114 protein-coding genes, 1 tRNA gene and 1 pseudogene (2 of these 116 running past the window's edge) are annotated in these 109,904 nt (G+C 68.1%); 54 read left to right on the top strand and 62 right to left on the bottom strand.

Going from position 1 to position 109,904, the window contains the following annotated elements:
• The 20 genes and pseudogenes from CJZ78_RS05105 to CJZ78_RS05010 all read right to left on the bottom strand — a co-directional run.
• Positions 1–89, bottom strand: partial view of an acyltransferase gene (locus CJZ78_RS05105; protein WP_094559802.1) — the 5' portion only. 511 nt of this gene lie to the left of the window's left edge; 89 of the gene's 600 nt are visible here — the first part of the coding sequence; the start codon lies at positions 87–89; the stop codon falls past the left edge of the window.
• 604 nt (positions 90–693) lie between these two features.
• On the bottom strand, positions 694–963 hold the full coding sequence (locus CJZ78_RS14650; RefSeq protein ID WP_255373948.1) for a DUF4351 domain-containing protein: 270 nt from the start codon (positions 961–963) through the stop codon (positions 694–696).
• 219 nt (positions 964–1,182) lie between these two features.
• A pseudogene (locus tag CJZ78_RS14020) lies at positions 1,183–1,492 on the bottom strand (DUF2887 domain-containing protein); the annotation flags it as partial.
• Between the two features lie 235 nt (positions 1,493–1,727).
• Positions 1,728–1,985: a hypothetical protein gene (locus CJZ78_RS05090; protein WP_158217033.1), complete on the bottom strand. Its 258-nt coding sequence runs from the start codon at positions 1,983–1,985 to the stop codon at positions 1,728–1,730.
• Positions 1,964–2,227, bottom strand: coding sequence for a DUF4258 domain-containing protein (locus tag CJZ78_RS05085; RefSeq protein ID WP_094559798.1), 264 nt, complete (start codon positions 2,225–2,227; stop codon positions 1,964–1,966). Before CJZ78_RS05085 ends, CJZ78_RS05090 begins: the two co-directional genes overlap by 22 nt.
• A gap of 6 nt (positions 2,228–2,233) precedes the next feature.
• Complete coding sequence (locus tag CJZ78_RS05080; protein WP_094559797.1) at positions 2,234–2,437, bottom strand: type II toxin-antitoxin system HicB family antitoxin; 204 nt, start codon at positions 2,435–2,437, stop codon at positions 2,234–2,236.
• A 228-nt stretch (positions 2,438–2,665) separates the two neighbouring features.
• The gene (locus CJZ78_RS05075; RefSeq protein ID WP_094559796.1) at positions 2,666–3,283 is read right to left on the bottom strand and encodes a Uma2 family endonuclease; all 618 of its coding nucleotides are present in this window, start codon (positions 3,281–3,283) and stop codon (positions 2,666–2,668) included.
• 215 nt (positions 3,284–3,498) lie between these two features.
• Positions 3,499–4,380, bottom strand: coding sequence for a DUF2887 domain-containing protein (locus CJZ78_RS05070; protein ID WP_255373947.1), 882 nt, complete (start codon positions 4,378–4,380; stop codon positions 3,499–3,501).
• Positions 4,381–4,438: 58 nt separating this feature from the next.
• On the bottom strand, positions 4,439–4,879 hold the full coding sequence (locus tag CJZ78_RS05065) for a type II toxin-antitoxin system VapC family toxin (RefSeq protein ID WP_094559794.1): 441 nt from the start codon (positions 4,877–4,879) through the stop codon (positions 4,439–4,441).
• The gene (locus tag CJZ78_RS05060) at positions 4,869–5,096 is read right to left on the bottom strand and encodes a type II toxin-antitoxin system Phd/YefM family antitoxin (RefSeq protein ID WP_094559793.1); all 228 of its coding nucleotides are present in this window, start codon (positions 5,094–5,096) and stop codon (positions 4,869–4,871) included. Before CJZ78_RS05060 ends, CJZ78_RS05065 begins: the two co-directional genes overlap by 11 nt.
• A 56-nt stretch (positions 5,097–5,152) precedes the next feature.
• Positions 5,153–6,124: a GDP-L-fucose synthase gene (locus CJZ78_RS05055; RefSeq protein ID WP_094559847.1), complete on the bottom strand. Its 972-nt coding sequence runs from the start codon at positions 6,122–6,124 to the stop codon at positions 5,153–5,155.
• A 332-nt stretch (positions 6,125–6,456) separates the two neighbouring features.
• The gene (locus CJZ78_RS05050) at positions 6,457–7,341 is read right to left on the bottom strand and encodes a DUF2887 domain-containing protein (RefSeq protein WP_094559792.1); all 885 of its coding nucleotides are present in this window, start codon (positions 7,339–7,341) and stop codon (positions 6,457–6,459) included.
• Positions 7,342–7,832: 491 nt separating this feature from the next.
• Complete coding sequence (locus CJZ78_RS14645; RefSeq protein WP_143592846.1) at positions 7,833–7,967, bottom strand: type II toxin-antitoxin system VapC family toxin; 135 nt, start codon at positions 7,965–7,967, stop codon at positions 7,833–7,835.
• Positions 7,968–8,127: 160 nt separating this feature from the next.
• Positions 8,128–8,502 carry a type II toxin-antitoxin system VapC family toxin gene (locus tag CJZ78_RS05040; RefSeq protein ID WP_094559790.1) on the bottom strand — a complete coding sequence of 125 codons (375 nt, stop codon included), beginning with the start codon at positions 8,500–8,502 and terminating at the stop codon, positions 8,128–8,130.
• Complete coding sequence (locus CJZ78_RS05035) at positions 8,502–8,759, bottom strand: type II toxin-antitoxin system Phd/YefM family antitoxin (RefSeq protein ID WP_233128503.1); 258 nt, start codon at positions 8,757–8,759, stop codon at positions 8,502–8,504. Before CJZ78_RS05035 ends, CJZ78_RS05040 begins: the two co-directional genes overlap by 1 nt.
• A gap of 52 nt (positions 8,760–8,811) precedes the next feature.
• A complete protein-coding gene (locus CJZ78_RS05030; RefSeq protein ID WP_233128502.1) occupies positions 8,812–9,069 on the bottom strand; it encodes a nucleotidyltransferase domain-containing protein in 258 nt (85 codons plus the stop codon).
• Positions 9,070–9,104: 35 nt separating this feature from the next.
• The gene (locus CJZ78_RS05025) at positions 9,105–9,518 is read right to left on the bottom strand and encodes a nucleotidyltransferase substrate binding protein (RefSeq protein ID WP_094559789.1); all 414 of its coding nucleotides are present in this window, start codon (positions 9,516–9,518) and stop codon (positions 9,105–9,107) included.
• On the bottom strand, positions 9,518–10,660 hold the full coding sequence (gmd, locus tag CJZ78_RS05020) for a GDP-mannose 4,6-dehydratase (RefSeq protein WP_094559788.1): 1,143 nt from the start codon (positions 10,658–10,660) through the stop codon (positions 9,518–9,520). The genes CJZ78_RS05025 and gmd overlap by 1 nt, the downstream gene beginning before the upstream one ends.
• Positions 10,661–10,898: 238 nt before the next feature.
• Positions 10,899–11,099: a hypothetical protein gene (locus CJZ78_RS05015; protein ID WP_094559787.1), complete on the bottom strand. Its 201-nt coding sequence runs from the start codon at positions 11,097–11,099 to the stop codon at positions 10,899–10,901.
• A gap of 27 nt (positions 11,100–11,126) precedes the next feature.
• Positions 11,127–11,393, bottom strand: coding sequence for a hypothetical protein (locus CJZ78_RS05010; protein WP_094559786.1), 267 nt, complete (start codon positions 11,391–11,393; stop codon positions 11,127–11,129).
• A 522-nt stretch (positions 11,394–11,915) separates the two neighbouring features.
• Here CJZ78_RS05010 and CJZ78_RS05005 point away from each other — a divergent pair.
• Genes CJZ78_RS05005 through CJZ78_RS04995 form a run of 3 tightly spaced genes read left to right on the top strand, consistent with a single transcriptional unit; the run spans position 11,916 to position 16,712 of the window.
• Positions 11,916–13,082 (top strand): polysaccharide biosynthesis/export family protein, encoded by a 1,167-nt coding sequence (locus CJZ78_RS05005; RefSeq protein WP_233128501.1) that lies wholly within the window; start codon positions 11,916–11,918, stop codon positions 13,080–13,082.
• Positions 13,082–14,785: a Wzz/FepE/Etk N-terminal domain-containing protein gene (locus CJZ78_RS05000; RefSeq protein ID WP_094559784.1), complete on the top strand. Its 1,704-nt coding sequence runs from the start codon at positions 13,082–13,084 to the stop codon at positions 14,783–14,785. The genes CJZ78_RS05005 and CJZ78_RS05000 overlap by 1 nt, the downstream gene beginning before the upstream one ends.
• Complete coding sequence (locus tag CJZ78_RS04995) at positions 14,775–16,712, top strand: hypothetical protein (protein ID WP_094559783.1); 1,938 nt, start codon at positions 14,775–14,777, stop codon at positions 16,710–16,712. Before CJZ78_RS05000 ends, CJZ78_RS04995 begins: the two co-directional genes overlap by 11 nt.
• A 7-nt stretch (positions 16,713–16,719) precedes the next feature.
• Here the strand turns inward: CJZ78_RS04995 and CJZ78_RS04990 are convergent, their stop codons facing one another.
• Positions 16,720–18,138, bottom strand: a complete 1,419-nt coding sequence (locus tag CJZ78_RS04990; protein ID WP_094559782.1) for a cytochrome P450 — start codon at positions 18,136–18,138, stop codon at positions 16,720–16,722.
• The gene (locus CJZ78_RS04985; protein ID WP_158217032.1) at positions 18,135–19,319 is read right to left on the bottom strand and encodes a hypothetical protein; all 1,185 of its coding nucleotides are present in this window, start codon (positions 19,317–19,319) and stop codon (positions 18,135–18,137) included. The genes CJZ78_RS04990 and CJZ78_RS04985 overlap by 4 nt, the downstream gene beginning before the upstream one ends.
• On the opposite strand from CJZ78_RS04985, the gene CJZ78_RS04980 reads away from it, so the two are divergent.
• Positions 19,296–19,907, top strand: a complete 612-nt coding sequence (locus tag CJZ78_RS04980; RefSeq protein ID WP_158217031.1) for an SRPBCC family protein — start codon at positions 19,296–19,298, stop codon at positions 19,905–19,907. The genes CJZ78_RS04985 and CJZ78_RS04980 overlap by 24 nt on opposite strands.
• Here CJZ78_RS04980 and CJZ78_RS04975 read toward each other — a convergent pair.
• The 4 genes from CJZ78_RS04975 to CJZ78_RS04960 form a co-directional block, all read right to left on the bottom strand.
• The gene (locus CJZ78_RS04975; RefSeq protein ID WP_094559779.1) at positions 19,897–21,126 is read right to left on the bottom strand and encodes a glycosyltransferase family 2 protein; all 1,230 of its coding nucleotides are present in this window, start codon (positions 21,124–21,126) and stop codon (positions 19,897–19,899) included. The two genes, CJZ78_RS04980 and CJZ78_RS04975, sit on opposite strands and share 11 nt — an antisense overlap.
• Positions 21,123–28,490, bottom strand: a complete 7,368-nt coding sequence (locus tag CJZ78_RS04970) for a type I polyketide synthase (RefSeq protein ID WP_094559778.1) — start codon at positions 28,488–28,490, stop codon at positions 21,123–21,125. Before CJZ78_RS04970 ends, CJZ78_RS04975 begins: the two co-directional genes overlap by 4 nt.
• Before the next feature lie 85 nt (positions 28,491–28,575).
• Complete coding sequence (locus tag CJZ78_RS04965) at positions 28,576–29,700, bottom strand: hypothetical protein (RefSeq protein WP_143592844.1); 1,125 nt, start codon at positions 29,698–29,700, stop codon at positions 28,576–28,578.
• Positions 29,701–29,702: 2 nt separating this feature from the next.
• Entirely contained in the window at positions 29,703–30,962 is a 1,260-nt protein-coding gene (locus CJZ78_RS04960; protein WP_255373944.1) for an MFS transporter, read from the bottom strand.
• Between the two features lie 157 nt (positions 30,963–31,119).
• On the opposite strand from CJZ78_RS04960, the gene CJZ78_RS14015 reads away from it, so the two are divergent.
• Positions 31,120–31,560 carry a hypothetical protein gene (locus tag CJZ78_RS14015; RefSeq protein WP_158217029.1) on the top strand — a complete coding sequence of 147 codons (441 nt, stop codon included), beginning with the start codon at positions 31,120–31,122 and terminating at the stop codon, positions 31,558–31,560.
• A gap of 8 nt (positions 31,561–31,568) precedes the next feature.
• On the opposite strand, the gene CJZ78_RS04955 is transcribed toward CJZ78_RS14015, so the two are convergent.
• Positions 31,569–32,417, bottom strand: a complete 849-nt coding sequence (locus CJZ78_RS04955) for a carbohydrate ABC transporter permease (protein WP_094559775.1) — start codon at positions 32,415–32,417, stop codon at positions 31,569–31,571.
• Positions 32,418–32,576: 159 nt separating this feature from the next.
• The gene (locus tag CJZ78_RS04950; RefSeq protein ID WP_094559774.1) at positions 32,577–34,220 is read right to left on the bottom strand and encodes a 2-isopropylmalate synthase; all 1,644 of its coding nucleotides are present in this window, start codon (positions 34,218–34,220) and stop codon (positions 32,577–32,579) included.
• A gap of 86 nt (positions 34,221–34,306) precedes the next feature.
• Between CJZ78_RS04950 and CJZ78_RS04945 the strand changes: the two genes are divergently transcribed.
• Positions 34,307–35,878: a glycoside hydrolase family 57 protein gene (locus tag CJZ78_RS04945; protein ID WP_094559773.1), complete on the top strand. Its 1,572-nt coding sequence runs from the start codon at positions 34,307–34,309 to the stop codon at positions 35,876–35,878.
• Positions 35,879–35,917: 39 nt separating this feature from the next.
• Here CJZ78_RS04945 and CJZ78_RS04940 read toward each other — a convergent pair whose 3' ends face one another.
• Complete coding sequence (locus CJZ78_RS04940; RefSeq protein ID WP_094559772.1) at positions 35,918–36,478, bottom strand: hypothetical protein; 561 nt, start codon at positions 36,476–36,478, stop codon at positions 35,918–35,920.
• Between CJZ78_RS04940 and CJZ78_RS04935 the strand changes: the two genes are divergently transcribed.
• Positions 36,428–37,348, top strand: a complete 921-nt coding sequence (locus CJZ78_RS04935; protein WP_094559771.1) for a 2-dehydropantoate 2-reductase — start codon at positions 36,428–36,430, stop codon at positions 37,346–37,348. The genes CJZ78_RS04940 and CJZ78_RS04935 overlap by 51 nt on opposite strands.
• A 52-nt stretch (positions 37,349–37,400) precedes the next feature.
• Here CJZ78_RS04935 and CJZ78_RS04930 read toward each other — a convergent pair whose 3' ends face one another.
• The 7 genes from CJZ78_RS04930 to gyrA form a co-directional block, all read right to left on the bottom strand.
• Positions 37,401–38,171, bottom strand: a complete 771-nt coding sequence (locus tag CJZ78_RS04930) for a GNAT family N-acetyltransferase (RefSeq protein WP_094559770.1) — start codon at positions 38,169–38,171, stop codon at positions 37,401–37,403.
• 9 nt (positions 38,172–38,180) lie between these two features.
• Positions 38,181–39,314 carry an ATP-binding protein gene (locus CJZ78_RS04925; RefSeq protein WP_094559769.1) on the bottom strand — a complete coding sequence of 378 codons (1,134 nt, stop codon included), beginning with the start codon at positions 39,312–39,314 and terminating at the stop codon, positions 38,181–38,183.
• A 259-nt stretch (positions 39,315–39,573) separates the two neighbouring features.
• On the bottom strand, positions 39,574–40,050 hold the full coding sequence (locus tag CJZ78_RS04920) for a hypothetical protein (RefSeq protein WP_094559768.1): 477 nt from the start codon (positions 40,048–40,050) through the stop codon (positions 39,574–39,576).
• Positions 39,981–41,735, bottom strand: coding sequence for a cation:dicarboxylate symporter family transporter (locus CJZ78_RS04915; protein ID WP_094559767.1), 1,755 nt, complete (start codon positions 41,733–41,735; stop codon positions 39,981–39,983). The genes CJZ78_RS04920 and CJZ78_RS04915 overlap by 70 nt, the downstream gene beginning before the upstream one ends.
• Positions 41,735–43,021, bottom strand: a complete 1,287-nt coding sequence (gene crtL / locus CJZ78_RS04910) for a lycopene beta cyclase (RefSeq protein ID WP_094559766.1) — start codon at positions 43,019–43,021, stop codon at positions 41,735–41,737. The genes CJZ78_RS04915 and crtL overlap by 1 nt, the downstream gene beginning before the upstream one ends.
• A complete protein-coding gene (locus CJZ78_RS04905) occupies positions 43,014–44,147 on the bottom strand; it encodes a CARDB domain-containing protein (protein WP_094559765.1) in 1,134 nt (377 codons plus the stop codon). The genes crtL and CJZ78_RS04905 overlap by 8 nt, the downstream gene beginning before the upstream one ends.
• 17 nt (positions 44,148–44,164) lie before the next feature.
• The gene (gene gyrA, locus CJZ78_RS04900; RefSeq protein WP_094559764.1) at positions 44,165–46,831 is read right to left on the bottom strand and encodes a DNA gyrase subunit A; all 2,667 of its coding nucleotides are present in this window, start codon (positions 46,829–46,831) and stop codon (positions 44,165–44,167) included.
• 73 nt (positions 46,832–46,904) lie between these two features.
• Between gyrA and CJZ78_RS04895 the strand changes: the two genes are divergently transcribed.
• From CJZ78_RS04895 to rsmD, 7 genes are all read left to right on the top strand, one after another.
• Positions 46,905–48,062, top strand: coding sequence for a homocysteine biosynthesis protein (locus CJZ78_RS04895; protein WP_094559763.1), 1,158 nt, complete (start codon positions 46,905–46,907; stop codon positions 48,060–48,062).
• 83 nt (positions 48,063–48,145) lie between these two features.
• Positions 48,146–48,745 (top strand): CAAD domain-containing protein, encoded by a 600-nt coding sequence (locus CJZ78_RS04890; protein ID WP_094559762.1) that lies wholly within the window; start codon positions 48,146–48,148, stop codon positions 48,743–48,745.
• Between the two features lie 67 nt (positions 48,746–48,812).
• Positions 48,813–49,976, top strand: a complete 1,164-nt coding sequence (locus tag CJZ78_RS04885) for a GuaB3 family IMP dehydrogenase-related protein (protein ID WP_094559761.1) — start codon at positions 48,813–48,815, stop codon at positions 49,974–49,976.
• Positions 49,977–50,173: 197 nt separating this feature from the next.
• The gene (trxA, locus tag CJZ78_RS04880) at positions 50,174–50,497 is read left to right on the top strand and encodes a thioredoxin (RefSeq protein WP_094559760.1); all 324 of its coding nucleotides are present in this window, start codon (positions 50,174–50,176) and stop codon (positions 50,495–50,497) included.
• Between the two features lie 123 nt (positions 50,498–50,620).
• Positions 50,621–51,589: a TIGR00730 family Rossman fold protein gene (locus CJZ78_RS04875; RefSeq protein ID WP_233128499.1), complete on the top strand. Its 969-nt coding sequence runs from the start codon at positions 50,621–50,623 to the stop codon at positions 51,587–51,589.
• Positions 51,586–52,209 carry an imidazole glycerol phosphate synthase subunit HisH gene (gene hisH / locus CJZ78_RS04870; protein ID WP_094559758.1) on the top strand — a complete coding sequence of 208 codons (624 nt, stop codon included), beginning with the start codon at positions 51,586–51,588 and terminating at the stop codon, positions 52,207–52,209. Before CJZ78_RS04875 ends, hisH begins: the two co-directional genes overlap by 4 nt.
• Positions 52,206–52,778, top strand: a complete 573-nt coding sequence (gene rsmD / locus CJZ78_RS04865) for a 16S rRNA (guanine(966)-N(2))-methyltransferase RsmD (protein WP_094559757.1) — start codon at positions 52,206–52,208, stop codon at positions 52,776–52,778. Before hisH ends, rsmD begins: the two co-directional genes overlap by 4 nt.
• A 24-nt stretch (positions 52,779–52,802) precedes the next feature.
• On the opposite strand, the gene petG is transcribed toward rsmD, so the two are convergent.
• Complete coding sequence (petG, locus tag CJZ78_RS04860; RefSeq protein ID WP_094559756.1) at positions 52,803–52,913, bottom strand: cytochrome b6-f complex subunit V; 111 nt, start codon at positions 52,911–52,913, stop codon at positions 52,803–52,805.
• A 192-nt stretch (positions 52,914–53,105) separates the two neighbouring features.
• Between petG and CJZ78_RS04855 the strand changes: the two genes are divergently transcribed.
• The 16 genes from CJZ78_RS04855 (at position 53,106) to CJZ78_RS04780 (ending at position 65,436) form a co-directional block, all read left to right on the top strand.
• Positions 53,106–53,423 (top strand): cytochrome c, encoded by a 318-nt coding sequence (locus CJZ78_RS04855; RefSeq protein WP_094559844.1) that lies wholly within the window; start codon positions 53,106–53,108, stop codon positions 53,421–53,423.
• Positions 53,420–54,190 (top strand): RNA methyltransferase, encoded by a 771-nt coding sequence (locus tag CJZ78_RS04850; RefSeq protein WP_233128498.1) that lies wholly within the window; start codon positions 53,420–53,422, stop codon positions 54,188–54,190. Before CJZ78_RS04855 ends, CJZ78_RS04850 begins: the two co-directional genes overlap by 4 nt.
• Positions 54,191–54,218: 28 nt before the next feature.
• Positions 54,219–55,277 carry a serine hydrolase gene (locus CJZ78_RS04845; protein ID WP_233128497.1) on the top strand — a complete coding sequence of 353 codons (1,059 nt, stop codon included), beginning with the start codon at positions 54,219–54,221 and terminating at the stop codon, positions 55,275–55,277.
• On the top strand, positions 55,274–56,728 hold the full coding sequence (locus CJZ78_RS04840) for a DUF3370 domain-containing protein (protein ID WP_094559755.1): 1,455 nt from the start codon (positions 55,274–55,276) through the stop codon (positions 56,726–56,728). The genes CJZ78_RS04845 and CJZ78_RS04840 overlap by 4 nt, the downstream gene beginning before the upstream one ends.
• Positions 56,725–57,816 (top strand): magnesium chelatase ATPase subunit I, encoded by a 1,092-nt coding sequence (gene bchI / locus CJZ78_RS04835; RefSeq protein WP_094559754.1) that lies wholly within the window; start codon positions 56,725–56,727, stop codon positions 57,814–57,816. The genes CJZ78_RS04840 and bchI overlap by 4 nt, the downstream gene beginning before the upstream one ends.
• 98 nt (positions 57,817–57,914) lie before the next feature.
• The gene (locus CJZ78_RS04830) at positions 57,915–58,133 is read left to right on the top strand and encodes a CopG family transcriptional regulator (protein ID WP_094559753.1); all 219 of its coding nucleotides are present in this window, start codon (positions 57,915–57,917) and stop codon (positions 58,131–58,133) included.
• A gap of 1 nt (position 58,134) precedes the next feature.
• Entirely contained in the window at positions 58,135–58,533 is a 399-nt protein-coding gene (locus CJZ78_RS04825; protein WP_233128496.1) for a type II toxin-antitoxin system VapC family toxin, read from the top strand.
• 3 nt (positions 58,534–58,536) lie between these two features.
• Positions 58,537–59,016 (top strand): crossover junction endodeoxyribonuclease RuvC, encoded by a 480-nt coding sequence (ruvC, locus tag CJZ78_RS04820; protein ID WP_094559752.1) that lies wholly within the window; start codon positions 58,537–58,539, stop codon positions 59,014–59,016.
• Positions 59,013–59,636 (top strand): 5-formyltetrahydrofolate cyclo-ligase, encoded by a 624-nt coding sequence (locus tag CJZ78_RS04815; RefSeq protein WP_094559751.1) that lies wholly within the window; start codon positions 59,013–59,015, stop codon positions 59,634–59,636. Before ruvC ends, CJZ78_RS04815 begins: the two co-directional genes overlap by 4 nt.
• Positions 59,637–59,752: 116 nt before the next feature.
• On the top strand, positions 59,753–59,929 hold the full coding sequence (locus CJZ78_RS14010; protein WP_158217027.1) for a hypothetical protein: 177 nt from the start codon (positions 59,753–59,755) through the stop codon (positions 59,927–59,929).
• A 7-nt stretch (positions 59,930–59,936) separates the two neighbouring features.
• Positions 59,937–60,434: a hypothetical protein gene (locus CJZ78_RS04805; protein ID WP_094559749.1), complete on the top strand. Its 498-nt coding sequence runs from the start codon at positions 59,937–59,939 to the stop codon at positions 60,432–60,434.
• The gene (locus CJZ78_RS04800) at positions 60,434–60,859 is read left to right on the top strand and encodes a SufE family protein (RefSeq protein ID WP_094559748.1); all 426 of its coding nucleotides are present in this window, start codon (positions 60,434–60,436) and stop codon (positions 60,857–60,859) included. Before CJZ78_RS04805 ends, CJZ78_RS04800 begins: the two co-directional genes overlap by 1 nt.
• Before the next feature lie 54 nt (positions 60,860–60,913).
• Positions 60,914–62,230, top strand: a complete 1,317-nt coding sequence (locus tag CJZ78_RS04795; RefSeq protein ID WP_094559747.1) for a homoserine dehydrogenase — start codon at positions 60,914–60,916, stop codon at positions 62,228–62,230.
• Positions 62,231–62,529: 299 nt separating this feature from the next.
• Complete coding sequence (locus CJZ78_RS04790) at positions 62,530–62,742, top strand: hypothetical protein (RefSeq protein WP_094559746.1); 213 nt, start codon at positions 62,530–62,532, stop codon at positions 62,740–62,742.
• Between the two features lie 73 nt (positions 62,743–62,815).
• Positions 62,816–64,408 (top strand): ABC transporter substrate-binding protein, encoded by a 1,593-nt coding sequence (locus CJZ78_RS04785; RefSeq protein ID WP_094559840.1) that lies wholly within the window; start codon positions 62,816–62,818, stop codon positions 64,406–64,408.
• The gene (locus tag CJZ78_RS04780) at positions 64,405–65,436 is read left to right on the top strand and encodes an ABC transporter permease (RefSeq protein ID WP_094559745.1); all 1,032 of its coding nucleotides are present in this window, start codon (positions 64,405–64,407) and stop codon (positions 65,434–65,436) included. The genes CJZ78_RS04785 and CJZ78_RS04780 overlap by 4 nt, the downstream gene beginning before the upstream one ends.
• 4 nt (positions 65,437–65,440) lie before the next feature.
• Here the strand turns inward: CJZ78_RS04780 and CJZ78_RS04775 are convergent, their stop codons facing one another.
• Positions 65,441–67,084 carry an alpha/beta hydrolase gene (locus tag CJZ78_RS04775; protein WP_233128495.1) on the bottom strand — a complete coding sequence of 548 codons (1,644 nt, stop codon included), beginning with the start codon at positions 67,082–67,084 and terminating at the stop codon, positions 65,441–65,443.
• 78 nt (positions 67,085–67,162) lie between these two features.
• Between CJZ78_RS04775 and CJZ78_RS04770 the strand changes: the two genes are divergently transcribed.
• On the top strand, positions 67,163–68,425 hold the full coding sequence (locus tag CJZ78_RS04770) for an MFS transporter (protein ID WP_369802018.1): 1,263 nt from the start codon (positions 67,163–67,165) through the stop codon (positions 68,423–68,425).
• Here the strand turns inward: CJZ78_RS04770 and CJZ78_RS04765 are convergent.
• Positions 68,379–68,588: a hypothetical protein gene (locus CJZ78_RS04765; protein WP_094559838.1), complete on the bottom strand. Its 210-nt coding sequence runs from the start codon at positions 68,586–68,588 to the stop codon at positions 68,379–68,381. The two genes, CJZ78_RS04770 and CJZ78_RS04765, sit on opposite strands and share 47 nt — an antisense overlap.
• Positions 68,589–68,719: 131 nt before the next feature.
• Complete coding sequence (gene ychF / locus CJZ78_RS04760) at positions 68,720–69,811, bottom strand: redox-regulated ATPase YchF (RefSeq protein ID WP_094559743.1); 1,092 nt, start codon at positions 69,809–69,811, stop codon at positions 68,720–68,722.
• A gap of 111 nt (positions 69,812–69,922) precedes the next feature.
• On the opposite strand from ychF, the gene CJZ78_RS04755 reads away from it, so the two are divergent.
• A complete protein-coding gene (locus CJZ78_RS04755) occupies positions 69,923–71,068 on the top strand; it encodes an efflux RND transporter periplasmic adaptor subunit (protein ID WP_233128494.1) in 1,146 nt (381 codons plus the stop codon).
• On the opposite strand, the gene wecB is transcribed toward CJZ78_RS04755, so the two are convergent.
• On the bottom strand, positions 71,065–72,177 hold the full coding sequence (gene wecB / locus CJZ78_RS04750; RefSeq protein WP_094559742.1) for a non-hydrolyzing UDP-N-acetylglucosamine 2-epimerase: 1,113 nt from the start codon (positions 72,175–72,177) through the stop codon (positions 71,065–71,067). The two genes, CJZ78_RS04755 and wecB, sit on opposite strands and share 4 nt — an antisense overlap.
• A 101-nt stretch (positions 72,178–72,278) precedes the next feature.
• Here wecB and CJZ78_RS04745 point away from each other — a divergent pair, with 101 nt between their 5' ends.
• The gene (locus tag CJZ78_RS04745; protein ID WP_094559741.1) at positions 72,279–73,427 is read left to right on the top strand and encodes a type IV pilus twitching motility protein PilT; all 1,149 of its coding nucleotides are present in this window, start codon (positions 72,279–72,281) and stop codon (positions 73,425–73,427) included.
• An 11-nt stretch (positions 73,428–73,438) separates the two neighbouring features.
• Here the strand turns inward: CJZ78_RS04745 and CJZ78_RS04740 are convergent, their stop codons facing one another.
• Together CJZ78_RS04740 and tsaD are read right to left on the bottom strand one after the other, a co-directional pair.
• A complete protein-coding gene (locus tag CJZ78_RS04740; protein WP_094559740.1) occupies positions 73,439–73,633 on the bottom strand; it encodes a high light inducible protein in 195 nt (64 codons plus the stop codon).
• A 40-nt stretch (positions 73,634–73,673) separates the two neighbouring features.
• Positions 73,674–74,753, bottom strand: a complete 1,080-nt coding sequence (tsaD, locus tag CJZ78_RS04735; protein WP_094559739.1) for a tRNA (adenosine(37)-N6)-threonylcarbamoyltransferase complex transferase subunit TsaD — start codon at positions 74,751–74,753, stop codon at positions 73,674–73,676.
• A 61-nt stretch (positions 74,754–74,814) separates the two neighbouring features.
• On the opposite strand from tsaD, the gene CJZ78_RS04730 reads away from it, so the two are divergent.
• Both CJZ78_RS04730 and psaJ read left to right on the top strand, forming a co-directional pair.
• A complete protein-coding gene (locus tag CJZ78_RS04730; protein WP_094559738.1) occupies positions 74,815–75,309 on the top strand; it encodes a Photosystem I reaction center subunit III in 495 nt (164 codons plus the stop codon).
• Positions 75,310–75,379: 70 nt separating this feature from the next.
• Positions 75,380–75,496, top strand: coding sequence for a photosystem I reaction center subunit IX (gene psaJ / locus CJZ78_RS04725; RefSeq protein ID WP_094559737.1), 117 nt, complete (start codon positions 75,380–75,382; stop codon positions 75,494–75,496).
• Positions 75,497–75,628: 132 nt separating this feature from the next.
• Here the strand turns inward: psaJ and gmk are convergent, their stop codons facing one another.
• Positions 75,629–76,192: a guanylate kinase gene (gene gmk, locus CJZ78_RS04720; RefSeq protein ID WP_094559736.1), complete on the bottom strand. Its 564-nt coding sequence runs from the start codon at positions 76,190–76,192 to the stop codon at positions 75,629–75,631.
• A gap of 48 nt (positions 76,193–76,240) precedes the next feature.
• On the opposite strand from gmk, the gene CJZ78_RS04715 reads away from it, so the two are divergent.
• Together CJZ78_RS04715 and tatC are read left to right on the top strand one after the other, a co-directional pair.
• On the top strand, positions 76,241–77,938 hold the full coding sequence (locus CJZ78_RS04715) for an NFACT family protein (RefSeq protein ID WP_094559735.1): 1,698 nt from the start codon (positions 76,241–76,243) through the stop codon (positions 77,936–77,938).
• On the top strand, positions 77,935–78,771 hold the full coding sequence (gene tatC / locus CJZ78_RS04710) for a twin-arginine translocase subunit TatC (RefSeq protein WP_094559734.1): 837 nt from the start codon (positions 77,935–77,937) through the stop codon (positions 78,769–78,771). Before CJZ78_RS04715 ends, tatC begins: the two co-directional genes overlap by 4 nt.
• A 10-nt stretch (positions 78,772–78,781) precedes the next feature.
• Here the strand turns inward: tatC and CJZ78_RS04705 are convergent, their stop codons facing one another.
• Entirely contained in the window at positions 78,782–79,138 is a 357-nt protein-coding gene (locus CJZ78_RS04705) for a DUF3067 family protein (protein WP_233128511.1), read from the bottom strand.
• Between the two features lie 130 nt (positions 79,139–79,268).
• On the opposite strand from CJZ78_RS04705, the gene petC reads away from it, so the two are divergent.
• The 4 genes from petC to cobM are packed head-to-tail and all read left to right on the top strand — an operon-like array spanning position 79,269 to position 82,459.
• Positions 79,269–79,817 carry a cytochrome b6-f complex iron-sulfur subunit gene (gene petC, locus CJZ78_RS04700; protein ID WP_094559732.1) on the top strand — a complete coding sequence of 183 codons (549 nt, stop codon included), beginning with the start codon at positions 79,269–79,271 and terminating at the stop codon, positions 79,815–79,817.
• 52 nt (positions 79,818–79,869) lie between these two features.
• Entirely contained in the window at positions 79,870–80,817 is a 948-nt protein-coding gene (petA, locus tag CJZ78_RS04695) for a cytochrome f (RefSeq protein ID WP_094559731.1), read from the top strand.
• A complete protein-coding gene (gene lgt, locus CJZ78_RS04690) occupies positions 80,814–81,674 on the top strand; it encodes a prolipoprotein diacylglyceryl transferase (protein ID WP_094559730.1) in 861 nt (286 codons plus the stop codon). The genes petA and lgt overlap by 4 nt, the downstream gene beginning before the upstream one ends.
• The gene (cobM, locus tag CJZ78_RS04685) at positions 81,671–82,459 is read left to right on the top strand and encodes a precorrin-4 C(11)-methyltransferase (protein ID WP_198953844.1); all 789 of its coding nucleotides are present in this window, start codon (positions 81,671–81,673) and stop codon (positions 82,457–82,459) included. The genes lgt and cobM overlap by 4 nt, the downstream gene beginning before the upstream one ends.
• On the opposite strand, the gene CJZ78_RS04680 is transcribed toward cobM, so the two are convergent.
• Positions 82,421–83,905, bottom strand: coding sequence for an FAD-dependent oxidoreductase (locus CJZ78_RS04680; RefSeq protein ID WP_233128493.1), 1,485 nt, complete (start codon positions 83,903–83,905; stop codon positions 82,421–82,423). The genes cobM and CJZ78_RS04680 overlap by 39 nt on opposite strands.
• A gap of 69 nt (positions 83,906–83,974) precedes the next feature.
• Here CJZ78_RS04680 and CJZ78_RS04675 point away from each other — a divergent pair.
• A tRNA-Val gene (locus tag CJZ78_RS04675) sits at positions 83,975–84,046 on the top strand.
• Positions 84,047–84,179: 133 nt separating this feature from the next.
• Entirely contained in the window at positions 84,180–84,971 is a 792-nt protein-coding gene (locus CJZ78_RS04670; protein WP_158217026.1) for a helix-turn-helix domain-containing protein, read from the top strand.
• Here CJZ78_RS04670 and CJZ78_RS04665 read toward each other — a convergent pair.
• Positions 84,952–86,562 carry a Ppx/GppA phosphatase family protein gene (locus CJZ78_RS04665; protein ID WP_094559834.1) on the bottom strand — a complete coding sequence of 537 codons (1,611 nt, stop codon included), beginning with the start codon at positions 86,560–86,562 and terminating at the stop codon, positions 84,952–84,954. The genes CJZ78_RS04670 and CJZ78_RS04665 overlap by 20 nt on opposite strands.
• A 90-nt stretch (positions 86,563–86,652) precedes the next feature.
• Here CJZ78_RS04665 and CJZ78_RS04660 point away from each other — a divergent pair, with 90 nt between their 5' ends.
• Positions 86,653–87,588, top strand: coding sequence for a 4-hydroxybenzoate polyprenyltransferase (locus CJZ78_RS04660; RefSeq protein ID WP_094559728.1), 936 nt, complete (start codon positions 86,653–86,655; stop codon positions 87,586–87,588).
• A complete protein-coding gene (locus tag CJZ78_RS04655; RefSeq protein WP_094559727.1) occupies positions 87,585–88,562 on the top strand; it encodes an LD-carboxypeptidase in 978 nt (325 codons plus the stop codon). The genes CJZ78_RS04660 and CJZ78_RS04655 overlap by 4 nt, the downstream gene beginning before the upstream one ends.
• A gap of 4 nt (positions 88,563–88,566) precedes the next feature.
• On the opposite strand, the gene ispD is transcribed toward CJZ78_RS04655, so the two are convergent.
• A complete protein-coding gene (ispD, locus tag CJZ78_RS04650; RefSeq protein ID WP_094559833.1) occupies positions 88,567–89,247 on the bottom strand; it encodes a 2-C-methyl-D-erythritol 4-phosphate cytidylyltransferase in 681 nt (226 codons plus the stop codon).
• A 71-nt stretch (positions 89,248–89,318) separates the two neighbouring features.
• On the opposite strand from ispD, the gene CJZ78_RS04645 reads away from it, so the two are divergent.
• Both CJZ78_RS04645 and fabG read left to right on the top strand, forming a co-directional pair.
• Positions 89,319–90,164, top strand: a complete 846-nt coding sequence (locus CJZ78_RS04645) for a glycosyltransferase family 9 protein (protein WP_094559726.1) — start codon at positions 89,319–89,321, stop codon at positions 90,162–90,164.
• A 56-nt stretch (positions 90,165–90,220) separates the two neighbouring features.
• A complete protein-coding gene (gene fabG, locus CJZ78_RS04640) occupies positions 90,221–90,973 on the top strand; it encodes a 3-oxoacyl-[acyl-carrier-protein] reductase (protein WP_094559725.1) in 753 nt (250 codons plus the stop codon).
• A gap of 18 nt (positions 90,974–90,991) precedes the next feature.
• Here the strand turns inward: fabG and CJZ78_RS04635 are convergent, their stop codons facing one another.
• Entirely contained in the window at positions 90,992–91,231 is a 240-nt protein-coding gene (locus CJZ78_RS04635) for a hypothetical protein (RefSeq protein WP_094559724.1), read from the bottom strand.
• 134 nt (positions 91,232–91,365) lie between these two features.
• On the opposite strand from CJZ78_RS04635, the gene groL reads away from it, so the two are divergent.
• On the top strand, positions 91,366–93,036 hold the full coding sequence (gene groL / locus CJZ78_RS04630; protein ID WP_094559723.1) for a chaperonin GroEL: 1,671 nt from the start codon (positions 91,366–91,368) through the stop codon (positions 93,034–93,036).
• Between the two features lie 22 nt (positions 93,037–93,058).
• Here groL and CJZ78_RS04625 read toward each other — a convergent pair whose 3' ends face one another.
• From CJZ78_RS04625 to CJZ78_RS04600, 6 genes are read right to left on the bottom strand one after another with little or no spacing between them, the layout of a single operon-like run.
• Positions 93,059–93,724 carry an N-acetylmannosamine-6-phosphate 2-epimerase gene (locus CJZ78_RS04625; protein WP_094559722.1) on the bottom strand — a complete coding sequence of 222 codons (666 nt, stop codon included), beginning with the start codon at positions 93,722–93,724 and terminating at the stop codon, positions 93,059–93,061.
• Positions 93,725–94,177, bottom strand: a complete 453-nt coding sequence (locus CJZ78_RS04620; protein ID WP_094559721.1) for a hypothetical protein — start codon at positions 94,175–94,177, stop codon at positions 93,725–93,727. It lies immediately after the preceding gene.
• Positions 94,178–94,188: 11 nt separating this feature from the next.
• Entirely contained in the window at positions 94,189–95,064 is an 876-nt protein-coding gene (locus CJZ78_RS04615) for an ABC transporter permease (protein ID WP_233128492.1), read from the bottom strand.
• Complete coding sequence (locus CJZ78_RS04610; RefSeq protein ID WP_198953843.1) at positions 95,064–96,101, bottom strand: ABC transporter ATP-binding protein; 1,038 nt, start codon at positions 96,099–96,101, stop codon at positions 95,064–95,066. Before CJZ78_RS04610 ends, CJZ78_RS04615 begins: the two co-directional genes overlap by 1 nt.
• 17 nt (positions 96,102–96,118) lie before the next feature.
• Positions 96,119–97,126 carry a heme o synthase gene (locus CJZ78_RS04605; protein ID WP_094559720.1) on the bottom strand — a complete coding sequence of 336 codons (1,008 nt, stop codon included), beginning with the start codon at positions 97,124–97,126 and terminating at the stop codon, positions 96,119–96,121.
• On the bottom strand, positions 97,119–98,072 hold the full coding sequence (locus tag CJZ78_RS04600; RefSeq protein WP_094559719.1) for a heme A synthase: 954 nt from the start codon (positions 98,070–98,072) through the stop codon (positions 97,119–97,121). Before CJZ78_RS04600 ends, CJZ78_RS04605 begins: the two co-directional genes overlap by 8 nt.
• Before the next feature lie 195 nt (positions 98,073–98,267).
• Here CJZ78_RS04600 and CJZ78_RS04595 point away from each other — a divergent pair, with 195 nt between their 5' ends.
• The 4 genes from CJZ78_RS04595 (at position 98,268) to CJZ78_RS04580 (ending at position 101,857) form a co-directional block, all read left to right on the top strand.
• Positions 98,268–99,086: a cytochrome c oxidase subunit II gene (locus CJZ78_RS04595; protein ID WP_094559718.1), complete on the top strand. Its 819-nt coding sequence runs from the start codon at positions 98,268–98,270 to the stop codon at positions 99,084–99,086.
• 6 nt (positions 99,087–99,092) lie between these two features.
• Positions 99,093–100,727 (top strand): cytochrome c oxidase subunit I, encoded by a 1,635-nt coding sequence (gene ctaD / locus CJZ78_RS04590; RefSeq protein WP_094559717.1) that lies wholly within the window; start codon positions 99,093–99,095, stop codon positions 100,725–100,727.
• Entirely contained in the window at positions 100,724–101,350 is a 627-nt protein-coding gene (locus tag CJZ78_RS04585; protein WP_094559716.1) for a cytochrome c oxidase subunit 3, read from the top strand. Before ctaD ends, CJZ78_RS04585 begins: the two co-directional genes overlap by 4 nt.
• 138 nt (positions 101,351–101,488) lie before the next feature.
• Positions 101,489–101,857 carry an AbrB family transcriptional regulator gene (locus tag CJZ78_RS04580; protein WP_094559715.1) on the top strand — a complete coding sequence of 123 codons (369 nt, stop codon included), beginning with the start codon at positions 101,489–101,491 and terminating at the stop codon, positions 101,855–101,857.
• A gap of 50 nt (positions 101,858–101,907) precedes the next feature.
• Here the strand turns inward: CJZ78_RS04580 and CJZ78_RS04575 are convergent, their stop codons facing one another.
• Both CJZ78_RS04575 and CJZ78_RS04570 read right to left on the bottom strand, forming a co-directional pair.
• Positions 101,908–102,483: an HdeD family acid-resistance protein gene (locus tag CJZ78_RS04575; RefSeq protein ID WP_094559714.1), complete on the bottom strand. Its 576-nt coding sequence runs from the start codon at positions 102,481–102,483 to the stop codon at positions 101,908–101,910.
• A gap of 61 nt (positions 102,484–102,544) precedes the next feature.
• Positions 102,545–103,291 carry a riboflavin synthase gene (locus CJZ78_RS04570; RefSeq protein WP_094559713.1) on the bottom strand — a complete coding sequence of 249 codons (747 nt, stop codon included), beginning with the start codon at positions 103,289–103,291 and terminating at the stop codon, positions 102,545–102,547.
• Positions 103,292–103,355: 64 nt separating this feature from the next.
• Here CJZ78_RS04570 and CJZ78_RS04565 point away from each other — a divergent pair, with 64 nt between their 5' ends.
• Together CJZ78_RS04565 and CJZ78_RS04560 are read left to right on the top strand one after the other, a co-directional pair.
• On the top strand, positions 103,356–103,967 hold the full coding sequence (locus tag CJZ78_RS04565) for a bifunctional nuclease family protein (RefSeq protein WP_094559712.1): 612 nt from the start codon (positions 103,356–103,358) through the stop codon (positions 103,965–103,967).
• A complete protein-coding gene (locus CJZ78_RS04560; protein ID WP_233128490.1) occupies positions 103,964–105,103 on the top strand; it encodes an aldo/keto reductase in 1,140 nt (379 codons plus the stop codon). Before CJZ78_RS04565 ends, CJZ78_RS04560 begins: the two co-directional genes overlap by 4 nt.
• Before the next feature lie 3 nt (positions 105,104–105,106).
• Here the strand turns inward: CJZ78_RS04560 and CJZ78_RS04555 are convergent, their stop codons facing one another.
• The 5 genes in view from CJZ78_RS04555 to topA are tightly spaced (at most 44 nt apart) and all read right to left on the bottom strand, a layout consistent with a single transcriptional unit that may run on beyond the window.
• A complete protein-coding gene (locus CJZ78_RS04555) occupies positions 105,107–106,159 on the bottom strand; it encodes a twin-arginine translocation pathway signal (protein WP_094559711.1) in 1,053 nt (350 codons plus the stop codon).
• Positions 106,160–106,169: 10 nt separating this feature from the next.
• Complete coding sequence (locus CJZ78_RS04550; protein ID WP_094559710.1) at positions 106,170–107,294, bottom strand: nicotinate-nucleotide--dimethylbenzimidazole phosphoribosyltransferase; 1,125 nt, start codon at positions 107,292–107,294, stop codon at positions 106,170–106,172.
• A gap of 8 nt (positions 107,295–107,302) precedes the next feature.
• Entirely contained in the window at positions 107,303–107,920 is a 618-nt protein-coding gene (locus tag CJZ78_RS04545; RefSeq protein WP_094559829.1) for a DUF2232 domain-containing protein, read from the bottom strand.
• Between the two features lie 44 nt (positions 107,921–107,964).
• Entirely contained in the window at positions 107,965–108,414 is a 450-nt protein-coding gene (locus CJZ78_RS04540) for a hypothetical protein (RefSeq protein WP_369802017.1), read from the bottom strand.
• An 8-nt stretch (positions 108,415–108,422) separates the two neighbouring features.
• Positions 108,423–109,904: the 3' portion of a type I DNA topoisomerase gene (gene topA / locus CJZ78_RS04535; RefSeq protein WP_094559828.1), read on the bottom strand. The gene runs 1,257 nt beyond the window's last position; only the last 1,482 of its 2,739 coding nucleotides appear in the window; its start codon lies off the right edge, out of view — the gene reads right to left on this strand; the stop codon is at positions 108,423–108,425.

The raw sequence follows: 109,904 nt of genomic DNA, 5'->3' as shown, positions 1-109,904 counted from the left end.
CAGTGCCAAATACGGCTTTCAGCTCCGATCGTGGCCCCTTCATCAACGAGCGCCGTGGGGTGAATGCTGACTGAAGGATGAATCGACATGGGGAAAATAACAATAGTGAAAGGAACTGCCGAGGGGCAGAGCTCACTCCACAGTGACGCTCTTGGCCAGGTTGCGCGGCTGATCCACATCCAGGCCCCGGTGGGCCGCGATGTGATAACTCAACAGCTGCATGGGAATCACCGTGAGCAGCAGGAGGAGCTTGCTGCCTTGGAGCAGCCTCTCCTCTGACCTTGCCCGTGATGACGCCGCTGTTGCTCGACACCCATGCTCTCCTGTGGTAGCTGGCTGAGCCGGATCGTCTCTCGCCTGCCGCCCACGCCGCCATCAGCGATCCCGCCAATGCGGTCGATGTGAGCGCCGTCTCCGGTTGGGAGATCGCCACCAAGGTGCGCCTGGGCAAGCTGCCAGCGGCCAGAGAATTGCTCGATGATCTGCCCGGGTTGCTTGCAGCCCAGTGGTTTCAGCTGTTGCCCTTCACGTGCACCCTTTGATCGTTTGCTGGCCGCCCAGCGCTTCAGGCGTTCCCCTTCAGGCTTCTCTGGTAGGGCCATCAGCCCTTGTCTCCAGCGGCGGCCACGGCCGATGGATGGTGGTGGCATTGGCGTCGCTAGAGCGCTCAAAAACAGCCTTGGAGGTTCTGCTTCAGCCGTTGGCGGCCAGCCAGGCGGATAGGTCGGTCGGGCCCTGGAAGTCGAGCAGGGCGTCAGCCAGGGCCTCGAGTTGCTCCAGGGGCAGGGCCTGGATCTGGGCGGTGGTGGTTTCTGAGAGGGGGCCGCAGCGGCGCTTGAGGAGGCGGAGGGTCATTTTGGCGGCTTCACTGGCCTTTCCCTCCTGCAGGCCCTCCTGCAGGCCCTCCTGGCGGCCCTCGGCCAGCCAGTCCTGCGCCGCCCTGGTGTGGCGCAGCTCTTCCATGGGAATGCCCGCGATCACCATGATCTCCTCGTTACTGAGTTGGGGAAGCCGTTGCATCAGCATAGCCAGCACAACCTTGTCAAGATCAGGCCGGCTGGCAAGGATCTCCCTGCTGCTGCTCGGAAGCTCGCTTTCTGGGCGGATTGGCAGCGTGAGCAGGTTCAGGAAAACCTGAAGGGCCTGGGTGGGGCCGAGCTTGAGACGGTTGTGCGGCGTGATCACCAGCACGGCCCAGTGCTCCACCCGGGGGGGGTGCTGCAGAAAGCGGTAGGTCTGCGCCGCCAGGCGGTGGTTAAAGCCTGGATCGGGGTGCATTTGCACCTCCAGCAGCACTACTGGGCCAAAGCACGCCGTCGAGGCGGTGGCTCAGCTCCTTGAGCTCAAGGGCCTTAAATCGGTAGAGGCTGTCGCCGGGAGCTGAGGGATCGAGGCTCAGCGTGTTGGCGGCGCCGGCCGAGCCCGGCAGCAGCGCGCGGATCAGGTCGGGGGCGCTCTGGAAGACGCGGTAATACCAGCGGTCGGTATTCAAGGTTGCGAGCGCTGGCTGGCGAAAAGTTAGCCGCGGCTTGGGGGTGGGGCTGCAGCCCGTGAGGGGGCTTGTTGCGTGTGGAGCCTCGTTGGCGGGTGGCGACTGAGCAGTTCGTTCGGGCGAGGGATCCTGGCGGCTCAAGGGGAAGCCCCTCCAAGAGGCTTACGGATTGAGGAGCTGGGGCCTCAGGCGTTGGCGGCTAGCCAGGTGGCCAGGTCGGCTGGGCCCGGGATGGTCAGTGGCCAAGGCCCACAGGAAGTTGCTGCTTGATCGGTTCTGCCAGCAGGCGGCCCAGGGCTCCTGGATCGATGATGTCGAGGCAGAGCAAGGTAGGACCGATGAATTCCATGGTGTAACCGTCTCCCTCCACCACCAGATCGGGGATGCCCTGGAGGGTTGGATGGCGAAACAGGATCGCGCCGGTGTCTGCATCCACCGACTGGCGCATGCTCCGCAGCTGATCCGGCAGGGTCAACGGTTCAGAAACAGCCATCGGCCTCCGGCCCGGCGGGCCTCCACGGTGCGTTGATCGGTTGGATACACCGTAATCACCCTGGCGTCATCCGGAGTGAGCACGGCCACCCAGGGACGATCCAGAAATTCGAACACCCGTGCCCGGCTGCCGCCCCGGTTGAGATCGAGAAAGGTCTCACCGCTTGCAAGGGCGTCTTGCACAAGCTCGGGGTTGACGCCATAGAGCGCGCATTTATCGAGGGCGTGTTGGCTGAACTGCATGGGAGATCAGCCAGTCGGCATCCTTCCAAGAATTTGGTTGCAGGCTGTCTTCCCTGTTGCCTCCAGGGTTAACTCGATCACCTCACGCACACGCTCCATCAGCTCGTCGAGGGATCGTGCCTGGGTGTGGCAGCCCGGCAGGCTCGGCAGCGTGGCCACGAAAAAACCTTCGGCGTCGCGCTCCACCACCACATTGAATTGACGCGTCATGACCCGTGCTGGCGATGGTTTCAGGTTAGGGCTGCAGGCCGTGCAGGGGCTGGCGCGGGTGGAGCCTCGTTGGCGGCAGCAGGCCGAGCGTTTCGTTCGGGCTGGGGCTCCTGGCGGCTCGGGGGGAAGCACCTCCAAGAAGCCCTATGACGGCATCAGAGCAACGAGTTCAGCATCCTGGATGTCGCGGATCAGCCGATAATCGTCTATCAGATCTGATCGATCCCTTCAGGCCGCCCAGATCTCAGCCAGTTGCAGCGTCAAGCCGGGGAATTCGGGGGAAGCGGTGAGAACCGCTGGATGTTCAAGGCGCTGCGGATCACGAGCCGGATGCCACACCTCAACCGAGCGCTCCTCAGGCAGAAACAGCCAGCCGAGGCGGGCACCGTTGCGCTGATAGGCCGCCATCTTCTGGCGCAACGCGTGCACACCTCGTGGCCCCTGATCGCTGGGGCTGGCCAGTTCCACCACCAGGTCTGGGCAGAGGGGGGCGAAGCGTCGACGCTCATCGGCGCTGAGGGCCCGCCAGCGATCCAGGCGAACCAACGAGGCATCGGGGCTCACCACCGAACCGTCGGGCAGCCGAAATCCGCCTGAGCTCTCAAACACTTTCCAGTCGCCGCTTGCTTTGGCGTACTGCTGGAGCTGAAACAGCAACTCACTGTTGCGTCCGCTGGTTTCACTGCCCGTGGGCGTCATCGCAATGACACGACCATCCGCGGCCAACTCAAGCACCGCCTCACGGTTCTCAGCGCAGACAAGCTCGAATTGCTCAGGCGTGAGACGCAGCCCTGAAGGAAACTTCAGCGGCAGCACATCCGGAGTCGCGCTGGGGGTGAGCGTCATCGTTGATGGCCTACACCTCCCCTACGCTAGCTGGAAAGCGCGCCGCGCAACGTCGGCAGCGGTGCAACCAGCGCTGTCGCGGGTTCTGAACAGGGTTGCGGGTTCTGTACAGGCTGTACGGAATCCTGGAGGGTGGTGATCGGCGATTGGGGCTGCAGATTGGAGCTGAAGCTTCGGGCCCTTGCGATCAGCGTCAGGCCCCGCGATCGGCCGATTCAGCTGTTGGCGGCCAGCCAGGTGGCCAGGTTTGCCGGGCCCTGGAAGTCGAGCAGGGCATCAGCAAGGGCTTCTAGCTGCTCCAGCGGCAGGGCCTGGATCTGACCGGTGGTGGCTTCGCTCAGGGAGCCGCAGCGGCGGTTGAGGAGGCGGAGGGTCATCGCTGCGGCCTCATCTTGGCGGCCCTCCTGGCGGCCCTCTGCCAGCCACTCCTGAGCAGCGCGGGTGTGGCGCAATTCTTCGTGGGGGATACCAGCAATCACCATGATTTCCTCCCTGCTGAGCTCTGGATACCGCTGCATCAGCATAGGCAGCACGACCTGCTCGAGATCAGGGCGGCTGGCCAGAATCTGCTGACTGCTGGCCGCCAGTTCACTTTCGGGCCGGATCGGCAGGGTGAGCAAGTTGAGCAGGGGATCCAGCGGAATCCTGCGGCTCAGCTCTTCGAGGTTGATCCACGCCACCTGGCGCAGGAACAGCTGCAGCGCCTGGGTGGGGCCCAGGCTGAGCCGGCTGTGGGGCGTGATCACCACCACCGCCCAGTGCTCCACCTGGGGGTGTTGCTGCAGAAAGCGGTAGGTCTGTGCCGCCAGGCGGTGGTGGAAGCCAGGATCTGGGTGCATCTGCACCTCCAGGAGCACCACCGGAAACGCGGGGCTGCCGGTTTCCCCGCAGCCGGTGCTCTCCCTGGGCCAAAGCACGCCATCGAGGCGATGGCTCAGCTCTTTGATTTCAGGGGCTTCATAGCGATAAAGGCGGTCACCGGGTGCTGATGGGTCGAGGCTCAGAGCTTCTGAGGTGGGCTCCGCACCGGGCAGGAGTGCACGGATCAGGTCCGGGGCGCTCTGAAAGACGCGGTAGTACCAGCGATCAGTGTTCAGAGGATGCGAGCGCTGGCTGGCGGCAAGGTGAGTTTCTTCGGGGTTCGTTTATGGGGGATTAAAAGCGCGCCACTTGAAAGCCCATGCTCGCGGCAGCGTCAGCCATCACCTTATCGGCCGTGGCCAGAACAGACACACCCTGATCGGCAGCCACTGTGAGATGAAGCGCATCAAGAGTGCGCAGCGGATGATCTGGATAACGCGCGATCAAGTTCGTTGCTTCGGCAAAACGCGCATCACTCACCGAGGCCTGCAGCAGCCAGCCACGATCGATGTCGCTGAGGAGTGCTGCAAACAGCAACGACTCCAGCTCAACCGAAAGATCGCCCATGCGGCGCCGGCGGCTCAGCAACGAGCGCATCTCCGTCACCGTGAGGGTGCTGATCACGGCCGACCCGAGTCCCTGCAGAAACTCAACAAACGACTCAGACCCAACTTCGTTGAGGTACCACTTCGCCAGCGCGCTGGTGTCGAGATAGGCGCGTTGCTCAACGCTCATCGCGCTCAGCGCGGATCAGATCAGCGGCGCTGGATCGAAGCAGCGGCATCCGCTCGCGCAGCTCGGCATGGTCGGGACGCCGGCGTTGCGGAACCATCGGCAGCACCCGTGCGATTGGCTCTCCTCGCCGGCTGATCAGCAACTCACCCTCTGCAGCAACCAGCTCAGCCAGCTGACCGAGGCTGGCTCGCATCTCTCGGATGTTGAGCTCCTTCACGACTGGGACTCCATGTGCTGCAACTTTAGCGACTGCAGCACATGCATCGCCTGTTGTCAGAGCCGCACCAGCTGCTGCGCCAGCTCCTCGCGAAACAGCGCCACCGTGCTCGCCAGGCCTTCCGCCAGTGGGATCCGGGCCCGCCAGCCCAATGCCGCCAGCCGGCTCACATCCAGCTGCTTCTTCGGGGTGCCATCGGGCTTGCTGCTGTTCCATTCGATTGCGCCTTGGTAGCCCGTGGCGGTGGCCACCGTCTCCGCCAGCTCGCGGATGCTCAGGTCCACGCCGGTGCCCACGTTCAGGAACTGCTGGTCCTCAGGCCCCGGCTGCCACTGCTCCAGAGCAAACACGCAGGCCTCGCCGAGGTCATCCACATGCAGAAACTCGCGCAGCGGTGAACCGGTGCCCCAGCAGGTCACGCTCGGGGCGTTGGTCTCCGCGGCCTCATGGAAGCGGCGGATCAAGGCCGGCAGCACGTGGCTGTTGGTGGGGTGGTAATTGTCGCCAGGGCCGTACAGATTGGTGGGCATCAGGCTGATCGCATCAAAGCCGTGCTGGCAGCGCAGCGCAGCGCACAGCTTGATGCCGGTGATCTTGGCGATGGCATACCACTCATTCGTGGGCTCCAGCGCACCGGTGAGCAGCGCCTCCTCGCGGATCGGCTGCTCGGCGAACTTCGGGTAGATGCAGCTGCTGCCCAGAAACAGCAGCCGCCTAACACCGCTGCGCCAGGCCGTTTCGATCACATGGGTCTGGATCTTGAGGTTCTCCAGCAGAAAGTCTGCCGGGAAGCTGCTGTTGGCCTGGATGCCGCCCACCTTGGCGGCCGCAAGCACCACCACCGAGGGCTGGTGCTCGGCAAACCAGCGCTGCACAGCGTGGCCGTCTTCCAGATCCAGCTCGGCGTGGCTGGCCGTGAGCAGGTTGGGGAAGCCCGCCCGCTGCAGCGCCCGGCAGATAGCGCTGCCCGCCATACCGCGGTGGCCGGCCACGAAGATGCGGTCGGCAGGGGTGATCAGGGAGGGCATGGCGAAAAGAACCATTTCAGTGGGAGCGTGATCCTGGGGCCGCAGGTTCTGCTGATAACTACGGAAGCGCTGTTTTCTGCAGCCGTTGGCCAAGCGCTGGATGCCCTAGCTCAGGTCATGAATCACCAGGCTGGCTGTCTGCAGGCTGTGACCACTCTGCTCAAGTTCTGCCATCACCATTGAGGGGCTGGCCAGTGCCAGTCACAGATCTAGATCTGGCAGATCGGCTGTGACTCTCATGCGTCCAGCAGTTTGAGCAGCACTGAAGTAGTGACGTGAACGATTCCGTACAAGCTGTACAGAATCCCGAACAGCCGAATCAAGACCCCGTTTCAGGCGTTGGCGGCCAGCCAGGCGGCCAGGTCGGCCGGGCCCTGGAAGTCGAGGAGGGCATCGGCAAGGACTTCCAGCTGCTCCAGCGGTAGGGCCTGGATCTGGGTGGTGGTGGCGCCAGTAAGTGGGCCGCAGCGGCGGTTGAGGAGGCGGAGGGTCACCTTGGCTTCGCCGCGGGCTTCGCCTTCCTGGCGGCCTTCTGCCAGCCAATCCTGTACCGCCCTGGTATGGCGGATCTCTTCTCGGGGGATGCCGGCTATCACCATGATTTGATCCTCGGTGAGTTCAGGAAATCTTTGTACCAGCATAGGCAGTACAACTGTTTTTAAATCAGGGCGACTGGCCAGGATCTGCTGACTGCAAGCTGCCAGTTCGCTCTCGGGCCGCACCGGCAGGGTGAGCAGGTTGAGCAAGGGGTCGAGATTGGGCTGCTGGCTCAGCTCCTCAAGGCTGAGCCACACCACCTGTTGTTCCAAAAACACCTGCAGCGCCTTGGTGGGGCCGAGCTTGAGGCGGTTGTGGGGCGTGATCACCAGCACGGCCCAGTGCTCCACCTGGGGCTGCTGCTGCAGGAAGCGATAGGTCTGCGCCGCCAGGCGGTGGTGGAAGCCTAGATCCGGATGCATCTGCACCTCCAGCAGCACCACGGGAAACTCGGGGCTGCCGGTTTCGGCGCAGCCAGTGCTTTGGCGCGGCCACAAAACACCATCGAGGCGGTGGCTGAGCTCTTTGATCTCGAGCGCCTCAAAGCGATAGAGCCGATCGCCGGGGGCGCCGGGGTCGAGGCCCAGCGGGTTGTCGGCGGCGGCTGAGCCGGGCAGGAGGGCGCGGATCAGGTCGGGGGCGCTCTGGAAAACCCGGTAGTACCAGCGGTCGGTATTCACTGGCTGCGGGCGCTTGCTGGCGAAAAGGTAGCCGCGGGTTAGGGCTGCAGCCCGTGCGGGACCTGGTGGCGCCGGGTGTTGCTGGCAGCAGGAGGCTGAGTGGTTTGTTCGGGCTGGGACGCCTGGCGGCTCAGGGGGGAGTCAACCGCCATCACCATTTGGGCGCCTCTGTGAATCTGTACAGCTGTACAGACTCCAGCACAGCTGCAAATCAGAGGGGGCGCCTGTGAGGGTGCCGCTGCGGTGGTTGAGTTGGCGGAAGGTGACCGCGCCCTGGGTTGCAGCAATCGCGGCGATCTGTCCATCAGCAAAGCCAGGCCGCAATCCCGGTGCCTCAAGGCGAGCGCGCTGTTCGCCATGCCAGAGCGCCGCAGCACTGTCGTAAGGCAGCACAGGCAGGCCGCTTGAGAGCAGGTTCTGCAGATAACTGCGGAACCGCTGTTTTCTGCGGCCGTTGGCCAAGCGCTGGATGCCCTAGCTCAGCTCATCAATCACAGCTCGGCCAGCACCACGGCATCCGGCCGCTCCCGCATCGGTTCAGACAACACGTTGGTGTCGAGCAGAAAGGTCACGCCAGCACTCTCACCACCCCGGTGCGGAATGAGGGGCAGGCCAGTGCCAGTCACAGATTTAGATCCGGCAGATCGGCTGTGACTCTCATGCGTCCAGCAGTTTGAGCAGCATGGGGAAGTATTTGCATCTGCATAGGCAGCACAAACTTGTCCAGATCAGGGCGGCTGGCCAAGATCTGCTGACAGCTGGCCGCCAGCTCGCCGGGAAACACCCTCAGACGCGATGCAGCGACACGTCGTAAGCAGGCCAATGGGCGTCCAATGACAACGCCATCAGACCCTCCACTTGGGCCTGGGCAATCAACAGGCGGTCGAAAGGATCGTGGTGCACCAGAGGGAGCTGGGCAGTTTGAATCGCATGACCATCCAGCACAGGCAAAAGCAACGCAACAGCAGCGAGGCTCTGATCACGAAAGGCAGCGGGTGCCACAGGCAGCTTGCCCAGGCGATGCTTGATAGCCACCTCCCAGATGCTGGCGACGGACACCACGCAAGGGCTCGCTGCCATCAGATCACGGGTTTCGGCGCTCAACCGGGGATCGTCGAGCAGCCACCAGAGCATTACCTGGGTGTCGATCAGCAGGCGCATCAGCTGCCAAACAGCCGTGCAACCTGCTGATCCACAGCCTCACTGAAACCGGCATCCACATGGGCTGGCACGAGAGCGGGCGAGGCAGCAGCCAGAGCTCCAGGCCGCTTCAAGCCGGTAACCGCAGTGCAGGGCACTAACTTCACTTGAGCCTTGCCATGGCTGGCAATAATCACCTCCTCCCCAGCCAGGGCTGCTTTCACCAAGCGCGAGAGCTGGCTCTTGGCATAGAGCATGTTGACCTGAATGATCAGCAACCTCCTTTCTAGCTAGCTCAGCCAGAAATGAGGCCTGAGCGGCAACCGGTCGTTATGGCTGGGTCCAGAGGCAGCGGCCCAGCCGCTGCACATGAGCCTCGAGCTCGACGGGCAGCTCGTGGCGCAGCACCAGATCCACCTGCCAGGGAAGGCACAAATCATCCACGGCGTTCAGCAGCCGCAGGCGATCGCTGTGGCTCAGCTGCGGGGCCTCCAGACAGAGATCCAGATCAGACCCTGGCTGCTCACGCCCCATCGCCCGCGAGCCGAACAGCCAGATGCGCTCCACCTGCGGCTGTGCTGTGAGCACGGCTAGGAGCCGCTCTTGCGCCTGTGCCGGGATGTTTATGGCGCTTCCTCCTGAACCCGCTGCTCCAGCCTGCTGCGCAACTGCTGAAAACAGGGCAAGTAGCAATCGATGATCTGAGCCCCAATGGCATCCGCCGTGGCGCGGTTGTAGGTGTGGCTGGTGAGATTGCGGTCTTGAAGCATCAGCATCCAGGCTTCGCCCTGCTCGATCAGGCCAAGGCGGAAGGCTTCGCGCAAGGTGTCACGCGATCCCAGCAGGGAGGCATCGCCTTGGCTGCGCAATAGATCTCGCAGGGTGTTCCAGGCGAGCTCGTAGGTGTATTCAAACGCCTTGATCAGCCCCTGCTGCTCGCGTTCATTCAACGCCGGAGGCTCCAGGAAATCCTCCAGCCGCTCAAGCGCTTTGCAGTAATTGCTGAAGCGCTGTTGCCAGCGGATGTCCTCCGCCATCAGCCCACGCCAGCTGCGTTGGTGGGTGGGTTTTCCATGGAGCCCACCACCGCGAAGCCCTTGCGGCGCAAAAGGGCCTCCTTGGCAGCCTCTTCTTTATCGGTGGCAACCATCTCGGCCACCAGCTCCTCCAGCGTTGTGGTGGGCGTCCAGCCCAACTTCTCGTGGGCCTTGCTGGGATCGCCGAGGAGGGTTTCCACTTCGGCTGGGCGGAAATAACGGGGATCAATGCGCACCACCACGGCGCCGGTGTCAGCGCGGCGGCCGGTTTCCTCCACGCCTTCTCCCTGCCACTCCATCGCCCCCCATCCCAGCTCACCGGCCGCCAGCTCGATGAAGCGCCGCACCGATTCCTGCCGGCCCGTGGCGATCACGAAATCTTCCGGGATGCCGGGCTGCTGCAGCATCCGCCACTGCATCTCCACATAGTCGCGGGCATGACCCCAGTCGCGCAGCGAATCGAGGTTGCCCATGTAGAGGCAATCCTCCAGGCCTTCGTTAATGCGGGCCAGGCCGCGGGTGATCTTGCGGGTCACAAACGTTTCGCCGCGCCGCGGCGATTCGTGGTTAAACAGAATGCCGTTGCAGGCATACATGCCGTAGGCCTCGCGGTAGTTCACCGTAATCCAGTAGGCATAGAGCTTTGCCACGCCGTAGGGGCTGCGCGGGTAGAAGGGCGTGGTTTCCTTCTGGGGGATCTCCTGCACCAGGCCGTAGAGCTCGGAGGTGCTGGCCTGATAGATGCGGGTTTTGGCGCTGAGCCCGAGCATCCGGACGGCCTCGAGGATCCGCAGGGTGCCGAGGGCATCGGAGTTGGCTGTGTATTCGGGAGCCTCGAAACTCACCGCCACATGGCTCTGGGCGCCGAGGTTGTAGATCTCATCGGGCTGCACCTGCTGGATGATCCGGATCAGGTTGGTGCTGTCCGTGAGATCGCCGTAGTGCAGCACCAGCCGTGGATCGCTCTCGTGGGGATCCTGGTAGAGGTGATCGATCCGGGCGGTGTTGAAGCTGCTGGCCCGCCGCTTGATGCCATGCACCGTGTAGCCCTTCTCCAGGAGGAGCTCCGCCAGGTAGCTGCCGTCTTGCCCGGTGATGCCGGTGATCAGGGCGGTTTTGGCTGCGGTGGGGCTGGAGGTCATCGGGGTGAGGGGGGGGCAGAGGGCGGCGCTGAGGGAAGGCGTCACCGAGCGGAGCAATTAAAGGGCGATGGTTACCTTCGTCTTGATTCTGTACAGCTTGTACGGAATCCAACAGGGCCAACCGATGGGAATCAGGCCCCTGCTCAGGCGTTGATGCCCGCAGGCGTTGTGGGCGGTGGCGCTGAAGAAGGTCCACCTTTACCCCTACCAGGAAGCTGCTGCCGTGATGCGGGGCTCATCACTGCCCGCCAAGGCGTGGGGATCCGCCGCCTGGGCGGTTCAGGGCGATCTCCAGCATCGTTTCCAGCCGGATCACCCGGCCGTTCAGGTCGTCGAGACGGCGTTGCTGCTCCTTCATCAGCCCTGCCATCTCTTCCACCTTGTTGTTCATTCGGATCACGGTGGTGAGAGCCGAGAGAATCCGATCTGTGACACTCATGGCTGGACGCTCAAGGCTTGGCCCTCATCAAGGCTGGGGCTTCATCAAGGCAGTGCGCACCTCGGCCAATGCCGCATCCAGGGTCTGTTCTGCTCGGCTCGTACTGAGTTGGAGCTGATTCAGGGCAGCTTCGAATGCTTCTGCTTCAGCGAGAGCACGGGTATCGGCCTCGGCGTTGCGGTGGGTGGTGTCGCGGTGGGCGTAGGCCGCTCCTGCCTCACGGAAAAACTGGCCGAGCGAGAGTCCAAGGCTGTGGGCCCGATTGGTGTAGGCAGCCTTTTCTGTGGGTGTCATCAACACGGCTACTCGCTCTGTGGCCCGCTCTGTGACTCGATCTCGAGAGAGGCCTGGATCGTTTCGAGCCGCCATGAACACTTGTGCATGATCAGCACATGCTAAGGCGTTTACGGGCGAGCTCCTTGCCGAGGCCTTCATCGAGGCTGGGCCAGGGCGACCACCAGCGCTCCCAGGTGCAGTTCACGCCAGTGACTCGCTCACCTGGATTAGCCATGAAAGTTTCTAAACGCCTTCAGCGTTGGGGGAACAAAGGCGAGAAACACGAATGATCGGAATGGCTTCGAACACAGCAATGGCTTTGAACGGAGCTCGGACGGGAGCTGCGCTCAACCGTCTCGAAACTTCTAATTCAACCACGTCCAGGACAGAAGTGCCGCCCATTCTCCCCAAAAAAAATATGCACATTCCGCATAAATCTCAGAACAGGGATCTCCCTGGCTGCATACGGACCCTAGCTTATGGTAGCTCTGAGCTCAAGCTGCAGTTCTGTTGCACCGCCCATCTCTCTGCAGCATCGGATTGACCCTGGCCCTGGCCGCCCTCCAGGCCCCATTGGCATGGGCTGGTCCCACCCAGGGTTCATCCCCAGCAACGTCCAGCTCCGCCAGGGCCCGCGTCACCTACAACGCCTACATCCTCGGCCCCGGCGACACCCTTCAGGTGGAGCTTCTCGACATCCCCGAGCTCAGCGGCGTGTTCACGATCGGGCCCGACGGCACCATGTATCTCCCGCGCCTGCGGGCCCTTTATGTGGAGGGCCTCACCGTGGAGGAGCTGCGCTACTTCCTCACCGAGCAGTTCCGCGCCTACGTCAAAAACCCGGAGATCTACCTGCGCCCGGTCGGCTACCGGCCGATCCGCATCTACGTGGGCGGCGAGGTGCGGCGGCCGGGGTATTACACGCTCAGTGGCAGCCAGGAACTCGGCAGCCTCTCCAGCGCAGCGGAAGCCAGCCAGCTCGCCGCCGGAACCGCCACGGCTGAAACCCGGCCTGGCCTCAACCAGGTGCCTGGTGCTGCATCTGGAAATGGAATTGGCTTTGCGGGCGGCGGGATCAGCACCTTCGGCGCTCTCTTCCCCACCGTGTTTGACGCCATCCGCACGGCCCAAGGGATCACTCCCTACTCGGATCTCGCCACCGTGCAGGTGACCCGCCAGCAGGCCCTCAGCTCCGGCGGTGGCCGCATCCGCACCCAGCTCAACTTCCTCACTCTGATCACCGAAGGCGACGAATCCCAGAACATCCGCCTCTTCGACGGCGATGTGGTGAGCGTGGGCAAGAGCCCCGTGGTGCTGCGCGATCAACTACTCAAGGCCGGGCAAACCAACCTCAGCCCCCAGTTTTTGCAGGTGTATGTGAGCGGTCGCGTCAAGACCCCGGGGGGCGTGACCCTGCCCCAGGGCTCTTCCCTCAACCAGGCTCTCAACCTCGCCGGCGGCCCCTCCCTGCTGCGCGGCAAGGTGGAATTCATCCGCTTCACCCGCGAAGGGGAGCTCGATCGCCGCCAGTTTGCCTACAACCCCAATGCCCCCAGCGATGCCCCTGCCAATCCAATCCTGATGGCCGGCGACATCATCCGGGTTCAGGAGTCCGCCCTTTCTGCCGGCATCAGTGTGATGAACGAGATCACAGGACCGATTGTGGGCATCTACGCGGTGTACAGCCTGTTCAGGGGGTTCCGCTGATGACCAGCACCCCCGCACCCAGCTCCGCGCCGGCTGACGACGAGATCGATCTCAGCCAACTCGCCGCCGCCCTGGGCCGCCGCTGGCCCCTGATCGCCAAGGTGGCCGGCGGCGCCCTCCTGCTCTCAGCCCTCAATGCCTTCCTCTCCCCGAAGGTGTGGGAAGGGGAATTCCAAATCGTGCTGGCCAGCAAGGAGCCAGCCGGTGGCGGCGGTGCCCAAGCTCTGATGCAAAACAATCCAGGCCTGGCTGGCCTGATCGGCGTGAAGGGAAGCGGCAACCAACTCGAAACCGAAGTCAAGATCCTCGAGAGTCCCTCGGTGCTCAAACCGGTGTTCGACTACGTCAAGCAGGAGAAGCTCCGCGCCGGCGACGACGTTGAAAACTGGCGCTACAGCGACTGGCTGAAGGACAACCTCACGATCGAGCTCGAGAAAGGCACCTCCGTGCTCAACCTCAGCTACCGCGACACCGACCAGGCCAGGGTGCGGCCCGTGCTGCAACGCATCTCCACGGCTTACCAGACCTATTCCGGCCGCGATCGCGAACGCGGCATCTCCCAGGCAATCCGCTACCTCGATGAGCAGATCGCCCGCTATCGGGTGCAGAGCGTGGCCTCCCTGCGCCGGGCCCAGCAGTTTGCGATTGAGCAGGATCTCACCGCACTGCAGGGAGAAGGCCAGGATGATGAAATCAAAAATGCACTGAACATTGAGGCCATTCGTGTGCAGGCTGCCAATGACATTCGCAACGTGAATGAGCAGCTCAAGCAACTGAGCACCCTCGGCGACGACCCCGAGGCCGTGATGTACATCGGTCGCACCATCCCCGAGCTCGCCTCCCAAGGCCTGCCAGCAACCCTCGATGCGATGGACATCAGTCTGGCCTCCTTACGGGCCAAATTCACCGACAAGGAAGACAGCATTCGCCGGCTCAAGGAGCGGCGCCGGGTGCTGATCGAGACGTTGAAAAAGCAGACCTTCGGCTATCTCCAAGCCCGCCGCACCGCGGCCCAGGCCCGCATGGCCGCTGCCGAGCGGCCCAAGGGGGTGCTGATCCGCTACCGCGAGCTGCTGCGCGAAGCCGCCCGCGATGAAGCCACCCTCACCAAGCTGGAAACCGAGCGCCAGGTGCTTGCGCTCGAGCAGGCCCGCAAGCAGGAGCCCTGGGAACTCATCTCCACCCCCACCCTCCTGGATCGGCCCGTGGCGCCCCGCAAGGCCCGAATCCTGGCCTTGGGCCTGCTGGCGGGACTAGTGGCAGGCAGCGGCGCCGCCCTGCTAGCGGATCGCCGCAGCGGCCGCGTGTTCGCCGACGATGAACTGCAGAGCCTGCTGCCCGGCCCCCTACTGGCCCGCCTCGATGGCTCCAGCAGCGCAACCCTCCAGGCCGATCTGGCCCTGCTCAGCCAGGGGGTGCTGGCCGGTAGCCGGCAGCTGGCCCTGATCCCCCTGGGCCTGCAGCCCCAGGAGCCGCGGCTGCAGCAGCTGCAGGCGATCCTCAGCCAGCAGTTGCCTGGCGCCCAGCTCCACTGCAGCACCGATCTGCTCGCCGCCGGCCGCTGCGATCACCAGCTGGTGGTGACAGCCCCCGGCGCCGCCACCCGCCCCCAGCTGGCCCAGCTGCGCCAGCAGCTCGAGCTCCAGGGCCGCCCCCTCACCGGCTGGCTGCTGCTCACGGCCACGTCCACCAATGCGGCCTGAGCGGCGCGCGGCCACCCTCGCCGGCTTCGGCGCCCTGAGCCTGCTGCCCCTGGCCAGAGTTGCCGCCGAGCCCGTGCAGTGGCAGCCCGTGCCAGGCCCCACTGCGCCCAGCTCCACCACCGTGCCCTTTGAGCCAGTGCCGCCCGGGCCCGCCGGCAGCAGCGAGCCCCCCAGCTGGACCCCCGTCGACAGCCTCCAGGCCCCGCTCGCTCCGCCTACCTGGGAGGCGCTACCAGAAGGGGCGATCCCGCTCGATGGGGCCAGCCCCACGCCGAGCCCCCAATCCGCCGCCCCCAACAGCTTTGCGGAAGCCGAGGAGCGCCTCGCCAACCTGATGCCCACCTGGGCCGATTACCTGCTCCTGCTGCGCCTCGGCCAGCTGCCCACCGCCGTGTTGCCGGACATCGGCGGCGATCAGATCAGCTTCCAGCAGGTGAGCCCCGGCGATGGCGGCGCCGCCGGCGGCTCCGGCAACCAAAACTACGCCGCCCGGCTCGATCTGGTGATCAGCCCCAACCTGCTGTTCAGCGCCACCTACACCTACGCCGACGACCCCCTCTTCGCGCCGATCCCCAGCCGCCCCGCCAACCTCTGGACCGTCTACGGCGGCAGCCTGCGGGCCCGGCTGGCGGGCCAGGGCGAGGGCGCCGGCAGCTGGCAGCTCGCCGCCGAAGGAGCCCTCGAGCTCTTCACCGTGGGCAGCGGCTGCGGCGGCAGCGTGAGCTGCGATGACGCCGGCACGCCCAACATCTTCAACAACTCCGGCCAGTCCGTCTTCACCCGCAACTGGATCGGCGCCCTCTCCCTGCCCCTCTCCTGGCAGGCCAACCGCAACCTGCAGCTCTCCTTTGTGCCAGCGGTGAGCTTTTTGCCGGGCAGCCAGGGGGCCGACCAAGGCGGCGCCGGTGAGTTTTACGGCACCAACATCAGCCTCGGCCTGGGCGCCAGCTACCGCCTCGGCAACCAGGTGCAGCTCTTCGGCTCCGCCATGCTGCCCCTCGGCCCCGGCAACAACGCCTTCGATGGCGATCTGGTGTACTCGCGGGTGCCGATCCTCTCGGCCGGCGCCAACATCGCCGTCAACCCCCGCATTGGTCTGGAGGCCAGCATCACCAACGGCTTTGGCCTTAGCCCCGCCACCGCCATCCTCGCCCTGCCCAGCGCGCCCTCGGAGCCCATGCTCAGCGCTCGCTTTTCCTGGAATCCCGGCGCGCTCGATTCCCCCAGCCCCCGCTACACCCCCCGCCAGGCCTCCCTTGCCCTCGGTGGCCTGTTCGTCAACACCGCCCTCACCCCCGCCAACGGCACCACCCAGATCTGGCTGAATGGCGACAGCCGCGGCAACCTCTTTGCCGGCAGCGGCTATTCGGTGTCGAACGACTTCCAGTTCCAGCTGGCGGCCGGTGTGTTCAACGGCATCGAGCCCCGCAATTCCTTCGTGAACACCTTCGCCGGCGACGGCGGCCTCAACCTGCGCTTTGGTGGCAAAGCCATGGTGTTTCGACCCTCCAAAGGCCTGCCGCTCTGGGCCGCTGGCCGCATCTCCCTCGGCCGCAATGAAGACGAGAGCAGCAAGCAGGGCTACCTCTTCTTTGAAACCATGAACACCTGGGAGGCCACCCCAACGCTGGCCTTTCACCTCAACCCCAAAGTGGCCTGGAGTGGCAGCGGCACCAGCTGGGGCGTCGGCCTGGCCGCCAACCTGCAGCTCGGGCCACGCTTTCAGCTGATCCCGGAAGTGAATCTGGTGGCCACCGACCTCGGTGGCACCAACGGCACCAACGGCTCCATCGCCCTGCGCTGGCTGGCCTCGAGCAGCACCACCGTGGATCTCTACGTCTCCAATGCCGCCGGCCTGCTCGATCTCGGCCAGCTGCTCGGCAACGACCAGCTGCGCGTCGGCGCTCGGCTGGGCTTCAGTTTCTGAGGCTGGGCTAGGGGAGGCGCTGCAAGCGCACCCGGATGCCATTGCGGGAGCGCAGCGTGAGCCGCGCCACCAGCTCCGGCTCGTGCTCCGGATCGGGCAGCACCGCAAAGCGCCGCACCAGCTCGGCCAGCACCAGCAGCGCCTCCTGCTGGGCAAAGGCAGCCCCCGGACACTTGCGCGGCCCCAGTCCGTAGGGCAAAAACGCATCGCGGGCCCAGCGGCGATCGTCAGCACTGGTGGCCTCGTCAGCCGGTGCGGCGTCGGTCAGGAAGCGCTCGGGCCGGAAAGCGTTGGGCTCGCTCCAGTGCTGCTCATGGCGCTGGATCACCCAGGGGGAGAGGGTCACCAGGGAACGCATCGGGCAGCGGCTGCCCGCCAGCTCCGTGTCGGTCTGGGCCTCCCGGATGAAGAAGCTCACCGGCGGGTAAAGGCGCAGCGTTTCGTTGAAGATGGCGGCCCCATAGCTGAGCTGGCGCAGATCCTCAAAGCCCAGCGGCCGATCCGGCGCGCCGGCCCGGGAGCCCAGCACCTGCAGCACCTCAGCGCGCAGGCGCTGCTGCACCTCCGGAAACCGGCCCAGCAGATACACCGCCATCCCCAGGGAACTGGCGGAGGTTTCGTGGCCCGCCAGAAACAGAAAGCACACCTGATCCACCAGCCCATCGCGGCTGAAGCGGGCGCCGCTCTGGGGATCGCGGGCCTCGATCAGGGCCTGCAGCAAATCCTGGGGGCTGGAGCGCTCTGAGCTGTGGTCACCAGTGTCGAGTCGGGCCTCGATGGCGGCGGCAATCCAGGCGCGGATCGGGGCGGCATGGGTGGCCAGGTAGCCCTGCAGCCGGCGGCGCGGCAACCGCAGAAAGCGCAGCATCAGGGCCCGGCCTGCCCGTTTCTGGTAGCGGGCAAACGCCGCAAAGATCGCCTCGGCCTCCGCCCCCTCTAGCGGCCGCGACAGGATCGTGCGCACAATCACATCGGCCGTCACCAGGGTCATCTCGGCGTCGGCATCAATGGAGCCGCCATCCACCTGGGCCTCCAGCCGCGCCATCAGGGCCTCCACGGCCCCCTCCATCTGGGGCAACACCCGCTGCAGCTGGGCCACCTGGAAGGCCTGGTCCACCAGGCGCCGCTGCTGGGCCCACTCCTCACCGTTCACCGAGAAGATCGCCCGGCCGATCAGCGGCTCCAGGATCCACAGGGTGTAGGGGTGCTTGGGGAAGGCCTCCACCGCGCTCACCATCACCTGGCGCACCGCCGCCGGGTCGTTCACCAGCAGCAGGTTCAACCCCATAAACCGCAGCGCCCCCACAGGGATGCGGAAGTCCCATTCGTTCAGCAGGCCAAACCAGGAATAGAGGCCGCGACGGATGCGGCGCAGAAAATTCGGGGTGTAGGGCTCCGGCGGCGGATAAACGGGCTCGCGGGTCATGGGGCCAGCAGCAGCTCCTCGATCAGGTCGAAGCCGCCGCTGCGCTCCGGCGCCGCCGTGCGCAGGTATTCGAAGTGCAGATCAAATTGGTGGCTGAGCAGCGCCCCCAGGCTGGTGAGCCCCTGACGCTGGGCCAGGGGAATCAGCCGCAGCTCCGGATAGGCCCCAGCCCCCGGACGGGGCACGCCACAGCTCTGGTAGGGGTCCACCGCCGCAAAGCAGAGATAGTCGTCGCGGGAGGTGAGATCCAGCCAGGGCAGCCGCGGCTCCTGGGCCAGCAGGGCCAGGTCGGCATGGAAGCCGCGGGCCTTGCCATGCACCGCCAGGTTGGCCAGGTTCTGGCCCAGGCTGAGCAACCGCAGCCGCCCCGCCAGCTGCTGGTCGGCACCCTGGCGCCGCAGCTCGGCCGCCAGCATCGCCATCACAAACGAGCCGCTGCTGTGGCCCGCCAGCCACACCTGGGCCGCCGGGTCCTGCTGCTCGAGGCTGAGGATCCGCTCGGCCAGCTCGGCCACCCGCCCCCGCAGATCGCCATCGCGGGCCTGGCCGAGCCGGTGGGTGAAGCGGATCGAACGGAACAGCCACACCACACCCAGGGCCTCGGCCAGACGCCAGGCCTGCCAGCAACCAAGGACCACCAGAGCCAGCTGCAGGCCATGCAGAACCAGTGCGGGTAACTGCCACGCCGCAGCCACCACGGCGAGCAGGGCGCAGCCCAGGGTCAACACCACAGCCACCATCCCAACAAACAAGGTGGGATACAGGCCGCACAACGCCACCCGTTGCGACCAACGCCGCATCTTCCAATAACCGCCCCCCAGCAGATACCAGGCGTAAATCCCGATCCCATCCCACAGCAACACCAGCGGGCTCTTGGGCCAATGGGCCCGGGCGATGTCGTCCCAGTGGAGGAAGCAGAAATCGAGGCCCAGGGCGCCGTGCTCGCGCACCTGCCAGCGGCTCAGCAACCGGTCAACCTGCTGGCCGCGACGGTGGCCCACCTGCAGCCGCCGGCCGCTGCGCCGCTTGAGTTGGCGCACCTGCTCGCTGAACAGGCGGTAGTAAAAGCTGGCGCCGCGGGGATCAAAACCGCTGAGGAAGTAGATCCGCCGCCGCGGTTGGTCCTGGTCAACAATGACGAGATCCGCCTGTACGCCGTGCTGGTCTTCCGCCTGCTGCAACGACGCAATCTCCCCGGCATGCTGGCGTTCGCGATCACCTTACAGGCACTGCCAGGGGCGGGCCTAGCCGCTGTCGCAGCACCGCCTCCAGCACCCGTGCAGCTGGCCGCCGCCAGCCCCGCCCCAGGCCGGGTGAGCCTGCAGGGCAAGCAGGGGCGCTACACCGCCTCAGTGCAGGTGCCGGTGTCGGCCCAGAAGGCCTGGAGCGTGCTCACCAACTACGAGTCGATGGCCGGTGTCATGCCGGACATCCAGCAGGCCAAGGTGGTTAGCCGCTCCGGCCGCAGCCTGGAGCTGGCCCAGACCTACCAAGCCCCTTACACCTTCGGCCAGCGCATCAAGGCGCGCCTGCGGGTGCAGGAAACGGCCCCCAGCCAGATGAGCTATCAGCTGATCAGCGGCGACCGCATCAAGGAGCTGCAGGGCACCTGGACGATCACCCCGGTCAAGGGTGGCGTGATCGTGAAACACCAGATCGAGGTGGTGCCCGAGATCCCCGGCTTCCTGATCGGCACCTACTACGACCTCACCGAAACCAACCTGCGCCAGTCGATGCAGATCCTCGCCAAGCTCATGCTCAAGGGCTAAGCCGCGCCACGCCGCGGCCCTGCACCCGGTAGTGGACGCCGCGCCACTCCACCCGCCGGGCCAGGGCCGCCCGCAGGGTGGCCAGCCCATACACCCACTGGGTGAGCGGCAACCAGCGCAGCAGCCGCCAGGCATGGGCGAGATCCGGCCGGGGCAGGCGGCCACCCAGGGGCTGCAGGGCCCGGGCCGCCACCGCTTCGATCAGCAGCAGCAGCGCCACACAGCCAAGCTCGTAACCCAGCAGCGCCGCCAGCAGCAGGCCCCCATCGGCCAGCCGGCCCAGCAGCAGCGCCGCCAGCGCCACCAGCAACGCCACCAGCACCAGCAGGGCGCTGCCTAGGCCATGCAGGGCCACCAGGGGCCAGGCCGGGTGGTGCAGGCGGGCGGTGAGCAGTTGGCGGCTGATCCAACGCCGCAACGACCGCAGGGCGATGCCGTCGTCGCGGTCGAGGGCGATCAACTCCGGCCGGAATTCGTAGCGCCAGCCGCAGCGGGCCAGCGGGGCCGGCAGGGCCGTGTCCTCGCAGAGGCTGGTGGCGAGCACCGCCCGCCAGCCGCTCGGCTCGATCAGGCTGCGGCGCACCGCCAACGAGCCCCCCCAGGGGATGACCAACAGGGTCATCATCACCAGGGCGCCGCTGTTCCAGATCGCCCGCACCAGCCCAGGGCCGCTGCCCTGCTCCGGCGCATACCAACGGTTGCCCGACACCGCCCCGACGCCGTTCTGGCCGCAGCCCGCCGCCAGGGCCGCCAGCCAACCGGGCGCCACCACCGCATCGGCATCCACCAGGGCCACCAGCTCGGTGGCCGCATCCAGCTCGCCGAAGGCCTGGCGCAACGAGGCGCTCTTGAGCGAACCCTGGGCCTGCCGGGCCGCCAGGGGGGTGAGCCGGGCCGCCTGCCAGCGAGCGTGGCCCTCAGCCTCCAGCCGGGCGATCGTGTGCTCGGCCAGGGGCCAGGCCGGATCCTGGCGGGAATCCACCACCACCAGCAGGCGCCAGGGGCCCGGGTAGGTCTGCTCCGCCAGGGCCGCCAGGGCCGCGGGCAGGCTGGGGTCGGCGCCCCGCAGGCACAACACCACCTCGGCCGCCGGTGCTGGCTGGGCCAGGCCGGGGGGCCGCCGCAACCGCCGCCGCACCACCATCGCGAAGGCGAGCGTGAGCAGCAGCTGCAAGCCGAGGGTGGCCAGCAGGGCGCCGGCTAGAAGAGAGGCGATCAAAGCGAGGCGACGCCGGTGATCAAGCTGCGGGCATAGGGGCCGATCAGTTCCTCGAAGCCCGGGCAGCGCACGCCATGGGCCGCCAAGGCCGTCACGGTGGCCAGGCAGCTGGGCCGCGCCCGCACCCCGGCCTTATTGAGCTCGGGGTAGGTGAGCTGCTCGTCGCCCCAGCGCCGCACGAAGAAGGCGCGAATGCCGTGCAGGGGGTTGGCCGGATCAGCATCGATCGCTTCGAGCCAGCGCTCCATCGACACCAGCTCCAGCGGCGCCCCCCGCTCGATCAGGTTGCCAAGCAGATCGGCCAGCAGCATCGGCTGGGGGTGTTGCAAGTGCACGTTGCGGCCCACCGCTTCCGGCGTCCAAGCCAGAGCCGTAACCGCATCGGCCACGTAGTCCACCGGCACCAGATCCAGCTCCCAGGGCAGATCGGGCGCCATGCCCAGAGCTAGGCAACCCCGCAGCAGCCGGTGCAGCAGGTCGTCCTGGTGCCAAGCGCCTGTCTGGGAATGACCCCCAATTAGGGGCGGGCGATACACCGTGACCGGCAACCCGGCAGCCCCAGCGGCCAGAACCCGCCGCTCACTCACCCACTTGGTTTGGGAGTAGCCCACGTGGATGCCACGCCACTCGGCCACGTCGTCGCTTTCCAGTACCGCCCGGTTGCGATAGGCGGCCGCCTCAAAGGCCGCCACGCTGGAGATCAGCTGCACCGGCAGGGGCCCGGCGGCCGCCGGATGCACCGCCAGGTCGAGCACGGTTTGGGTGCCGCCCACATTGGCGGTCTCCAGCTGGCTGTAGGGCGCCATCTGGCTGAGCTGGGCGCCGTTGTGCAGGATTCCACCAATGCCCGCGGCCAGTTCGGCAAAAACCTGGTACGACAAGCCAAAGCGGGGTTGGGCCAGATCACCGGGCACCGCCACCAACCGCTCGCCCCAGCTCTGCTGCCAGAGGCCGTAGTGCTCGAGGTTGGCGCGCACCCGCGCCACACCGCTGGCGGCATCAGCGGCGCGCACCAGGCAGCGCACTTGCAGCCCATCCCAACGCTGCAGCTGGCCCGCCAGCAGGTAGGCCCCCAGAAAGCCCGAGGCGCCGGTGAGCAGGATCGCCTCGCCGGGGGGCGTTGGCGCCGCTGAGCTGGTGGGAGCTGGGGTGGCAGATGGGGTGGCGGGCAGGCTCCAGCTGGCGGGCAGCTGGGCCTCCTGGCCCAGATCGAGCACCCGATCGGCACTGCCGGCGGGGTCCACCAAGGTTTCCAGCAGCACCGCCGCCAGGGCCTCGATCGTGGGATCCCCCGCCAGCGATTCGAGCTCAAGCTTGACGCCCAGGTCGCGCTGGATGCCGGCTGCCAGTTCCACGGCCATCAGCGAATCGAGGCCGATATGAAACAGCGAATCGCCCGGATCGAGGCTGGAGGGGTCCTCCAGGCCCATCACCGTGGCCAGGCGCTGTTGCAGCAGCTCCACCACCAGGCTGGAACGTTGCTCGTCGTCGGCCGCGGCCAGCTGGCGGCTCAGGGCCGCTCCCTCCCCTCCCTCCTGGCCGGTGGCGCCGGCATCCAAGAGAGGTTGCAGCACCGCCGCCTGACGACTGCCCAGTTGGCCGGCCAGCCGGGGCCAGTCGTTGTGGAGCACCGCCACGCAGCCGGGCCGGCCCCGCTCGAGCAGCAAACCCAGGGCCTCAAAGGCCTGCTGGGGCGGCAGCAAGCCCACCCCGAGGGCCTGGAAGCGCCGCTCCAGGCCCTCGGCCATGCCGGCGCCGGCCCAGGGGCCCCACTGCACAGACAGCAGGGGGAAGCCAGCCTGATGAGAAGCCTGGGGTCCGGCGGCGGCCAGGCCATCGAGGGCCCCATTGGCGATGGCGTAGCTGGTTTGCCCGGGCGAACCCAGCAGGGCCGCCATCGAGGAGAAAGCCACGCCAAACGCCGGCCGACAGCCCGCCAGCTGGCAGGCCTGCTCCAACCGTTGCCACCCGCCCCATTTCGGGCCGATCACCGCCGCCTGCCGCGCGGGGCTCTGCCCCTCCAGCAGACCGTCGTCGAGTTGGCCGGCCGCATGGAACAGGCCCGCCAGCGGCTGGCCCCGCAACACCTCAGCCAGCTGCTCCGGCGAATCAGCCGCCAGGTCGAAAGCCACCGCCACGCAGGTAACGCCCTGGCTGCGCAGCTGCTCCACCAGCTGGGAATCGGGCCGCCGGCCCACCAGCACCAGGGAGCGGGCGCCGCGGGCCGCCAGCCAGCGGCAGAGCTGCTGGCCGATGCCGCCAAAGGCACCGGTCACCAGGTAGGTGGCTTCCGGGCCAATCAGCCAGGGAGCCGGCCGCTCGCCCTGGCTGATCACCACCTTGCCCACGTGGCGGGCCTGGGCCATCAGCCGGAAGGCCTCAACGCTGCGTTCGATCGGGAAGGTCTGCATCGGGATCGGCGCGTAGTGGCCGGCTTCGAGGTCGGCCAGCAAGTCCAGCAGCAAGCCCCGCACCAGGGCCGGATCCGCCGCCGCCACCTCCAGCAGGTCGAAGGGCAGGTAGCGGGCATCAGGGCGGCGCTGAACCGCCTCCTGGCGGCTCCAGATCTCGATCTTGCCGAGCTCCACAAAGCGACCGCCTTCGGCCAGGGCATCAAAACTCGCGTCCACCCAGTCGCCCTTGAGGCTGTTGAGCACCACATCCACGCCGCGGCCGCCGGTGGCATCCAGCACCTGATCGCGGAAGTCGAGGCTGCGGGAATCGAACACCGCCGCCACCCCCTGGGCCAGCAAGCCAGCCTGCTTGGCCTCACTGGCGGTGGCCAGCACCCGCGCACCACAGCGCAGGGCCACCTGCAGGGCCGCCTGGCCCACGCCGCCCGCGGCCGCGTGGATCAGCACGGTTTCCCCCGGGCGCAGCTGGGCCAGGTTCTGCAGGCCGTAGATGGCGGTGAGGAAGGCGGTGCTGACGCTCGCCCCGAGGGCCGGATCAAGGGTCGCTGGCAGCGGCACGCACAGTGCAGCGCGGCAGACCACGTGGCTGGCCAGGCTGCCCACCGCCAGGGCCGCCAGCAACCGCTGACCCACCAGGGCCGGATCCACACCAGCACCCACCGCCACCACCCGGCCCACACATTCGCCGCCATAGGGCATGCGGGCGCCGGCATCCATGCCCAGCTGACGGCTGTAGCCCGCCAGCAACCCCAGGGCATTCAAGACATCGCGGAAGTTGAGGCCCGTGGCCTCCACCGCTAGCTCCAGTTCCCCCGCACCGGGGGGCTGGCGCCTAAGGGGCAGCGGCCGCAAGGTTTCCAGGCTGCCCAGGGAGCCGCTCTCCAGCCGGAATGGCCGATCCGCCAGGGGTTGCAGCCGCTGCACCCAGGCCCGGCCGTCACGCCAGGCCAGCAGGGGCTCCCGCTCGCCCAGGCCCAGCAGGGCGGGCCAATCGGCCGGAGCCGGCGGGTCCCCATCGGCGAGATGCAACACCGTCCAGCCCAGGGCTGGCTGCTCCAGGGCCGCCGAGCGGGCGAAGCCTGCCAGGCCCGAGGCCAAAGCACCACCGCCCTCGAGCACCAGCCACACCGGCCGGGCCGCAGCTGCGGCCAGCTGCTGGGCCTGCAGCAGCAACTCGGCTGCCAGTGCCTCCAAGCTGACGCCGTCCTGGCCGAGGTCGGGCCAAAGCAGCAGCGGTTCGGGGCCGGCATCCGGCGACAACTCCAAAAGTGGCGCCTCCAGCGGTGGCGCCACCTGCCAGTGGCTGGCCAGCAGCCAATCCTGGGGACCCGCCTCGAGAGCCTCGGCCGGTAGGGGGAACAACCACTCCAGCGCCTGGCGCGGCAGCCGCCGCAGACGGAACCCCCGGATCCAGCCCAGAGTCGCCTCGCCATCGTGCAGCAGCAGATCGGCCCGCACAAAGGCGGGTTCCTCACTGGGCTGGAGCCGCACCTGGCAGTGCAGCCGATCGGGCAGGGGCAAGGCCGCCAGCCACAGGGCGTCCAGCCCCACCGGCAACAACAGCTGCCCCTGCCGCACCGCGGGATCGAGCAGCACCGCCACCGCCTGGAAACAGCTGTCGATCAGGCCCCGGTCGAGGCCGCCGACCGGCCGCTCCAGCACAGCCCAGGCCTGGTCCTCAGCCACCTGCAGCTGGCTCAGGCCCCGGTAGCTGGGGCCATAGGCCAAGCCCGCCGCGGCCAGGGAGTCGTAGAGGCCAGCCAGATCCACCGGCGTGGCCGTTGCTGGCGAGGGCGCCACATCCAGGGGCGCGTCCGCGGCGGATGCACCCCCCACCGCCACCTCGCCATGGCCCAGCCAGGGGGCCACCGCCGGGCTGTCGGGGCGGCTGTGGAAGCTGATGCTGCTGGCTCGCCAGTGGCACTGCAGGCGCTGATCAGCCGGCTCGCCAACCAACTTCAGCGGTTGGTCGAGCTGCAAGGGCCCGAGCGCCAACGGCTCACCCGCCTGCTTCAGCAGGCCCAGTGCCGCCGTGATGAAGCCCGCCGCCGGAAACACGGCCTGGCCGCGGATGCGGTGATCACCCAGGTCGCTGCCCAACGTGCGCAACAGGGCCTGATATACGGCCCCATCCCCGGGGAGGTCGAGCCGCACCATGGGCTCGGATTGGGGGGACGTGGGCGTAGCTACCGGGCTGGCGGAGGCAGTTAAAGCGGCAGTCACGGGGGCCGTGATGCCCAGGTGGTCGAGCCAGAAGCTGGCGGGGGCAGCGGCCTCGCCCTGGCGACTCCACCAGTAGCGCTGCTTCTCGAAGGGATAGCCCGGCAGGGTGACCCGCCGGTAGGGGAAGGGGCGGTGGAAGCCCTGCCAGTCGACCGTGAAGCCACTGCGCCAGAGCCCCCCAAGGCTGGTGAAGATCGCGTCCCAATCCGACTGACCGGGCACCAAGGAGGGCCAGTAGCTGAGCGCCGGATCGTCGCTGCACTGGCGCGCCATGCCAATCAATGTGGGGCGGGCGCCAATTTCCAGGAACACCTGGGCTCCCTGGGACACCAGGGTGTCCACCCCCTCGGCGAATCGCACCGGACTGAGCACCTGGTCGCACCAGTAATCCGGCTGGGCCATTTCGGCACCAGCCAGCTGGCCGGTGAGCGTGCTCACCAAGGAGCGGTTGGGCGGCGAGAAGCTGAGCTGGCGCAGCTCCCGCTCGAAGGCCTCCAGCATCGGTGCCATCGCCTGGGTGTGGAAGGCGTGGGACACCGCCAGCTGGCGGGCCTGCAGACCGGTGGTTTCGGCATCGGCCAGCAGCCGCCGCAGCGCCGCCGTGGGCCCGGCCACCACCGTGTTCAAGGGGCCGTTGTAGGCCGCCACGCTCACCTCGCAATGGCGGGCAAGCAGGGCCCGTACCCGGTCGTGGGGGGCCAGCAGCGCCGCCATGCCACCGGCTGCCGGCAGGGCCTGCATCAGCCGGCCGCGGGCAGCCACCAGCCGGCAGGCGTCCTCCAGGGAGAAAACCCCGGCCAGGTGGGCCGCCAGCACCTCGCCGATGCTGTGGCCCATTAACAGATCCGGCCGCACCCCCCAGCTACGCCACAGCTGGCTGAGGGCGTAACCCAGCGCAAACAGGGCTGGCTGGGTGGCGCCAGTTTGGTTCAGCCGGGCCGCCGCCTGGGCCTCATCGCCACTGCGGGGCTTCAGCAAATCGCGCAACGGCTGGTCCAGCTGGGGATCCAGCAGGGCCGCCACCCGCTCAAAGGCCTCCCGGAAGGAGGGGTGCTCAAGCAGCTCCTGGCCCATCGCCAGGGCCTGGGACCCTTGACCGGTGAACAGCCAGGCCAGCTTGCCGGGCCGCCGCGAGGCCGTGGCGCGGGCCAGCCCCTCCGGCAGGGGGCGCTGGTCGGCCGCTAGGGCCTGGAGCTGGGCGAGCAGCTGGGCGTTGTCGCGCGCCAGGCAGACCGCCCGCTGGCGGAATCCGGTGCGGCCCAGGTTGGCGGAGGCGGCCAGGTCAGCCAGTTTCAAGGTGGGCTGGGCCTGCAGCTGCCCGGCCAGATCCCGTGCCACCTGTGCCAGGGCCTCGGGGGTGCGGGCCGACAGGCTGAGCAACTGCAGCGGCATGCGTGCGCCAAAACGCATCGGCGGGCGCTGCTGGGGGGCATCAGCGAGCACCACATGGGCATTGGTGCCGCCGAAGCCAAAGGAACTCACCCCCACCACCGTGGCCCGCTCTGGATAAGGGAAGGGCTCCAGGCTGGTCTGCACCTGCAGCTTCAGGCCTGCGAAATCAATCGACGGATTGGGCCGGCGGCAATGGAGGCTGGGGGGTAACTGCCGTTTGGCCACACACAGGGCCGCCTTGATCAAGCCGGTGATGCCGGCGGCGGTTTCGGAGTGCCCCAGGTTGGTCTTGATCGAGCCCACCCGGCAGGTCTCCCCCTCCGGTCGCCCCTCTCCAAGCACCGTGCCCAAGGCCCGCAGCTCGATCGGGTCGCCCTGACGGGTGCCCGTGCCGTGGGCCTCCACATACTGGGTAGCGGCGGGATCGATGCCGGCACGGGCAAAGGCGGCGCGCACACAGGCGATCTGGGCCCGGGCGTTGGGGGCCACCATGCCGTTGCTGCGGCCATCGGAGTTGACGGCCGAACCGTGAATCACCGCATAGATGGGATCGCCGGCGGCCTGGGCTGCCGCCAGCGGCTTGAGCAACACGGCTCCAGCCCCCTCCGAGCGCACATAGCCATCGGCACTGGCATCAAAGCTTTTGCAGCGGCCATCGGACGCCAGCAGGCCGGCCTTGCAGAAACTCATCTGGATCCCAGGGTGGATCAGGGCCTGCACGCCCCCCGCCAGGGCCGCCTCCGATTCCCCCCGCCAGATGCTTTCGCAGGCCAGATGCACCGCCACCAGGGAGGAGGAGCAGGCCGTATCAACGGTGAAGCTGGGGCCCTTGAAGTCGAAGAAATAGGAGAGCCGGTTGGCGGCGATGCAGCCGGTGTTGCCCGGCAGCACAAAGGGTTCGTTGTCGGGGGTGGTGTAGCGCTCGCGCGACGCCCAGAGCAGGGAGCTGTAATCGGCACTGGAGATGCCCATGAACACCCCGACCCCGGTGCCGCGCACCTGCTCGAGGGGTAGGCCCGCATCCTCGAGAGTTCGCCACGCGACCTCCAGCAACAGGCGCTGCTGGGGATCCATGCACACCGCTTCCCGCGGAGTGATGCCAAAGAAGGCGGCATCAAAGCGGTCGATGTCGTGAACAAAGCCCCCCTGGCGCACGTGCTGGGTGAGCGGATGGGCGGGATCAGGGTTGTAGTGCAGGTCGAGATCCCAGCGTTCCGGCGGCACCTCGCCGATCGCCTCACGGCCATCCCTCAGAAACTTCCAGAAGCGTTCCGGAGAATCGATCCCACCCGGGAGCCGACAGCCAATTCCCACGATGGCAATTGGTTCAGGCATGGGATGGTGCGAATTCGCTCCATTCTCACCCAAGGGCTTAACCCAAGGGCTTAACCCAAGGACAACTTGTCAGCAAATGGCTGAATCAAGTGGTCCAAAACTCCAGCGAAGACTGAACCAGGCGACCAACAATTTGAGCAGGATCAGCCATCAAACGCTGCTGCTGAAAGCGCTGGCGCAGGGCCCCATAACCGGCGGGATCGGCAAGCCACCGGCCCACCAGGGTGGCCAGCTCCTCGGGCCTGCGGATCGAGACCTCTAATCCACGGGCTTGAAAATAGCGGGGAGCCAGTAATTCCTGGGGCATGGTGGTGCCGTAGTGATTGAACACCAGCGGACAGGCCATGAACAGGGCCTCCGTGGCCGTGCGGGCCCCCGGCCGGCTGACAAGCGCCCAGGCCCGCCGGTAGAGGTCGGCCATCGCCGCTGGCCCCTGATAGCCGAGGGCCTCCACCGCCAGGGCCGGATTGTGAGCTGCCCAGGCCTGCACCTGCTGCTGCACCGCAGGGCGCCGACCGCACAGGGCCACCACCGCCAGCTGACCGGCAAAGGGCAGCAGCTGCTCCAACAGCGGCAGGTGGTTGTTGGCCCCGTTCGATCCTGTGCCCAGCACTAGCAAGAGCAGACCGTCCAGGGCCGGGGCCGCCGGGCCAGCCTGGTGATACGCCGGGTAGAGCAGGGGCCCCAGGCACTCCACCGGCAAGCCGGGGCGGCGGCGCTGCACCTCCTGCACCACCTCAGCGGTGAGGGCCCAAAACAGGTCGGTGCGGCGACTGAGCCAGTTGCGGCTGAACCCGAAGCCCCCCTCGAGCTCGGTACAGCAGGTGATGCAGCGCAGCTGGGGACCCAGCACTCGCTTGGCCAGATCGAAGTGCCCCCGGTTGGTGTGGGGATGGGTGGAAATCAGCACGTCGGGGCGAAATGCCCGCAGCTGCCGGATCAGATAGCGGCGCCCAAACAGCACAGTGCCCGGCTTGATCAGGTCTTCCAGCTCCATGGCGCGCCAATACAGCTGGTGCAACCAGGGGCGTCGGCGTTGGATCCAGTTGTAGAGCTCTACGCCACCTCGATAGGTGCTACTCGAGCGCTCCAACACCTGATCGACACGCACTTCGATATTCGGCCGCTCACGCGCCAGCCAATGCCGAATTGCCTCGGCGGCCGAGTCGTGAGCAGTGCCGCCACTGGATGTATAAATCAGAACTTTCATCACTATCTATTTTCATCTAGGTAAAGGCGTCCCAGCGGACCCCAGAGCCGCCAAAGAGGAATCAGCAAAACCCAGCCAAGCAGGCCGATCGCCATCGCCGTCGGACGCCCCGGGCCCCGGCCAAGGGCGTCCAGCAGCCAAGCGGGCCAGAAGCTCCCCCGGATCAGCGGGGCTATCACCCCATCGGCCAGCAAGCTCATCCCCAGCAGAGCTACTAGACGGGAGATCCACTCGAGGCCATAACGGCCGACAAACAGCCGCGGCTGTAAAGCCAACGGCACCCAGCACAACCAAAGACTCTGGAGGGCGCCAAGAGCAACCGGAACCGCAGCAGCAAATAGGGCCACGGCCAAAAACCACACCCCCTGCCAGTGCTGAAAGCACACCAGCCCAGCCCCGGTAAGCAGCACCGCCTGGAGCAGCAACACGATGCGCAGCCAGTCCAGCCAATGGCAGCGAGGCACCCGGGCCCATAGCCAGAGCCCACCGGCATAGCTCAATCCGGCCAGGGCCAGAGCCAGGATCAGACGCTGGGAGCCGCTTGCCGCCACCACCCAGGCAGGAAAAGCGATCTCAATGGCAGCAAACACGCCTACCACCACGCTGTTGATCTGCAACAGGGGGCGCCAGCGCCGATTGCGCCACAACTCGCTCAATGCATGGCGCACCCCTACCTGAGGGGCAGCCTCATCACCAGCAGCCGTAGTGAGCGGGGCTGACAACGACTGCGGCCAGGCCACCAGAAGCGTGCAGGCCGCAGCAATAAGTGACGTAAGGCTGTCAGTGACGAGTACACCCGGCAACCCGGCCGTCGCCGCCAGCACAGCGCCGAGCAGGGGAGCTGCCATCACCACAGCGCCATCCGACCCAGCGAAGAGCCCGCTGGCCGCTCCCAGCTGCTCTGTAGACACAAATCTGGCCAGCTGGCTGGACCAGGTCACCACCAGAGCCGCCTCTGCTGCTGCTGCCAGCCCAATGCAAAGCAACACCGGTGGCAGGGTGGCTGGACGCATCATCAAGGTGAAGGCCAGGCCCAAAGTGCAGGTGCTGCCGAGGCCGTTAGCGGCAAGCATCACCCGTCGCGGGGGCCAACGATCTAGTTGACGGCCAATTAGCGAAAGGGATGCCAACTTGGCCAAGTGCACCACCACCGCCACCGCAGCAAAGGCACTCAGCTGGTCATGCTGCTGGAACAGCCACAGCCCCAAGGCGTAAAGACTCACCTGAGTGCCGAGGTTTGAAAGGAGCTGGCCCGCCCACATGACCAGAAATGGCCTTGGCAGCGACCTAAGTTTTGGGCCAGCCACCGGCACAGTCGGCTCTCCTTTTCCAATACATTCACCCTCCCACAGGAGTTCACACCCCTGACAAACGCCCGGCAGGCAGGCAGGATCGAAGCAGAACTGGCAGCCGGCCTTGATGACCCCAGCCCCTGACCAAGCCGCGATCAGCACCGATGCCAGCCCCAACGGCGCTTCCCTCGCCTGGGTGCCCTGGCTGCAGGCCGGCGTCACGGCAATGCTGGTGGTGCTTTTTTTGGTGATCGTAGGCAAATCCCGCCAGCAGAACGACACGATCCGCCAGCTGCAGGAGCGGGTGCAGGGGTTGGAGAACAGCCGGGCCCTTGATCGCACCACTGGCCTGGAACAGCAGCTGCGCACCACCGTGGAGCGGCTGCAGGCGGTGGAGCGCAACAGCACCCGCATCGATGGGCTGAGCCGCGAAACCGCCAACCTGCGGGCCGAGCTCAGCAAGTTGCGCGCAGCCCGCCCCAGCGAAGCGACTGACCCGAAAACCGATGAGCTGCCTTTGGGAGTGCCGCCCCTGCCGCCTATGCGCCCCCCTGCAGCTGCCAACTGATCAGGTTTTCAACCTTTGACTGCATCGCCGGCGGCGCTGGGCAGGATGTAGCGCTGCAGGCCGATAAACACCACCAGCACCGGCAGGATCGAAATCACCGCTCCTGCCGCCACCAGGCGCCAGTCGAGCGAAAAGGTGCTGGCCAGCTGCTGCAGCCCAAGCGGCAGGGTGTAGAGCTCGGGTTCATCGAGGATCACCAGGGGCCAGAGAAAATCGCTCCAGGTGCCGATAAATACGAACATCGCCAGGGTGATCAAGTCGGCCCGGGCCGCTGGAATCATCACGTTCCACCACTCCCCCAGCGGCGTGCAGCCATCGCAACGGGCCGCATCCTCCAGCTCCACTGGCACCCCCAGGAAGCTCTGCCGCAGCAGGAAAATGCCAAAGGCGGTGGCCGCCTGAGGAATGATCAGGGCCCAAAGGGTATTGCGCAGGCCGATCTGCACCATCAGCAGGTAGAGCGGAATCATCACCACCTGAAAAGGGATCAAAATCGTTGCTACCACTAGGGCCAACACCAAGCCCCGGCCGCGAAAATTCATGCGGGCCAGCGGATAGGCCGCCAGCGAGCAGAAGAGCACGTTGGCCAGCACCGCCAGGCCACTCACAATCGTGCTGTTGAGCAGGTAGACGCCGATCGGATTGTCGGTAAAAAGGCGCCTGTAGGCCTCAAAGCTGGGCTGACTGGGCCAGAGGGCTGGCGGGCTGGTGAAAATGTTCTCCGTCGGACCCTTGAGCGAGGTGCTCACCAGCCACAGCAGCGGCACCAGCATCGCCAGGGCCACCAGCAACAGCAAAATCAGCTGAGCGGCGGCACTGAGCCGTGAGCGGCGCGGTCCGGAGAGGGGCAGGCTCATGGCGGGGGGAGCTAGAAGGAATCAGATGACTCAGGGGGAGGGGACTGGCTAGGGGGGATGTCATGTTTTGGCGCTTAGCTTAGTCTTGGCTTAGCTAATCAATAAAAACAACAGCAAACCCGGGATGCGAGCCCAAGCTGAAATGTCGCACCCACATGCCTAGAGCCGTGGCCGGTCGGCCAGGGCCAGGTCGCCCACTACGGGCAGCGGCGCCTTCTGGGGGTGCAGCGGCTGGTGACGACCACCGGCCACCAGCCTATTGAGGGCGTTCACGAAGGCCTGGGCGGCGGCCACCACGATGTCAGTGTCGGCTGAGTGGCCCGAATACAGCACGCCCTCGTGGCGCAGCCGGATCGTCACATCGCCCATGGCGTCGATGCCTTCGGTCACCGATTTCACCGAAAATTCCACCAGCTCATTGGGCACTTGGGCCAGCCGATTGAGCGCCTGACACACCGCATCCACCGGCCCGGTGCCGATCGCCGCCTCGCTGAGCTCGGCGCCATCCGCAGTCACCAGGGTGACGGTGGCGGTGGGCTGCAAGCCGGTGCCACAGCTCACCTGCACGCTCTTGAGGGTGAAGCTGCCGCCATCTTGCTGCTGCACCTGCTCGCTCACGATCGCCTCGAGATCGCGGTCGCTGATTTCCCGCTTGCGATCCGCCAGCTCCTTGAAACGGGCGAAGGCATCGTCGAGGTCCTCCCGCTCGAGCGTGTAGCCCAGCTCCTCGAGCCGGGCCCGGAAGGCGCTGCGGCCGCTCAGCTTGCCCAGGGAGATGCGGTTGTCGGCCAAACCAACCGTGCGGGCATCAATGATTTCGTAGGTGAGGCGGTTTTTGAGCACGCCGTCCTGGTGGATCCCCGATTCATGGGCAAAGGCATTGGCGCCCACGATCGCCTTATTGGGCTGCACCGCCATGCCGGTGAGGTTGCTCACCAGCCGCGAGGTCTTGGTGATCTCCTCGGTGCGCACGCCCGTGAGCGGTTCGGTGCTCTCGGCTGGCCGCCCCAGGAAGGGGTTGAAGTAGCTGCGCCGCACGTGCAGAGCCATCACCAGCTCCTCGAGCGAGGCGTTGCCGGCCCGCTCACCGATGCCATTGATCGTGCACTCCAGCTGGCGGGCGCCGTTTTTCACCGCCTCGAGGAAGTTGGCCACCGCCAGACCCAGGTCGTTGTGGCCGTGCACCGAGATCACCGCCTGGTCGATGTTGGGCACCTGGGCATTGATGCCGGCGATCAGGGCGCCGAATTCCGCCGGGGTGGCGTAGCCCACGGTGTCGGGGATGTTGATCGTGGTGGCGCCGGCATTGATCGCCGCCTCGATCACCTGATGCATGAATTCCGGATCGCTGCGGCCGGCGTCTTCGCAGGAGAACTCCACGTCGTCCACCAGCGAGCGGGCGTAGGCCACCATCTCGGCGGTGATCGCCAGCACCTCGGCGCGGCTCTTGCGCAGCTTGTGCTCGAGATGGATGTCGCTGGTGGCGATAAAGGTGTGGATGCGCCGCTTAGCAGCGGGCGCCACCGCATCAGCGCAGGCCTTGATGTCGCCGGCTGCGGCCCGAGCCAGGCCGCAGATCACTGGCCCTTCGGGCGTACCAACGGTTTCGGCAATGCGCTGCACGGCATTGAAATCGCCAGGGCTGGCAAAGGGGAAGCCAGCCTCAATGATGTCCACCCCCAGCCGGGCCAGCTGCTGGGCGATCGCCAGCTTCTCCTCGAGGTTCAGGCTGGCGCCAGGCGACTGCTCGCCATCGCGCAAGGTGGTATCGAAGATCAATACGCGGCCGGGATCGCGGGCCATAGGGGAGCCCCTCTAGGCGGAATGACTATGAGTTAGTCAATTGTATGCGGGCACTACGCCTAGAGTGCCGTGATCGCAGGATGGTTATGGCCGCAGGCGATCTGGCCCTAGTCCTCCACGCGCATCTGCCCTACGTGCGCTCCAGCGAACCCGGTTCGCTGGAAGAAGACTGGTATTTCCAGGCGCTCCAGGAGTGCTACCTGCCACTACTCGCCGTGCTGGAGGCCGCCGCCGCTGACCGGCGCCAGCGCCCCCGGCTCACCCTCGGCCTCTCGCCCACCCTGCTGTCGCTGCTGGCCGACCGCCCCCTCAACGCCCGCTTCCTGCCCTGGATCGCCCTGCGCCAGGAGCTGCTGCAGCAGGCGCCGCAGGAGCTCGGCGAGGCTGCCACCCACCTGGCCAGCCAGCTTGTTGCGGTGGTGGAGCAGTGGATCCAGATCGAGGGGGCCCTGATCCCCCGCTTCCGGCGCCTGCAGCAGCAGGGCGTGCTCGACCTGATTACCTGCGGCGCCACCCACGGCTACCTGCCCCTGCTGCGCCAGGTGCCCGAGGCGGTGCGGGCCCAGCTGGTGACAGCCGTGCGCGAGCACGAGCGGCTGCTGGGCGAGCGGCCCCTCGGCATCTGGCTGCCGGAGTGCGCCTACTACGAGGGGCTCGACCAGCAGCTGGTGGCCGCCGGCCTGCGCTACTCGGTGCTCGACGCCCACGGTCTGCTGCACGCCCTGCCACGGCCCCGCTACGGGGTGTTTGCGCCGATCTGCTCGCCGGCGGGGGTGGCCTTGTTCGGCCGCGACAGCAGCGCCACCCTGCCGGTGTGGAGCGCCCGCGAGGGCTACCCCGGCGATGGGGCCTACCGGGAATTTCACCGCGACCTGGGCTGGGACCTCCCCGAAGCCGAACTAACCAGCCACGGCATCCGCAGCCGCCGCCCCCTGGGCCTGAAGCTGCACCGGGTCAGCGCCCAGGGCTGCCCACTCGACCAGAAGTTGCCCTACGAGCCTGAGGTTGCCGCCGAGCGCATTGAGCAACACGCCGCCGCCTACCTGGAGGGCCGGGCCGAGGAACTGACCGGGCTGGCACGCTCGATGGAGCGCCGGCCCCTGCTGGTGGCCCCCTTCGACGCTGAACTGTTTGGCCACTGGTGGTTTGAAGGGCCCCAGTTCCTGGCCGCCCTGTTTCGCCAAGCCAGCGCAGCCGGGGTGCGCCTGGTGACCCTGCGCGAGAGCCTGGCCAGCGGCGATCCCCTGCAGGTGTGCCGCCCCTCCCCCAGCAGCTGGGGCCAGGGTGGCTACCACGACTATTGGCTCAACGAGACCAACGCCTGGGTGGTGGCGGAGTGGCAACGGGCCTCCCTGGCGATGGTGCGGCGGGTGCAGCAGGGAGTGGGCAGCGAGGCCCAGCGCAACCTGCTCACCCAGGCTGGCCGCGAGCTGCTGCTGGCCCAGAGCTCCGACTGGAGCTTCATCCTGCGGGCCGGCACCACCACCGAGCTGGCCAAGGAGCGGATCGAGCGTCACCTCGACCGCTTCTGGCGCCTGATCGATGCCATCGACAACGGCACCGAGCTTCCGGCCCAATGGCTCGAGGCCATCAGCGTCGAAGACGGGCTGTTTCCGCTGCTCAATGCCGCTGATTGGGCAGGCATGCCATCGGCCTGAGCAGGCGATCAGCGGCCCAAACCAATCAAGCAGACGGATTCAATCATTCCAGCGACGGTTTTCATTATCCAGGATAACCTGCTTGATTTCACAGGTGTTTTTATCGACCCATATATTATACACTTTTCCATTTTTTACGGCATCAAACTTGTCATATGGCTGATCCCAGTCGTTGTCGACATCGGTAATAAAATAGCCCATGGACTTAATCTTCTTCGTGCACTTCGAGTAGTCGGCGTTGGCTGCAAGGGGCGCGAACGCTCCGGCTAAAAGACCGAGGAGCAGGAGAGCACGTGAAAATGTCGTCATGTTGGTGAAATTGTTGAGGACCATTGCGCCAGCAGCTAATCCAGCAACAAATAAATCATACCAGGGGCGAACTACATGCTCCGTGTTCTTCTGGTGCTCAGACCCAGCTGGGCACCAGAAGGCCGGCTTTACACCCAGCGGGATAGTGGCAAACAGGATCAGCATTGCAGCCATCAACTCCACTCGGCATCCATCAGGGATAAGAAAGTGGAGCAGTTGAGCCGCAGCTAGCCTCGAAAACTGCATCAGCTTCTCCCGGCCCAACGGATACGCGGCCTGGTTACTGCACATCGCGAGGAGCCACGGCGCTGCCAGCCGGCCAGCGGCATCCCCTGCAGGCGGGGCCGCCGGCAGGGATTAAGGGTGGATTCCCCCTGGGGTGATATCACCGTGCCCGCCTCCCAGTTGGTGGGGAACGTACGGGAACTGGGGTCGGTCGATGGGCTGATCGTGGCGATCAAGTCCACCGCCAACCACCAGCTTGCTGGGCTGCTGGCGGGGCTTGCGGCGCCAGCAGCGGTGATCCTGCTGCTGCAGAACGGGCTGGGTGGAGAAGACGCCGTTGCCGAGGCCTCACCGGGCTCGATCGTGCTGGGAGGGGTCTGCGACATCGCTTGCAGCCGGGTGGCCCCAGCGCATGTGAAGCATTACGCCGCGGGACTGATCCATCTCGCCCTCTGGAGCGCCACGGGCGAACCGTCCGATGAAGCTCAGCAGGCTTGCAACTGGGTGGCGGACGACCTACGAGCCGCTGGTGTTCCAATCGACTGCGGCGAGAGCCTCCAGCGCATGCGCTGGCGCAAGCTGGTCTGGAATATGGCGTTCTCGGGTCTGTGCGTTGTCAGCGGCAGGGGCACCCAGGGGGTGTTGGCTGACGCCGCTCTGCGGGACCGTCTCGAGCGGATCATGCAGGAGGTGGTGGAGGCGGCAGCGGCGACGGGGAATCCCCTGGATGCCAACGTAGTGGCCAGCTTCCTCGCCCAGACTGAAGCGATTCCCGACTATGCACCGAGCATGCAACTGGATGCGCGGGCGGGACGGCCAATGGAGCTGCAGACGATCTATCGCAACCCCCTGCAACGCGGACAGAGCTGCGGGGCGGCGATGCCCGAGACGGCCCAACTGCTGGGGGAATTGGAGGCACCCACCTCCATCGATTAGGCGGTGCTGTAAGTGACGTGACCAGATGTGGCGATTGGTCACCATCCTCGAATCAGAGCGTTTTCTGCATGAACAGCCAGATAGCGTGAACTGTTGCTGGAGGCTCTGCCCCCTGATAAGGCTCAATCTCCACGAAGCCTGCTGCCTTGTAGATGGACTGGGCCGCCTTCATGAACACACCGGTATCCAACTTGAGCATGGCGTAGCCAAAGCGGCGCGCCTCGCTGATCAGCTGCTGCAACACCATTGTGCCGATGCCACATCCACGATATTCGGGTCTCGTATAAATTCGAACCACTTCGGCACTGCCGTCGGGTAGACGGCGCAATCCACCCATGCCAACGGACCGACCGTGGATTGTGGCGAAATAGAACACACTTTCAGGAGGGGTGCTGCGGCAGACGCTCACCATGACTGAGTCGATATACGGCTCCAGCTCCATGCCAACTAGCTCTGGGATGGAACAGCCCATCGCCTGCTGAATCTCACCGTTCATCCACGCAAAGTAGTCACTGGTTAAAACCAAGACGATATGCCGATGCTCAGGCTTATCAAAATCAGCGAGCATCAGCTCAACGGGACTACTTTCAGCTCGATTCATGATGTTGGCGATGCGATTCCCTGAGCTTAATTGGATTTCAGTAAGTTGTTTTTGGCCAGCAACTAGTGGGCCATCGAGCAGGCGGGCAGCCGCAGCCCGAGGCTGCTGCAGCTGGGCCAGGTCGGCCCCCATCAAGAATAGGGGCTTGTCGGGCGGGAGCAGCACCGCTTCGCCGGCCTGCAGGCGGGCAACCAGGGCGGCGGGCCCGAGCAAGGCGGTCATGCGCTCCGATCAGGCATCAAGGCGGGCCAACCAGGCTGCAGCAGGTTCGATCGCAATGACTCCGCGCCGTTCGACCTGTCTGGCATCGCGCACCAATTGCACCGCTTCGGCATCAACGCATTGTGTTGCAAAGCGTGCCAAGGCCCGATGGGGCCTGGTGTCTGACAACTTGCACTCCAGCAGCTGGTAGAGGGCACCATCACAACTCAGGCAGAAATCAACCTCGGCACCATCCTTGGTGCGGATGTAGTGAAGGCCGACGTCGCGGCCGGTGGTGTCGCCGCGGTAGTGCACCTGCTTGCAGAGCATGACGGCGACCGCATTCTCAAAACGCACGCCCTCATCACCCTTCACCATGCCGGTATCGATGAAATACACCTTTGGGGCCTGCAGCAGTGAGCGGGCAATGTTGCGGTGCCAGGGCTGTACCAGAATCACCACGTGGAGCGCCTGCAGGATCTGCAGATAACGCTTCAAGGTGGTGGGCGACACCGCCAGGTCTCGGGCCACGGAAGCCAGCGACAGGGGCGAGCCCACGCGTTCGCGCAGCAGCTCCACAAACACCCGCATCGCATTGATCTCCTGCAGGCGTGAAAACTCGAGCACGTCTTCACGAATCAGGTCAGTGGCGTACTGACGGCGCCAACGCCTGGCTTCATCGGCACTTTCAGCCAGTGCAGGCTCGGGGAAGCCACCGCGCTCGATCAGATGCAGCAGCGCCCGCTCGGGCCCAGCTCCGGTCTGCGTGCACCATTCGCGCACCGAAATGGGATCGAGGTGCAGATGCAGATAACGGCCGGCCAATGACTCGCCCGATTGCCGAAAGGTGTCCATGCGGGCACTGCCGGTGACCAGCAGCGCTTGCTCTGCAGGCTTGGCATCGATAACCCCCTTGAGCCATGGCTTCCACGCAGGCATCTTGTGGATCTCGTCGAGAACCACCAAAGCTGCCCGCGGATCCCATGACTGCCGCAGTAGCACAGCACGATCGGCGGGGACGTCCCAGTTGAGGTAGCTCGCCGAGCTGACCTGCCCGATGAGCTGCCGGGCCAGTGTCGTCTTGCCAACCTGACGGGCACCCGTCAGCACAACAGCCTTGCGGGCCAGATCACGGCGAAGCTGGGCCTCGAGATAGCGTTGCATGCGACCAAACTAGTGGCTAGTGGCAAAAAGTCGCGACTTTTTGATCACAAGCTGGCAAAAAGTCGCAACTTGCCGGCATCACAGCGGCGCCCTGGCGCTGGCAAAGACATGCGAGCGCCGCCAGGCTGCGCTGCAACGCCTGCCAACCCAACCCACCGCCGGGGCCTCAGGACTGCCTGGGCTGCGGGCAGACGCCTGCTGCTGCATCACCTGGTGGGTGATGGCTGGGATAGACAACCCCGGTGCCGCCAGCACGCCATCAGCGCCCTGTCCGCTCCGACGGGCTGAGCCGCACCCAGTAATCGAAGAGCGCCTCCATCTGTCCGCGGGCCTGCTCGCGCGCCAGCCAGGCGTTGATGTAGCGGCGCAGGGCAGCGTCATCACCTGCGATCGCCCAGACCAGCTCGCCGGCCAGGCGATCCTCGAACGGGGCAATCAAGGTGGTGCGGGGGTGCAGCACCGCCCAGGAGGAGCCACCCTCGGCGGTGGTGAGCAGGCCATCGAAACGGCTCTGACCATCAGCGCCGAAAAACAAATCCTTGCTGACCAGGGGCTGCAGCTGCAGGCTGAGGCGCCCCTGGGTGCCCGCCAGCTCCTGGCGCTGCTGATCGCGCAGCTCCGGGGTGAGCAGCTGCGGATCGGTAACGGCAATCAGCAGCGGCCGCATCAACCGCTGCTGGCGCAGGTTCTGGAGCAGGGCCACCTTGGCATCGGGCACCACCAGGGCCAGATGCACCCGCTGGTAGCCCTGGCTGAGCTGGTGCGCACGGCCCGCTGAGGGCTGGTCTGGATGCCGCCCACCGCCAGATCAATCCAGGCCGAATCCAGCCAGCGTTCCAGGCTCTCCAGATCGGCCTCGCGCACCTCCAGGCGCACGCCGAGGCTACGCGCCAGGGCTGACACCAGATCAAGGTCGTAGCCCACCAGCTCTCCGCGGCCGTTGCGATACGCCCAGGGCATGCCGTCAGAGCGAACCCCCACCCGCAGCACCCGCCGCTGCAGGATCGCCGCCAGGCTCACCGGCCCCGGCTGCAGCTGCTGCAGCGCAGGCGGCGGCTTGAGCTGGTCGATAGATCCGAGGGCCAGCAGCTTCTGATCGTTGCGGTAGGTGCCCTCGAGCGCCTGCGCCAGCTGGGCCCGGGCCAAGCGGCCGCCGCCCAAGGCAAACAGAGCAGCCAGCAGAGGCGCCGCCAGCAGAGGCAGCGGCCGCAGGCGGCAGCGGCCCACAGCCCGGGCATAGACGAGCACCGCCAGCACCACCAACCCCTCGAGGGACAGCACCTTCTCAAAGCGGTAGAGCCACTCGCCGTTGATGTAGATCAGCTGGAGCAGATCAAGCGGCAGACCGCGGGCCTGCAGCTCCTCGCGGATCACCGCCTTCAGCCCGGAAACGGCGGCCGGGATGGCCGTGAGCAGCATCCTGGCGCTCTGGGCGGGGCTCAACGGCTGATCCACATACCAGCCGGCGAAGGGGATGAACCAGAGCGCCGCCACCTGCCCCAGGGTGGGCAGGGCATAGCCGAGTGACACCAGCGGGGCCAGTTCATCGGCGGCCTGGGGCTGGCGCCCGCCTGGATCGAGGCTGGCGGGCAGTTCGTGGCGCAGGTTCTCCACCAGCATCGGCAGCGTAATCAGAAGGTTGGCGCTGCTGGCGGTGAGCACCAGCGGCCCCCGGATCGCGCGCCAGAGCAGACCCGCCGGCAGAGGCACCAGGGCCAGCAGCATGCCGGCGCACAGGATCGTGAGCAGCAGGAAGCCGAGCATCGAGAGCTGGAAGAAACCCTGGATGCGCAGCAGCTGCGGCCAGTCGAGCCGAGCAGTGTTGAGGGCCGTGAGCGCGAAGATGCCGAAGGGAACGATCCGCGCCACCAGGCGGTTGAGCCCCGAAAACAGCTGCCGGATCACCTCCAGGGGCTCCAGCAGCCGGGCCTTGGTCTCCAGGCTCTGGAGCACCATCCCCAGCACCGAGCTGAACAGCACCACGGCGGGAAAATTGTCTGCGGCTAGGCCGCTGAAGATGTTGTCGGGCAAATACACCCCCAGCAGATCGACCGGCTGCGGTCGCTCGAATAGCCCGGCGTGAAAAAACTGGGAGGTGACCAGGGGCGGCAGGAAGCACGGCAGCAGCAGCACCACTGCCCCCGCCGCGAACCACAGGCCCAGCAGCACCACCAGCCCGGAGCGCACGAAGCTGCGCAGCATGCCCGGCTGCAACGAGCCGAAGCCCACCACCAGCTCGCAGATCAAAAACGGCATCACAACGATCTGGGAGGCCTGCAGAAACAGCCGACCGAGGGGCTCGAGCGCCTCGGCAGCCTGGGGCCAGAGCAGGCCCACCAGCACGCCCAGCGGCAGCATCAACAGGCACTGGTTGCCGATTGAACGCGGCCAGAGCGATCCCAGGGTGCGGCGCGCAGCCATCAGCTGCCCACCGGCCAGGCCAGCCGCAGGCCCAGCGCCAGCTCCCGCCCCTGCATGGCCATCAGGCCGGCCTTCACGCTCCAGGGGGCGGTGGCAAACAACCGCACCATGGCCGCCACCAATTCGGGAACGCTGGCGGTGTTGGCCAGGAAGCCATACCACTGGGCATCGGGCAGGGCGAAGAAGGTGGCGAAGTGGGCCCGCAGCTGGGACTCGGAGAAACGCATCAGCTTCTCCAGTCCGAATTGGTAGAGCGCATGCTTGCGGCGCAGCTCCAACGACCACAACGCCTGCCAGCCCGCCTGGGCCAATTGGGCTGGTGAAGCCGCGGGATCCGCCTCCAGCGCCGCCGCCACCGCATCCGCCACCCCAGGAGCCCGGCGCAGCAGCGACCCCACCATGTAGCCCGAGGCCGGATGCACCATCGCCGCGGCCCCACCGAAGCCCAACACCGGTTGATCGAGATCCGGCAGGGGCAGGTTCATCGGAAACAGGCAGAACTCTTCGTGCTCCACCTGCTCGATCGCCACGCCGCGATGGGCCAGCCTCCGCTGCAGCCGGGAGCGCAGCGTGTCGTAGGGCACGGGCGGCGCCAGGGCCAGCGAGGTTTCCTCCACGAAGAAGCGGCCCTCCCCCAGGTCCATTGCATAGAGAAAGGTGGGGGGCTCCTGCCGCTCCGCTGCGCTGAGGTGATCGGCGCGGTAATCCATCAGCACGAATTGCCCCGGCTCCACCGGCGGCGCCGAGAAGCGCCCCACCACGCCATAGGCCGCCTGCCCCGCCACCGGCCCCCGGTCGGGCCGCTGCACAAACACCGCCTGGTGGCCGCTGGCATCCACCACCAGCCGCGCCTCAAGCACGGCGCCATCCGTGCAGGTGAGCCGACTGCGGCCACCCCCATGGCTCAGCTCCTGCGCCAACCCCCGCAGCCACTGCACGCCAGCCGCCTCGCAGCGCCCCAGCCAGAACTGCTGCAGCCGAGTTTTGTCGAACAGGCCGTAGTCGCGGCCGTGGCGGGTGGGGCTGTTGGCTGGATCGGCAGGATCACTGCTGCCGGAGCCGAAGTAGCTGCAGGTGTGGCTCCAGCGGTGCTCCAGCAGATGGCCCAGGCCGAGGGCATCCACCTCATCGCCCCAGATGCCGTAGGTGTTGGGCCAGGGATCGCGGGGATCAGCCGCGGCCAGCACGGCCACCTGCAGCTGGCGCTCCGCCAGCTCAGCGGCGATGGCCAGGGCCGCCGGGCCGCCACCCACCACCAGCACGTCAGAAACCGGCACGTCAGACATCGGGCAGGTGGATGTCGAGGCTGGCGCGATTGTTGAGCTGGAGAGCGGCCTCCTCCAGGATCTGACCCTCGGGATCGGCGATCACCACGAGGCGATGGGTCCCAGCGGGCAGCTGCAGGGGCACGCTGAAGGTTTCGCTGGCACCGGCCGCCAGCCAGGGGAGCCGCAGATAGCGATGGCCGCTGTAGCGGTCGTTGACCACCACGGCAACGCCCACATCGCTCACATCCATGGCACCACGGTTGGCCACGGTGAAGTGGGCGCTGCCATCGCGGAAGTGCAGCGCCTCAATGGCCAGATCACTCACCAGCTGGTGGAGGTGCTGCAGGGGATAGAGCACCAGCCGCTGCAGGGAGGCCAGCCGCGTGCCGGGATGTTCGTGGTGCAGGTGGCCGCCGTAGCGCAGATCGGTGCTGCAGCCGTGCAGATGCAGATGGGCATGGGGGTCGGGGATGGTGACCCGGCCCAAGGCCGGATCGGTATCGAAGAAGCCGCAGCAATCCCACTCCAGGGAGCGGCCCAGAAAGCGGATCGGATCGCTGGGATCCCCAGGATCCTCCGGAGCCAACCGGTAGTGCTGCAGCAGCTGGTAGATGCTGCGCGCTGCGGTGCCGTCGCTGGCCGCACTGCTGGCGATGGCGGTGTTGCGCCGCTGCTGCCCCATGCACAGCTTCGAGGCCACCGTGATCACCAGCGACTCCCACTGCGACACCAGGCGCAGGCCATAAATCGGCGCCTCCGCTAACCGACCCTGGTGCCGCAGCTGGGCAATCGCCTCGGCCACCAGCTCCTGCAACGGCCGGCCCCGCACCTCGCACAGGCTGGCCAGATCCACCGGCGTGCGCACGGCGGTGGCATCACCGCTGAAGCACACGTAGGGGAAGTGGCTGCTGCCATCCCCAGGCCGCAAGGGCCGAATGCCGCCATCGCTGGCCTGGCATTTCCAGATCGTGGTTGCCGCGCCATCGGCATCCTGCAGGAAGGTGAGCTCGCCGTTGTCGATGCTGGTGGTGGTGCCCAGGCCGAGCACGTCACCCTGGAGAGGAATGCGCTCCAGGGGCAGGTGCTCATTCACATCACCCTGAATCAGATCGCGGACGGTGTTAGCGATCCAGAAGTCGGCCATGGGGATAGGCCTGGGACTCAGGCGTCTGGGGCGGTATCGGGGCTGACCGCGGCATCAATCGGGTCCTCGGCCCCCTCCAGAGCGGGCACCTCAAGGGTGGGAGCATCCTCCTCTTCCGGCGCGGGCGGCACCAGCACCACTTCGGTGAGGCGGTCGCCGGAGTCGAGCTTCTGCAGGCGCACACCGGTGGCAGCGCGGGACTGCTGGGGAATGGCATCGGCCTGGGTGCGCACGATCACCCCCTTCTCGCTCACCAGCAGCAGCTCCTCGCCGGCGCCGAGCACCTTGAGGCCCACCAGCACGTCGCCGGCGCGGCGGAACTTCATGCAACGCAGGCCCATGCCGGCCCGCTTCTGCAGCCGGAACTGATTCACCGGCACCCGCTTGCCCAGGCCGCTGGCGCTGGCCACCAGCACCCACGGACCCTCGCTCGGCGCCACTTCGTCGCCCTCGTCTGCGTCAGCGTCGTCGCTGGCGCTGCTGGCCACCTGGTCGGCGAGCTCGGCCGGGATCACATCCATGCTCACCAGCTGATCGCCGGCACGCAGGTTCATAGCGCGCACCCCGCGGGCGGTGCGGCCCAGGGGGCGCAACTCCTCATCGCTGAGGCGGAAGTGGATGGTCATGGCGTTGCGCGAGCCGATCAGCACGCTGTCGCCGGGCTGGGCCAGCCGCACCCAGGTGAGGGCGTCGCCGTCCTCCAGGGAGATGGCGATCAGGCCGTTGGAGCGGATGTTGGCGAAGGCCGAGAGCCTGGTGCGCTTCACATAGCCACCACTGGTGAGCATCACCAGCACGGCATCTTCGGCGAATTCGCTCACCGCCAGCAGCGAGGTGATCTGCTCCTCGCGGGGAATCGGCAGCATCTGCACGATCGGCGTGCCCTTGGCGGCCCGGCTGCAGATCGGCACCCGGTAGGCCGGCACGGTGTACACCACACCCCGATCCGAGAAGAGCAGCAGGTTGTCGTGGTCGTTGCAGCTGATGAACAGCTTCACGGCCTCCTCACCCTGGCTCTTGGTGCCGGCCTTGCCGCGGGTGCCGCGGCTGGTGGCCTCGAATTCGCTCACCGGCATCCGCTTGAGGTAGCCGTTCTCGGTGAGCAGCACCACCGAGCGCTCGTTGGCGATCAGGTCGATGTCTTCAAGGCCGCCCTCCAGATCCAGGATCTCGGTGCGGCGGGGCGAGAGGTAGCGGCTGCGAATCACACCGAGCTCCTCGGTGATGATCGTGAGCACCCGCTCGCGGTTGGCCAGGATGTCCTTGTAGTCGGCGATCTTGACCACGAGGTCTTCGTGCTCGAGCCGGATCTTGTCGGCCTCCAGGGCGGTGAGGCGGCGCAGCTGCATCTGCAGGATGGCGTCGGCCTGGATCTCGCTGAGGCCGTGGCGCTCCTGCAACTGCTGGCGGGCCGTGGCCGCATCCGAGGCGGCCCGGATCAGGGCGATGATCGGATCGAGCTGGTCGAGGGCCAGCAGCAGACCCAGCAGAATGTGGTCACGCTCTTCCGCCTTGCGCAGGAAGTAGCGGGTGCGGCGCTCGATCGTCTCGACGCGGAAGTCGAGAAACACCTGCAGCATTTTGCGCAGGGTGAGCAGCACCGGCTCCGACTTCACCAACGCCAGCATGTAGGCGCTGAAGTTGTTCTGCAGCGGGGTGAGCTTGAACAGGTTGTTCAGCACCACCTGGGGGTAGGCGTCGCGGCGCAGCTCGATCACGATCCGCATGCCGTCGCGGTCGGATTCGTCGCGGATGTCGGCGATGCCCTCGAGCTTCTTGTCGTTCACCAACTCAGCGATCCGCTCAATCAGCGAGGCCTTGTTGGTCTGGAACGGCAGCTCGGTGATGATCACCGCATCGCGATCGGGGCGGCCCTTCACCTCCACCGTTTCGATCGAGGCCACGCCACGCATCGTCACCGAACCACGACCGGTGGTGTAGGTCTCGCGGATGCCGCGGCGGCCCAGGATCTGGCCCCCCGTGGGGAAGTCGGGCCCCGGGATGATCGCCATCAATTGGAGATCGTCGATCTCGGGGTTGGCGATCAGCGCCAGCATCCCGTCGATCAGCTCGGTGAGGTTGTGGGGCGGGATGTTGGTCGCCATCCCCACGGCGATGCCGGTGGAGCCGTTGAGCAGCAGCTGCGGAATCCGCGCTGGCATCACGGTCGGCTCCTGCTGGGAGCCGTCGAAGTTGTCGGCGAAGTCGACCGTCTCGGCTTCGATGTCTTCGAGCAGGCTGTCGGTGGTGAGCGCCTGCAGCCGCGACTCGGTGTAGCGCATGGCGGCCGGGGGGTCGCCGTCCACCGAGCCGAAGTTGCCATGCCCGTTCACCAGGGGCATGCGCATGTTGAAGTCCTGGGCCATCCGCACCAGGGCGTCGTACACCGCCGTGTCGCCGTGAGGGTGGTACTTACCGAGCACCTCACCCACCACACGGGCGCATTTGCGGTAAGGCCGGTCGCTGGTCAGGCCCAGCTCGTACATCGCATAAAGGATGCGCCGGTGCACCGGCTTGAGGCCGTCGCGGGCATCGGGCAGGGCCCGACCCACGATCACGCTCATCGCATACTCCAGATAGGAGCGCGACATCTCGTTGCGCAGATCGGTCTGGATGATCCGCGAATCGCCGTTGCCGCCGGACTCCCCCGGTGAGCCAGCACCGGGTCCGCTGGGGTCCGCCATGGATGACCGTCTTGAGCAAGGGTCAGTTTATCGAAGCCCCTCGGGAAATGCCCAAATCAGCGCCAAGCTCGCGATGAATAGCCGTGAACTGCCGCCACGCCAGGAGGCGGAGCTGCGCCGCAAACAGGAGCAGGGCCAGCTGCAGGTGCGCGCCGCCGCCGAGTTTCGGAGCCTGGTGCAGCAAGCCGGGCTGGCCAAGGCCTATGCCGCCACCGATGTGGTGGTGGCGGCCGATGCGGGCTTCACCGACCAGGCCAGCCTGCTCCTAAGCCTCGGGCCCACGGATCCACCGATCCGCCTGCGCGCTGGACAGCTGGCCGGCGTGCAGGGGCTGGCGGGCTGCGGCAGCGGCGAGCTGGTGCTGCCGATTGGCGGCGGGCTTGGCGATGCCCCTGGGGGCGCTGAGCTGCTGGCCGCCCTGCTGCAGGGCCGGGCGCTGCCGTTCGACGCCAGTGGCGAGGCCACCGCCCTGCACCCCCGCCGCGAGCTGCACACCGAGCTGGGCCTGGAGCAGATCGGCACCGGCCGCCTGCTGCTGCACCGGGCCATCAGTGAAAACGGGGTGGTGGCCCTCAGCCAGGCCGAAGGCCCCTGCCCCAGCCCCTACGGCACCCTGCTGGGGCCAGCCGCCAACGCCCTCTATTCCTGTGGCGGCGCCGGCAGCATCGGCCTCACCATGCCGGGGCTGTCGCTGCTGGGCCCGGGCTCACCGGTGCTGGTGGGCGGCGCCCTCGGCTGGGTGGTGGGGGCCGGCAGCGGTCACCAGCCCGGCTGCCGCCGCCAGGCCAGCGGCCATGCCCGCACCCCGGGGGCCTCCGCTGCGGTGAGCGTGGATCTGCACGACATGCGGCCCGAGTGGGTGCGCCCCTGCTTCTTCGAGGGCCACGGCAGCGCCCTGCTGGTGGCGATCGCGGCGCCGGTGCCGCTGATCAATGGCACGGTGGCGCGCCAGGCCGCCGCCGGTCCAGAGGCGTTGGAGGCACCCGTGCTCGACCTGTCGGTGCCGCGGCGGGTCAAGCCCAGCCTGGGGGCGGCCACCTATGCGGAGCTGCTCAGCGGCACGATCACGGTGCGGGGCCGCCCGGTGGCCTGCGCCCCCTCCCACAGCCCGCGGCTGGCCGCCGCCGCCGCCGCCGCCCTGGCGGAAGCCTTGCGCAGCGGCGCCTTCCCGCTGCGGCTGCCCCTGGTGCCGCTGAGCGCGCGCCCCAGCCTGCTGCCGATCGAGGCCTGAGCTGTTGGTCGGCCGGGTGTTGGTCTGGCTGCCAACCACACGTAAGCTCCCGCCACACCTGTGCACCCGCGGCGCCGCCTGCCATGGCCGACGACACCACCAGCAGCCCCGACCAGAGCGCTACCAACCCGAACACTCCCGAGCCTGCTGAGCAAGCAGTCGAATCGGTGGAGCAGTCGGTGGAGCTGGTTGAGCAGATTGAGCCGATTGGACTTGTTGAACAGGTTGTTGAACAAACCGCTGAAGCAGCGGTGAGCGCCCCCCCCGAGCCCAGCGTTGCCACCACGTTGGTGGTGGAGCCCTCACCAGCTCCCCTCGCAACCCAGCCGGGCCCATCAGCCGGCGGCGAGGGCACAGGCGAGGGGGAGGGCGGTGAGTGGGAGCTGCTGCTGCAGAAGCTGGGCCAGTGGCTCAACCAGGGTGAACTGCAGAGCCTCTGGAGCCAGGCCCGCAAACCCGTCACGTTCTTGGCAGCCCTGGTGGGCCTGCTGCTGGTGCTGCGCGTCTACAACGCCGTGCTCGGTGCCCTCGACAGCCTGCCGCTGGTGCCCGGGCTCCTGGAGCTGGCTGGCGTGGTGTGGTCGGTGCGCTACGGCGTGCCCAAGCTGCTGCGCAGCAGCGAGCGGGAACGGCTGTTGAGCGGCCTGGGCAATCGCTGGAAGTCCTTCCGCGGCAAAGGCTGAGCCGACATCGCTCCAAAGGAATCGGGGCGCACCGGTTGATAGCTTGGCCCGAATACGCACAGTTCCGGTGAACATCCAGCTCGGTCGCAATCGCGTCGTCCGCCGCGCCTACGGCATCGACGAGATCGCCCTGGTTCCGGGCGGCCGTACCGTCGACCCCGCCGTCACCGACAGCAGCTGGAGCCTGGGCGGCATCAGCCGCGAGATCCCGATCATCGCCAGCGCCATGGACGGCGTGGTGGATGTGGGCATGTGTGTGGCACTCGCCAAGCAGGGCGCCTTGGGTGTGCTCAACCTGGAGGGCGTCCAGTGCCGCTACGACGACCCCAACCCTGCCCTCGATCGCATCGCCGCCGTCGACCGCGACAGCTTCGTGCCGCTGATGCAGGAGCTCTACAGCCAGCCGGTGCGGGAAGACCTGATCCGCCAGCGCATCGCTGAAATCAAGCAGCAGGGCGGCATCGCCGCGGTGAGCGCCACCCCGGTGGCGGCCCTGAAATTCGGCCGTGCCATTGCTGAAGCGGGCGCCGATCTGTTTTTTGTGCAGGCCACGGTGGTCAGCACTGAGCACATCGGCCCTGAGGGCCAGGAAACCCTCGATCTTGAGGCCCTCTGCCGCGACTTCGGCGTGCCCGTGGTGATCGGCAACTGCGTCACCTACGACGTGGCCCTCAAGCTGATGCGGGCCGGCGCCGCCGGCGTGATGGTGGGCATCGGCCCCGGTGCCGCCTGCACCAGCCGCGGCGTGCTCGGCATCGGCATCCCCCAGGCCACTTCGGTGGCCGACTGCGCTGCCGCCCGCGACGACTACTTCAACGAAAGCGGCCGCTACGTGCCGATCGTGGCCGACGGCGGCATCGTCACCGGCGGCGACATTTGCAAATGCCTGGCCTGCGGCGCCGACGCCGTGATGATCGGCTCACCCATCGCCCGCGCCGCCGAGGCCCCTGGCCGCGGCTTCCACTGGGGCATGGCCACCCCCAGCCCGGTGCTGCCCCGCGGCACCCGCATCAAAGTGGGCACCACCGGCAGCCTTGAAAAAATCCTGCGCGGACCCGCCTCCCTCGACGACGGCACCCAGAACCTGCTCGGCTGCATCCGCACCTCCATGGGCACCCTGGGCGCCCGCACTATTAAAGAGATGCAGCAGGTGGAGGTGGTGGTGGCCCCCTCCCTGCTCACCGAGGGCAAGGTGTATCAAAAGGCCCAGCAGCTGGGCATGGGCAAATAGATCGCGGCGTTAGCGTGAAGGCGTGGGGGCTTCGGCTCACACACTCCTCACACCCTCCGGCCCGGCGCGTCCGGGCCTTTTGTCTTCCCCCGGCACCCAGTCAGCAGCCACCCAGCCAGGCTGATCACGTCCTGCAACGGTCCATGGTTGCCTCGAAATAACCTTGCTAGATTCCTTGAAACCCTGATCCAGCAAGGATGTCCAGCGCTGCCGCTGTCACTGACGCTTCCTTTGAGCAAGATGTGCTCAAGAGTGATCTGCCCGTGCTGATCGACTTCTGGGCCCCCTGGTGCGGCCCCTGCCGCATGGTTGCGCCGATCGTGGACGAGATCGCCGCCGAATTCGAGGGCAAGATCAAGGTGTTCAAGCTCAACACCGACGAAAACCCCAACGTCGCCAGCCAGTACGGGATCCGCAGCATCCCCACCCTGATGATCTTCAAGGGCGGCCAGAAGGTCGACACCGTGGTGGGTGCCGTACCCAAGACCACCCTCTCAGGCACGATCTCCAAGTACCTCTAAGCATCCCTGCTGGTTGAGGGCAGACAGCTGAGCGACCCATCCCGTTTCGGCCAGAGTCCGCTGCAGGTTCTGGCCCAGGAGCTCGAAAACCACCCCCAGCGGCACCTAATCGAGCGATCGCTGGTGTCGCTGTTGCAGGTGAGTCGCCACGAACGCGGCCAAGATGAGTGGCGCCTGATCAGCGGTGCCCTGGCCGATATCAGCGAAGCGCTGGAGGTGTTTCACCCCCATCGCGACACCCGCAAGATCACCGTCTTCGGCTCGGCCCGCACCGTCGCCAGCGACCCCTGCTACGGCCTGGCCGAGCAGCTGGCCCGCTGTGCTGTTGAAGCCGGCTTCGAGGTGATGACCGGAGCCGGCGGCGGCATCATGGAGGCCGCCAACAGCGGTGCCGGCTGCGAAGCCAGCATCGGCCTCAACGTCGATCTGCCGTTCGAGCAGCACGCCAATCGCTTTGTGAGCAGCTGCGATGGCCGGCTGCTGCACTTTCGCTATTTCTTCACCCGCAAGCTGTTCTTCCTGCGGGAGAGCGATGCCCTGGTGGTGTTGCCGGGGGGCTTCGGCACCCTCGATGAGCTGTTCGAATCGCTCACCCTGATTCAGACCGGCCGCACCCCACCGATCCCCCTGGTGCTGCTCGCCCCCGAAGACGACAGCTTCTGGAGCGGCTGGCAGCGGGATCTCAACGAAGGGCTGGCCGCCCGCGGCGTGATCTCCCCAGAAGACGGCGACCTGCTGAGCGAAGCCCACACGGGCGAGGAGGCGGTGGCCCGCATCAGCCACTTCTACCGGTTGTTTCACTCGGCGCGGCTCGGCGACGATCGCATCGAGCTACTGCTCAACGCCGCCCTCCAGAGCGAGCAGCTCAAGGCCCTGAATCTCCAGTTCGACGATCTGGTGGATGAGGGCGTGATCCAGGCCCGCGACACCGTCGACGACCACGGCCTGCTGCGCCCCTGCCTGCACTTCCACTTCGACCGCCGCCGCATCGGCCGCCTCTACCAGCTGCTCGATGTCCTCAACAGCCTGCCCGTTCCGCCCGACCAGGTGCTGGAGCAGCCTGGGCGGCGCCAACCCATCACGCCCCCATGACGCGCCTTGGCCTGATCGACTACGGCATGGGCAATTTGCACTCGGTGCAGCGGGCCTTTGAGCGGCTTGGCGCCGTGGTGCAGCCGGTGTCCAACGCCGCCGAGATGGATGGCTGCACGGCCCTGGTGCTGCCGGGGGTGGGCGCCTTTGATCCGGCGATGCAACGCTTGCGCCAGGGCGGCCTGGCCGAGGCGATCACCCGCTGGTGTGCCGCGGGCAAGCCCCTGCTGGGCATCTGTCTGGGCCTGCAGCTGTTGTTTGAGGCCAGCGACGAGGGCACGGCGGCAGGCCTCGGCCTGCTCAAAGGCCGGGTGCGGGCCCTGCCGCGCTGCCCGGGCCAGCCGATTCCCCACATGGGCTGGGAGCCGCTGATCGCCGCCACCCCCAGCCCGCTGCTACCCGCCGGCGGCCCAGACACCTGGGTGTATTTCGTGCACTCCTACGCCGCCGAACCCAACGATCCGGCCTGCAACACCGCCCTGGTGCGCTTCGGCGACACCGCCGTCACGGCCGCGGTGTGGCAGGGCGCCATCGGGGCGTGCCAGTTTCACCCGGAGAAATCCGGCCCCCACGGGGAGGTGATCCTGCGCCGCTGGCTTGCCTGGCTCGCCGCCCAATGAGCCTGCGGCTGAGCGGTGGCCGGCGCCTGCAGAGCCCGCCTGGCAACACGGCCCGCCCCACCAGCTCCCGGGTGCGGCTGGCGGTGATGAACCTGCTGGCGCCGGAGCTGCCGGGCTGCGCCTGGCTGGATCTGTGCAGCGGCAGCGGCGTGATGGCCTGCGAGGCGCTGCAGCGGGGCGCCCGACGCGTCGTGGCGGTGGAGCAGGACCGGCGGATCGCCGCCGTGGCCAGGGCCAACCTGGATGCGGTGGGCCAGGGGCTTGATCAGGGGCTGGCGCGGGCCGCTGGGGCATCTCCCCACTGGGAGGTGCACTGCCGCGAAGTGAGCCGCTGGCTGGCCCAGCCTGACAGCGAAGGCTTTGATCTGATCTACGCCGATCCGCCCTATGCCGCCGGGCTCTACGTTGCGATCGCCGCTGGCGTGGCCGCAGGCGACTGGCTTAAGCCCGGCGGCACTTTGGTGTGGGAATGCGCCAGCTCAGCGGTGCCACCCAAGCCCAAGGGGTGGCAGCAGCGGGACGAACGGCGCTATGGCAGCACAAGCCTGGTGGTGCTGCAACAGGCCTGATCGCCGCAAAACGACAAGCAAGCCTCAGTCGAGCAGGGTGCCGCGGCGATACTGATTCCAGGCCGCCACAAACAGGCCGGCCAGGGTCACAGGAATCAGACCGAGCACGATGCCACAGAGCAGGGGTTCGATCATGGGGCGGTTACGGCATCATTCTGGGCACAATTGTTCCACGTCCATGGCTCTCACCGCGAGCCTGCTGCACCAACTGTGACCGGCCCACCCCTGACCCCCACGGTCTCCCCAGCTCCTGCCTCCCCGGCACCCGTCGCCCCGGCAGCCGTTGCCGCCACCGGCCGCCGCGGCCTGATCGCCGCCCTGGTGGGGATGGCGGCGGCCGCCTGCATCGTGGCGGTGCTGCTGGTGCTGCCAGCAGCCCAGGCCGACCCTTACACGCGCCAGACCCTCGAGCTCAGCGGCTCTAGTGAAAACGGCGGCCGGCTGTTCCGGCTCAACTGCGCCGGTTGCCACGGCATTGCCGGCCAGGGCCTGGTGGGTCCCAACCTGCACGGGGTGGCGGAACGCAAGGCCCCACGCCAACTGATCCAACAAGTTGTGAGCGGCCGCACCCCGCCGATGCCGCGCTTTCAACCCGAGCCCCAGGCCATGGCCGACCTGCTGGCCTATCTCAACGGCCTGGTGTGAGCGCCACACCCCAACCGCCTCCCCCGCTCGCCGTGGTGCTGGTGGAGCCCGCCGGGCCCCTGAACGTCGGCAGCGTCGCCCGGCTCTGCGCCAATTTCGGGGTGGCGGAGCTGCGCCTGGTGGCCCCCCGCTGCGACCACCTGGGCGAGGAGGCCCGCCGCATGGCCGTGCATGGGGCCTGGGTGCTGGACCAGGCCCGCCTGTTCCCCAGCCTCAGCGCCGCCCTGGCCGACTGCCACCGGGTGGTGGCCACCAGCGGCCGGCGCGCCGGTGAACCCCTGCCCCTGCTGGCCCCGGAGCCGGCCCTGCACTGGCTGGCCGAGGGGCCACCAAGCCCCCGGGCCCTGGTGTTCGGGCGGGAAGACCGGGGCCTCAGCAACGACGAGCTGCTCCAGGCGGGTCGGCTGCTGACCCTGGGCAGCGGTAAGGCCTACAGCTCCCTCAACCTCTCCCACGCTGCCGCCCTGGTGCTGCACAGCTGGCACGGCCTCGGAGCTGCTGGCGCCTCTGCGCCGGCCCCAGCCCCAAGCCTGGCCCCCAACCCCGGCGACCGCCGGGCCCTCGAGTCCATGCTCGGCGACGCCGAAGCCCTGCTGCTCGACGTGGGCTTCCTCTATGCCCACACCGCCCACGCCCGCATGGCCAAACTGCGGGCCCTGCTGCAACGGGCCCAGATCTCGGCCGAGGAGGTGGCCCTGGTGCGCGGCATGGTGCGTCAGCTGCGCTGGGCCAGCCAGCGAGGCAGCAAGCCTGGCCAGACCCCTTAGCGTCGGACCACTTCGACTGCATGGCCCTGTGACTGCTGGCCGTTCGCCCCGCAGCCCCAAAAGCCGCTGGGGCCAGCCCCTGCGGCTGGTGTTGCGCTTGATGGTGATGGGCATCGGTCTGGGGGTGATCACCGGCACCAGCCTCAAGCTGCTGGCCCCCCGCCTGGCCCAGGGCGCCATGGAGGCACCCAGCCTCGACCTCGGGGCCGCCAACACCGGCAAGGGGCTCGACCCCGGCCAGTTCGAACCCCGCACCGAGCTGACAGCCCTGAGCCAGCGCTGGGCCCAGCTCGCCGCCGCCCAGAAAGGCCTGCAGAGCTCGGCCTTCCTGCTGGTGCTCGACGACGGTCGCTTCGCCCAACTGCAGCCCGACCTGGCCCTGCCGGCCGCCAGCTCGATCAAAACGCCGATCCTGCTGGCGGGTCTGGAAGACTTCGACAACGGCAAACTGCGCTGGAACGAGCCGCTGCCCCTCACCAAGGAGGTGGTGGGTGGAGGTGCCGGCTGGATGGCCAGCAAACCAGTCGGCACCCGCTTCCCATTTTTCGAGGCGGCCACCGAGATGATCCGGGTGAGCGACAACAGCGCCACCAACCTGCTGATCAAGCGCCTGGGCGGCAAAACCGCCCTCAACGAGCGCTTCACCGCCATCGGCCTGCCTTCCACAGCGGTGAACAACTGGCTGCCCGACCTTGAAGGCACCAACACCACCAGCAGCCGCGACCTGGCCCGCTCGATCGCTCTGGTGGACACCGGCGAGAAACTCAGTCCCCGGGCCCGCGATCTGTTTCGGGAAATCATGGGCACCTCCCGCACCAACACCCTGATTCCCCTGGGGCTGCTGCTGGGGCTCGGCAAGGATTCCGCCGACCCCGACAGCGAGCTGCTGAGCTTCGGGATCACCGCCTACAACAAAACCGGCGACATCGGCATCGCCTATTCCGATGCGGCCCTGATCCAACTGCCCAATGGCCAGCGGGCCGTGGCGGCGTTCATGGTCAAGGGCCCGTTCAACGACCCCCGTTCCGCCGATCTGATCCGTGCCATGGCCGGCGAAGTGTCCAAAACCCTGGTAGGCCGTAAATGAACTCCACCTCCGGACGGCGGCGCGCCCGCCTACCCCTGCTGCTGCTGGCCGTCCTGGTCGCTCCGACCCCGTCGCTCGCCCAACCAGCTCCCGTGCTGCGCCCTCAAACCGTGGCGCCCCTCAGCGGCGGCCTCGACCGGGTGCTGCTGGTGAACGACAACAACCCTGAGCTGATTCGCGAGCCGGGAATCCTGCTGTCCACCTTCCCCGGCAGCGGCCGCGGCGTGCCGTCGGCCCACCTGGATGTGGTCCTCAACGGCCGCTTCGATCTGTTCAGCCACCACGTGTACGCCGGCAAGCCGGAGAGCCTCGATTCCACCCTGTGGCTGGCGGTGCTGGCGGCTCCCCGCGGGCCGGAGCCGGTGATGTTGAAGCTGCTGAGCGGCTCCACGGCGCTGTCCCAGGCGGTGGAGCCCGGCCAGGCCGGCGCCCCCTTCCTGCCACTGCCGGCCCTGATGGCCCAGGGCAGCACGCCGGTGTGGGCCGGACCCGGCAGCCGGGTGGCCACCGAACTGCTGGCCCGCCAGCGCAGCCCCCAACTGCCCGCCAGCTGGACCCTGCCGCCCGGCGCCCCCCGCACCCTGGTGGTGCTACCCCTGCCGGTGCGAGGCCTCGACCCCCTGCTTAATGGCCTCAACCTGCAGATGCGCCTGGAGAGCTCCGGCCCCGTGAGCCTCGCCACCCTGGCCGCCTTCGGCAGCGGCAACCAGCCGCCGCCGGCGAGCACCTGGGCCGCGCTGCTGGAGGGGGGCCTGAGCCCGCGGGAGCACGCCCCCACCCCCCGGGGCAGCAAGGGGGGGATGGTGTATTCGCGGGTGAGTGGGGTGCAGGTGGGCAGCGTCTGGCGCAGCCGCCTCACCGATCCGGGCCAGAATTGGCTGAGCGTGCGCCGGGCGCCGATCTCCTGGCCGATCAGCAGCCTGGAGCGCGGCACCCTGGGCACCGGCCAGGTGCAAACCGCCGAGCTCCAGGCCTTTTACCCCGGCACCGCCTGGGCCGCCCACGGCAACTACGGCGTCGAATACGACCTGAGCATCCCCCTGCGAAACGACACGACCCAGCCAGTGGCGCTGCTGCTGGCGCTGGAATCGCCGATCAAGGGCGATGCTGCCGCCGGGGGCCTGCGCTTCCACAGCATTGGCGGCATCACTAGTGGCAGCCGACCGGTGATGTTCCGCGGCACGGTGGAGGTGACGGGGCTGGATGGCACGCCCTCCCCCTCGGGCGCCCCGGGCCGGCCGGCGGGTCGGCGCAGCTTCCACTTGGTGCAGCGGGCCGGCGAGCCCTCCCCTCCCCTGGGCACGGTGAGCCTGGCGCCAGGGGCAAGCCGCCAGCTGCAGGTGCGGCTGATCTATCCGGCCGATGCCACCCCGCCCCAGGTGCTCAGCCTGCTGCCCGTGCCAGAGCCAGCTGTGAAACAATCCAAAACCACTCCAGCCAGCCATCCGTGACGCCAGCCCCCCGCAAGCGCAGGGTTTTCCCCTTCACCGCGATCGTCGGGCAGGAGGAGATGAAGCTGGCCCTGCTGCTCAACGTGATCGATCCGCGCATCGGCGGCGTGATGATCATGGGCGACCGCGGCACGGGCAAATCGACCACGATCCGGGCCCTGGCCGACCTGCTGCCCGAGATCGACGTGGTGGCGGGCGACCCTTACAACAGCTCCCCGGACGACCCCGACCTGCAAAGCGCCGAGGTGCGCGCCCGGGCCGAGCAGGGCGAGGAGCTGCCGGTGGAGCCCCGCCAGGTGCCGATGGTGGACCTGCCCCTGGGCGCCACCGAAGACCGCCTCTGCGGCACCATCGACATCGAAAAAGCCCTGAGCGAGGGCGTGCGGGCCTTTGAGCCCGGCCTGCTGGCCAAGGCCAACCGCGGCCTGCTCTACGTGGACGAGGTGAACCTGCTGGACGACCACCTGGTGGACGTGCTGCTCGACTCGGCTGCGTCGGGCTGGAACACCGTGGAGCGCGAGGGCGTCAGCGTGCGCCACCCGGCCCGCTTCGTGCTGATCGGCTCCGGCAACCCGGAGGAGGGCGAGCTGCGGCCCCAGCTGCTCGATCGCTTCGGCATGAGCGTGGAGGTGCGCACCGTGCGCGATCCCGAACTGCGGGTGCAGGTGGTGGACCAGCGCACCAACTTCGACAGCGATCCCGACAGCTTCAACAACGCTGTGCAAACCACCCAGGACGCCCTGCAGGCGCGGGTGGTGGCGGCCCAACGGCTGCTGGGCCAGGTGCAGATCGACGACGACCTGCGCATTCGCATCTCCGGCATCTGCGGCGAGCTGGATGTGGATGGCCTGCGGGGCGACATCGTCACCAACCGGGCGGCCCGCGCCCTGGCGGCCTTCGAGGGGCGCACCGAGGTCACCGAAGACGACGTATCCCGCGTGGTGGCCTGCTGCCTGCGCCACCGCCTGCGCAAGGATCCGCTCGAGCAGATCGACTCGGGCGACCGGGTGGTGAAGATGTTCTGCAAGGTGTTCAACCGCTCAGACAGCGGCGACCGCAGCGCCTTCGAGCTGGCCCTGGCGGCCTGAGCGGCCGCCCATCACAGCGCTGGAAGGACGACCGAAACCGGCATTGATAACGGCATATGATGTCGATATCAATCTTGACCGCGGGGGGTGCGGGCCCGATGCGCACGATCATCGATCTGCCCGATGCCGATCGGGAACGGCTCGACAGCCTCTGCCACCAGCGTGGTCTGTCCCGCGCCGAAGGCCTGCGCCAGGCCCTGCGCAGCTGGCTAGACCACCAGGGCGTTCAGCACCAGAGCGTCTTTGGCCTGTGGCGCAACCGCCCGGAAGATTCCCTGAGCCTGGAGCGGGCGCTGCGCAGCGAATGGGAGCACTGACGTGGCCGCTGGGATTGCAGCTGCAGGGCTGCTGCTCGACTCCAACATCCTGATCGATCTCTTACGCGGGGAAGCCCAGGCCCTCGCCTGGATCGAAACCCACGCCGGGGCTGCCTCGATCAGCGTGATCAGCTGGATGGAAATCCTGGTGGGCTGCCGCGATGACGAATTGGGCGCCGTGGAACCCTGGCTGAGCAGCTTTCCGCGCCTGGAGCTGACCCAGGCCATCGCCCGGGAGGCGGTGGCCTGCCGCCGCAGCCTGGGCCTGAAAATCCCGGATGCCATCATCCTCGCTACGGCGCGCTGCCATCGCCTGCAGCTGGTGACCCGCAACACCCGCGATTTCCCGGAGTCCCTCGGCGGTGTGCGGGTTCCGTACCGACTCAGCCCCGAGGACTGAGCCATGCGCATCCTCGGCATCGATCCCGGCCTGGCCCGCGTGGGCTACGGGGTGATCGAGGTGGAGAGCGAGCGGGGCCGCAGCGGCCGCCAGGCGCTGCTCGACTGCGGCATCCTGCGCACCGAGCCCGGCCGCAGCGAGGGGGAGCGGATGGTGGAGATCGCCCGCGACCTGCGGGTGCTGATCCGCACCTGGCGACCCGAGCTGGCGGTGGTGGAGAAGTTTTTCTTCTACCGCTCCAGCACCACCATTGCCGTGGTGCAGGCCCGCGGTGTGCTGATGATGACCCTGGCGCGCTTCAAGGTGCCGGTGGTGGAGTTTCCGCCGATGCAGATCAAGCAGGCCCTCACCGGCCACGGCCATGCCCAGAAAGACGAGGTGCTCGAAGCGGTGATGCGCGAGCTCAACCTCGACACCCCACCCCGGCCCGATGACGCCGCCGATGCTTTGGCCGCCGCCCTGACGGGTTGGTTCCAGCGATGAGCGCCGCGGATGAGGCCACCGCCAGCACCAAAGCCGCGCTGAGGCGGCAATTCCGCGCCCAGCGCCAGGCCCTGCTGCCGGCGGCCCAGCCCGCGATTGAGGCCCAGGCGCTGCGGCACGTGCCCGGGCTGCTGGCCCCGGATCAGCTCCTGGGGCTCTACTGGCCCCTGCCCAGCGAGGTGGATCTACGGGCCCTGCGGACCCTGCTGCCCGGCCGGGTCGCCCTGCCGGCCATCACCCACGCCGCAGAGGATGGTGATGCCCGACTGGTGTACCGGCCCTGGCACAACGCAGAGGCCTTGGCGCCTGATGGCTGCGGTATCCCCGCCCCAGCGGATCACAATGACGAGCTAGGAGGGGGCGGGCTGGACCCGGAGATGCTGGGCCTGCTGCTGATTCCGGCCCTGGCCTGCGACGCCGCCGGGATTCGGCTCGGTTATGGCGGCGGCTGGTACGACCGGCTGCGGGCCGATCCGGCCTGGGCGCGGGTGCCGGCGCTGGCGGTGCTGCCCCAGGGCTGCCGGCTGGAGCAACTGCCCCGCGACCCCTGGGACGTGCCACTCCACGGCTGGCTGGATGAAAACGGGCCCGGCTGGCTGGATCCCGCGCCTCGGTGTTGAACCGGTCGGACAACTTGTTGAACAACTTGTTGAACAACTTGTTCAACAAAGGCTTCACAAGCAGCGCAGTAGCTGCCCTCGTTTGCCAGGATCATCTTCATTCCACCTGCACCGCCTTGGACCTGTCTGCGTCGAGCACCCCCAGCAGCCACGCCTCAGCCCCTGAGCAGGTGCTGGCCGCCGAACTGCAGGAGCGGGGCCAGAGCCACGACGCCCTCTCGATGATGGTGAGCTCGATGGTGCGGATGGTGCAGGCCGGCAAAAGTAGCGATAGTCGCTGGAAAGCGTCCTGATCCAGCCATGACCCTGCGCCATCCAGTGGTCCGCTTCAGTGCCGCCAGCGGCCTCGCGGCGGTTGCAGCCCTGCTGATTGGGCCAGCCCCGGCCCGCAGCCATGCCCTGGAAAGCAGCCTCGAGCGATTGAGCAGCCTCACCAACCAAGTGGTGCTCGACAGCCGCTTCGGCAACGGCGAACCGGCCGATGATGCGGTGGTGCGGCTAGTGCCACCGGGCGGCACCCCGATCGACGTGGGCCGCACCGACGCCAACGGCCAGCTGCGCTTCCGCCTGCCCCCAGGGGCCACCACCGCCTGGGAAGTGCAGGTGGACAAGGGGCCTGGGCATCGCGACTACCTGGAACTGCCCGGCACCAGCCCCACCACCTCCAGCTCAAGCGCCGCTGGCTGGCAGCCGCTGGCCTTCAGCGGCAGCGGTGGTGTCTTGGACGTTGGAGCCATTGTTGGGACCCTGGGCATAACCATGACCTGGCGCCGCGGCCGGCGCACCGGACGCCGCTGATGGCAGCCGCCCCCACCGGCAGCCCTGCCCTCGACCAGATCGTGGCGCGTCTAGCCGGCACGACCGATCCCAGGCGGCGCTACGAATACGTGCTGTGGCTGGCCAAGAAGCTCGAGCCCCTTCCGGAAGATTTTCGCGACGACGCCTTCAAGGTGAAGGGCTGCGTCTCCCAGGTGTTTGTGGTGGGGGAACTGGTGGACGGCAAGCTCCACTGGCGCGGCGATTCCGATGCGGCGATCACCAAGGGGCTGCTGGCCCTGCTGATCCAAGGACTGGAGGGGCTGACGCCCGCGCAGGCCACCGCCATCGATCCGAGCTTCATCGCGGCCACCGGTCTGCAGGCCAGCCTCACGCCGTCGAGGGCCAACGGCTTCCTCAACATCCTGCGGCTGATGCAGGCCCAGGCCCAGGCGCTGGCGGGCTGATTTCGGCACAGGCGGGCTGATTTCTAGGATCGCCCCACTGCAATCCCCCAGCGCATGACCATCGGCATCGGCTTGCTCGGCCTCGGCACGGTGGGGGCAGGCGTGGCCGGCATTCTGGCGACCCCCTCCGGGCGCCATCCGCTGGTGGCTGAACTGGACCTGCGTCGGGTGGCGGTGCGCGACCTGACCCGGCTGCGGCCCGTGGAGCTGGCCGCTGAGCTGCTCACCACCAATCCGGAGGCGGTGGTGGACGACCCGGCCGTGGACATCGTGGTGGAGGTGATGGGTGGGCTGGAGCCGGCCCGCTCCCTGATCCTGCGGGCGATCGCCGCCGGCAAGCCGGTGGTGACCGCCAACAAGGCCGTGATCGCCCGCTACGGCGAGGAGATCGCTGCGGCCGCCGCCGAGCAGGGCGTGTATGTGCTGATCGAAGCAGCCGTGGGTGGCGGCATTCCGATCATCGAGCCGCTCAAACAGTCCTTGGGTGCCAACCGCATCCAGCGGGTGAGCGGGATCATCAACGGCACCACCAACTACATCCTCAGCCGCATGGCGGCCGAGGGCGCCGCCTACGCCGACGTGCTGGCCGAGGCCCAGCGGCTGGGCTACGCCGAAGCCGATCCCGCCGCCGACGTGCAGGGCGGCGACGCCGCCGACAAGATCGCCATCCTGGCGGGCCTGGCCTACGGCGGCAGCGTGCCCCGGGCCGCCATCCCCACCGAAGGCATCGACAGGCTGGAGGCCCGCGACGTGGCCTACGCCGCCCAGCTGGGCTACGTGGTGAAGCTGTTGGCGGTGGCCCAGGCCATGCCCAACCTGAATCAGGGCGCCGAGCAGCTGCTGGATGTGCGCGTGCATCCCACCCTGCTGCCCAAAGCCCATCCGCTGGCCGGGGTGAACGGGGTGAACAACGCGATCCTGGTGGAGGGGGATCCGGTGGGCCAGGTGATGTTTTACGGCCCGGGAGCTGGCGCTGGCCCCACCGCCTCGGCCGTGGTGGCCGACATCCTCAACATCGCCGGCATCCGCCAGGCCACCGCAGGCTCAGCCAAGCCCCCTCTCGATCCCCTGCTGGCCGCGGGCAGCTGGCGGGCCTGCCGCCTGGTGGACAGCGCCGAGACGACCCACCGCAACTACGTGCGGCTGCGCACCAGCGACGAGGCCGGTGTGATCGGCAAGATCGGCACCTGCTTCGGCGAAGCGGGCGTGTCGATCCAGTCGATCGTGCAGTTCGAAACCCAGAGCGCCGGCGACGCCGAAATCGTGGTGATCACCCACGACGTGTGCGAAGCCAACTTCCGCCAGGCCCTGGCCGCGATCGAAGCCCTGGCTGACGTGCAGGCCGTGGCCGCCTGCCTGCGCACCCTCTAGAGCGCGACTGATCAAGGCCATCAGGTCTGCAAATCGCCACCCGCTGGCCGGAGGGCCCCACGACAGGCCACAGTGGGTGCATCAATCTGAAGCAATCCTTAAGACGCCTTCCGCCCGGTGACTGTGACGATCCCCTCACCAGGCCGGCCTCGGTAACGACACGAACAGTTTCAGCCCTCGTAGGACCTGCAGGATTGCGTTGTGTAAAGGGTCCCTTTGCAACCCTTCACCACTCTGTCCCGATTCCCACCCTCCAGCCCCGTCATCCATCCATCCGGCAGCCATCGCCGCCTTCCCCTATGACCGGTCCCACCTGCTCCACCGCCGCACCCGCCCTTCACCAGGGCGCCTGCGTGCACCTCGGCAGCGATGAGCAGCTCTACCAGGTGATCGGCATCGACGACCATCACGACCGCTGCTGGCTGCGCCGCTGGCCCCTGGACCGCCAGGGTTCGGAGGTGTTTGAAATTTCCCTGCAGCAGGTGCGTCCGGCCCGGCCGCATCGGTCTTGAATGGCGAGGCTTTGACGGACGCCCCTTGCCCCGCGCTCCGCGGCTGAACCGCATCCAGGCTGCAGCCCTGCTGATGGCCGGCCTGGGGATGGGTCTCACCCTCGGGGGCTGCCAACCCCGCCAAGGCACCAACGCATCCCACCCGGCCAACAACCGCCTGGTGGTGGCCAGCAAGAACCGCATCGACACGGTCGATCCCGCGGGCGCCTACACCTTTGGCGCCATGCAGCTGCTGAGCGCCATCGGCGATCCGCTGTATGCGATCAACGCCCGAGGCCAGCTGGAGCCGCGGCTCGCGGTGGCCCTGCCCCAGCTCAGCGGAGACGGCCTCACCGCTCGGGTGGAACTACGCCAGGGGGTGCGTTTCCACGACGGCACGCCGTTTGACGCGGCAGCCATGGTGTTCACGCTTGAGCGCTTCCTGGCGATCGGCAAGCTCAGCTACCTGCTCGGCGATCGGGTGAGCGCCGTGCGGGCCGTGGGGCCCTACACGCTCGAGCTGAAGCTCAAACGGCCCTACAGCGCCCTGGCCGAGCTGCTCAGCGCCGTCAACCTGACGCCGCTCTCCCCCAGCGCCTACCGCAAGCACCGCCGCAGCTTCCTCAACGACCGCTTCGTGGGCACGGGGCCTTACCGGCTCAGCTTCTTCGCCAACCAGCAGCAGCGGCTGGAGCCCTTCGCCGGCTACTGGGGGCCCAAGCCCGCCAACGGCGGCCTCGATCTGGTGGCCCTGAGCAACTCCACCGCCCTGTTCGGCGCCCTGCAGAGCGGCGAGGTGGATGTGCTGCTCTCCACCAGCCTGGAGATCGACCAGCAGGCGGCCCTGCGGCGGCGGGCGGCGGCGGGGGCGTTGCGGGAGGGCAGCGGACCAGCCCTGGAGATCGGCTACCTCACCCTGCTCACCGACCAGCCACCCCTCAACGATCCGCGCCTGCGCCAGGCGGTGGCCTACAGCCTTGATCGCAGCACGATCAGCCGCAGGGTGACCCTGGGGCTGCGGCCGCCCCTGCACGACCTGGTGCCGCCCAGCCTCAAGGGCGCGGATCCCACCGCCTGGCCGGGGTACAGCCCGGCCAAGGCGCGCCAGCTTTACCGCCAGGCCGGCTACTGCAACGGCAAGCGGCTGAGCCTGCCGCTCACCTTCCGCTCCAACGTGCCCGCCGACAAGTTGTTTGCCCTCACCTGGCAGGCCCAGCTGAGGCAGGATCTTGGCGATTGCGTCGCCCTGGAGGTGACTGGCATGGAGGCCACCACCGCCTACCGCCAGCTGGGCGATGGCGCCTTCCCGCTGATCCTGCTGGAGTGGATGGGCGACTTCCCCGACGCCGACAACTACCTGGTACCGCTGCTGGGCTGCGACCAGGCCGAAGGCGAGCGCTGCCGCAAGGGCGCCGCAGCCGCCAGCGGCAGCTTTTGGAGCCAGCCGGGCCTGCAGCAGGAGCTGGAGCGCAGCGCCGCCCTGGCGGGTCCGGCGCGCACAGCCCTGCTGCGCCGCATCCAGCACCAGACCGCTGCCGCCAACCCCTACCTGCCGGTGTGGCTGGTGGCACCGCGGGCCTGGGCCCAGCGCCAGGTGAGCCAACCCCGCTTCGATGGCTCCGGCCGGCTGCTGCTGCAGGAGCTGCACCGCACCCACGCATCAACGGCTGGAGGTGGCGTGCGATGAGCCGCCGACGCACCCTGCTGCGTTATCTGGCGGCCCGGCTGGCCCTGGCGCCGGTGATGCTGTGGCTGATCGCCAGCCTGGTGTTCCTGCTGCTGCGGGTGGCGCCGGGCGATCCGATCGACGCCCTGCTCGGCACCCGCGCCCCCGAGAGTGCCCGGGCTGCCCTGCGGGCCCAGCTCGGGCTGGATCAACCGCTGCTGCAGCAATACGGCACCTTCCTGAGCAAGCTGCTGCACGGCGATCTGGGCGCCTCGCTCACCAACCAGCAACCGGTGACCGACGTGATCCGCCAAAGCCTGCCGGCCTCCCTGGAGCTGGGGGTGGTGGCCCTGCTGCTGGCAGCCGTGGTGGGGCTGGCGGTGGGCTTCTCGGGCATCGCCCGCCCGGAAGGCAAGCTCGACCTGGCCGGCCGGCTCTACGGCATCGGCACCTATGCCCTGCCGCCCTTCTGGGCGGCGATGGTGGTGCAACTGGTGTTTGCGGTGTGGCTGGGCTGGCTGCCGGTGGGGGGGCGCTTCCCGCCCACGTTGCTGCCGCCGGAGGGCAGCGGCTTCTACCTGCTCGACAGCCTGCGCAGCGGCCTGGCCACCGGCCAGTGGCAGCAGCTGGTGGGCAGCGTGCGCCATCTGGTGCTGCCGGCGGCCACCCTGGGTGTGCTGCTGAGCGGCATCTTCGCCAATGCGCTGCGGCTCAACCTGCGCCGCGCCCTCGGCTCCGACTACGTGGAAGCGGCCCGCAGCCGCGGCCTGGGCGAAGCCCGGGTGGTGCTGCGCCACGCCCTGCCCAACGCCCTGCTGCCGGTGCTGACGATCACGGGCATCACGGTGGCGTCGCTGATCGGCGGCGCCCTGCTGATCGAGGTCACCTACTCCTGGCCCGGCATCGCCTTCCGGCTGCAGGAGGCGATCGCACAGCGCGACTACCCGCTGGTGCAGGGGATCGTGGTGGTGGTGGCGGGCCTGGTGGTGCTGGTGACTGTGGCGGTAGATGCGCTAGTGGCACTGCTCGACCCGCGCATCAGCTTCTGAAAGTTCAACGCAATGGAATCTGCTGGCGCCAGCGGCGGGCCTGGTGGTGGTCGAGCACGTAGGCGCGCACGCCGTCCTGGTCGCGGCGCTGGGGGGACAGCAGCAAGGGGTGCTCGAGGCCCTGGAGGAATTCGGTGGTGAGGTTGAGCAGCAGGGCTTGCACCTTGAGGGGCTCGATGCCCACCAGCTCATTGCCAAGGCGGAACAACACTTCGCCTCGGTTGTCGATGCGAACCGGAGAAAAGTGGCTGGCGCCCTCCACCAGCACCAGGCGGCTGCGGGGGTGGCGTGCGCCGGCAAACACCGCCAACTGCTCCTGCTCCGGCGGCGTGACCAGATCCAGCCCGCCACCCACCAGCAGCACCGGCACCTTGAGATCCTCCAGGCCCCGATAGGGCCAGAGCAGGCTGCCGAAGCCGTTGAAGGCCACCACCCCCAACAGGGGCGACGACGCGGACATCGCCACCGGCAACGGGCCGGAGCTCGCGGCCCCATCGCCGGTGACCTGGGGCAGCTGGCACTGCAGCAGCCGCGACAGGTTGGTGAGCGGCAGCGACGCCAGGGCGAGTTCGCAGCGGCGGCCCAGGCCCCGCTCCGGCACCAGGCCTGCGCCCATTAACGCCGCCAGCCCACCGAGGGAATGGCCCATCAGCACCACCCCCTGCTCCCCCGCCGGCGCCGGACCAAACGGCGGCAGCCGGCCGTCCCGCTGGGCCTCAAACACAGCCTGCAGATCAGCCAGGCGCTGGGGCAGGGTTTCGGCACCGGGGGGCGGCGCATCACCGAGCAGGGAGGCCTGGAGGGCTTGCTGATCGCTGCCAGGATGATCCACCACCAGCACGGGCCAGCCGCGATCAGCCAGGGCGGCCGCCAGCCAACTGAGCTGGTCGGGGCTTCCGCCGAGGCCAGGCATCAGCAGCACCCAAGGGCCCTGGCGGGCCTGCTGGGCGGGCCAGAGTTCCAGCGGCACGGGCGTCACCCGGTGGGGCACGGCCAACTGCAGCCGCCGGGGCTGGCGCCGCACCACATTGGTGAAAGCCAGGGCCCGGGAGCTGCGCCGGGGCAGGGGCAGCTGGCGCAACTGGGCCAGGGCGCCGTTCTGGCGCTGGAGCTGGCTGCGCCACTGGCTGGCCAACTCCAGCAGACCGTCGATGCGCAGGGTGACGCTGGGCACCGGCAGGGCCCGCAACAGCTCCAGGCTGGACACGCTGCTTTGACGCTCCAGCAGCTGGCGCAGGCTGCTGAGCAGCAGTGGCGCCGTGCTGCGGCTATTTGGAGTGGTCAGCAGGGTGCCTGCCTCCTTGAGCATCTGCTCGCCGGTCCAGCTGTTGAGCAGCTCCAGGCCGAAGCTGCGATCGCGCAGCAAGGGCGCCTGCAGCAGGCGGATCAGGTCGCGGCGGCTGGTGGGCTCGAGCAGGTTGAGCCACACGGCCAGATCGCCGCCCACGGCTCCGGGCGGGCTGGCCTGGTCGGGCTGGCGGGCCCAGGCCTCGAGCGCTACGAGATCGATCGGCACCTCCAGCCCATCGAGTTGCAGCCTCAGCTCCTCGGCAGCCCGCACCGGCAGCGGGGCCCACACGGCCCACGCCGCCAGAAGGACCGGCAACCCGGCCAGGGCGGCCCGGCGGCAAGGCGGGGGGAGAAGCAAATCAAGCGGCATGGGTGCTCCAGTCTCCTCCCTCCGGGCCGCGGCAGCAGACTGCACCCGAACTGACTGCCCTGTTGCTTGAGCCCACCCCACCGCCTGAGCCCAAGCCTTCGGTCCTGGCTGGCCCAGTTTCCAAAGGCCCTGCGGGAGGTGGCTCTGGTGCGGCTGGTGGCCTCGCTGGGGGCCGGTGGCGTGCTGTATCTCACGCCGATCGTGTTTCACCAGGAGGCCTTCAGCGCCCAAGCGGTAACCCAGGGGCTGGCGCTGGCGGCCCTGGCGGGCACGGTGGGCCGGTTTCTGAGCGGCGCGCTGCTGGACCGGGGGCTGGCCTGCTCGGTCCCGGTGCTGCTGGCGGCCGTCGCGGCGCTGCTGGGCGACGTTCGGCTGCTGGGCACGAGCGCCTTTGGCGGTTATGTGCAGGGCCAACTGCTGCTGGGCATCGCCGCTGGGCTCTACTGGCCAGCGATCGAGCTGGCGGTGCCGCTGGGCTGCCATATGGGGCCCCGGCCAATCCCGTCGGCCCGGGGCTACGCGTTGGCGCGCAGCGCCGATGCGGCCGGCATCGCCGCTGGAGCGCTGCTGGGAGCCCTGCTGGCGGCGGGCGGGCGGCTGCGGGGCATCTATCTGGTGGACATCGCCTGCCTGGTGGCGGTGGTGGTGCTGCTGCTGCGCCAGCCCCTGCCGCGGCCTACCCCCCCCAGCGGCGATCCCGCCGACCAAACACCCTGGCGCCAGTGGCTGCCGCCGCTGCTGCCGGTTCTGGCGATCAGCCTGCTCGCCACCTCCCTGCCGGCGCTGATGCAGAGCGCTCTGCCGCTGGATCTTGTGCGTGGTGGGCTGGAGCGGGCGGCGATGCCCGAGAGCCTGGGGGCGCTGCTGGTCGGCCTGCAGCTGGGGCTGCTGGTGCTGATCCAATGGCCGGTGGGTCAGGCCCTGGCGAAGCGGCCGGTGGCCCATGGGCTGGGGCTCAGCCTGGCCTGCTTTGCGGCGGGCACGGTGCTGCTGGCCTTCTCGGCGCTGAGCAGCCTCGGCCTGTGGCTGGTGCTGCTGGCCCAGCTGCCGCTGGCCCTGGGGGCGGCAGCCTTCCTGCCGATTGCCACCGAAGCGGTGATCGAGCTCAGCCCACGCGAGCACCAGGGGTTAGCCATGGCCCTGTTTTCCCAGTGCTTTGCCCTCAGCGCCCTGGCAGCGCCGCTGCTGGCCGGCCTGGCCCTCGATGCCCAGCGCCACGCCGGCGGCCTCTGGATCGTGATGACCCTGCTCTGCCTGGCGGCGCTCAACCTGGTGAAGCGGCTCAGGCCGCGGCCGGCGGCTCAGGAGACGCCTGGGGGGTCTGCTTAGCCACCCAGGCCTCGTGGGGTAGGGGCTCGGTGCCGTACTCCCAGTCGTCGTAGTCGGGATCGTTGCGGATCTTCTGGTGCAGCTCCTTCTGCACGTCGAAATCGTGGGGCGTCTCGGGGGAGGTGTCGTGGTGGGGGGCGGGTTGCTGGGCCGGATCCGTCATGGCACCACTGAACATTTTTCCCCCATTCTGGAGCACCCCGGCGGCGGCGACTGGAGGGCTGAACCCGAACGGGATGGGACTGGAGCTGTACAGAATCTCCGACGTGAGAAAACCCGCCAGCTCCAGGCACCTCACACGTTGAACAGAAACTCCATCACGTCGCCCTCAGCTACCACATATTCCTTGCCCTCAGCCCGCAGCCAGCCCTTGTTGCGGGCTTCGGCCAGCGAACCGGCCTCCAGCAGCTGCTGGGTGCCGATGGTTTGCGCGCGGATGAAGCCGCGCTCAAAGTCGGTGTGAATCACACCAGCGGCCTGGGGGGCAGTCATGCCGGCCTGGATCGTCCAGGCGCGGGTTTCCTTCTCGCCGGTTGTGAAATAGGTGCGCAGGCCCAGCAGGTCGTAGGTGGCGCGGATCAGGCTCTGCAGGCCGCCCTCCTCCACCCCAAGGCCAGCGAGGAATTCAGCGCGATCCTCCTCCGGCAGCTCGATCAGCTCGGCTTCCACCTGGGCCGAGATGCGCACCGTGCCGGCGCCCTCCTTCACCGCCAGAGCCGCCACCTCCTCGCAGTAGGCATTGCCGCTGGCCAGATCGTCTTCGCTCACGTTGGTGGCGTAGATGATCGGCTTGGCGGTGAGCAGGCCCAGGGGCTTCACCATCAAGGCCTCTTCAGCGCTGAGCGCCACGCTGCGGGCCGCACCGCCGGCCTCGAGTACAGCCTGGATGCGCTCCAGGGCCGCGTCTTCTGCCTGCGCCTCCTTGCTGGTGCGCACCTGCTTCTTGAGGCGCTCGCGCCGCTTCTCCACCTGGGAGAGATCGGCCAGGCCCAGCTCCAGGTTGATCACTTCGGCATCACGGGCCGGGCCCACCGAGCCGCTCACATGGATCACGTCGTCGTTGTCGAAGCAACGCACCACGTGCACAATCGCGTCCACCTCGCGGATGTTGGCCAAAAACTTGTTGCCCAGGCCCTCGCCCTGGCTGGCCCCCTTCACCAGGCCGGCGATATCCACAAACTCCACCTTGGTGGGGATGATCTCTTTGCTGCGGCTCAGATCCGAGAGCTGCTGCAGGCGCGGATCCGGCACCGACACAATGCCCGAGTTGGGCTCGATGGTGCAGAAGGGATAGTTGGCGGCTTCGGCCTGGGCGTTGGCCACCAGGGCGTTGAATAGGGTCGACTTGCCCACGTTGGGCAGGCCGACGATTCCGGCTTTGAGCATGGCTGAAATCTACGGGCCGCAGGTCAAGCCATCCAGCAGCGAAACTGGAGGCCACTGCCCCACAGGCCGATTCCCACCCTCATCCCACCGCCGGTCGTGCCCAGCCAGTCCGTGGTTCCAGGAGCAGCCACCAGCCCCAGCCCCAATCCGCCGCCTCGACCGCGCTGGCAGCGACGGCGCGTTTGGGCGGCTGCGGCCGCGGGGCTGGTGCTGGTCACTGGCCTCGCCGTGGTGCAGCGCCAACGCAGCGCCGGCAACGCCAATCTTGCCCCTTACACCGTGCTGGCCGAATCGGGCAACCTGCCCGGCGTGGTGAGTGCCAGCGGTGAATTGGAGGCGGAAAAGCGGGTGAATGTGAGCCCCAAACGCCAGGGGGTGATCGAGGAGTTGTTTGTGGAGGAGGGCGATCCGGTGCGCCGCGGCCAGGCCCTGGCACGCATGGATCGCGGCGACCTGGGCGAGCGGCTGGCCGAGCTCCAGGCTCAGCTGCGCTCTGCCCAGGCCCAGCTGGTGCGCAGCCGCAGCGAGCTGGAACGCAACGAGCGGCTCTACCGCCAGAACGCCATCAGCCTCAGCGACTACAACAGCGTGCGCAGCACCTTCCTGGTAGAGCAAGCGGCCGAACAGGCCGCCCGCCAGCGTCTGGCCGCCCGCCGGGTGGAGCAGGCCGACCTGATCGTGCGCGCCCCCTTCGATGGGGTGGTGACCCAGCGCTTCGCCGATCCCGGCGCGTTTGTGACCCCCACCACCACCGCCTCGGCCACCGCCGGCGCCACCAGCTCCTCGATCGTCGAGCTGGCCCAGGGCCTCGAGGTGGTGGCCAAGGTGCCCGAAAGCGACATCGGCCGGGTGCGGCTGGGCCAAAGCGCCACGGTGCGCGTCGATGCCTTTCCCGACCAGCGTTTTGAAGCGCGGGTCAAGCGGATCACACCACGGGCCGTGAAGCTCAACAACGTCACCTCCTTCGATGTGGTGCTGCGCCTGGTGGGCGACACCGCCCAGCTGCGCATCGGCATGACCGCCGACGTGGGCTTCCAGGCCGGCCAGGTGCAGGCCGACACCCTCGTGCCCACCGTGGCGATCGTGACCGAGTCGGGCCGGCCGGGGGTGTTGCTGGTGGGCAAGAACAACCAGCCCAGCTTCCAGCCCGTGGAGCTCGGCATCAGCAGCGGCAAGAACACCCAGATCCTCTCGGGCCTCAAGAGCGGCACCCGGGTGTTCATCGACCTGCCGCCCTGGGCCAAAAAGCGCCCCTAGCCGGCCAGGAAGGTGCGGGCGGCCTCCAGAATTCGCCCCGACGCCTGGCCGTCGCCGAAGGGGTTGTGGGCCCGGGCCATGGCCTCGTAGGCGGCGGGATCATCGAGCAGCCGGCTGGCTTCCGCCACGATGTCGGCGCTGTCGGTGCCGATCAGCCGGGCCGTGCCGGCCTCCACCGCCTCCGGCCGCTCGGTGGTGCGGCGCAGCACCAGCACAGGCTTGCCCAGCGACGGCGCCTCCTCCTGCAACCCGCCCGAATCGCTCAACACCAGGGTGGCGCCGCGCATCGCCGCCACCAGCTGGTCGTAGTCGAGCGGTTCGGTGAGGAATGCCCGCGGTTGATCGCCCAGCAGGGCCTGCAGGGGCTCGCGCACGGTGGGATTGCGGTGCAGCGGCAGCAGCAGGGCGGTATCGGGGTAACGGTCGAGCAACTCGCGGAAGCCCTGGCCGATGTGCTGCAGCCGCTCACCCCAGTTTTCGCGGCGGTGCACCGTCGCCAGGATCACCCGCTGGGTGGCGAAATCGAGGCCGGGCAGCACGTAGGGCGGCGCCTGCTCCGCCATCAGCAGCAGGGCATCGATCACCGTGTTGCCGGTGGTGAGCACCGTGCCCACCACGCCCGAGGCGCGGCAATTGGCCGCCGACAGGGGCGTGGGGGCGAAATGCAGCTGGGCGAGCTGGGAGATCAGCCGCCGGTTGGCCTCCTCGGGGAAGGGGTCGAGCAGGTTGTCGGTGCGCAGCCCAGCCTCCACATGACCCACCGGGATCTGCTCGTAGAAGGCCGCCAGGGCCGAGGCAAAAGCCGTGGTGGTGTCGCCCTGCACCAGCACCAGATCGGGCCGGTGGGCGGTGAACTCCTCCTTCAACCCCTGCAAGGCGCCGCAGGTGATGTGGGTGAGGGTCTGCTTGGGGGCCATCAGGGCCAGGTCGTGGTCGGCCGTCAGGCCGAACAGCCCCATCACCTGGCTCACCATCTCGCGGTGCTGACCGGTGAGCACCACCCGGGTGCGGAAATCCTCGGCCTGCTGAAACGCCCGGATCACCGGCGCCAGCTTGATGGCCTCCGGACGGGTGCCCAGCACGATCGTGACAAGGGGCTTGGACACCAAAGCGCTGCAGACAGGCGGATCCTACGAACGCTGCTGGGAGGGATCAGGGACTGACAGAAACCGCTGCAGCGGCGAAGCTGGGGCGATCCAGGTGGCCGCCGATGACGACTTCGCCCTTTCCCCCGTCACCCTTCCCTCCCTCTCCGTTTCCCCCGGCCGCGACCCCAGCTGCTGCCAACACCGGCAGCCAACCCGGCGCCCTCGCAGAGATCGTGCGGATCGCCAACGAGAAGGGCTACTCCGACGTGCACCTGGGCGTGGGCGAGGAGCCCCGCTACCGGGCCCGCGGCGAGATAGCGGGCACCGGCTGGCCGATCACCGATGCGGCCACCTTCAACGGCTGGATGCGGGAGATGCTCAGCCCCGCCGAGATCGACGCCTTCCAATGCGACAAGGAATTCGACGGCTCCCACGCCTTTCCCTTCGTGCGGGTGCGCATCAACCTGCTGGATTCGCTGCGGGGCCCAGCGATGGTGCTGCGGCTGATCCCCCAGACGATCGCCAGCCTCGAAGATCTCAACCTGCCGCCGGTGCTCAAGGAGCTGGCAGCGCGGCCCAAGGGAATGGTGCTGGTGACGGGCCCCACCGGCTCCGGCAAGAGCACCACCCTCGCGGCGATGATCGATTGGATCAACCGCAACATGAGCCGCCACATCCTCACGATTGAGGACCCGGTGGAGTTTGTGCACGAGAGCCGCCAGTCGCTGATCCGCCACCGGGAGGTGGGCCAACACACCAAGGTGTTCCAGAACGCTCTACGCGCCGCCCTGCGCGAGGACCCCGACGTGATCCTGATCGGAGAAATCCGCGACCAGGAAACCCTGGCAACCGCCATCGAGGCCTCCCAGACGGGTCACCTGGTGTTCGGCACCCTGCACACCAACTCCGCTGTCAAGACGGTGGAACGGGTGCTCGGCATGGTTCCCCCCAATGAGCAGGACAGCGTGCGGCGGGCCGTATCGGAATCGCTGCTGGGGGTGATTGCCCAGGGGCTGCTGAAAACCACCGATGGCAAGCGGGCCGCCTTCCACGACATCCTGATCAACACCGACGCCTGCAAGGACTACATCCAGCGAGGCGAGCTCGACGAGATCGAGGAGATCATGAAGCGCAGCGGCTTCGATGGCATGCAGACGGCCAATCAGTCGCTGCAACAACTGGTCGAAGACGGCCGCGTCACCGCCGAAGACGCCATCGCCCAAAGCCTCAAGCCCAATGAACTGGCCCAGGCCCTGCGCGGTCGCACGTAAATGGGGTGCGGTCAGTGGCTCGCCAGCCGGGCCACCAGCAACACCGACAGGCCCACCGACAGGCCCAGCATGGCCAGTCGGCCATTCCAGATCTCCGCCTGGGGCGTGAAGCCTCGCCGCCAGGCGTTGAGCTCGGTCGGCGTCACCCGTTCAACGTCGTGTTCAACAACGGCGTGGGGATCGCGCTCACTGTCGAGGGGGGTCATGGCGCCACACCAATCCCGCAGAGCTCCCAGCCTACGGGCATTAAAAGCAAGGTTGCCGTTCGTACAGCCGATCCGCCTGCTCCAGCGGCAACCGCGCCGCCACACCCAGGTCGAGACAGCTGCTCTGGCCGCCGGCCAGGCGCTGGGCCGCTGCCACGCCGATCATGGCGGCGTTGTCGGTGCAGTAAGCCAGCGGCGCCACCCGCCAGGCCAGGCCATCCCGCTGGCAGCGCGCCTCAAGCAGGGCCCGCAGCCGCCGGTTGGCGGCCACCCCGCCCACCAGCACCAGGGTGGCCAGCCCCTGCTCGCGGGCGCAGCGGCAACTGCGCTCCACCAGCACCTCCGCCACCACCTGCTCAAAGCTGGCCACCAGGTCGGCCAGGGGCAGGGGCTCAGGCGCGGCGTCCGGGGCGGCATCCCGAACGCCCTCGAGCGCCCGCACCTGGCGCAGCATCGCCGTCTTGAGGCCGCTGAAGCTGAAGTCGTAGGGGTAGTAGCCCCCCTCCGGCCGCGACACCCGGCCCTTGGGCAGGGCGAAGCGGTTGGCGTCGCCGTCACGACCGGCCGCCTCGATCGCAGGACCGCCCGGATAGCCCAGCCCCAGCAGCCGCGCCACCTTGTCGAAGGCCTCCCCAGCCGCATCGTCGTGGCTGCGGCCCAGGCGCTGGTAGCGGCCCGGCCCATCCACCCGCAACAGCTCGGTGTGACCACCGCTCACCAGCAGCACCAGGTAGGGCCCTGGCGGCAGCGGCTCACCCAGCTGCACCGAGCAGAGGTGACCCTCGAGGTGATGCACCGCCACAAAGGGCTTGGCGTGGAGGCGGGCCAGGGTGCGGCCGGTCACCGAGGCCACCAACAGGGCCCCCACCAACCCGGGCGCAGCGGTGGCGGCGATGCCATCGAGCTCCGCGAGGGCCACACCGCTCTGCCGGCACACCTGCTCGATCAACTGGGGCAGGGCCTCCACATGGCGCCGCGAGGCGATTTCCGGCACCACGCCACCCCAGCGGGCGTGCTCCTCCACCTGGGAGGCCACGGCGCTGGCGAGCACCGTCTGATCGCGCACAATCGCTGCCGCTGACTCGTCACAACTTGTTTCGAGGGCAAGAACCGTGGGCATTGGACCTAAGCAGCTCCCGTACTGTCCAGTGGTGTCATCCTGCCCCGCGGCCTTGCGTCTGATGCGCCGTCTTTTTTCCCGCCGACTGTTCGCAGTTCTGCTCTCCGCCTTCCTGCTCCTCGGCTTCGCTCCCGCGGCCAAGGCCGATGTGGCAGGCCTGACCCCGTGCTCCGAAAACGCCCGCTTCCAGCAGCGTGCCGCCGGAGCCAAAACCGATCAGGCCAAGGCCCGATTTGCGATGTACAGCCAGGCCGTGTGCGGCACCGATGGCCTGCCCCACCTGATCGTGGACGGTCGCTGGGATCACGCCGGTGACTTCATGATCCCCGGCATCGCCTTCCTCTACATCGCCGGTTGCATCGGCTGGGCGGGTCGCAACTACCTGCGCGCCATCCGCGGCGACAAGGACGCCACCATGAAGGAGATCCAGATCGATCTGCCCCTGGCCTTCAAGAGCACCCTGGCCGCCGCCACCTGGCCCCTGGCCGCCTTCGGTGAGCTCACCAGCGGCAAGCTGCTCGAATCCGACGACAAGGTCACGGTTTCGCCTCGCTGAACGGCGTCACTCGCTGCACGCAGCAAGCCACAGCGCCTCCTCTGGTTTCCTTCCTCCCCAACGCCCAGCCATGAAAAAGTTCCTCACCACCGCTCCGGTGTTCGCAGCCATCTGGTTCACCGTCACCGCTGGGATTGTGATCGAGTTCAACCGCTTCTTCCCCGACCTGCTGTTCCACCCGCTCTGAGAAGGTTCAACCCTGGGGAGTCTTGAACCTTCTGGTTTTTGAACGCTCAGCTTGTTTCACGAGGCGTGAAACACCGCAAAACCCTCAAGCGGCCCTGAGGGGCCGCTTTTTTGTCGGCGCTTGTTGTGGGCGCTAGCTCGCCAGACCCATCAACCGCTCCAGCTCCGCCAGGGCCGCATCCAGATCGCCGTTGACCAGCACGGCATCAAATTCCGGCGCCGCCGCCAGCTCCACCCGGGCCCGCTCGAGCCGCCGGCCGATGGCCTCCTCGCTGTCGGTGCCGCGGCCGCGGATGCGCCGCTCCAACTCCGCAAAGCTGGGGGGCTCCACAAAGATCTGAAAGCCGGCCGCAAAGCTGCGCCGCACCTGGCGGGCGCCCTCCAGCTCGATCTCCAGCAGCACGGGCCGGCCAGCAGCGAGCTGGGCCTCCACCGGTTGACGGGGGGTGCCGTAGAGGTTGCCGGCAAATTCAGCCCACTCCAGAAAGCCTTCCTCAGCCACCTGCTGCTCGAAGGCCTCGCGGCTCAGGAAGAAATAGTGCTCGCCTTCCACTTCCCCCGCCCGGGAGGAGCGGGTGGTGGCCGAGATCGACAACCAGATCTGCGGGTGATGCGCCAGCAGCCGCTGCACCAGGGTGCCCTTGCCCACGCCACTGGGGCCGGTGATCAGGGTGAGGCGGCCGGGCGGGGCACTCATGGCGGGCGTCAGCTCTGGCCTGCAGAGTAGAAGCCAGCCTCGAAGCCCATGGCCTGCTCCCGCCTTCAGGCACTAGACGTGACGACCCTGCGGGCGGTGCTGGCTGAATGGCGGCCCTTGCTGCTGCCCAGCCGCTTCGAGAAGGCCCAGCAGGCCAGCCCCCACGCCCTGCAGATCGGCCTGCGCAGCCTCAGCGGCATCCACTGGCTCGAGCTCAGCTGGCAGGCGGACGCAGCGCGGCTGCACACGATTCCGCCGCCGCCGCGCCAGGGCGATGGCAGCACCCTGGCCCAACAGCTCCAGCACGGCCTGCGGGGCCTGGCCCTGGTGGAGATCCACCAGCAGGGCTGGGAGCGGGTGGTGGAGCTGGGCTTCGCCCGGCGTCCTGGCGACCCGGTGCAGCGCTGGCTGGTGGCCGAACTGATGGGGCGCTACAGCAACCTGCTACTGCTTGATGGCGACCGTCAGGTGGTGGCCCTGGCGCGCCAGGTGAAGCCGCAGCAATCGCGGCTGCGGCCGATCGGCACCGGCGACCCCTACCAACCGCCCCCGCCCCTGGCGGGCGAGCCGCCTCGGCTGGAGGAAGGTTTCGAGAGCTGGCAGCGGCGGCTCAAGCTGCTGCCTGTGCCCCTGGCCCAGGCCCTGCGCGGCGCCTACCAGGGCATCAGCCCGGCCCTGCTGCGCCAACTGCTGCCGGCCGGCTGGGGGGAGCGGCCCGTGGACACGCTGAGCCCGCCCGAGTGGCAGCAGCTCTGGCAGGCCTGGCGCGGCTGGCTGGAGGCCGTCGAGAGCGAGCGCTTCGGCTGGCAGCTCGAGCCCGAGGGCTTCCGCTGCTGGTGGGCACCTAAAGCTGGCGCGATAGAGCCCACGGTGACGGTCAACCAGGGCCTCGCGGCCTATATCGACGAGCACCTCACGGCCCAGGTGCTGCTGCAACGGCGCCAGCAGCTGGGCCGCCGGCTCGAGGCCGCCGCCGAGCGAGAACACCGCCAGGCCGCGGAGCAGCAAGCCCTGCTGGCGGCCGTGCCCGAAAGCGAGGCGCTGCAGCGGCGTGCCGATGCCCTGCTCAGCCAACGGCAGCCGGGCCGGGCGTGCATCGAGGAGGCCCAGAAGCTGTACAAAACCGCCCGCAAACGCCGCCGCTCCGTGGCGGCGATCACCCCGCGTCTCGAGCTGCACCAGCAGCGGCTGACCTGGCTGGAAGCGAGCCTCACCTACCTCGAGCAGGCCGATAGCCTCGAGCAGGTGGAGCAGCTGGCCGGTGAACTCGAAGCCCTGCTGGCGGAGCGCAGTCGGGGGAGCCAGGGGGGCGGAGTCCAGACAGGCAACCGCCAGGCGCGGCGCAGCCCCGCAACCGAAGGGGTACCCCAGCCCCTGGAGCTCCACACCGCCTCGGGCCTGCCGCTGCACGTGGGGCGCAACCACCGCCAGAACGAGTGGATCGCTTTTCGCCAGGCCCGCCGCGGCGATCTCTGGTTCCACGCCCAGGAACTGCCGGGCAGCCACGTGGTGCTGAAAAGCTCGCAGCAGGAGGCCAGTGAGGGCGATCTGCAGGCGGCTGCCGATCTGGCGGCCCACTTCAGCCGCGGCCGGGGCAACCGGCGCGTGCCGGTGGTGATGGTGCCCATCGAGGAGCTGCAACGCATTCCAGGCGCCGCTCCCGGTACGGTGCGACATCGCGGCGGCACCGTGCTCTGGGGCGAGCCGCAACGCGCTCTTAGCCTTTTGCCAGAGCAGCGACCATGAGCGCCGAACCCGACTCCACCACCACCGAGCCACCCCTGGCGCCACCGCCCCTTGCGCCGCCACCGCCGATCCGGGTGCCTGCCCCCTCCGGTGCTGGAGACAAACCCGACAACGACTTCCCTGACGAAGTCGAGATGAGCCTGGTGGACCACCTCGAGGAGCTGCGCCGGCGGGTGCTGCGCAGCCTGCTGGCGGTGGTGGTGGCGGCGGCGGTCTGCCTGGCGGCGGTGAAGCCGCTGGTGCGCCTGCTGGAGATGCCGGCCGAGGGCATTCGCTTCCTGCAGCTGGCCCCCGGGGAGTTTTTGTTTGTGTCGCTGAAGGTGGCGGGCTACGCCGGCCTCACCCTGGCCCTGCCCTATGTGCTCTACGAAGGGCTCTGCTTCGTGCTGCCGGGCCTCACCCGCCGCGAACGGCGCCTGGTGGCTCCCGCGGTGGCGGGCTCGGCGGTGCTGTTCGCCGCCGGGCTGGCCTTCGCCTGGTGGGCCCTGGTGCCAGCGGCCCTGCGCTTTCTGGTCAGCTACGGCGCCGATGTGGTGGAGCCGAGCTGGTCGATCGAGCGCTACCTCGACTTCGTGCTGCTGCTGATGGTGGCCACCGCCCTGGCCTTCCAGCTGCCGGTGCTGCAGCTGCTGCTCGGCGCCCTTGGGCTGGTGAAGGCCAAGCCGATGCTGGCCGGCTGGCGCTGGGTGGTGCTGGCCAGCGCCCTGGCCGGCGCCGTGCTCACCCCGTCCACCGACCCGGTGACGATGCTGCTGCTCTCCGGGGCCATCACGGCCCTCTACCTGGTGGGCGTGGCGCTGGTGGCCTTCACCGAGCGGCTGCGTCCAGCCTGAAGCGGCCCGCCTAAAGCAGGAATTCACTGGCCCGGCCAGCGGGAATCTCCAGGGCCAGCCCCATGGCCTTGCCCAGCCGCGGCTTGTCGCTGGTGGTGCGGAGCCAGCTGCGCACCTGGGCCGCCACCCCCAGCCCGTTGAGCAACCCCACCAGCTCCTCCAGCTTGTTGCGGTAGCCCTCCTCACTGAGGGGAAAGGATTGCTGCTCCAGGTAGGCCCACATCACCTGCAGATACATCCGGCCGCGGCGCTGCACCAGTTGCAGGTCGTAGGAGGCCTGCCAGCGCTCCTGCAGCAGGTCCCAGAGCTCCTGGGCCAACAGGGGTGCGCCGTCATCGGCGGAGGGTGGCAGGGCGCTGGAGGGCAGGGACACGCCGGGGCGCACACGACGGATTGCACAACAGCATGTTGCAGGCCCAGGCGCACCCTGGCGAGCGGGCCCCGGGGCCGCGCAGGCAAGGTTCATAATGGGCGCCACATTGTCCCGGCGCGTCTTCATGACCCAGATGCCAGCGAGCGCTTCCACTGGAGACGTGCCCGGAATGGGTCGTCGGCAATTCATGAACCTGCTGACCTTCGGGTCGGTGACTGGCGTCGCCCTGGGTGCCCTCTATCCCGTGGCCCGCTACTTCATCCCCCCCAAGGCAGCCGGCGGCGGCGGTGGCACCACCGCCAAGGATGAACTGGGCAACACCGTCACCGCCAGCGGCTGGCTCAGCACCCACAAGGAAGGCGATCGCAGCCTGGTGCAGGGCCTCAAGGGCGACCCCACCTATCTGATCGTCGAAGGCAGCGACGCCATCGGCAGCTACGGCATCAACGCCATCTGCACCCACCTGGGCTGCGTGGTGCCCTGGAACAGCGGCGCCAACAAGTTCATGTGCCCCTGCCACGGCTCGCAGTACGACGCCACCGGCAAGGTGGTGCGCGGCCCCGCCCCGCTCTCCCTGGCCCTGGCCCACGTGTCGGTTGAGAACGACACCGTGTTCTTGAGCCAGTGGACCGAAACGGACTTCCGCAACGGCGACAAGCCCTGGTGGGCCTGATCCCCCGCCCGATCCCCGCGTTTTCCCTCCCCGTCTGTCGCCTGATCCCGTGATGCGTCGCTCCCTCTCCCTCCTGCTCGGCACCCTGATCGGCACCTCCCTGAGCCTGGCCGTGCTGCTCAGCGGCGCCAGCCCCAGCTGGGCCTATCCCTTCTGGGCCCAGCAGAACTACGCCAGCCCCCGGGAAGCCACCGGCAAGATCGTCTGCGCCAACTGCCACCTGGCCAAGAAGGCCACCCGGGTGGAGGTGCCCCAGGCCGTCTTCCCCGACACGGTGTTCAAGGCGGTGGTCGAAATCCCCTACGACACCAGCGTCCAGCAGGTGTCGGGCGACGGCAGCCCCACCGGCCTCAACGTGGGTGCGGTGGTGATGTTGCCCGACGGCTTCACCCTGGCTCCCCAGGACCGTCTCAGCGACGAACTCAAGGAAGAGACCGCCGGCGTCTACTACACCCAGTACTCCGACGACCAGCCCAACATCCTGCTGGTGGGTCCTCTCCCCGGTGACCAGCACCAGGAGATCGTCTTCCCGATCCTCTCGCCCGACCCCGCCACCGACAGCAGCATCCACTTCGGCAAGACCCAGATCCACGTGGGCGGCAACCGCGGTCGCGGCCAGGTGTATCCCACCGGTGAGAAGAGCAACAACGGCGTCTTCAACGCACCGGTCGCCGGCACCATCTCCGCGATCACCCCTGGCGACAATGGCGCCACGGTGGTGGAAATCACCGCTGAAGACGGCAGCAAGGCCACGGAAACCGTGCCCGCCGGCCCCACCCTCACCGCTGCCGTGGGCGATGCCGTGGTGGCTGGTGCGGCTCTCACCAACGATCCCAACGTCGGCGGCTTTGGCCAGATCGACGCCGAGATCGTGCTGCAGAACCCCGTTCGGATCTACGGCCTGCTGGCCTTCTTCGCCGCCATCGCCCTGGCCCAGATCATGCTGGTGCTCAAGAAGCGTCAGGTGGAGAAAGTTCAGGCAGCAGAAGGCCTCGTCTGAGCAGCGTGCTGGCCACCTTCACCTCACCGGGGCCCCTGGTTTTCCAGCTGGGCCCCTTTGCTTTGCGCTGGTATGGCCTGCTGATCGCCGTGGCCGTGCTGCTCGGCCTTAGCCTGGCAACTCGCCTGGGCCGGGCTCGGGGCATCGAACCCGCCCTGATCGCCGACCTGCTGCCCGTGCTGGTGCTGGGTGCGGTGATCGGCGCCCGTCTCTATTACGTCGCCCTGGAGTGGCGCCAATACTCGGGCAACTGGCTGGATGCCTTCGCCATCTGGCGCGGCGGCATCGCCATCCACGGCGCCCTGCTGGGGGGCAGCCTGGCCACGGTGCTCTACTGCCGCTGGCGCAAGCAGCCCTTCTGGTCGCTGCTCGATGTGCTGGTGCCGGCGGTGGCCCTGGGCCAGGCGATCGGCCGCTGGGGCAACTTCTTCAATTCCGAGGCCTTTGGGCTACCCACCGATCTGCCCTGGAAACTGAAGATTCCGGCCGACAGCCGCCCGGCCGAATTTCTCGAGCAGCTCTACTTTCACCCCACCTTCCTCTACGAATCCATCTGGAATCTGGGGGTTTGCATCCTGCTGCTGTGGCTGTTCCGCGTCGCCAGCCGCGGCCGCATCCAGCTGCTGCCGGGAGCCCTGAGCTGCGTTTATTTGATGGCCTACAGCAGCGGCCGGGCGTGGATTGAGGGCCTGCGGCTCGATCCGCTCTGCCTGCTCTCCAGTCCCCCCTTCTGTGAGGGTGGTCTGCGCATGGCCCAAGTGGTGAGCCTGCTGCTGATCGCCCTGGGTGGCGTGGGCCTCTGGTGGCTCTACCGCCGCCGCCGTCCCCTTCCCGACCCCAGTGGAGTGTCCGTTTGACCCCAACCGATGCAGCTGAGCTGAGCTCCAAACCTGTTTGGATCGTGGGGGCTGGCCCCGGCGCCCCCGACCTGCTCACCCTGCGCGCCGCCAAGGTTCTGGAGCAGGCCGAGGTGCTGGTGTGGACCGACTCCCTCGTCAATCCCCAGGTTGCGGCCCTGGCGCCCGAGGGCTGTGAGCAGGTGCGTACCAGCACCCTCACCCTGGAGCAGGTGATGGAGGTGGTGCTGGATCGGGCCCGCGCCGGCAAAACCGTGGTGCGACTTCACGACGGCGATCCCTGCCTCTACGGCGCCATCGCCGAGCAGATCTGCCGTTTGGCCGATGCCGGCATCGGTGTGGAGGTGGTGCCGGGCCTCAGTGCCTACCAGGCCGCCGCCTCGGCGCTGCAGAGCGAACTCACCATCCCCGGCCTGGTGCAGACGATCGTGCTCGGCCGCGCCGGCGGCCGCACCGGCGTGCCGGAGCGCGAGAGCCTGGAGCGGCTGGCGGCCCTGCGGGCTTCCCTGTGCCTCTACCTGAGCGCCCGCCACGTGGAGGAGGTGCAGAGCGAGCTGCTGCGCCACTACCCCGCCGACACGCCCGTGGCGATTGCCTACCGGGTGAGCTGGCCCGACGAGTGGATCCAGGTGGTGCCCCTGGCTGAGATGGCCCGGGTGAGCCAGGAGCGTCAGCTGATCCGCACCACCCTCTATGTGGTGAGTCCGGCCCTGGCGGGGCCGGCAGAAGCCCGCTCCAAGCTCTACTCAGCCAGCCACAACCACCTGTTCCGCGGCGGCGCCTAAGGCGTTCTCTCCATAGAGCTCCTGGGCCAACCGCTCGCGATCAAACCTGCAGCCCAGCCGCTCGGCGATCGCCTCCACATCGCGGGCGGCATTGCCAAGGCAGCAGGTGCCCCCTGGTGACGGGGTGACGTTGAACACCAGGCCCGGCCGGGCGGGGATGCTGGCCTCACCCAGCATCAGCTTGCGGTTGATCTTGTCGATCAACTGAGGCCGCACGCCGCCATAGCCCTCGGCAAAGGTGAGATCACTGAGCTGCATGCCGGGCACGATCTTGCGGGCATCAGCCAGAAACAGGCGCCGCCGCAGCCAGGGCACCTCAAACAGCAGATTCTTGAAGATGTAGTTGCGGATGTCGGCGATGCGAAACAGCTGCCAGAACACCGCCAGCACGGCCCAATCCAGCCGCAGCACCTGCAGAAACTCCCAGAACGACGCCGGCTTGTAGCGCTCCAGCAGCGGCAGCAGCAGGGCCGTGGGTCCGAAGCGGGTCTTGCCGGGGGCTCGCACGTCGGGGTCGCCGTGGATGGCGGCGAAGGGCAGCTTGTCGTTCTGCACCGTGTACACCTTGCCCTGAAGCAGGTCGGGCGTGAAGTAGAAGCTGCCCGCCACCGGCAGGCAGGAATACTCCAGGCCGTAGCCCATCCGCTGGGCCATCAGCAAGCTGTGGGCGCCGGCATTCACCACCACGTGCCGGGCCCGCAGGCTGCGCGGAGCCTCCCCGGCGGCACTGACGCAGCCGGGGGTGGGGGCCAGCTCCACCCGATAGCCGTCGCCCTCAGCGGTGATCGTGCCCACGCTGGTGCCGAGCTGCACCGTGAGCTGGCGCGAGCTGCCGGCCACGCCCTTCTTGGCCTGGGCCACAAACGAGGCCGAGAGCTCCTCGTAATCGACGGCGGTGTAGGTGCGACGGATGCCGATCGCCACAAGCTCCTCCGGCCGCAGCGCACCGTCCACCAAACCCACCTGGGGCTCCCACGCCGCAATCTGCTCCTTGTCGAGCAATTCCATCGCCGGGAAGTGGGGCGAAAAGCGCGCAAAGCGCTCCCGCAGGAAGGCGCATTCCGTCTCGCCCACGCCCAGCACCATCTTCGGGGTACGAAACACACAGCGCTCGCGGGTGGCCGGATCGAGCAGCTCGGCGTAGTGCACGATCATCTCGGCGGTGCGCTTGACCTTCACCGCCTTCTCGAGGGTGTAGTTGGTCTCGATGTCACCGCAGTGGATCGTCTGGCTGTTGTTGGTGGCCTTGGAATTCACCCGGGCCAGTTGGTCGTAGCGCTCCACCAGCAGGATCCGCTCCACATCGGTGTAGCGAGCCAACTCAAACAGCAGGGCCGTGCCACACACCCCACCGCCCACGATCAACACATCGACGTCTGCCTCCCCCTGTGCCGCAGGGGCTGGCTGTTCAGCAGGAGCCGGGGTAGAGATGGGGGTGGCGCTCACGCGAGACGGCTGGTTCTGAACCCATGCTCGCCGATGAGGTGCCGGTGGTGTTTTAAGCTCTGTGTGTGCGGGCGATTAGCACAGCGGTAGCGCACTTCCTTCACACGGAAGGGGTCACTGGTTCGAATCCAGTATCGCCCATTTGACCTGGTAATTCGGGCCCAAGCCCCTCCGGCAAAGCCCCCCGACCAAGCTCTGGCGCGCCCGCATCAACTGCTTGCGCGCCCAGCTCGACTCGGCAGAATAATTCAGATTTGTATCCGGCTTGACCCATTTGGCGTCTGACTCCTCTCGCCACGAGCCCATCGCTGCCCTGCAGGCCCTAGGCCAAGCACTGCGCCAAGGCCGTGAGGGGCAGGGGCTCGCGATCGCCGAGCTGGCCCAACGGCTCAACATGGGCCAAGAACAGCTGCAAGCCCTGGAAGATGGCGATGCCGACCGGCTCCCCGAGCCTGTGTTCGTGATCGCCCAGGCCCGCCGGGTGGCCAACACCCTGGCCATCAACGTTGACGCCCCCCTGCAGACCCTGCGGGAGAGCGGCGGGTTCCAACCCAGGCCGGTGAAGGTGGCCGAACTCGCACCTCGGGGAGAGGCCCCTGGAGCCGGTCGGCCGTCGCCCGTCCAGGCCGTCGGTCGACTGGCCCTGGCCGCTTGGCTTGTGGCGGCCCTGGGCGCCGGTGGCACAGCGGGCTGGCAGCAGTGGCAGCGCCTTCAGGCGTCCCGTCCAGCCGAACCGGAACCGGCCAACGCACCACAATCAGCCCCACCACAAACCACTGCACCGCAAGCCACTGCACCGCAAGTCTCAGCTCCAGAAACCCCAAGCAGCTCTGAGCTGCTGCTGATCAGCAGCCAGCCCAGCTGGCTGGAGGTGAAGCAGCAGGGTGGCGAGAGCCTGTTCCGAGGCACCTTCGAAGGCGAGCGGCGCTTCCCCCTCGGCGGCGGGCTGAGCGTGCTGGCCGGACGGCCCGACCTGGTGAAGGCCCAGCTGGGCAGCGGACCGGCCAATCCCCTAGGCCGGATCGATCAGGTGCGCTGGCAGCAGTTCAAGGCTCCGGCACCCTGAGGTCGAGCCCGCAGGCCTCCTGCACCACATCGACGCAGGAGCGCAAGCTCCAGCGCTCCAGGCTCAGATCCACCGGCTGCTCGCCCGGGGCTGCCACCAGTGGCTCGAGGCCGATGCTCACGGCGCCAGCGAGGGGCAGCACCTGCAGCGCTCCGATCACCGCGGCAGGGCGACGATCCAGAGCGGCAGCCAGGCGCAGCAGCAACGCCATCGACGTCACCGTGCGGCGCTGGTCGCGGTCTTCGATCAGCTGCCACGACTCATGGCGCTTCTTCGGCAGGCTGCGGCGGTGGTAACGACCAATGGCCGCCACCATCAGGTGCTCCGCCTCGGAATAGCCAAGGAGCTCACCGTGGCGGATCAGATACCAGCTGTGCTTGTGATAGGCGGAAATGTTGATGCTTTTGCCGCAGGTGTGCAGCTGGGCGGCAGCCCACAGCAACTCCCGACCCGGGCCGTCGTCGTGGTGCAACAGGCCGCGGGACTGGTCGTAAAGGCTGAGGGCATGGGCCGCCACCCGATCGGCCCTGGCCCGGTCCACACCGAAGCGCTGGGCCAGATGCAGCACCGTGCGCTCCCGGATCGTGCTCTGGAATGAAAAGCGATCCCCCAGCAGCCCATTGCGCAGCATCCAGTCGACGATCAGACCCTCCCGCAGGGCCCGATCACACACCACCAGCTCCCGCACCTGGAGCATGGCCATCGCCGTCTGCAGGATCATGGCTCCAGGCACGATGATCTCGGCCCGCCGGTCGTTGATGGCGGGCAGGGCGCGGCGTTGCTCCGGCGACATCGCCAACAACCGAGCGGTGAGCTGGTCGATGCGCTCACGGCTGAGCCGGTAGCCCTGCAGCTTCAGCGGCGGCTTGGGATCCTCCGATGCCGCCAGAGCCGCCAGGGCCATGGCCGTGCCACTGGTGCCCACCATCAACGGTTGCTCACCGCGCTGCAGGGCCGCCTTCACCTCCGCCACGGCCGGATCGAGAGCGCCCTGGATGTAGGCCTGCAGAAAGGAGCGTCGGTCTGCTGATAGGGGGTCTTGTTGGCAGAACTCCCGCTGCAGCCGCACCGCCCCAATCCTGGTGCTGCTGAGGCTGCGGGCATCCCGGCCGTCGGCCAGGACCAGTTCGGTGGAGCCGCCGCCGATGTCGATGATCAGGTGGGGCTGGTTGCCGAAGGCCATGCCCGAGAGCACCCCCAGGTAGATCAGCCGAGCCTCCTCCGGGCCGCTGACCAGATCCACCTCCAGCCCCAGCTGCTCCTGAAGCGCCAGCAGGAAGTCGCGGCCGTTGGGGGCCTCCCGCACGGCGCTGGTGGCCGCCGTAACGATCTGCTCGACGCCATGGCTCAGGGCCAGGTCGCGATCGTGGCGCAAGGTGCGAAAGGCGCGCTCGATCGACTCGGCACTGAGGTCGCCGGTGTGGGGGTCGCGCTCCCCGAGCCGGGTGGTGGCTTTTTCGGCCAGCACCACGCTGAAGCTGCACAGCTCCGGATCCACCTCCGCCACGAGCAGGTGGATCGAATTGGTGCCGATATCGATGGCGGCCACCCGGCGACGCCCGGCTTGCTTGAGGTTGGGGGCCTGAACCATGGGGTTCGGCAGCAGCCGCAGGGGCGCCACTTTGCCACCCATGGCCCCCTCTGCCGGCACAACTAGGGTGCCTCGCAACGGAAATGGGGCATGGCCAACTCCGCAAGCGGCACCAGGCTGGGGGCCTGGCTGGAGCTGGTGCGCTGGCACAAGCCGAGTGGCCGCCTGATTTTGTTGATCCCCGCAGGCTGGAGCCTCTGGCTTACCCCCAACGCCCCACCGGCGCCGCTGCTGGTGGGGCTGATCGTGCTGGGGGGGCTGGCGGTGAGCGCCGCCGGCTGCATCGCCAACGACCTCTGGGACCGCCGCATCGACCCCCTGGTGGAGCGCACCCGCAACCGCCCTCTGGCCGATGGCCGGGTGGGGGTGCGGGAGGCCTTGGCGCTGCTGCTGCTCGCCCTGGTGGTGGCCCTGACGGTGCTGCTGGTGCTGATGCTGGGTCTGCCGGCTAGCGGCCGCAGCCTCTGCCTGCTGCTGGCGCTGGCGGCGCTGCCGCCGGTGCTGCTCTACCCCTCGGCCAAGCGCTGGTTTGGGTATCCCCAGCTGGTGCTTGCCCTCTGCTGGGGCTTTGCCGTCCTGATCCCCTGGGCGGCCCGCACGGGTTCCCTAGCGGGCGGTTGGCCTCTGGCCCTGGTGTGGCTGGCCACCCTGCTGTGGACCTTCGGCTTCGACACCGTGTACGCCATGGCCGACCGCGACGACGACCGGGCCATCGGCGTGCGCAGCAGCGCCCTCAGCCTCGGGCCGCAGGCTCCCCTGGCGGTGGCGGTGAGCTATGGCCTGGCCGCCGCCGCCCTGGCGCTGGCCGCTGGGCTGCAGGGTGTCGGGCTGCAGGGCATCGGGCTGCAGGGCAGTGGCTGGATCGTCTGGCCCCTCTGGCTGCTGGCGGCCTTCGGCATGCAGCGCGAAGCCGCCCTGCTGCGTCGCCCCGCGTTGCCCCGCTCGGCCTACGGCCGTCACTTCAGCCGCCAGGTACAGCTCGGCGGGCTGCTGTTGCTGGCCCTGGTGCTGGGGCAGCTGCCATGAGCGTGGCCATGCACCAGCCGGCGCCGCTCCAGCACGGCGATCGGGTGCAGCTGGTGGCGGCCAGCTCAGCCCTGCTGGGCGACGACGCCCTGGCGCGGCTGCAGGCCGGCATTGCCGTGCTCGAGGGCTGGGGGCTGCAGGTGGAGCGGAACCCGCTGCACGGGCGCCAGTGGGGCTACCTGGCCGGCCGCGACCCGGAACGGCGCGGCGACCTGGAGGCGGCGGCCCGGCGGGGGGCGGAGCTGCTGGCCTGCGTGCGCGGCGGCTGGGGGGCGGCCCGACTGCTGGAGCAGCCCCTGGACCTACCGCCCCGCTGGCTGCTGGGCTTCTCCGACGTCACCTCCCTGCTCTGGGCCCAGCTGGCCCAGGGCCAGGGCGGCGCCATCCACGGGCCCCTGGTAACCACCCTGGCGGCCGAGCCGGCCTGGAGCCAGGAGCGGCTGCGGGCCCTGCTGTTCGGCGAGTCCCTGGCCGATCTCCACGGCGAGGGCTGGTGTGGCGGCCAGGCCGAAGGCCCGCTGCTGGCCGGCAATCTCACCGTGGCCACCCACCTGCTCGGCACCCCCCACCTGCCCGATCTACGCGGCGCGATCCTGGTGCTCGAAGACGTGAGCGAAGCCCCCTACCGCATCGAGCGGATGCTCACCCACTGGCGCCTCAGCGGCGCCCTGCAGCAGCTGGCCGGCATCGGCCTTGGCCAGTTCACCGACTGCGACGACGTGGTGGCTGCTGACGCGAGGCCCACCGACGAAACCAGTCCCCAACCGCCGGATTCGGTTTGTGAAACAGCCTGTGAAACACAGCCGGATCGCTTCAGCCTCGAGCAGGTGCTGCGGGAGCGCACCGCCGATCTCGGCATTCCCGTGGTGAGCAACCTGCCCGTGGGTCATGGGGTCGGCAATGCAGCCCTGCCCCTGGGGACCTGGGCGCGGCTGGATGCTGGCAGCGGCCGGCTGCACATTCCGCCGACCTAGCCCTTCAGCACCGAGCCGCCAGCACGGCCGCCGCCACGGTGAGATCGAAAGGGGTGGTGAGCTTGATGTTGGAGGGGGGCGCCTCCAGCACCTGCACCGGCAGGCCCAGCCGTTCAAACAGGGCCGCATCGTCGGTGACGCTCCAGCCTTCGGCGATGGCGGTGGCGTGGGCATTCCGCAGCTGGGCCACGGGAAACCCCTGGGGGGTCTGGGCGGCCCAGAGCGCACGGCGATCCGGGGTGGCGGTGATGGTGCCCGCCCCATCCACCTGCTTGATCGTGTCGGTCACGGGGGTAGCCGCGATCACAGCCGCGCCCTGGAGCACGGCGGCGGCACAGCGCGCCAGCAGGTCGGGCTCCACCAGGCAGCGGGCGCCGTCGTGGATCAGCACCCCTTCGGCATCGGTCGGCAGGGCGGCCAGCCCGCAGCGCACCGAGTCCTGACGGGTCTCGCCACCAAGAATCCACTCCACCGGCCGGTCGGGGCGCACGCCCGCCACGATCGCGGCGATCGCCTCCGCATCCACCGGCTGGCCGACGATGCCGATCCAGTGGATCGCCGGACAGGCCAGGGCCGCCTCCAGGGTCCAGGCGAGCACGGGCCGGCCGGCCACCGGCAGCAACAACTTGTTGCCCTCGGCCCCCATGCGGCGGCCACTGCCGGCGGCGGCGATCAGCAAATGCACAAGCAACTCCCTCGAATCAGGCCAATCCGAATCCGATCCATACAATCAGGCCGCCGAACCGTGCCTTTTCGATGCGCGCCCTGTTTCTGATTCCGGGCGGCAGCAGCCAACAGCTGCAGAGCTTTGCCGCCGTGGCGGCGGTGGCCGAGCAGCTCAAGGCTGAGGTGCAGGTGGTTTGTCCGGTCGCTGCTGTGCCCCTCTGGAGCCTGCACCCCGCCGTCAGCCGCGCCCTTCCCTTCGCCTACGACCAGGCCACCCTGGCCGACTGGGCCAACCTGCTTGGCACCGTGCGGGAGCCCGATTTCCAGGTGTGCCTCAACCTGGCGCCCAGCCGCCAGATGGACCTGATGCTGTCGATGAGCCACATCCCTACCCGGGTGGCTACCGGCGGGTTCTCCACCACCGAACGGATCAGCCCTGGGGCGGGCGGCTGGCCCAACCAGGCCCTGGAGGCCTTCCTGCGGCCGATCGGCGTAGAGCTTGATGCCAACGCCTTCCGATTGCCGGTGGCCCCCAGCGATCTGGAGGCTGCTGCTGCCGCCCTGCCCGCCGGGGACGGCCCGGCCCTGCTGTTGGCCCCCTCCGGGAGCGCCGGCGACTGGCCCTCCTCCCAATGGCAAGCCCTACCCGCTGCCATCCAGGCCAAGCTGCCCAACCTGCGGGCCGTGCCCGCTCTGCGGGGCGAGGGGGCCAAGCCCTTGCGCCAGCGGGCCGCCCAGATCGCCAGCGCCGATGTGGTGCTGGCCAGTGATTCAGTCGCCATCGAACTGGCCCTGTTGCTCGGCCTGCCTCTGGTGGCCTTAGGCCGGGAGGCCTCCAGCCTGCCCAACCGTGGCGGCGTGCAGGGGCTGGGTGCCAGCGGCTCCCTGGAGCAACTGAGCGCAGCCGACGTGCTGGCGGCCCTGGGGCTGGGGTAGCCGGAGCTGGAGTAGCCGGGCCATACGATCGGCGCCACTGGATGCCTTGCGCCGTGATGACGAGCTCTGCCCCCCTGGCCGCGCAAGTGGCCCTCGTGACCGGCGCCAGCCGGGGCATCGGCCGCGCCATCGCCCTCGAACTGGCTGCCGCCGGCGCCCAGGTGGTGGTCAACTACGCCAGCTCGCCGGAGGCTGCCGAAGCCGTGGTGGCCGAAATCATTGCGGCCGGGGGCCAGGCCTGGAGCCACCGGGCCAACGTTGCCGACGAAGAGCAGGTTGACGCCATGGTCAAGGCCGTGCTCGAGAAGGCCGGCCGGCTCGATGTGCTGGTCAACAACGCCGGCATCACCCGCGATGGCCTGCTGATGCGGATGAAAACAGCCGACTGGCAGAGCGTCATCGACCTCAACCTCACCGGCGTGTTCCTCTGCACCCGCGCCGTCAGCCGCGCGATGCTCAAGGCCCGCACCGGCCGCATCATCAACATCACCTCGGTGGTGGCCCTAATGGGCAACCCCGGCCAGGCCAACTACAGCGCCGCCAAGGCCGGTGTGATCGGCCTCACCCGCAGCAACGCCGCTGAATTCGCCGCCCGTGGCGTCACCGTCAATGCGGTGGCCCCCGGCTTCATCGAAAGCGACATGACCGCCGAGCTCGACAAGGAGCCGATCCTGGCCGCCATTCCCATGAGCCGGATGGGCAGCGCCGCCGAGGTGGCCGGCGCTGTGCGCTTCCTGGCCGCCGATCCTGCCGCCGCCTACATCACCGGCCAGGTGCTGCAGGTGGATGGCGGCATGGTGATGCGGTAGTTCCCCAAGCAGGAGCCCTCAGGGGTTGGTGATCGGCTGGCCCAGCTCCTCGCGCAGGCGGCGAATCCGCTGCAGCAGCCTCAGGCGTCGGCTGCGGGCCGTGATCGTGAGAAACAACCGCACCGGCACGTACACCAGCGCCATCACGACGCCAAACGCCGCCACCAGCACGAAGATCATGGCGTTGGCACTGGAGGCCGGAGACAGCGAAATCGCTTCGTCGGCGCTCTCCAGGGCCGTTTGGAGCAGATCTTCCATCGCCCGACCCTATCGAGCCTGGAGCCGTTCAGCAGCCTGGGGCTGCGGGCGATTCGGCTTTCCCCACCGTGGTCCGCTACCACGTCGGCCAGCCGCTGTGGGACCCTGATCACAATTGAAATCGTTCCGTTGTCATGGCCAAGCTGATCAGCTTCTCGGATGCCTCCCGCGGCGCCCTGGAGCGGGGTGTCAACGCCTTGGCCGACGCGGTGAAGGTGACCATCGGTCCCCGTGGCCGCAACGTGGTGCTGGAGAAGAAATTCGGCGCTCCCGAGATCGTCAATGACGGCGTCACCATCGCCAAGGACATCGAACTCGAGGATCCCTTCGAAAACGTCGGCGCCAAGCTGATGCAGCAGGTGGCCAGCAAAACCAAGGACACCGCCGGCGATGGCACCACCACCGCCACCCTGCTGGCCCAGGCCCTGGTGCGCGAAGGTCTGAAAAACGTGGCGGCCGGAGCCAACCCCGTCGGCCTGCGCCGCGGCATGGAACAAGCGACGGCCCAAATCGTCGTTGGGATCGCTGAGCGCTCCCAGGCGGTGAGTGGCGATGCCATCCGTCAGGTGGCGGCCGTGAGCTCCGGCAACGACGACGAGATCGGCCTGATGATCGCCGAGGCCATGGCCAAGGTGAGCGCCGATGGGGTGATCACGGTGGAGGAGTCGACCTCCCTGGCCACTGAGCTGGAAATCACCGAGGGGATGGCCTTTGACCGGGGCTACAGCTCCCCCTATTTCGTCACCGATCAGGAGCGCCGGGAGTGCGTCTTTGAAAACGCCCTGATCCTGATCACCGACCGCAAGATCAGCACCATCACTGACCTGGTGCCCGTGCTGGAGGCGGTGTCGAAGAGCGGCCGACCGCTGCTGATCCTGGCTGAGGAGGTGGACGGCGAAGCCCTGGCCACCCTGGTGGTCAACAAGAACCGCGGCGTGCTGCAGGTGGCCGCCGTGCGGGCTCCGGGCTTCGGCGATCGGCGCAAGGCCATGCTGGGCGACATCGCCATCCTCACCGGTGCCACCGTGGTGAGCGAAGAGCGGTCCATGAGCCTGGAGAAAACCGGACTCGCCGAGCTGGGCCAGGCCCGCCGCATCACGATTACCAAGGACACCACCACCATCGTGGCCAGCGGCGACCACCAGGCCGCCGTGGCCGACCGGGTGGCCTCAATCAAGCATGAGCTCGACAACACCGACTCCGACTACGACCGCGAGAAGCTGCAGGAGCGGATCGCCAAGCTGGCCGGTGGTGTAGCCGTGATCAAGGTGGGGGCCCCCACCGAAACCGAGCTCAAAAACCGCAAGCTGCGCATTGAGGATGCCCTTAACGCCACCCGCGCCGCCGTCGAGGAAGGAATCATCGCCGGCGGCGGCTGCACCCTGCTGGAGCTGGCCGAAGGTCTCAGCGGCCTGGCGGCGTCCTGTCAGGGGGATGAGCGCACCGGTGTGCAGATCGTGCAACGCGCCCTGGCGGAGCCGGTGCGGCAGATCGCCTACAACTCCGGTGCTGATGGCGCTGTGGTGGCGGCCGAGATCCTGCGGCTGGGCAAGGGCTACAACGCCTTCACCGGCGTCTACGAAGACCTGCTCGCCGCCGGCATCCTCGATGCCGCCAAGGTGGTGCGTCTGGCACTTCAGGATGCGGTGTCGATCGCCTCAATGCTGATCACCACCGAGGTGGTGATCGCCGACAAACCCGAACCCGAAGCGGCCCCCGGCGGCAACATGGGCGGCATGGGCGGCATGGGCGGTATGGGTGGCATGGGCGGCATGGGCGGCATGGGCATGCCCGGCATGATGTGAGGCCCAGCCGCTCGGCAGCCCCTCAGCAGGCCTTCACGTAGGCCGCCACCTGCAGGTCCACCCCGGTGATAGCCGTGCCCACCACCACCGCATCCGCGCCGGCATCGAGGGCACCACGGGCCTGCTGGGGGCTGGCGATGCCGCCCTCACAGATCAAGCTCACCGCTGCGGGCAGCTGCTGCTTCAGCTGGGGCAAGAGCTCCCAGGCAGGCGGCTGGCAAGCAGCCGTGGCCTCGGTGTAGCCATACAGGGTGGTGCCCACCCAGTCGCAGCCGAGGGCGGCGGCCCGCAAGCCGTTGGCCAGCGAGTCGACATCGGCCATCAGCAGGGCACCCAACTCCCGCCGCGCGCGGCTGATCAGCTGCTCGAGAGTCTCTCCACCGGGCCGGTGGCGTTCGGTGGCATCGATCGCCACCACGTCGGCGCCCGCCCCCCACACGGCGCGGATCTCCTCCCAGCCCGGGGTGATGTACACGGAGCTGTCGGGGTAGGTGCGCTTCCACAGCCCCACGATCAAGGCGTCGGGGCAACGGCTCCGCACGGCTCCGATGTGCTCCGGACTCTCCAGCCGCACGCCACTGGCGCCATTGCGAAGGCTGGCCTCCGCCATCGCCGCGATCACATCGGGATCGCGCAGGGGTGAGCCCTCGGGGGCCTGCACCGACACGATCAGTCCAGAAGCTTTCACTCAGCTGGCTAAGGGAAGGGAGTCGGCATCGGGAAGCCAGGCCCGCAGGGGCGCCAGGGCACGGGGTGCGGGCGCCGGCTCCCCGTCGGGCACCACGGCCAGTTGGGACCAGGAACGGGAGAGAACCGCCGCGGGGATGGGTTCAACAACGGGTTCAACAACCTGTTCAACAGACTCTGAAAGCCATTCCGGCTCGGGCTGCAGCACCGCAGGCACCAACCCAAGGGGAGCTCCGCCGCCAGCCCGTTCCTGCAACCACTGGGCGGCTTCAGCCCCCTGACTGGCCAGCAGCGGCCCCGCCACCAAAGCGTCCAGGGCCGCGAGGCCGCGGCGGTGCACCCACTGTTGCAGCAGGCGCTCGGCCATGGGCTGGTCCCGTTCGGCCACCGCCGCCAGCAGACGATCCGCCAGGTCGGGGCGGGCTGGCGGTGGAAAGCTGGGGGGCTGGGTCACGGGAGGGGTGGCTAGGTGAGCTTGCGATCCAGCAGCGGCCGAATCAGCAGGAACAACCCGGCGGCCAACACGGCGAGCACCCCGAGGCAGGTGGCGCTGCTGAGCTGGCCGTAGGGGGCCTCCAGCACCACGGCGGTGAGGGAGACCTGTCCTGCGTAGGCGGCACGGATCGGTTCAATCGCGAAGGTAAGGGGATTTAGGGCCGCTAGCCAGCCCAGCCAGGCCGGCATGAAGGACAGCGGTGCCAAAGCGGTGCTGGCAAACAGCAGCGGCAGGTTGGCCACGAAGATCACCGCGATCAACTCGATATGCCCCGGCAGGGCGAAGGCCAAGCCCAAACTCAGGGCCGTGACGGCAAACACCAGAAGCAGCAGCGTCACTAGCACCAACAACACTCCGGCGCCCCCCGGCCAGCCGTAGCCGAGCAGGGCAGCGGTGCCCATGATCGCCAGGCTCTGCACCAGGCTCAGGGAGGTGATGTAGAGCACCGAAGCCAACACAATCGAGCTGCGCGAGCGCAGGGGCGCCACCAGCAGGCGGTTGAGGAAGCCGAATTCCCGATCAAACATCACCGGCAACCCGGCATTGAGGGCCGCACTGAAGGCGGTGAACACGATCACGCCGGCACCCAGAAAGCGGCCATAGCTGATGCCGCCGGGCAGCAGGCCCTCCGGGGCCTTGGCGAACAGAGCGCCGAACAGCACCAGCCAGATCAGCGGTTGCAGAACCCCCGCCACCAGGGTGGAAGGCCGCCGCTGCAGCTGCACAAACAAACGCCGGGTTAGGGCCAGGGTTTCCTGGCTGATCTCAGCCAGGGCGGAAGCCTCGGGCTGTGAACCCGGGGCGGGATCGCGGGTCGGGACGGGAACGGGAAGGGTGGTGGTCATCACATGCTCGCTTTGCGTTCGGCCTTGGGATCGCGACTGCCGGCCACGGCCAGCTCCGCATCCATCAAGGTGCGGCCCGTGGCCTGGAGGTAGACATCATCGAGGCTGGGGCGGCTCTGGGCCAGGGCAAACACCGGCAGGTCGGCCTCGGCCAGCTGACGGCGCAGCTGCTCGATCACGCCGTCGTGCTCGATCACCAGGTTGAGGGAGAAGCCCTGGGCCTGGTTCACCACCACCTGGCGCACACCGGCACAAGCGTGCAGCAGGCTGCGCACCCGCTCAGCCTCGTCGGCGTCGCTGAATTCCCGCACCCGCAGGGTCACCCGATCGCCGCCGAGGGCCGCCTTGAGCACCGAGGGCGCCCCTTCGGCGATCACCCGACCGGCTTCGATGATGGCCAGGTGGTCGGCCAGGGCATCCACCTCCTCGAGGTAGTGGCTGCTGAGCAGCACAGTGGTGCCGCCATCCCGCAGCTGGCGCAGCACACCCCAGATGGCCGCCCGGCTCTCGATGTCGAGGCCGACGGTGGGCTCATCGAGCACCAGCACCTGGGGGCGATGCAGTAGACCCGCCGCCAGATCCAGCCGGCGCCGCATGCCGCCTGAATAGCCGCCGCAGCGGCGATCGATCCAGTCGGCCATGCCCAGCAGCTCGATCAACTCGCCGATCCGCTGGTTCCGCGCGGAGGTCTGCAGGTGATACAGATCGCCCTGGAGCTGCAGCAGTTCGCGGCCCGTGAGGATCTTGTCGATCGCCACCTCCTGGGCCACGTAGCCCAGCAGGCGCCGCACCGCCCGCGGCTCGGACAGGGCATCAACCCCGCCCACCCGCACGCTGCCGCTGTCGGGGGCCAGCAGAGTGCAGAGGATGCGCAGGGCAGTGGTCTTGCCGGCGCCATTGGGCCCCAGCAGGCCGTAAAGGCTGCCGGCCGGCACCTGCAGCGTCAGCCCATCGAGGGCCAGCACGCCACCGGCCAAGTTGCCACCTCTGGCTTTGCCACCGCCGTAGCACTTTCGGAGCTGCTGCAGTTCGATCACCGACTCAGACCGCCCAATCAGCCGACCAATGTAGGCAGCGCAAACAGCGAGACGCTGAACAGATCAGGGCCCATCAGCGCCGCCTGGGGCAGCCGGGCCAGCAGCAGCAGCAGGCAGATGCCAAACAGGTAAAAGATGGACCAGCGGAACAGGGCGCGGGCGCGCTGGGGATCATCGGGCTGGGCGCGCAAGCGGCCGCTGAGCTGGAGCAGACGGGCGTTGAAGGGCAGCACCATCAGGCCGTAGAGCAGGCCGCCAGTGGGCAAGGCCAGCACACCGAGCAGGCTAAAGGCCACCGTGGCCCAGGCGTAATGGCTGATCGCCCGGGTGGTGACCACCACGCCCTTCACCACCGGCAGCATCGGAATCCCCACCGATCGGTAGTCGTCCTTGAGCAGCAGGGCCAGGGCCCAGAAGTGGGCGGGCGTCCACAGCATCACCAGCGAGAACAGCCACCACGACGACCAACCCAGGCCACCGGTGGCCGCCGCCGCCCCCACCAGGGGCGGGATCGCACCGGCCACCCCGCCGATGACGATGTTCTGGGTGGTGCGAGGCTTGAGGAAGGCGGTGTAGAGCAGCACATAGCTGCACAGGCCCAGCAGCGACAAGCTGGCGGCCAGCGGGTTCACACCGATCACCAACACCGCCACCGAGAGGGCCGTGAGGCCGATGGCCAGGGCGAAGGCCTGGCGCTGGGCGAGGCGCCCCGAGGGCAGGGCCCGGCGACTGGTGCGTTGCATGCGCCCATCGAGCTCCTGCTCCCACAGGCAATTGAGCACCCCGGCCGCCGCCGAAGCCAGGCTGCCCCCCACCAGGGTGCAGGCGATGGTGGCGCCGCTGGGGGGGCCACCGGCACTGAGGGCCATGCCGCCCAGGGTGGTAGCCAGCAGCAGGGGGATCAGGCGGGGCTTGGCCACCTCCAACCAGGCGGGCAGCTTCACCGAAGGACGGATCGCTGAGGCCGCAGTTGGGGCATTCGCCACCGAAGCAGCGGCCGTTGCAGGCACTGCTGCACTAACCATGAACCACCTCGGAGGGGACCTCAGACGTCAACAGGGATCGGGCCGAGCGACGCCCCAAACAGCGGGCGACCACGGCGGCCAGCAAGCCCACGAGCAGGGCAGCGGTGAGCTGGTGAGCAATCGTCACCAGGGGCGCCTCAAGCTGGAGACGCAGGGTCAAGACCCCGAGGGCAACCTGGGCCACCACCAACGCTGCGGAGCCAAGAGCCAGCGCTGGCAATTGTCCGAGCCCCGCCGGCAGCAGCGGGGTTGATGCCGCCAGGGCCAGCACGGCCAGGGCCGCGGGCATCGCCACCTGGCGGTGGGCCAGCAACCACCGGCAACCCTCTCCTGAACTGAAGCATTGGTCGGCGGCCCATTGACTGGCCATGGAACCGCCCAGCAAGCACTGGGCCAGCACCAGCACCAGGGCCGTCGACGCCAGCAGCCCCCACCAGAGCGGCGGCACCACGAGGCCACGACCAGCCATGGCGAGGCGCTGGTAGAGGGCACTGGTGAGGGCCACCAACACCAGGGCGGTGGTGAGATGGGCCGTCACCAAGGGAGCCGCCAGCAGCTGGGTGACGGTGAGGGCCCCCAGCCCACCCTGCACAGCCACCAGCAACAAGGCTGCGCCGGCTATCCAGGGGAGCCACGCCGGCAGCCGGCGGCGCCAGAGAATGCTGGCGCCAGTCAGCACCAGCAGGGCTACGCCCACGACGAAGGCATCGAGCCGATGGAACCACTCCAGGAACACCTGGAGGTTCATCTGGCGCCCCGGCAGCAGGCGCCCGTAACAAAGCGGCCAATCCGGGCAAGCCAGGCCGGCCTCCATCACCCGGGTGGCACCGCCGATGCCCACCAGGGCCACCAGGGCCACCACCAGGTGGGACGCCAGCAAGCCGAGGCGGTGACGCAGCGCCAGGTCGGGAGCTGGACCTGGTTGGGAGTGGAGATCCGCCGCCATGGCCAGGCCATTCCCGGAAGTGGGGTCAAGTTAGCCAGCTTGACCAGAAGCAGGGATCAGGGTTCCCGCACATCTCAAGACTGAAACCTTGCCCCAGAAACCCACTGCCATCGCGTTGTTTTGCCAACCAAATCAACGTTGTCCCCGCAGCCGAAGGCAGCGCCCCATAGGCTGGCTTCAGGGGCAAAGCGCACCGTGCCGATTCGTACCGTCCTCACTATTATCGCGGCCACCACAGCGCTTGTGCTGACAGGCCTTTGGGTGGGCAACAACGTCAACATATTGCCGCTGGATGCCAGCAGCAACGCTCCCACCTATGACGCCCTCTTTAAGGTTTTGTTCAGCATTGGCACGGTGCTGTTTCTCGGCATCGTGATCCTGCTGGTTTACAGCTTGTTTCGATTCCGCCGCCCCAGCGGTGACCTCAGCGATGGCCTCGCCATTGAGGGGAATTTGCCGCTGGAAATCGTCTGGACGGCCATTCCCGCGATCGTGGTTTTATTCGTTGGGATCTACAGCTACGACATCTACGAGCGCATGGGCGGCATGGTGAACCTCAACGACCACTCCGCCATGGCCCACGCGGCGATGGAGCCCCAGGCCAGGGTGTGGGGGGGGATCGGTGGGGCCGGCATGGATGCCGCACCCACCGGCGCCGTGCTGCCGGTTGAGGTGACGGCGATGCAATTTGCGTTCATCTTCCATTACCCCGACGCCAACATCACCAGTGGCGAGCTGCACGTGCCGACCGGCCAACCCGTGGAGCTGCATATGGAAGCCCGCGACGTGATCCACGCCTTCTGGGTGCCCCAGTTCCGCCTCAAGCAGGACGTGATCCCCGGCCAGCCCACCGTGCTCTCCTTCACCGCCACCAAGGCCGGCAGCTACCCGATCGTGTGCGCCGAACTGTGCGGCCCGTACCACGGCGGCATGCGCTCCACCGTTGTGGTGCACGAACCCGAGGCCTACGCCACCTGGCTGCAGCAGAACAGCCCCGCCAGCACCACCACCTGAGACGCCATGACCCTCGCCAATCCGAGCGACTTCAACGGCAGCCTGCAACCCCAGGGCTGGTTGCGGTACTTCAGCTTCAGCCTCGATCACAAGGTGATCGGGCTGCAATATCTGGTGTGCGGCTTTGTCTTCTATCTGATCGGCGGAGCCCTGGCTGGCGCCATTCGCACCGAGCTGGCCACGCCGCTCTCCGATTTCATGCCGCGCGACACCTACAACGAGGTGCTCACCCTGCACGGCACGGTGATGATTTTCCTCTGGATCGTGCCGGTGGTGAACGGCGCCTTCGGCAACTACCTGATTCCCTTCTATGTGGGGGCCCGCGACATGGCCTTCCCGCGGCTCAATGCCGTGGCCTTCTGGCTGATTCCCCCCGCCGGCATCCTGCTGATCAGCAGCTACTTCATCGCAGGAGCTGCGGCCCAATCCGGCTGGACCGCCTATCCCCCGCTGAGCCTCACCACCCCGGCAGCAGGTCAGGTGGTGTGGATCCTGAGTGTGCTGCTGCTGGGCGGTAGCTCGATCTTCGGCGGCATCAACTTCATCGCCACCATCCTCAAGCTGCGCCGGCCTGGCCTCAAGCTGATGCAGCTGCCGATGTACTGCTGGGCCATGCTCGGCACCAGCATCCTGGTGGTGCTCTCCACGCCAGTGCTGGCCGGCACCTTGATCCTGCTGAGCTTTGACATCATTGCCCACACGGGCTTCTTCAACCCTGCCCTGGGGGGCAATGTGGTGGTTTATCAGCACCTCTTCTGGTTCTATTCCCACCCGGCGGTGTACATCATGGTGCTGCCGGCCTTCGGCCTGGTGAGTGAGATCCTGCCGGTGCACGCCCGCAAGCCCCTGTTTGGCTACACCACGATGGTGTACTCGATCATGGCGATTGTGTTTCTGGGCTTGATCGTCTGGGCCCACCACATGTTCACCAGTGGCACGCCGCCCTGGATGCGCCTGTTCTTCACGATCGCCACATCATTCATCGCCGTGCCCACCGGCATCAAATTCTTCAACTGGCTGGCCACCCTCTGGGGCGGCAAGATTGCGCTCAACTCGGCGATGCTGTTTTCCTGCGCCTTCATCGTGAATTTCGTGTTCGGCGGCATCACCGGTGTGGCCCTGGCCCAGGTGCCCTTCGACATCCACGTGCATGACACCTACTTCGTGGTGGGCCATTTCCACTACATCGTCTACGGCGGCACGGTGTTTGTGATCTTCGGCTCGCTCTATCACTGGTATCCGAAGTTCACCGGGCGACTCCTCAATGAAGACCTGGGCCGGCTGCACTTCCTGCTCACCTTCATCGGCTTCAACCTCTGCTTCGCCCCCCAGCACTGGCTGGGTCTCAACGGCATGCCCCGCCGGGTGGCGGAATACGACCCCACCTTCACCACCCTCAACCAGGTGAGCAGCGTCGGCGCCCTGCTGATGGCGATCAGCACCCTGCCGCTGCTGATCAACGTGGTGGTGACGGCCATCAACGGCAAGGTTGCCGGTGACAACCCCTGGAACGCCCTCACCCCCGAGTGGCTGACCAGCTCGCCGCCCCCAGTGGAAAACTGGATTGGCGAAGCGCCGCTGGTCACCGAGCCCTACGGCTACGGCCAGCATCAGGAAGTACCCCAGGAGGTCCAGGCATGACCAGCACCGCCCCCCTGCAGGATCCCGGCAGCCTCGCAGCCGACCAAGCCACAGACCACGCAGCCGATCACGCCACTGAGGGCCATGGCGACTTCCGTCTGTTTGGCCTGGCCACCTTCCTGGTGGCCGACGGCATGACCTTCGCGGGCTTCTTCGCCGCCTACCTCACCTTCCGGGCCGTCAATCCCCTCCAGGAGGGCAGCACCTACGAACTCGAACTACTGCTCCCCACAATCAACACCGTTGTCCTGATCATCAGCAGCTTCACCTTCCACCGGGCCGGCAAGGAATGCCGCGGTGGCAACCTCGCTGCCAGCCGCCTCTGGCTGGCGATCACCGGCGGGCTGGGTGCAATCTTCCTGGCCGGGCAGATGGTCGAATACTTCAACCTGCCCTTCGGCCTCACCGACAACCTGTTCGCCAGCACCTTCTATGCCCTCACCGGCTTCCATGGCCTGCACGTCACCCTTGGCGTGATCTGCATTGCCATCGTGGCCCTGCAAACCCGCCAGGGCGGCCGCAACACCGCCAGCGATCACTTCGGCCTGGAAGCGGCCGAGCTCTACTGGCACTTTGTGGACGGCATCTGGGTAGTGCTATACGGGATTCTTTATCTGCTCTGATCGTCTTCAGGCGCTGGGATGGTGTTCAAGCGCTGGCAGCGTTGGCGAATTGGAAGCACACTCGGCACAATCGACCCATCACTCTGTCGAGGGCAGGCAACACCCATGGCTGGCAGGACGGACGACGGTCCCCCCGAAATGCTGGAGGGGAAGGCGCTGCTCGATCGGGCCCGGGCCCTGAGCAACCGCCCCGAAGATGAGATTGCCCGGGCATGTGGCTACGTGGGCCCTAGCGGTCGAGTGCTCAAAAAGAGTTTCTACCGGGCCCTGGTGGCGGCGAAGGGCTATTCCATGCCCAACAACGGTGGCGGCAGGACCAGCGCTAGTCGCTCCAGCGGTCAGGGCAAGGGGATGCAGGCAGAGTTCCGCACGCGGGTGCACGGCAACGGCAACCTGCTGATCGGCCACGCCTACACCCGGCGACTGGGGCTAGAGCCGGGCCAGGAATTCCGCATCGAAATTCACCAGGAAACCGGCTCCATCTGGCTGCTGCCCCTGGAGGAGTAGGCCAGGCCCGCCGCTCTTCAGTCGTCGCGCTCTTCAGTCCTCGCCCCTATTCAGTCGTCGCCATGAAAGCTGGAGCTGAAGGCCAGCAGGTCGATGCCGCTGAATAGGAAGCTGATGCCCACCAGCACACCGATCACCCACAGCAGGCCCCAGCCCTGCATGGTCACAATCAGCACGCCCAGGATCAGGGTGACGATGCCATTGAGCAGGCCCCAACCCCAACCCCTCACCTGGGTGTGGCCAAGCGACACCAGCACCGACACCACGCCCTCCAGGATGAAGACGAGGCCGATGGCGAAGGCCAGGCTGGCCACCACAACACCACCCTCCAGCGGCCCGCCGCGGAACTGCTGAATCATCCAGGCCCCCACGACGATGAACAGGGTGGAGATCACCAGGCGCCAAAAGCAATACCAGCGGCCCAACTGACGGGAGCGGGCCAGATTGCTCACCCAACCCACGATGCCGCCCACCAGAAAGGCAACCGCCACGATCACGGTGATCCAGGCTGAGGCCACCACCGGAAAGATCAGAGCCAGCACCCCCAGCACCAGCATCAACACCCCCTCAAACAGGGTGAAGGCTTTGAGTCCCGCGCCATTGGGGGACAACAGACTTGAACCCATCAGTGTTCCATCGATATCACTCGGACCGTAATCACGGTGGGCGGCCCTGGCCACACGCGGCTCAGACCCAGCCGTGATCAGCCAACCAGGCGGCATCGACGCCAGCTCCGGAGCTCCCCTGCTCGTTGTTTCTCTGTTCAGCTCCGTTGAACGTTTTGTTCAACAAACCCAAATCGCCATTCCAGGAGTCCCCGCCCCCCCCTCCTCGGCCCGCCAGCAACCGCTCGGTGTACTTGGCCAGCAGATCGGCCTCCAGATTCACCCCATGGCCGACGGCCAGCTGGGCGAGGGTCGTGCTGGCCCAGGTGTGGGGGATCACAGCGATCCAGAAGCCCCCGCCATCCGCGTCGCAACCCGCCACGGTGAGGCTGATGCCATCAACCGCCACGCTGGCCTTTTCGCAGATGTAGCGGCCGTAGGCGGGGTCGTTCCAGGCCAGCTCGAGGCGCCAGGAGGCCGGCTGACGCGCAATCGCCCGCACCACCCCCAACCCGTCCACATGGCCGCTCACCAAGTGGCCACCGAGGCGATCCGCCAGCCGCAGGGCCGGCTCCAGATTCACCGCCCCGCCCCGGTCCGCCTTGGCCGCCAGGGTGGTGCGTCCAAGCGTCTCTTCGCTCACGTCCGCACGAAACCCATCGGCCAGGCGCTCGGCCACGGTGAGACACACCCCATCCACCGCCACGCTGTCGCCCAGGGCCAGCTGGGCTGGCCCCCAAGCCGCACCCGCCGGCGGATGCCACTGCACCTGCACCCCCTTGGAACTGCGCCGGATTGCACCGATTGCCTGCACCAGCCCGGTAAACATCCGCTATCAAGCCCAGGGCGAACCAATCTGGCCATAATCGTGCAAAGGGTGGACCAGGCAAGCCATGGTCGAGATGCGCGTTGCCGGAATTGCCCTGGATGCGGCCAGCCGCAGTCCGATTGTGTTGCTGCGCGATCCCGCGGGCCGGCGCCAGGTGCCGATCTGGATCGACCAGGCCCAGGCCCAAAACATCCTGGCCGGCCTCAGCGACGAGGCGCCGCCGCGGCCCCTCAGCCACGACCTGATGGCCTCCCTGATCGACGCGGGGGGGCTGCAGCTCGACCGGGTGGTGATCCACACGATCGAAGACAGCACCTTCCGCGCCGTGCTGAAACTGAGCCCCGCCGAGCCTGAGCACGCCAATCTCGACGCTCAAGCAGCCGAAACCCAGGCAGCCGAAGCCCAAACAGCCGAGGCGGCCGTGCAGGCCCCGGCTGGCCTCGAACTCGATGCCCGCCCCAGCGACGCGATCGCCCTGGCCCTGCGCACCGGCAGCCCGATCTGGATGCTGGAGGAGGTGGTGGCCGATGCCTCGATCCCGGTGGACGCGGAGGCCGATGCAGAAGACCAGGACAATTTCCGCCGCTTCCTGGACAGCACCAGCCCCGCCGACCTGGTGCGCCACCTCAAGCAAGCCCACCCAGAGACCGAGCCGCCGGACACACCCGCGCCATGACAGCCCCGGCCCTGCGCCCCTTCGGCGATGGCCCTCCGGTGTCCCCCTTCAGCCTTGGCACGATGCGGGCCCTGGGCAGCCCGGCGCAGATGGAGGCCGTGCTGCGCGCCGCCCTGGCCGCCGGCATCAACCACCTGGAAACAGCCCCCGCCTACGGCCCCGCCGAAAGCTTCCTGGGCCAGGCCCTCGCCGCCCTGGCCGCAGAGGGCCTGGCCCCGGAGGGCGGCTGGCGGATCACCAGCAAGCTCCTGCCAGTCTCGGACCTCGCCACCGCCCAGCAGCAGCTGCGGGCGATCCTGGCGCGCCTCGGCGTGGCGCAGCTCACCACCCTGGCCGTCCACGGCCTCAACACGCCGGAGCACCTGGAGTGGGCCCTGCACGGCCCCGGCGGCGACCTGCTGGCCTGGGCCCGCGGCGAAGGGCTGGTGGGCCAGGTGGGCTTCAGCAGCCACGGCAGCCCCGAGCTGATCGAGGCCGCCCTCGCCTCCGGGGCTTTCCGGGTGTGCAGCCTGCACCTGCACCTCTTCGACCAAACCCGCCTGCCCCTGGCCCGCACCGCCCTGGCCGGCGGCATCGGCGTGCTGGCCATCTCCCCGGCCGACAAAGGGGGCCGCCTCTACGACCCGCCGCCGGAGCTGCTGGCCGACTGCGCCCCGTTTCACCCCCTCGAGCTGGCCTACCGCTTTCTGTTGGATGAGGGGGTCTCCACCCTGAGCCTGGGGGCCGAGCAGCCGGGCGATCTGGCCTGGGCCACTGCCATTCAAGGGCCCTCGCCCTGGCTGAGTGCCGCGCAACTCGCAGCCCTGGAGCGCCTGAGTGCCGCGGGCCGGGAGCGCCTGGGGGCCGAGCGCTGCGGCCAGTGCCGCGCCTGCCTGCCCTGCCCCAATGGCGTGCCGATCCCCGAGCTGCTGCGCCTGCGCAACCTGGCAGTCGGCCACGGCATGGAGGTGTTCGCGGGCGAGCGCTACAACCTGATCGGCCGCGCCGGCCACTGGTGGGAGGAGCGCAATGCCGAGGCCTGCCAAAGCTGCGGCGCCTGCCTGCCCCGCTGCCCCCACCAGCTGCCCATCCCCGCGCTGCTGGCCGACACCCACCGGCGCCTGGCCGCCGCACCGAGGCGGCGGCTCTGGGGCTGAGTCTCAGGATCTGGGCGCGGCCGCATCCCAGAGGTTCTGCTGGGCGAGCTGCTGGGCCAGGCTGAGCGGCGGCAGACTCCAGCAGCGCTGCAGCAGGGCATCGCCGGGCAGAAGCAGCGCGGCCATCGCCGCCGGAAAGCGCCGAGCCGCCGGCGCCAGCTCGGCCTGGGGCAGGGGCGGCACCCAACCCCGGGCCAGCAGTTGCTCCAGCAGGGGCGGCTCCAGCACGGCCCCCAGCCACTCCAAAGGGGGCTGCTGGGGTGGGCTCGCCGCCGGCCGCAGCAACAGCTGCCAGCTGAGCGGCGCCCCCGACTCCGGCCAGATCACCGCCAGGCGCTGATCGCGGCGCTGCAGGGGGATCAGGCGCTGCAGGGGCAGCACCGCCGCGTCGGCCTTGCCGCTCAGCAGCAGGTTGAGACCATCGCGCTCGTCGTAGGCCAGGGCCTGGGCCCGCAATCGCTCCAGCTGGGCGAAATCGCCTTTGACGATCTCCAGGCTGATGCGGGGGCTGGAGGGCAGCACCAGCCGGCCCCGCAAGCTGGGATCAAGCAGCAGTGCCCAGCCCTCCTGACGCCGGGCCAGCAGGTCGGGGCGGCTGCGCAGGGCGATCACCCAAGGGCTGTAGGCCCAGGGAAAGGCCAGTTCGCCGGTGCCGGCCGGGCCAAACAACCGCGCCACCTCCGCACTGAAGGGCGCCAAGCGGGCCCACAGCCGCGGCGCCCCAAACGGCTGCAGCACCTTGGGGCCCAGACCGCTGCCCAGACCGCTGGCCCAGCCGTCGCTGAGGGCAACCAAACCGGGCTGCACTCCGGGCTGCGCTTTGTGTTGCACACCCTGTTTCACAACCGCTTGAAGCTGTTGTTGCACCGCAGCGGGGTCCGCCAGTGGCTGGGAGCGCCAGGGATCCGGCAGTTGCTTCAGCCAGGCGGCCGGCAGTTCCCCCTCAGCCAGCAGCAACTGGGGGCCCTCAGCGGGGCGACAGGCGGCCAGCAGGCCGGCGCCCAGCCCCAGCTGCAGCAGCCGGCGACGGGAGAGCGGGGCAGACAACAGAGCCATGGCAGCGACCCTAAACACCGAGCTCAAGCCGGCAGGCCTGGTCGCAGGCGGCGGCCAGGGCCGCGGGGGGCAGCCCAGCCAGCTCCCACAGCAGGGCCAGGCCGCCGGCCCCCACCCCCTCCTTGACGTAGCCGCGCTCGTAGTCGCGCAGGGCCGCGCTGCTGCAGCCGTGGAAGCGCAAGGCCGCCACCTCCAGCCGCGGCCGCACCTGCCACAGCGCCCCGATGCGCGCCAGCAGCAGGGCCAGATCGCTGCCGGGCTCCTCGGCCACCCAGGCCGTGGTGGCGAGTGTCACCTGGCACACCAACTCCTGGCGCCGTCCGGGCTCCGCCAGGGCCAGAGCCAGGGCGAGCACCGCCGCCATCTGACTGCCGCCGGCCAGCAGCACGGGGGTGCCCCGCGCCGCGGCCGCCGCCACCAAACCGGCCGCCAACGCCTGCATCGGATCGCCCACCGCCGCCAGCACGGCCGTGGGACTCGGCTCGGCACCGACCCCAGCCACGACCCCACCCCCAGCCACGGCTGCCTCTAGGCCCCGCCGCACCAACGCCGCCTTGAGGCCATGGGCCGGTTGGCGCAGGCTGCCGCTCACCAGCCCGGCCGCCTCCACCCCCAACCCCTGCAGCACCGCCAGAGCGGTTGTGGTGCCCCCCGGCACACACTCCGCCAGCAGCAGCGGCTCGGCGGGGTTCCAGCGCTCTCCCCAGGAGCGGCCGCGCTGCAGCAGGGCCTTCACCCTGGCCGGATCGAGGGCCCGGCCGGTGCTGAGGCAGCAGGCCGGGCCGGCGCTCTCGAGCGCGGGCAGGCGCAGGTGCGGCACCGATGGGGCGATGGCACAGCCCAGATCCACCACCCGGGTGCGCTCCAGCAACCCCAACTCCCGCAGCACCACATGGCTGATCAAGGCTGGGCTCACCCCAGCCGGCAGGGGCGGCAGGGCATGAACACGCCCAGCGCCGGGCCCCTGCAGCAGCAGCTCGGCGTCGGCCGCTGCCGTGCCCAGGCGGGCCTCGGGGGTGGCCCCGGCGGCGGAAATTCCCGGCACCGCTGCCGTGTCGGTGGCGGCCAGCAGCAGCAGGGTGCGACTGACCGGCCAGCCCTGCTGCAGCGCTGCTCGCCAGCGATCAGGGGCCATCGCCGGGCTCAGAGGGGGTCGAGGGCCACCAGGGCGCGAAGGGCCCGGGGGGGCTCGGGGATCGGGGAGCGCAGGCGCGGAAAGATCCAGTAGGCAACCGCATGCAGGGCCAGCACCACGATCACGTTCTGCACCCACACCAGGGCGACGGCGGCCAGCTGCACCTGGGCCAGGTCGATGCTGGCGGCCAGGCCCACCCAGCCGGCCAGCCTCTCCAGCAAACCAGCTGCCGCGCTGGTGAGCACCACCCAGAGGTTTTCCCCCACCAGCAGCGACAACACCGCCACCCGCACCAGAAAGCCGGCCGCACCGATCAGGCTGCCGACGCCCCAACTCAACCACCAGCTGGCCCGCCAGCCGCCGGTGCCGCGCCAGCACCAGCCCAGCCACAGCGCCAGGAAGCCGTAGGGGAAGAGCACCAGGGGGCCGCGGATCGGCCCCATCAGGGCCACCAGCAGCAGGGTCGTCACCACCAGGCCCTCCACGGCACAGCGCCAGCCGTGGCGGAGCTGCAACAGGGCCAGGGGCAGGGGCAGGGCCAGCCGAAACAGAGGGCTGCCCACCGGCAGGTAATACAGCGCCACCCACAGCAGGGCAGTGGCGGACGCCAGATAGGCCGTGTCCATCAACTGGCGGGCCTGTCCGCGCGTGAGCTGGCGTCTGGATGGTATCAACGCGGTGCCGGGGCCGGCGTGACCGTGGGTGCCGGCGTGACGGTGGGCGCTGGCGTGGAGGTGGGCGCCGGCTTGGGCGTGGACGCGCCGATGCGCTCGATCATCTCCACTTCGAAGCTCACGCCCGCCGCCCGCAGGGCCTCAGTAACGGCCTCGGCGGGGGCGGCCGGATCGGCCGCAGGCAACTGAATTGTGATCCGGTAGGGGGCCGGCTTGGTGGGTGAAGCCACCGAAGGAAGCGGCGGGGCGAGCGGGGGCTTGGGGCTCGCCCCATTCGGGGCTGCCGTAGTGGGGGCTGCCGGAGTGGGGGCCACGGGCTGGGCTGGGGGCGCCGAGAAACTGCGGGAGAGCTGGTCGCCCAAACGGGTGCCGCTGCAGCCAGCCAGAGCCAGGCCGCAAACCGCCAATGCCAACCGCATCTGCAACCGCAGGCGACCCCAGGCCATGGCGGCCATCAGCTGTCGGCCGCCCGGATCACGCGCACCGCACTGGCCCGCAGGCGGCCTGTTTTGGTGGTGGTGGGGGCCTTCGGAGCAGCGGTTTTGGCGGCGGGCTTTTTGGCAGCGGGCTTTTTGGCAGCAGGCTTCTTGGCGGCGCCGGCAGCTGGCTTGCGGCCCTTGGCCTTGCCGGTGGCGGCCTTGGCGGCGAGCAGCTCCACGGCCAGCTCCAGGGTGATGGTGTCGGCGGTGGTGCCCTCCGGCAACGACGCATTCACCTTTCCTTGCTTCACGTAGAGGCCATAGGGGCCATCGAACAGCTGCACCGCCTCATCGCCCCCCTCCGGAGTGCCGAGATCCTTCAGGGCGGTGCGGCCGCCGCGGCCCTTCTTGGGCATGGCCAGCAATTCCACGGCGCGGCTCAGGCCCACCATCAGCACATCGTCTTCGGCCTTGAGGGAGCGGTAGTCCTTCTCGCCCTTGCCCTTGTGGTGCACCACGTAGGGCCCGAAGCGGCCCAGGCCCGCCTCGATCTTGCCGCTATCGGGGTGCTCCCCGAGCTGCCGCGGCAGCCGCAGCAGGCCTAGGGCATCCTCGAGGCTGAGCTCCTCCGGCTTGACGCCCTTCGGCAGCGAAGCCCGCTTGGGCTTGGGATTCTCATCGCTCACCTGGCCCCGCTGCACGTAGGGCCCGTACTGGCCAAACAGCAGATACACCAGATCGCCCGTTTCCGGATCCTCGCCCAGGGATTCGGGGCCATCGGCCTTCTGCTTGAGAATCAGCTCGGCCTTGTCGGCATCTAGATCGGCCGGGGTGATCTCCTGGGGCAGGGTGGCCTTGAGCAGCTCTTCGCTGCCGTCGTCGGCCACGCGCTTGGTTTCCAGGTAGGCACCGAAGCGGCCGATGCGCACCACGCAAGGCAGGCCCTCGAGCTCCACCGTGCGCGACACCCCCGGATCGATGTCGCCTTCGCGCTGGGCCACCTGGGTTTCCAGGCCCTGCTCGCCCTTGTAGAAGCTCTGCAGGTAGGGCAGCCACTGCACCTGGCCGTGGGAGATCTCATCGAGGGTGTTCTCCATCCGGGCGGTGAAGCTGGTGTCCACCAGGTCCGGGAAGTGCTCCTCCAGCAGGGCCGTGACCGCAAAGGCCGTGAAGCTTGGGGTGAGGGCGTTGCCCGCCAGGGTGGCGTAACCCCGGTCGACGATCGTGCCAATGATCGAGGCGTAGGTGGAGGGGCGGCCGATCCCCTCTTTTTCCAGCATCTTCACCAGGGCCGCTTCGCTGTAGCGGGCGGGGGGCTGGGTTTGGTGGCCGAGGGCCTCCACCGCCTTGCAGGCCGGGCGATCGCCCACCTTCAGGGCCGGCAGCAGCACCTCCTGGCCCTCCAGGGCGGCATCGGGATCATCGGAGCCCTCCACGTAGGCGCGGAAGAAGCCGGCGAAGTCGATGCGCTTGCCGGAGGCGCGGAAGCTGGCAGGGCCAAGAGCGCCGCCGTCGGC

Source organism: Synechococcus sp. 8F6, assembly GCF_002252665.1.
Taxonomy (GTDB): domain Bacteria; phylum Cyanobacteriota; class Cyanobacteriia; order PCC-6307; family Cyanobiaceae; genus Cyanobium_A.
The sequence above is the reverse complement of the archived record's forward strand: the minus strand, read 5'-3'. Positions and strand labels throughout refer to the sequence as shown.

Bases quoted from the DNA above. Each gene is read 5' to 3' on its own strand.
- CJZ78_RS14650 (WP_255373948.1), bottom strand. From the start codon at position 963: ATGGAAGAGCTGCGCCACACCAGGGCGGCGCAGGACTGGCTGGCCGAG.
- CJZ78_RS05090 (WP_158217033.1), bottom strand. From the start codon at position 1,985: ATGGCTGTTTCTGAACCGTTGACCCTGCCGGATCAGCTGCGGAGCATG.
- CJZ78_RS05085 (WP_094559798.1), bottom strand. From the start codon at position 2,227: ATGCAGTTCAGCCAACACGCCCTCGATAAATGCGCGCTCTATGGCGTC.
- CJZ78_RS05080 (WP_094559797.1), bottom strand. From the start codon at position 2,437: ATGACGCGTCAATTCAATGTGGTGGTGGAGCGCGACGCCGAAGGTTTT.
- CJZ78_RS05075 (WP_094559796.1), bottom strand. From the start codon at position 3,283: ATGACGCTCACCCCCAGCGCGACTCCGGATGTGCTGCCGCTGAAGTTT.
- CJZ78_RS05065 (WP_094559794.1), bottom strand. From the start codon at position 4,879: ATGAGCGTTGAGCAACGCGCCTATCTCGACACCAGCGCGCTGGCGAAG.
- CJZ78_RS05055 (WP_094559847.1), bottom strand. From the start codon at position 6,124: ATGCCCTCCCTGATCACCCCTGCCGACCGCATCTTCGTGGCCGGCCAC.
- CJZ78_RS05040 (WP_094559790.1), bottom strand. From the start codon at position 8,502: ATGCGCCTGCTGATCGACACCCAGGTAATGCTCTGGTGGCTGCTCGAC.
- CJZ78_RS05025 (WP_094559789.1), bottom strand. From the start codon at position 9,518: ATGGCGGAGGACATCCGCTGGCAACAGCGCTTCAGCAATTACTGCAAA.
- gmd (WP_094559788.1), bottom strand. From the start codon at position 10,660: ATGACCTCCAGCCCCACCGCAGCCAAAACCGCCCTGATCACCGGCATC.
- CJZ78_RS05015 (WP_094559787.1), bottom strand. From the start codon at position 11,099: ATGAGTGTCACAGATCGGATTCTCTCGGCTCTCACCACCGTGATCCGA.
- CJZ78_RS05010 (WP_094559786.1), bottom strand. From the start codon at position 11,393: ATGACACCCACAGAAAAGGCTGCCTACACCAATCGGGCCCACAGCCTT.
- CJZ78_RS05000 (WP_094559784.1), top strand. From the start codon at position 13,082: ATGACCAGCACCCCCGCACCCAGCTCCGCGCCGGCTGACGACGAGATC.
- CJZ78_RS04995 (WP_094559783.1), top strand. From the start codon at position 14,775: ATGCGGCCTGAGCGGCGCGCGGCCACCCTCGCCGGCTTCGGCGCCCTG.
- CJZ78_RS04990 (WP_094559782.1), bottom strand. From the start codon at position 18,138: ATGACCCGCGAGCCCGTTTATCCGCCGCCGGAGCCCTACACCCCGAAT.
- CJZ78_RS04970 (WP_094559778.1), bottom strand. From the start codon at position 28,490: ATGCCTGAACCAATTGCCATCGTGGGAATTGGCTGTCGGCTCCCGGGT.
- CJZ78_RS04965 (WP_143592844.1), bottom strand. From the start codon at position 29,700: ATGAAAGTTCTGATTTATACATCCAGTGGCGGCACTGCTCACGACTCG.
- CJZ78_RS04960 (WP_255373944.1), bottom strand. From the start codon at position 30,962: ATGTGGGCGGGCCAGCTCCTTTCAAACCTCGGCACTCAGGTGAGTCTT.
- CJZ78_RS14015 (WP_158217029.1), top strand. From the start codon at position 31,120: ATGACCCCAGCCCCTGACCAAGCCGCGATCAGCACCGATGCCAGCCCC.
- CJZ78_RS04955 (WP_094559775.1), bottom strand. From the start codon at position 32,417: ATGAGCCTGCCCCTCTCCGGACCGCGCCGCTCACGGCTCAGTGCCGCC.
- CJZ78_RS04950 (WP_094559774.1), bottom strand. From the start codon at position 34,220: ATGGCCCGCGATCCCGGCCGCGTATTGATCTTCGATACCACCTTGCGC.
- CJZ78_RS04945 (WP_094559773.1), top strand. From the start codon at position 34,307: ATGGCCGCAGGCGATCTGGCCCTAGTCCTCCACGCGCATCTGCCCTAC.
- CJZ78_RS04940 (WP_094559772.1), bottom strand. From the start codon at position 36,478: ATGTGCAGTAACCAGGCCGCGTATCCGTTGGGCCGGGAGAAGCTGATG.
- CJZ78_RS04930 (WP_094559770.1), bottom strand. From the start codon at position 38,171: ATGACCGCCTTGCTCGGGCCCGCCGCCCTGGTTGCCCGCCTGCAGGCC.
- CJZ78_RS04925 (WP_094559769.1), bottom strand. From the start codon at position 39,314: ATGCAACGCTATCTCGAGGCCCAGCTTCGCCGTGATCTGGCCCGCAAG.
- CJZ78_RS04915 (WP_094559767.1), bottom strand. From the start codon at position 41,735: ATGGCTGCGCGCCGCACCCTGGGATCGCTCTGGCCGCGTTCAATCGGC.
- crtL (WP_094559766.1), bottom strand. From the start codon at position 43,021: ATGTCTGACGTGCCGGTTTCTGACGTGCTGGTGGTGGGTGGCGGCCCG.
- CJZ78_RS04905 (WP_094559765.1), bottom strand. From the start codon at position 44,147: ATGGCCGACTTCTGGATCGCTAACACCGTCCGCGATCTGATTCAGGGT.
- gyrA (WP_094559764.1), bottom strand. From the start codon at position 46,831: ATGGCGGACCCCAGCGGACCCGGTGCTGGCTCACCGGGGGAGTCCGGC.
- CJZ78_RS04895 (WP_094559763.1), top strand. From the start codon at position 46,905: ATGAATAGCCGTGAACTGCCGCCACGCCAGGAGGCGGAGCTGCGCCGC.
- CJZ78_RS04890 (WP_094559762.1), top strand. From the start codon at position 48,146: ATGGCCGACGACACCACCAGCAGCCCCGACCAGAGCGCTACCAACCCG.
- trxA (WP_094559760.1), top strand. From the start codon at position 50,174: ATGTCCAGCGCTGCCGCTGTCACTGACGCTTCCTTTGAGCAAGATGTG.
- hisH (WP_094559758.1), top strand. From the start codon at position 51,586: ATGACGCGCCTTGGCCTGATCGACTACGGCATGGGCAATTTGCACTCG.
- rsmD (WP_094559757.1), top strand. From the start codon at position 52,206: ATGAGCCTGCGGCTGAGCGGTGGCCGGCGCCTGCAGAGCCCGCCTGGC.
- petG (WP_094559756.1), bottom strand. From the start codon at position 52,913: ATGATCGAACCCCTGCTCTGTGGCATCGTGCTCGGTCTGATTCCTGTG.
- CJZ78_RS04855 (WP_094559844.1), top strand. From the start codon at position 53,106: ATGGCGGCGGCCGCCTGCATCGTGGCGGTGCTGCTGGTGCTGCCAGCA.
- CJZ78_RS04840 (WP_094559755.1), top strand. From the start codon at position 55,274: ATGAACTCCACCTCCGGACGGCGGCGCGCCCGCCTACCCCTGCTGCTG.
- CJZ78_RS04830 (WP_094559753.1), top strand. From the start codon at position 57,915: ATGCGCACGATCATCGATCTGCCCGATGCCGATCGGGAACGGCTCGAC.
- ruvC (WP_094559752.1), top strand. From the start codon at position 58,537: ATGCGCATCCTCGGCATCGATCCCGGCCTGGCCCGCGTGGGCTACGGG.
- CJZ78_RS04815 (WP_094559751.1), top strand. From the start codon at position 59,013: ATGAGCGCCGCGGATGAGGCCACCGCCAGCACCAAAGCCGCGCTGAGG.
- CJZ78_RS04805 (WP_094559749.1), top strand. From the start codon at position 59,937: ATGACCCTGCGCCATCCAGTGGTCCGCTTCAGTGCCGCCAGCGGCCTC.
- CJZ78_RS04800 (WP_094559748.1), top strand. From the start codon at position 60,434: ATGGCAGCCGCCCCCACCGGCAGCCCTGCCCTCGACCAGATCGTGGCG.
- CJZ78_RS04795 (WP_094559747.1), top strand. From the start codon at position 60,914: ATGACCATCGGCATCGGCTTGCTCGGCCTCGGCACGGTGGGGGCAGGC.
- CJZ78_RS04790 (WP_094559746.1), top strand. From the start codon at position 62,530: ATGACCGGTCCCACCTGCTCCACCGCCGCACCCGCCCTTCACCAGGGC.
- CJZ78_RS04785 (WP_094559840.1), top strand. From the start codon at position 62,816: ATGGCCGGCCTGGGGATGGGTCTCACCCTCGGGGGCTGCCAACCCCGC.
- CJZ78_RS04780 (WP_094559745.1), top strand. From the start codon at position 64,405: ATGAGCCGCCGACGCACCCTGCTGCGTTATCTGGCGGCCCGGCTGGCC.
- CJZ78_RS04765 (WP_094559838.1), bottom strand. From the start codon at position 68,588: ATGACGGATCCGGCCCAGCAACCCGCCCCCCACCACGACACCTCCCCC.
- ychF (WP_094559743.1), bottom strand. From the start codon at position 69,811: ATGCTCAAAGCCGGAATCGTCGGCCTGCCCAACGTGGGCAAGTCGACC.
- CJZ78_RS04745 (WP_094559741.1), top strand. From the start codon at position 72,279: ATGACGACTTCGCCCTTTCCCCCGTCACCCTTCCCTCCCTCTCCGTTT.
- CJZ78_RS04740 (WP_094559740.1), bottom strand. From the start codon at position 73,633: ATGACCCCCCTCGACAGTGAGCGCGATCCCCACGCCGTTGTTGAACAC.
- tsaD (WP_094559739.1), bottom strand. From the start codon at position 74,753: ATGCCCACGGTTCTTGCCCTCGAAACAAGTTGTGACGAGTCAGCGGCA.
- CJZ78_RS04730 (WP_094559738.1), top strand. From the start codon at position 74,815: ATGCGCCGTCTTTTTTCCCGCCGACTGTTCGCAGTTCTGCTCTCCGCC.
- psaJ (WP_094559737.1), top strand. From the start codon at position 75,380: ATGAAAAAGTTCCTCACCACCGCTCCGGTGTTCGCAGCCATCTGGTTC.
- gmk (WP_094559736.1), bottom strand. From the start codon at position 76,192: ATGAGTGCCCCGCCCGGCCGCCTCACCCTGATCACCGGCCCCAGTGGC.
- CJZ78_RS04715 (WP_094559735.1), top strand. From the start codon at position 76,241: ATGGCCTGCTCCCGCCTTCAGGCACTAGACGTGACGACCCTGCGGGCG.
- tatC (WP_094559734.1), top strand. From the start codon at position 77,935: ATGAGCGCCGAACCCGACTCCACCACCACCGAGCCACCCCTGGCGCCA.
- petC (WP_094559732.1), top strand. From the start codon at position 79,269: ATGACCCAGATGCCAGCGAGCGCTTCCACTGGAGACGTGCCCGGAATG.
- petA (WP_094559731.1), top strand. From the start codon at position 79,870: ATGCGTCGCTCCCTCTCCCTCCTGCTCGGCACCCTGATCGGCACCTCC.
- CJZ78_RS04665 (WP_094559834.1), bottom strand. From the start codon at position 86,562: ATGGTTCAGGCCCCCAACCTCAAGCAAGCCGGGCGTCGCCGGGTGGCC.
- CJZ78_RS04660 (WP_094559728.1), top strand. From the start codon at position 86,653: ATGGCCAACTCCGCAAGCGGCACCAGGCTGGGGGCCTGGCTGGAGCTG.
- CJZ78_RS04655 (WP_094559727.1), top strand. From the start codon at position 87,585: ATGAGCGTGGCCATGCACCAGCCGGCGCCGCTCCAGCACGGCGATCGG.
- CJZ78_RS04645 (WP_094559726.1), top strand. From the start codon at position 89,319: ATGCGCGCCCTGTTTCTGATTCCGGGCGGCAGCAGCCAACAGCTGCAG.
- fabG (WP_094559725.1), top strand. From the start codon at position 90,221: ATGACGAGCTCTGCCCCCCTGGCCGCGCAAGTGGCCCTCGTGACCGGC.
- CJZ78_RS04635 (WP_094559724.1), bottom strand. From the start codon at position 91,231: ATGGAAGATCTGCTCCAAACGGCCCTGGAGAGCGCCGACGAAGCGATT.
- groL (WP_094559723.1), top strand. From the start codon at position 91,366: ATGGCCAAGCTGATCAGCTTCTCGGATGCCTCCCGCGGCGCCCTGGAG.
- CJZ78_RS04615 (WP_233128492.1), bottom strand. From the start codon at position 95,064: ATGACCACCACCCTTCCCGTTCCCGTCCCGACCCGCGATCCCGCCCCG.
- CJZ78_RS04605 (WP_094559720.1), bottom strand. From the start codon at position 97,126: ATGGTTAGTGCAGCAGTGCCTGCAACGGCCGCTGCTTCGGTGGCGAAT.
- CJZ78_RS04600 (WP_094559719.1), bottom strand. From the start codon at position 98,072: ATGGCGGCGGATCTCCACTCCCAACCAGGTCCAGCTCCCGACCTGGCG.
- ctaD (WP_094559717.1), top strand. From the start codon at position 99,093: ATGACCCTCGCCAATCCGAGCGACTTCAACGGCAGCCTGCAACCCCAG.
- CJZ78_RS04585 (WP_094559716.1), top strand. From the start codon at position 100,724: ATGACCAGCACCGCCCCCCTGCAGGATCCCGGCAGCCTCGCAGCCGAC.
- CJZ78_RS04580 (WP_094559715.1), top strand. From the start codon at position 101,489: ATGCTGGAGGGGAAGGCGCTGCTCGATCGGGCCCGGGCCCTGAGCAAC.
- CJZ78_RS04575 (WP_094559714.1), bottom strand. From the start codon at position 102,483: ATGGGTTCAAGTCTGTTGTCCCCCAATGGCGCGGGACTCAAAGCCTTC.
- CJZ78_RS04570 (WP_094559713.1), bottom strand. From the start codon at position 103,291: ATGTTTACCGGGCTGGTGCAGGCAATCGGTGCAATCCGGCGCAGTTCC.
- CJZ78_RS04565 (WP_094559712.1), top strand. From the start codon at position 103,356: ATGGTCGAGATGCGCGTTGCCGGAATTGCCCTGGATGCGGCCAGCCGC.
- CJZ78_RS04560 (WP_233128490.1), top strand. From the start codon at position 103,964: ATGACAGCCCCGGCCCTGCGCCCCTTCGGCGATGGCCCTCCGGTGTCC.
- CJZ78_RS04555 (WP_094559711.1), bottom strand. From the start codon at position 106,159: ATGGCTCTGTTGTCTGCCCCGCTCTCCCGTCGCCGGCTGCTGCAGCTG.
- CJZ78_RS04550 (WP_094559710.1), bottom strand. From the start codon at position 107,294: ATGGCCCCTGATCGCTGGCGAGCAGCGCTGCAGCAGGGCTGGCCGGTC.
- CJZ78_RS04545 (WP_094559829.1), bottom strand. From the start codon at position 107,920: ATGGACACGGCCTATCTGGCGTCCGCCACTGCCCTGCTGTGGGTGGCG.
- CJZ78_RS04540 (WP_369802017.1), bottom strand. From the start codon at position 108,414: ATGGCCTGGGGTCGCCTGCGGTTGCAGATGCGGTTGGCATTGGCGGTT.